Below are 111,481 nucleotides of genomic sequence, written 5' to 3' on the forward strand. Positions count from 1 at the left end.
GTCGTGGTGTCTCCCACCAGCGGCCCCGCACTGACAAGCGCGGTGGCGAGACGGTCGACGATCGCCTGCGGCATCCGCGGCGACGGCTCGGCCCAGCTGCCCAGGTTCGCGCGGACCTCCGCGAGCGCGGGTGCCAGCAGCGCGTACGCCTCGGCCCAGGCCGGGTCCGTGGACACCAGCCGGGCGACCTCCTCCTGCTGCGGGGTGCCGTCCAATGCCCCGCCGAGGTAGTCAGCGAGGAGGTCGTCGTCGACCTCCCGGAACCCCTCGGTCGTCACGTGTCCTCCTGGTTGGCGTCCCGCCGGTATCGGCCCGACCCCGATCCGACGCCCTCGGCCGGGCCCGGGTTCCCCGGCGTGACGCCCGGCACCTCCCTGGTCGGGCCGGGTGGGTCCGGTCGGGCCGACGGCGGCGAGGTGCCGGCGGGCCGAAGGTGCCCGAGCAGCACGGCCAGCCGCGCCCGCCCCCGGGCGCACCTGCTCTTCACCGTCCCCTCGGCGACACCGAGGATGCGGGCGACCTCGGCGACCGGGTAGCCCTGCACGTCCACCAGCACCAGCGCGGCACGTTGCTCGAGGGGCAGCGCGGCCAGCGCCTCGCGGACCACGAGCGCGGTGTCGTGGTCCGGTGCGGGCGCGACCGGCTCGATCCCGCCGGTGCCCGAGCCGTCCCCCGCACGGTTGCCGTCCGGCAGCGGCACGGTCGGGTGCGCCTGCCGGCGACGGATCCGATCCAGGCAGGCGTTCACCACGATCCGGTGCATCCAGGTGGTGACGGCGGAGTCACCGCGGAAGCGGGCGGCGGCCCGGTGCGCGTTGAGCAGCGCGTCCTGGAGTGCGTCGGCGGCCTCTTCACGGTCGCCGAGCGTACGCAGGGCGACCGCCCAGAGCCGGTCGCGGTGCCTGTGGAACAGCTCGGCGAAGGCCTGGTGGTCGCCGTCGACATGGGCGCGCAGCAGCTCCAGATCCGAAGCGGCGGCGCGCCCGTCCATCACCACGTCCTGCGGATGCGGTGCCACGGCGGAGATGCCGGGATCACGACCCCTGGACCGTGATCTCCTGGACGTCGACCTGGAAGCCCCGCTCACTGGCCGGCAACTCGGTGATCCAGAACAGCAGGTACTGGTATTTCGCGTCGGCGTCGAAGCCGTCGAACGCCATCGTGGTGCCGTCGTGGTCCTCGAAGGGCTGCCCGATGGTGGTCTTCTCGGTCTTGTAGCTGGTGATCAGTTGCTTGTCGCCGTTCGAGGTCGACGGCGGGTTGAGGGTGCCGGTGAGGAGCTGGGCGGAGGCGCCGCGGGCCGACAGGACCGCCTGCACCGACTTGACCGTGTGCGGCGCGCCGAGATCCAGCCAGACCCCCATGCCCTGCTTCTTGTTGCCGAACTTGGCGGCCGTGTACGTGTCGGTGCCCCAGCCCTTGTCCGGGTCACCGTCGGTCACCTTGTTGGCGTCGGTCAGCTCATCGCGCTTCCCGTCCGGATCGATGATCCGAACATCCTTCACCGGGAGCTTGCGAACCGCGACGGCGGCCGGAGTGGTCTCGTTGGCCGGGGCACTCGACGACGGAACGGCGCTCTGGCCCGCCTGCGGCTCCTTGTCGCCGAGCGTGCTGATCCCGATCAGCAGACCGACCAGGGCCACCGCCAGCAGGCCGGCGATGCCGATGGCGACCTTGCGACCGCCGGCTGCGGCCAACGGCGACGGCTCTTCTCCGGTCTCGCCGGCGAACCGCAGCGGGCCGCTGTTCTCGAGGTAGTGCTCCTCCTCGGCCGGCACGTCCAGTCGCGCCAACTCGGCGGCGAGCACGTCGGAGGACGGCGGCGCGATCTCGGCGTCGAGCAGATCCATGGTCAGGTCGTCCAGGTACGCGGGCACGCCCGCCCGGACCTGACGTGGTGCCGCGATGCCACCACCGGCGTCCCGAACGGCGTCCGGGATGGCGGCCCGTCCGTGACCGGCGGTGGCGCCGTGCAGCGGCGCCTCGGCGTGCGGCCACGAGCCGGTGAGGGCGAAGTAGAGGATGCCGCCGACCGCCCGGATGTCGTTCTCCTGGCTGTCCGCGCCATCGGTGCGTGCGTCGGCCAGGACCACGCGGCCCTCGTCGCTGATCATGACGGTGCCGGGGTGGACGTTGCCGTGGACCATGCCGGTGGCGTGCACGGCGGCGAGGGCGCTCGCGACGGCGTTACCGATCGCGGTGGCGCGGGCCGGGTCCAGGGGGCCGTCGGCCGCCAGGTCGCGCAGGGACTGCCCGTCGACCCACTCGCGCACCACGTACGCCCGCTCGGCCTCGTCGATCGCGTCGTAGACGCCGACCAGGTTGGGGTGGATGACCCGACTCGCCGCGACGGCGGCCTGGAGCATCTCGGTGGCGGAGTCACCACCCGGGTAGCGCAGCACCACCGCGACGGGACGGCGCAGGATGACGTCGACCCCGCGCCAGACCAGCCGACCCGCGCTGTCGTTGTTGATGTGCTCAACCAGCTCGTACCGCTCGGCGAGGACTTCACCGGCCGTGGGAGCACCGAAGGTCATGACCGGAGGAGTGCTTTCGTCCGCCTCCTGACCCTCGCCGACCTGGGTCACCCGTCCTCCCTCGGTGATCGTGTCGATCGATGGACCCGCACTGCTGGGCATGTGGCTTCCCGCTCTGCCGTTGAAGGAACCGGCCGACCGGTGTCGACGCGCAGCGTCGGCCCCTGCCGTACCCGTCGAGAGCGACCTTACCTGGGTTGCCAGTCTCCCCGACATGTCATCTTCCCGCCGTACACGACGGGCTTCCGGCAGTCGAAGAACTCGTCCGGTTACGACCGTTGTCAGCCACGTTGCTGGCACATGTACTAGCTAATCTACGGCTTCACCGCAAGTAACCGACGCCGGGGCTGGGCTGGTGTGGCGCTCCCGCCCCGGTGCCTGTTCCCGCCGTACGGCTTGCCACGCTCAGCCGTACGGTTGGTTATCCACAGGTTGATGCGGTGGTTGACCGGCGAATCGCGGAGTTATCCACAGCTGCGTCCCCAGCCTGGTGATCCGTGGTCACGTTCCGTGTGTACGCAAACTTTTGTAATCGTTCACTGTCGGTCAGCGACCAAGGCGGCGGCGGACCATGCCGACCACCTCGGTGATCTCGCCGATCCGCAGCAGCATGGCCAGACCCAGGTAGCTGCCGCCGATCACCGCGCCGCCGACGACGAGTTGGATCGCCGCCTCGATCCAACTTGGCCGGTCGCCGCCGGGTAGCAGGCTGATCACCAACCATCCGACAAGTGCCGCGCCGAGGGCGGCGACCACGACCCGGCCGAGGGTGCGCATGATGGCGCCCAGCCCGATCCGGCCGACCCGGGGGCGCAGCAACCAGGCCGAGGCGACCGCCGCCGCCACGTACGAGACCGCGTTGCCGATCATCATGCCGGCCGCCGCGAACTGTGCGGCGAAGGCGGCGAACAGCACGATCTGTACGCCCACCCGCAGCGCCACCACCGGGATGTTGATCAGGGCTGGGGTGCGGGTGTCCGGCAGCGCGTAGAAGGCGAAGGTGAAGAGCTGACTGATCGCGAACGGCACCAGGGCGAGCGCGGCGGCCAGCAGAACTGTGGACGTCGCCGTCGCGTTCTCGGCGGTGAACGCGCCGTACCGGAAGACCACCACCGAGATCGGGGTGGACAGCACGGCGTAGCAGACCGCGATCGGCGCGAGCACCGCTGTCACCATCCGGACACCCCGGGAGAGGTCGGCGGTGACGTCGTGGAACCGTCCGTCCGCTGCCGCTGCGGCCATCCGGGGCATCAGCGCGGTGATGATCGAGACGGCGATGATGCCGTGCGCCATCATCAGCAGCAGGAAGACGTTGTTGTAGATCAGGATGCCGGCCTGGTCCGTGCCCGCGGCCCGGGTGAGGAGGTTGACCACCACGAAGAGGCCGAGCTGGTTGACGGCCACGTAGCAGAACATCCAGGCACCGAGCTTGGCCAGCTCGCGCAGCCCCAACTCGCGGAAGTCGAACCGCCACTTCCACCGGAAGCCGACCTTGCGCAGCGCCGGCAGCAGGCCGGCGGTCTGCACCGCCACACCGAGCAGGGTCCCGCCACCCACCAGCAGAATCCGGCCGAGGCCCATGTCCGACGGCTGTAGTCCCTTCGCCCCATAGACCAGGATGTAGAGACCGAAGACGCCGATCACCACGAGGTTGTTGAGGATGGGCGCCCACATCGGCGCGGCGAAGTGCCCTCGCGTGTTCAGGACCGCGGCGATCAACGCGCTGACGCCGGTGAAGAACAGCATGGGCAGGATCAGCCACGACAGGTGCGTGATCAGCTTGGTGTAGGCCTCGTCCTTGCCGCTGGCGTAGATGGCGGTCAGCACCGGCGCCGATACCACGGCGATCAGGGCTGCCGCGGCCAGCGCCAACACCGCGAGGGTGAGCAGCCGTTGGGCGTACGCCTCGCCCCGGTCCGCGTCGCTCTTGCGTCGACGGACCAGCACCGGGATCAGCACGCTGGTCAGCACCCCGCCGAGCAGGAACTCGTACACCTGGTTGGGGAGGAAGATGGCTGTCGTGTAGGCGTTGCCGATCAGGTTGCCGAGGGCGGCACCGATCATCAGGTTCCGGATGAAGCCGGTGCCCCGGCTCACCAGGCTGCCGATCGCCATGACCGCGCTGTTCGCGGCGGCGCTGGTTTCGCCGACGACCTCGGGCGGGGGCGCCGTGGCCTCCACGCCGGGCTGGTTCAGCGGCTCCGCGGAGATGAAGACCGCCCCGTCAGCCGGCGGCACGTTACCGTCCGGCGTGGCGTTGGCGCTGCGGTAGAGCCCGCCGCTCATCTCCAGCCTCCCAGGGGTACGTCGAGTCGGACACCGACCCGCACGCCACAGACCATAGTCAACCCCCACCCGTTACCCCGCGCCCGGCGGATCGGATCACACCCCGGCCCGATAAGCTGGCGATCCCATGTCCGACGCCTCCGCTCCCCACGCCGCCGACCGCCGCGAACTCACCGCCGCGCAGCGCAACGCCGTCGCCGAACTGCTCCGGGTCTCCCCGGTCGCCGACGAGTTGGGCCGCCGGTTCGTCCGCGCCGGTCACGAGCTGCACCTGGTGGGCGGTTCGGTGCGGGACGCCCTGCTCGGCCGACTCGGTGACGACCTCGACTTCTGCACCGACGCGCACCCCGACGAGACGTTGCGGATCATCAAGGGCTGGGCCGAGTCGATCTGGGAGACCGGTCGCGAGTTCGGCACCATCGGCGCCCAGCGCGACGGCCTCCGGCTGGAGATCACCACCTTCCGGGCCGAGTCGTACGACCAGGTCAGCCGCAATCCGGTGGTGGTGTACGGCACCAGCCTCGACGAGGACCTCAAGCGGCGCGACTTCACGATCAACGCGATGGCGGTCAGCCTGCCGGAGCACCTGTTCACCGACCCGCACGGCGGCCTGGCGGACATCTCGGCCAAGGTGATCCGGACTCCGAGCACCCCGGGTGAGTCGTTCGGCGACGACCCGCTGCGGATGCTGCGGGCCGCCCGGTTCGCCGCCCAGTTGCGCTTCGCCGTGCACCCGGACGTGCACCTGGCGATGAGTGAGATGGCCGCCGACCTGGACCGGATCACCGCCGAGCGGATCCGGGACGAATTCACCAAGCTGCTCTGCGGCACGGACCCGATCACCGGTCTGCGGCTGCTCGTCGACACCGGCCTGGCCGAGCGGTTCCTGCCGGAGCTGACCGGGCTGAAGCTGGAGATCGACGAGCACGCGCAACACAAGGACGTCTACGAGCACACCCTGACGGTCGTCGAGAACGCGGTCTCCTACGAGGAGGAGGGCTGCGACTTCATCCTGCGGATGGCCGCCCTCCTGCACGACGCGGGCAAGCCGGCGACGAAGGCGGTCGGGTCCGACGGTCGGGTCAGCTTCCACCATCACGAGGTGGTCGGCGCCCGGCTGACCAAGGCCCGGATGAAGGCGATGCGGTACCCGAAGGACGTCACCGCGAAGGTGACCGCTCTCGTCGCGCTGCACCTGCGCTTCTACGGGTACGGGCGGGGCGAGTGGACCGACTCGGCGGTGCGTCGCTACGTCGCCGATGCCGGTGACCTGCTGCCCCGGCTGCACAAGTTGACCCGCTCGGACTGCACGACCCGCAACCGGCGCAAGGCCGCCCAGCTCGCGGCGGACTACGACGCGCTGGAGGAGCGGATCGCCCGGATCGAGGCCGAGGAGGACCTGGCCCGGGTCCGCCCCGACCTGGACGGCAACGCGATCATGGAGTTGCTCGGCGTACCGCCGGGGCCGGTCGTCGGGCGGGCCTGGAAGCACCTCAAGGAGCAGCGCCTCGAACTCGGCCCGCTGGACCGCGACGCCGCCGAGGCCGAGCTGCTGCGCTGGGCCCGCGCCGAGGGCCTGATCAACTAACCCCGGCGGGTCGCGCCGCGAGCCGCGCGACGATCGACTCGGTTTCGGTGAGGTCGCGGTGTCCCGGCACTCCGGATGGCCCGACTTTCAGGAAACCGAGTGGATCACCAGGGAGTACGCCGACGGCGCCCCTCCCGAACCGGGAGCGGCGCCGTCGGCATTCGTCGTCAGCGGGTCTCGACGGCCGTCCCGTCCACGGAAGCGCCCTTGCCGGCGGACGCGCCGTTGCCGGCCGGGGTGGACGCCGAGCCGAGCCGGGCCAGCAGGCCGGCCAGGTCGATCCCGGTCAGGTCACTGCCGAGCTGGAGCCCCTGGGCCACGTTGCCGGCCACCGACTTCGTCAGCGCCGACGCGCCGTCGGTCGAGATGACAGTCATCTTGTCGATCGCCCCGATCGGCGCGCTGGCCGCCTCCACCACCTGCGGCAGCACCTTGACCAGCAGGTCCAACACCGCCGCCTCCCCGTACGCGGCGAACGCCTCGGCCTTGCGCGCCATCGCGTCCGCCTCGGCCTCACCCCTGGCCAGGATGGCCGCTGCCTCGGCCTGACCCTCCCGCTCCACCGCCTCGGCGATCGCGGAACGGCGGCGCTGCTCGGCCTCGCCCTCCTTGGCGCCCTCGATCGCGTTCGCCTCGGCGAGCGCGGCACGCCGGGCCCGCTCGCCCTCACCGGTGAGCCGGGCCTGCTCCGCGGAGGCCTGCGCGGCCGCGATGACCGACTGCCGCTGCGCGTCGGCGTGCAGCACCGCCGCCGCGCGGGACGCCTCGGCCTCCTGCTCCACCTTGTACCGGGCCGCGTCGGCGGGCTTGCGCACCTCGGTGTCCAGTTGGCGCTGCTTGAGTTCGGCGTTGCGCTCGGCGACCTTCTGCTGCTCGGAGAGGATCGCCTGATCCCGTTCCGCCTGGGCGAGCGGCCCGGCGGCGGCGGACTTCGCCTTCGCGGCGTCGATCTCGGCCTGGATGCCGGCCTGCTTCAGGGACAGGTTCCGGTTGGCCTCCGCGATGGCCTCCTCGGCGAGCAGGCGTTCCTGCTCCGCCTGCTGGCGGGCGCGTGCCTCGGCGATGGCCGCGTCCTTGAGCACCCGGGCGGCCTCGGGCCGGCCCAGGTCCTGCAGGTAGGAGCCCTCGGCGAGGATGTCCTGGAGCTGGAAGGTGTCCAGCACGAGACCCTGGTTGGTCATCGAGTGCTCGGCCTCCTCGGCGACCGCGCTGGCGAACGCCGCCCGGTCCCGGATGACCTCCTCGACGGTGAGCCGGCCGACGATCGAACGCAGCGCGCCGGCCAGCACCTCCCGGGTGAAGTTGTCGATCTCGTCCTGTTGGTGCAGGAACCGCTGTGCCGCCGCCCGGATCGCGTCCTCGGTCCCGCCGACCTTGACGATCGCCACCCCGTGCAGGTCGGCGCGGATGCCCTGCTTGCTCACCGCGCCCCGGATGCCGACGTCGATCCGGCGGCTGGACAGGTCGAGCGACTGGAGCTTCTGCACCACCGGGAGCACGAAGACCGAGGCGCCCAACACGACCTTCTGCCCGGAGTTGTCGGTTGACCGGCCACCGTCGGCGGTCTGCGTGGTGCGGCCCTTGCGGCCGGTGACGATGAACGCCTCGTTCGGCCCGGCCACCTTGATCCGGGAGAGCACGAAGAGCACCAGGATGAGCGCGAGGACAACCGCGCCACCGATGGCGATGAGCAGGGCCATATGGGGTATTCCCGTCTACGAGGAGGAGATCAGTAGGTCTCGACGTGCACGCTTGTCTCGCTGAGCGCCTGCACGACGAAGACCTGGGCGCCGATCGGTATCGGCTGGTCCGCGCGGGCGCTGAGCTTGACCGGTTGGCCGGCGAGGCGTACCCGGACCTCGCCGTAACCCTGCGCCGGCACGGGGGTGACCACCAGGCCGAGCGCGCCGACCAGGTCGTCGCGGGTGGGGGTGGGGTCGGTGCGCATGTTCCGCGCGGCCCGGCTCAGTCGGGAGGCCAGCCACGCGGTGGGCACGGCCGCGAGCACCCCGCCGGCCGCCGCACCGACGACCATGCCGGGGGTACGCGCACCGAGCAGTTCGTTGACGATGGCCCCGCCGAACCCGAACGCCCCGGCGAAGCCGGCGACCGTTTCGAGCGAGATCGGACCGTCCACGTCGGCGTGCCCGAACTGGAACAGCTCGGTGCCGAGCAGCGCGAGCGCGAGCACCCCGATGCCCGCCCCGCCGATGATCAGAAAGATGAGCGTCCCCGTTGCCACGACCTGCACGGTATCGATGCCACGCAACGCGGGTCGCCGCCGGTCGACGGGCTTGACCCGGTGTCGTCCGGGTCGGGGAGAATGGGGCGATGCGTTGGACCGTGCTCGCCTCACCGATCGGTGAGTTCTGCGTCGCCACCGATGACACGAGCGTCTGCGGCACCCATTTCGGCCGGGTCGAGGCAGCCACCGAGGAACCCGACGACCTGCTGTCCCGGCAGGCCGTCGCCGAGCTGCGGGCCTATTTCGCCGGCGAGCTGACCGCGTTCACCGTTCCGGTGTCGACGCCGCGCGGCTCGGTCTTCGAGCGGGCCGTGTGGCGGGAGATGACGCGCATCCCGTACGGCGAGACGCTTACCTACGGCGAGGTGGCGCGGCGGGTCGGCGATCCCGGGGCGGCCCGGGCGGTGGGCGTGGCCTGCAACCGCAACCCGGTGCCGGTGATCGTGCCGTGTCATCGGATCGTCGGCGCGGGCGGCAAGCTGGTCGGCTTCGGTGGAGGGCTGCCGCGCAAGGTCAAACTGCTGGAGTTGGAGGCCGTGGTCGCCCTGCGCCACGCCTGGTCCTGAACGGCCGCGGGCGATCGGCCCACGGTGTCGCGGGTCGGATCCTGACTATCGGCCGACCGGTTGATGCCGGTACGTCAATGGAACGGTCATGATCGGGCGTCATTTCCATCTTCGCGGGGGTACCCATGACCGAAAACCAGGACAAAACCGTCGGCCGGCGGCAGCTGCTGCGCCGCGCGGGCACCGTGGCCGCCGGCGTCGCCGGCACCACAGTGGTCGGTGCCGCAGTCGCCGGCCAGGCTCAGGCCGACCCGGGTCAGCCGGTGATCCAGGCCGCCAACAACGTGGTCAACGGCGGTGGTACCACCGCGCTGGTCAACCCGGCGAACGGGCCGACCCTGCGGTTGCAGAACACGAACCTCACGACGAGCGGCGACGTCGAGTTCGCCGGCCCGCCGCTCGTGCTGACCCCCAGCGGTGACTTTCTGAGTGAACAAGCGCCGATCGGCTCGATGGGCGTGGACCAGTACGGCAACTTCCAGGTGATTTCCTTCCGGGACGGCAACACCTCCATCCCGGACTACGTGTTCACCACCGGCAACTCGAACCAGATCGTGCCGGTCCTGCCGCAGCGGGTCATCGACACCCGTGAGGCGGGTCGGCGCGGCCGGATCACGAATGCCTCGGCGACCACCCTGGATTCGGCCGGCCGCCTGCGGAGCGGCCAGACGATTCACGTCGCGCTGGATGACTTCGTGCATGCCGGCGACGCGCTCTTCGGCATCGTGACCGCGACGTCCGCGGTCGGTGCGGGCTTCCTGCAGATCTTCCCGTACGGCACCCCGCGTCCGCCGAGCTTCGCGTCGTTGAACCACGAGGCCAACGGGGTCTACTCGAACGCGTTCATGTCGGGCATCGGGTACGACGCCGACGCCATCTCCATCTACGCGCTCCAGACCACACACGTCGTCCTCGACGTCACGGCGTTCGTCGTCGGTTACGGCTGGGTCGAAACGGAGTTCCTGCCAAACTCCGTCAACGCGACGGGACGCAGCGCCGCGCCGGGGGCCGACCGCAAGGCGGCGCGGATGGCGCGGGCCATGAAGAACAGGCCGAGCGGGGTGTAGTTCGACCGCCGTACCGCAGAGCGAGGCATCGAACGCGGCGAGGGCCGGGTCCCGACGGACCCGGCCCTCGGCCGTACTTGCTGCTCAGCGGGTCAGCGCTCGACCTCGCCGGCGATGAACTCCTCGACGGCCTGGTGGGCGTCGTGGTCGGCGTACTGCACGGGCGGGGACTTCATGAAGTACGACGAGGCCGACAGGATCGGGCCGCCGATCTTCCGGTCCAGCGCGATCTTCGCGGCCCGGACCGCGTCGATGATGACGCCGGCCGAGTTCGGAGAGTCCCACACCTCGAGCTTGAGCTCGGCCATGAGGGGGGTGTCACCGAACGAGCGGCCCTCCAGGCGGATGTACGCCCACTTGCGGTCGTCCAGCCACGGCACGTGGTCCGACGGGCCGATGTGCACGTCGCTCTTGCTCATCTCGTGCGGGATCTGCGAGGTGACCGACTGGGTCTTCGAGATCTTCTTCGAGACCAGCCGCTTGCGCTCCAGCATGTTCATGAAGTCCATGTTGCCGCCGAAGTTGAGCTGGTACGTGCGCAGCAGCTCGACGCCGCGGTCCTCGAAGAGCTTCGCGAGGGCGCGGTGCACGATGGTGGCGCCGACCTGGCTCTTGATGTCGTCACCGACGATCGGCAGGCCCGCGTCGGTGAACTTCTGGGCCCACTCCGGGTTGGAGGCGATGAAGACCGGCAGGGCGTTGACGAACGCGCAGCCGGCGTCGATCGCGGCCTGCGCGTAGAACTTGGCGGCCTGCTCGGAGCCGACCGGCAGGTAGCAGACGACGACGTCGACCTGCGCGTCGCGCAGCGCCTGCGCCACGTCGACGGGGGTGGCGTCGGACTCCTCGACGATCTCGCGGTAGTACTCACCCAGACCGTCAAAGGTCGGGCCACGCAGCACGGACACGCCGGTCGGCGGCACGTCGCAGAGCTTGATGGTGTTGTTCTCGCTGGCGACGATCGCCTCCGAGAGGTCCATGCCCACCTTCTTGGCGTCCACGTCGAACGCCGCGACGAACTCCACGGAGTTGACGTGGTAGTCGCCGAAGGCGACGTGCATGAGACCCGGGACGCGGTCGTTCGGGTTGGCGTTCCGGTAGTACTCGACGCCCTGAACCAGGGACGAGGCGCAGTTACCCACACCGACGATGGCGACGCGGACGGAGCCCATAGCGTCTGCCTCCTTCTTTTCTGTCACGGCCGCTCATTCCTGGTCTCTCCAGGCGGAGGCGGGCTGTTGTCTTCTCGTCGGCCACCGGCCGTCCCGATGTGCGGGACCGTCGGGGCTCGGCCGGAGCGCTCGTTGGCGATGAGCTCCTCCAGCCAGCGGACCTCGCGCTCACAGGCGTCAAGGCCGTGGCGCTGTAATTCCAAGGTGTAAGCGTCGAGGCGCTCGGCTGCCCGGCCCAGCACGTCACGAAGCCCTTCGCGACGCTCCTCGATCTTGCGGCGGCGACCCTCCAAAATGCGCAGTCGGGTCGCCTGGTCGGTCCGGGCAAAGAACGCGAAGTGCACCCCGAAGCCCGTGTCGTCGTACGTCTCGGGTCCGGCCTGTGCGATCAGCTGAGCGAAGCGTTCCTTGCCGTCCGCGGTGATTTTGTAAACCACCCGACCTCGTCGGCTGGTCAGCGCGGGAACCTCCTCGGCAGTGGCGGGTGTCTCAGCAGCTTCGGTGATCCAACCCGCCGCCTGGAGCCTGCGTAGGGTCGGGTAGAGCGAGCCGTAGCTGATCGCCGCCCGGATCGCGCCGAGTTTGGCGGTCAGCTCCTTGCGCAGCTCATAGCCGTGCATCGGAGACTCCTGCAGGAGGCCGAGGATGGCGAACTCGAGCACTTGCCACCCTCTCTTTCCCCTCCGGCGTGGAGCGGTAACCGCCGCGATGTATCGGACCGATACATCGCACGTTAGCGGGTTGCGCCGGCCAGGGCAAACCCCTGATCCGAGACCCTGTCGTCACGGATCGTGAGCATGGTCGCCTGCTTGGGCCGGACCGCGTACCCTTCTTCGCATGCGTACGCAGCGCCAGGTCGTCGACTACTCGCTTCAGAAGCGAGCAGTGCTGCGTGAGCTCCTGGCCGGCCGGGTCGGCACGTACGACGTCTGCGACGCGTCGCCGTACCTGAAGAACGCAGCCCGGTTCCACGGAGAGCCGACGGACCGGCGCTGCCCGATCTGCCGGAGTGAAAACCTGACCCTCGTCCACTACATTTATGGTGACGAGCTCAAGCAGTCCGCCGGGCAGGCACGGACACTCACCGAGTTGCCCGTGTTGGCGATGACACTGCGTGAGTTTCAGGTCTTCGTGGTGGAGGTGTGCCTCGGCTGCGACTGGAACCATCTCGTCGAGCAGTACCTGCTCGGCCGAGATGGTCTGACCGGCGACAGCGACGGTGCCGGCGAGCAGAGTGTCGCGGCGGCCGAAGGTGCGGGTCGGCGGAGGCGAGAGGCGCAACGGTGATCGCAGCAGGTTGGACCGGCCCCGGGGCCATCGACGAAACCCGGGACGGCCGACCGCTCGTTGGTCCGATTGGCCCGATTGATACGGCATTGACCTCGGCGAGGCGGCACCCCCGTGCCGTCGTCCCGGGTGAAGCAACTCACGGCAACCCGGTGGCGGCGCAGTCGCGCCCCACCGCGACCGGCAGGGTGTGAGGAATGAACTCGTACGGCGATCCCAGTTCTGCGCGCGGCCGGGCCCAGTACCCGGCCCCGGCGGGCGACCCCGGCCCGGGCGCGGACGACGCGTACCGCCGGCCCGGCGGTGACCCCAGCGGAGGTGGCTGGTCGGCTTCGGGGGGCGGAGCGGCAGCACCGGCTCGCGCCTCGGTGACGCCGCCGGCCGCCGGCGGGCGGGCCACGGTGGGCGGATCGGCGTCGGTGCCGCGGGGTGGCGCGGCGGCCGGATCCGCCTCGGCGGTCCCGGGCCGACCAGGACGTGCCTCCGTGCCGGTGTCGCCGGCACCGGGACGCGCCTCTGTGCCGGTGCCGCCCGGACCTGGCGCGGCTGCCGGACGTGCCGGCGCCGGACGGGCCTCGGTGCCGGTGTCCCCGGCACCCGGAGCGCCGGCGGGTCGGGCGGTGGTCGGTGCCGCCTCTGTCGGTACCGCCCCGGCGGGTCGAGCCAGCGTCGGCTCCGCGTCGGTGGGTGGCCGGGCCGCGGTCGCCCGGGCGAGCGTCTCTCCGGTCTCCGGTGGACCAGGTGGGCCGGGTGGACCCAACGGTCCCGGTGGACCCAACGGCCCGGGTCGGGGCGGTCGTGGTGCGGGCGGCGCGGGCGCGGCGCGCTCGAAGAAGCGCAAGCGGATGAACCTGCTGATCGCCGGTGTCGCGATCTTCATCATGCTGGCCGGTGTCGGCGTGGTCGGGTTCACCTACTACTCGACGAACGTGGTCATGCCCAACGAGTTGCCGCTGCCGCTGTCCACCACGGTGTACGCCAAGGACGGCAAGACCCAGTTGGCCAAGCTGGGCAGCGAGAACCGCACCTTCGTCACCATCAACCAGATCCCCGTGCACGTGCAGCACGCGGTGGCTGCCGCCGAGGACCGCAACTTCTACCGGCACTCCGGCGTCGACTACAAGGGCATCGTCCGGGCCGGATGGAACAACATCACCGGTGGCGACAAGCAGGGTGCCTCGACCATCACCCAGCAGTACGCCCGCAACGCGTTCGAGAACCTCCAGGACGACTCGTACGGCCGCAAGGTGAAGGAGGCCATCCTCGCCTCCAAGCTGAGCGAGGAGTACGACAAGCCGGAGATCATGCAGCACTACCTCAACGTCATCTACTTCGGACGCGGTGCCTACGGCATCGAGGCCGCGGCACAGACGTACTTCGGCAAGGCGGCGAAGGACCTGTCCGTGGGTGAGGGTGCGGTGCTCGCGGCGGTCATCAAGCAGCCGGTGGCGAGCAGCACCCACAAGGGCTTCGACCCCGCGGTCAACCCGCCCGACGCCAAGTCACGGTGGGACTACGTGATCGCCGGCATGAAGAAGGAAGGCTGGGTGGACGCCCCGGGGGAGCCCGCGTCGCCGACCGCGTACCCGAAGGTGCTGCCGCCGAAGAAGGGCGGCAACGGGTTCGGTGTCGACAGCCCACGGGGCAACGTCATCAACTACGTCCGCGAAGAGATGGACGCGATGGGCCTCTGCTCCGACAGCGGCGCGGAGGGCAAGACGAGCTGCGTGGACGCGCTGCGCGACGGCGGCTACCGGATCACCACCACCATCGACCCGAAGCTGCAGGCCGCCGCCGAGAACACGGCGATGCAGTCGAAGAAGGGTTCGTTGCTCAACGAGCAGCCGAAGAACCTGATGGCGGCGGTGGTGTCGATCGACCCGTCGAAGGGTCGCGTGCTCGCCTACTACGGCGGTGACAGCGGCGCCGACTTCGACTACGCCGGCAAGAACACCGACAAGAACGGCGACCTGACCGGTGGCCACCAGCCGGGCTCGTCGATGAAGGTGTACACCCTGGCCGCCGCCATCGAGGCCGGCATCTCGGTCAAGTCGCACTGGGACCCCACGCCGTACAAGCCCGAGGGCTCCGCTGTCGCGATCGGCAACGCCGGCCGCACCAACCTCAAGTGCGGCAAGTACTGCACCCTCGAAGAGTCGACGGTCCAGTCGTACAACGTGCCCTTCTACTGGGTCACCAAGACACTCGGCGTCGAGAAGGTGGTCGACATGGCCCACAAGGCCGGCGTGACCACCATGTGGGGCGTCGACCCGCCGCAGGCCTTCGACCTGTCGAAGAAGGGGCCGAACCCGTTCGACAACTACACCGGTTTCGGCAAGTACCCGATCACCGTGTTCGACCACGCCAACGCCATGGCGACGTTCGCCAACGACGGTAAGTACATCAAGGCCCACTTCGTCATCAAGGTCGAGCAGCAGGACACGGACACCGGCAAGTGGAAGGTGGTCGGCAGCGAGCGCATCAAGCCGGAGCAGCGGATCCCCAAGAAGGTCACCGACGAGGTGACAGGTGTCCTGAAGCAGATCCCGCGCCCCAACGACATCTCGCTGGAGGACGGCCGCCAGGCCGCCGCCAAGACCGGCACCTGGGAGTACGACAAGGACGACAACTCGCACGCCTGGACGGTCGGCTACACCCCGCAGAACGCCACCGCGGTGTGGGTGGGCAGCCGGGACCCGAAGAAGCCGGAGATCCGGCTCGCCAACGGCGACGACATCGGTGGTTCGAAGCTCCCCGGTCCGATCTGGGAGAAGTACATGAACGCCGCCCTCAAGGGCCTGGAGGAGATCCCCCTGCCCGGCGTCACCGGCGAGGGTGACGTCACGAAGGGCAACGGCAAGGAGCCGCCGCCCCCCACTCCGGGTCTGCCCGGTCTCCCGGGTCAACCCGGCTGCGATCCGCTGACCGACCCGTTCTGCACGGTCCCCGGCGGTAACCCGGGTGGCAATCCTGGTGGTAACCCGGGCGGTAATCCCGGTGGGCCAGGCGGGCCCGGTGGACCAGGCGGGCCCGGTGGACCAGGCGGTGGCGGCGGTGGGCTGCTGCCCGGCGTACCACCGAACCGGGACTGACCCGCAACTTCGCACGACGCCGCCGCCGGCCGGACGATCTGTTCGGCCGGCGGCGGCGTTTCCGTACCCAGATCTCTCCGCGTCGGGACGGGACGACTACCCCGCTCATACGGCAGGATGCCTTCTCATGAGCACCCAGTCGACGCCCGGCATCGACGACGCCGGAACCACCGACCACCCGTCCCGATCCGACGGGTTCGTCCGCGGCCTCTCCGGCGCCATCGGCGGCCCACTGGGCGACCACGCGACCGCGCTGGACCGGCCGGCCGGCCAGGAGCGTCGCTTCTGGACCGCCGTCCGGATCGTGCTGGCCCTGGCCTGCCTCACCCTCGCGCTGCACTGGGTGCAGAAGTCGCCCTGCCAGGACGGTGCCTGGCAGAACAACGTCCAGTACACCCGGTTCTGCTACACCGACGTCCTCGCCCTGTACTACGCCGAAGGGCTCAACGAGGGCAAGGTGCCCTACCGTGACCACCCGGTGGAGTACCCGGTGCTGACCGGCTACTTCATGGGTGCGCTGGGCCTGCCGGTGCACGCCGTCGGTGCCGGCGACCCGAGCATCAACCAGGGCCAGTGGTTCTACAACCTCAACGCGCTGGTGCTGGGTGCGCTGGCGGTGGCCACGGTGGCGGTGCTCCTGGCGCTGCGCCGCAGACGACCCTGGGACGCCGCGCTGTTCGCACTCGCCCCGGCGCTGGTGCTCACCGCCACCGTCAACTGGGACCTGCTGGCCATCGGGCTGGCCGCCTTCGGCCTGCTGGCCTGGGCCCGAAAACGACCCGCGCTCGCTGGCGTACTACTCGGGCTGGCCGGCGCGGCGAAGCTGTGGCCGTTGTTCCTGCTCGGGCCGATCCTCGTTCTCGCGCTGCGGGCCGACCGGCTCCGGGCCGCCCTCACCGCCACCGGTACGGCGGTCGCCGCCGTGGTGCTGGTGAACCTGCCCGCCGCACGGGCCTACCCGGACAACTGGGACCGGTTCTTCGAGCTGAACACCACCCGGCCAATCGACTGGGGCACCCTCTGGTACATCGGGCGCTACCTGGACGGCAAGGTCGGCAACGACCCCGGCCAACTCGGCCCGTTCGAGTGGCTGAACGCCAACATCCCCACCCTCAACACCCTCTCGTACGCGCTGTTCGGGTTGGCCTGCCTCGGGGTGGCCGTGCTGGCGTTGCGGGCGCCGCGCCGACCGCGGCTGGGTCAGCTCGCCTTCCTGGTGGTCGCGGCGTTCCTCATCTTCAGCAAGGTCTGGTCGCAGCAGTTCGTGCTGTGGCTCCTGCCGCTGGTGGTGCTGGCCCGACCCAAGTGGGGAGCCTTCCTGGCCTGGCAGGTGGCCGAGGTCTGCTACTTCGTCGCCTTCTACGGTGAGCTGCTCGGCGCGGCGACCAGCCGCCCGGTCTTCCCGGAGGGGGTGTTCGTGCTGGCCTCGACGTTGCGGCTGACCACCGTGGTGGTGCTCTGCGTGTTTGTCATCAAGGAGATCCTGCACCCCGAGCGGGACGTGGTGCGGGCCACCTACCCGGACGACCCGGACGGCGGCGTCCTCGACGGCGCAGCGGATGCGCCGTGGCTGGACCGCTGGCGCCGCCGCCCAACGACAAACGAACCCGAGCCCGCCCCGACCGGGTGATCCCCCGCACCCGCGTCAGAGCCGGTAGACGACCGAGTCCCCGACTTCCTGGCGGGTGATGCCGAGCGACTCGACAGGCGCGTCGATGGTGATCTCCCACGGCGTGCCGGGCACCTGGTCGCGCAGCAGCACCACCGTCCGGACGCCGAGCGTGCGTAGGTAGTCGACGCTTGTCTGGTTGGGGAACGACTGGCTCACCCGACGGACGTCGTCAAGCTGACGGGGTGTGAAGCCGCTGCCGCCGTTGACCACATCGGGGAACCCGCTGGTCGACCAGAGCATCACGTGCTGGTCCAGGTTCTGGCTGCTGGGCAGCACCAGCAGGGGTCCCTCGGCCGAACGCAGCGCGGCCGGCTGGGTCGGCACCACCGGATGCGGGGTGCTGTTCAGGCCCTCGACGGTCACCAGCAGCAGCGGCAGCAGCGTGGCCATCCGCAGCCACGGCCCCGGCCACGACGGGATCCGCTGCGCGGTCAGCTCGCGCACCCGGTCGGTGAGCGCGGTGACCGCTCCCGCCGCGAGCAGACCCAGCAGCAACGTGGTCCACAACATCAACCGACCAGGGGTACGCAGCGCACTCCAGCCCGGCACGTGCTCGAAGAGCGGCACGTAGGTGAAGGTGCCGTCGAAGAAACGGGTGCCCATCGCGAAGGCCATCGTCACCAGCACCCCGGCGAGCAGCAGTAGTCGGTGCCGTAGCCGCCAGACCGAGAAGAACAGCCCACCCAGGGCGAGCGCGTAGAGCACGTAGCCCGGCAACAGGGTCATCTCCGGGTGCCACGGCAGCGCCGCACGGGCACCCTCGTGCAGTCCACCCCAGATCCGCGACTCTGCCGGCGCTGTCAGGAAACCCGACGCCGGTGGCGAGAAGATGCTGACGTCGTCGATGGTGCGCTCGGCGTACGGGTGCAGCTTGGTGACCCGGAAGAACGGGAACGCCAGGAGCACACCCACACCGGCGAACAACACCCCACCGAGCACGTTCGCGACGATCAACCGGCGACCGAAGGGCACGGCCTGGCGGGTGCGCAGCCGCCGCACGAAGAAGAGGACGACGGCGACGAGCACCGTGCCGCCGAGGAAGTACGCGAACGGCAGCCCGATGCCGAAGCCGAGGCTGAGTTGCCAGGCCGCCACCAGCCAGCCAGCGTAGATCCACCCGTCGTGCCGCTGCTCGGGTCGGTAACCGTGCCGCAGTGACCAACCGTGCCCGCGCGCCAGCATCGCCAGCGCCAGCGGAATCCCGCCGTTGGAGAGCACGTGCAGGTGCCCGGCCTGGGACAGCAACCACGGCGCGTAGGTGTAGGTGACACCGGCGACGGCGGCACCGATCCGACCGGCGCCGAGCTGCCGAGCCAGGGCGTACGCCCCGAACGTGGCGAGCGCGTGCGCCAGCACGAACATGATGTTGTAGCGCAGGATCGCGTCCGCGGGGCCGCTGCCGAGCATCCCGGCCGGGGCGTACCCGAGCAGTGTGTCGGAGAACGCGAAGCTCCACAGCTCGGGGAAGAACGTGTTGGACTGCCACAGGTGCGCCGGGTCGGTCAGCAGGATGTGCCCGGACCAGGCCATCTGCCAAGCCTGCAGGCTCGGGTCCCAGTAGTCCTGCGGGAGGGTGTAGCGCGGGTAGCGCAGCGTCGGCCAGGTCATCAGCACGGCCAGTGCCAGCGCGCCGAGGGCGGCCAGCGTCCACTCGTGGATCAGGAACCGGCCGACGGCCCGGCTGGATCGGGTGAGGACGGACGGCTTCGGCTCCGGAGCCGAGGCGAACGCCTCCCAACGATCCGGGTCGGCCGGCTTCGTCCTGCCATCGGCCTGTGCCGGACCGTCGGCGTCGCCCGCCCTGCCACTCTTGGCCGTACCGCCGGTCTTGGTCGCACCGTCCTTCGTTTCGCCGTCCTTGACCGGGTCACCGCCCTTGACCGCGTCGACCTTGGCGTCACCGACCTTGACCGCGTCGACCTTGGCGTCACCGACCTTGACCGCGTCGACCTTGGCGTCGTCGGCCTTGACCGCGTCGACCTTGGCGTCGTCGGCCTTTACCGGGTCACCGCCCTTGGCGTCACCGCCCTTGGCGTCACCGCCCTTGGCGCTTTTTCCCTTGGCCGCTGTGCCGCGCTTGGTCAGGCGGCTGATCCAGCCCCGCTTCGGCGCGTCCGTGCCGGTGACGTTCGGGGCCGTACTGCTGGCTTCGGCCGCGTCGCTGGCTCTGCCCGTACCGCCGGTCGTGGTCGTGTCGGCCTTCGCGGGACCGGGTTCGGTGGCGGCGCTGGCACCCGTGGGCCTGCCGTTCGTCGCCGGTGCGGGCTTCGCACCGTCGGTCGAGCGCGGGGGTCGCCCGGAGCCGTCCGCGGTCGTCGCAGCCGTGGTGGAGACGGGAGCCCTGTCGGCGTCGGAGGTGCCGGTCGGCCGGGTCGGGCTGCCCGTCGTGGACGCGGCGGAGGGCTGCTTCCCGGCATCGGGGCCAGCGGCGGCGGGCTGGGCCTTACCGGTCCCGGGCTGTCCGGTCGTCATGCTGCCCGGCTCTCCGTCCCGAGCTGCTGACGAAGGAAGTCGATGTCGGCGGCCTGACCGGCCACGCCTCCCGGTGTCTCGACGACCACCGGCGCCCCGGCCGCCCGAATCACCGCCACCACCAGTTCCGGGTCGATCGTTCCGCCGCCCAGGTTGTCGTGCCGGTCCTGGCCGGAGTTGAACGCGCCCTTGGAGTTGTTGGCGTGGACCAGGTCGATCCGTCCGGTGATCGCCTTGACCCGGTCGACGAGCCCGAGCAGCTCCTCGCCGCCCGCGTACGCGTGGCAGGTGTCCAGGCAGAAGCCGACCTCGTGATCACCGATGGCGTCCCAGAGTCGGGCGAGTGCGTCCAGTCGTCGGGCGCACGCGTTGTCGCCCCCGGCGGTGTTCTCGATCAGGACCGGCACGCCGAAGCCGCCGGAGTCGGCGGCGTACGCGAAGGTCTTGCGCCAGTTGTCGAAGCCGACGGCCAGGTCGTCCCCGGCGTTGACGTGCCCGCCGTGGACGATCAGGCCCCTGGCGCCGATCGCGGCCGCGGCGTTGGCGTGCCCGAGCAGCAGCTTCCGGCTCGGAATCCGGATGCGGTTGTTGAGGGTCGCCACGTTGATGACGTACGGCGCGTGCACGTAGAGGTCGACCTCGGCCGCGCGCAGCCGCTCGGCGTCTTCCCGAGGCTTGGGCGCCTTCCACCCCTGCGGGTCGGCGAGGAAGAACTGCACGGTGTCGGCGGACCGGGCAGCCGCCTCCGCCAGCGGGTCGGTCGAATCGACGTGGGCTCCGATACGCATGCGAGCGAGCCTACGTCGCGACCCCGACCGCCGCCGCCGCGACGGTCGGGGCGGTGTCGTGCGCCGTCGACGTCACCGCTCGGACCGACGGTCGTTGATGGGATTGAACCGGCGACCACTGCCCGGTCAGCAGGCGGCGCGAGCGCCGCGTACGGCGACGGGGTCGACGGCCGACAGCGAGGTTGCCTCCGCCACGCGGCCCGGCGCGGCGGGGGCGGCCCCCTCGTCCGGCAGATTCCGACCGATGAAGTATCTCGGATATTTGTGCTTTTTCCTCCAACAAGGTACGAGTGCTGTTGTATCGTCAGATAACAACACGATAAAGCTCCGCGGGGCGTCTCCGGTCCAACCTCATCGGTGTGGTCGTTCCTCCCCAGGTCCCACCCAAGGAATGCGGACGGGACGCCCCGCGGCCTCGTAGGACGGGGGTCCACCACCGACCGGTGCACGGTCGGACGGTGGACCCCCGTCGGCATGTCCGGATGCCCGACCCGACCTCCCCGGGCATGATCGTTCGGACCGGGTATCCTGGTCAGGTTGTCCGCGTCCGGCCGGGTTCCCTCGGCGCGTGCGGGCAACGACACAAGACCTCCTGCCACGGAAGGACCGTGGCCGCTTAGCCCACAGGAGGTGAGCACGTCTTGCGTCACTACGAACTAATGGTCATCCTCGATTCCAGCCTCGAGGAGCGCACCGTCGCACCGTCGCTCGACACGTACCTGAACGTGATTCGGACCGCGGGTGGCTCGGTTGAGAAGACCGACGTGTGGGGCCGCAGGCGCCTCGCGTACGAGATCAACAAAAAGGCCGAAGGCATCTACGCCGTCATCGACCTGCAGGCCACGCCTGCTGCGGTGGCCGAGCTGGACCGTCAGCTCCGGCTCAACGAGTCCGTGCTGCGCACCAAGGTCATCCGACCGGAAATGCGCTAGAGCATCCAACCCCGGTTCGTCCGGATCAGCCTCCGCGACTCTGTCGTACGGCTCTGCGAGCCTGTACGACGAGACGCTGAGTGCGCGAGGAGATGGTCATGGCAGGAGACACCACCATCACGGTCATCGGCAATCTGACCGATGACCCCGAGTTGCGGTTCACCCCCTCCGGGGCTGCGGTCGCCAAGTTCCGAGTCGCTTCGACGCCCCGTTTCATGGACAAGGCGTCGAACGAATGGAAGGACGGCGAGCCGCTGTTCCTCGCATGCACCGTGTGGCGGCAGGCCGCCGAGCACGTCGCCGAGTCGCTGCAGCGTGGCGCTCGGGTGATCGTGTCGGGCCGGCTGCGTCAGCGGTCGTACGAGACCCGCGAGGGTGAGAAGCGCACTGTCATCGAGCTTGAGGTCGACGAGATCGGCCCGTCGCTGCGCTACGCCACGGCGAAGGTGCAGAAGATGTCCCGCTCCGGCGGCGGTGGCGGCGGCTTCGGTGGCGGCGGTGGCGGTGGCAACCAGGGTGGCGGCGGAGGCAACTTCGACGACCCCTGGGCTTCGGCTGCTCCTTCTCCCGCGCGTGCCGGTTCGGGCGCCAATTTTGACGAGGAGCCACCGTTCTAATGGCGCCTAGCGCTCGCGATCGCAAACCAGGAGCACGTGCAACGGCCAAGGCTGCGGCACTGCGCAAGCCAAAGAAGAAGGTGAACCCGCTCGACAAGGACGGGATCGCCTACATCGATTACAAGGACACCGCGCTGCTGCGCAAGTTCATCTCTGATCGCGGCAAGATTCGCGCTCGACGGGTGACCGGCGTGACCTCGCAGCAGCAGCGGCAGATCGCCCGTGCGGTCAAGAACGCCCGTGAGATGGCGCTCCTGCCGTACACGGCCACTACCCGCTGAGAGGAGGCACCGATATGAAGATCATCCTGACTCAGGAAGTGTCCGGCCTCGGTGCCCCGGGCGACGTCGTCGAGGTCAAGGACGGCTACGGCCGTAACTACCTGCTGCCGCAGGGCTTCGCGATCGCCTGGACCAAGGGCGCGGAAAAGCAGGTCACGGTTATCAAGCGGGCCCGTGGGGCCCGCGAGATCCGCGACCTCGACCACGCCAACGAGGTCAAGGCTCAGCTCGAGGGTCTCAAGGTCAACCTGAAGGTCCGCGCCGGCGACGGCGGGCGGCTCTTCGGCTCGGTCACTCCGGCCGAGATCGTCGACGCCGTCAAGGCGGCCAGCGGCCCGGTCCTCGACCGTCGCCGGCTGGAGGTGTCCGGTCACATCAAGTCGACCGGCACCTACCCGGTGAAGATCAAGCTGCACCCCGACGTGACCGCGTCGTTCAACCTGAACGTCCTTCAGGGCTGACGTCCGCGACACCACCACGAGGGCCCGCACCGAGCGATCGGTGCGGGCCCTCGTGCGTACGTCGTCCGCCCCACGCTCAGGTGCTGTCTCCCCGCGCGACACCCGGTCCCGACTCTCAGCCGCTCACCCGATCGGTTGACCGGTCACCACGCTGATCAGCACCGTGGACAGGCCACCGCCCACCACCGCCGCGGCCAACGCGATGGTCGCCGAACGCCACGTCGTGCCCACCCGACGCAGCAGCGCCGCCACCACCAGACTGCTCACCAGCGCCAACCCGAAACGCGGTGAGCCGGCGAGCAGCGACTCCAACGCACGGGACCGAGGTGAGTCACACCCGCCCCCGCTGATGTCGGTCACACAACCAGCCGGCGCCTGACTGTCCAACGTCAACAGCCACACGAAGATCAGCACGGCCGGTGTCAGGTAACAGGCCGCCGTGTACAGCATCGGCCGGAACGGCCCACCCGGATCCGGGTCGAGCAGGTCGTCCTCCAAGCGGCGAGCCCACGCGCCCGTTGCCGCCGACTCGACCCGCCGACGCACCGACGCCGCCCCGGCCGCCGGCCGGTCCGCCCGACGCCGTGGCGCACCCACAGGTGGCACAGCCGCGCTGCGCGGCCTCGGGGCCGTGTAGCCCACCACCGGCGAGCGGGGCGCAGACGGCAGCGGATCAGTCCAGCGGGGGTCATCGCCGGCCAGCCGGGTGCCAGGCCAGAAGCTGTCGTCCCGGGCCGGCCAACCCTCTGCCTCGGCAGCCCGGTCGGAGCGCGGCGGCAGCGTTTGGTCCCAACTGTCGTCCTCGACGACGGACCGCTCCCACTGACCGGTGCGGTCGGACCGCTCCCAACCACCGACGCTCTCCACCGCCGACCACTGCTCGCTCAGATCCGTGCCCCCAGCACCGGCACCGGGCGGCCACGCGTGCACCCCCGAGGCGTCCCACGGATCCACCGCGGGCGGGTACGACGGCTCCGGCTCGACCACCCGATCCGACCCCCGTGCCCACGGGTCGGCCGCCGGCCGGGACCATGACTCCTCCGCCGCGCGACGGCTGCGCCGGGTGGGTCGGGTCGCCTCCGGATCCGGCACCGGCTTGCTCGGAGCGGACTCCAACTCCCCGCCCGACCAGATCACCTGCGGGCGGCCAGCCGGCGCGCGGCGGGGACGGCGGTCCGGGAAAGAACCGGAAACCGGCTCGTCCTCCCCGGCGTTCGCGCGTCGGCGGCCCGCGTACCCCTGATCCTGCGGACGGTCGAGCGTCCACTCCCGGGTGTGGTCCGACTCCGGAGCCGCGCCGATCGCCGCCTGCTCCCGCCAACTCGTCTCGCTGCCCCGCCGACGACTGCCCGACGACTCGATGGACCGCCGGCCGGCACCGGAAATCGGCCGCTCGGCCTCGCTTACGGGCTCGGCCTCATCCTCGTCCGGTGCCGCGTGGCGACCGCCGCCGTCAGCGTGCCGGACACCCGACTCCAGAGCCCATCGGGGCAGGTAGGCGTCGACGGGCTCGTCCTGGCCGCGGTCCAGTGCGCGCCGGCGACTGGAGGTGCGGTAGCGACCGTCCTCGTCGTAGGGATCAACCGGAAGAGACGCCGCGCGCTCACCCCACGAGGCGGTCGGCTGGCGCTCGCGCGGGCTGCCCTCCCCGCGTCCCCAGTCCCGGTAACTCACGGCCGGAGTGTGACCCTTCTGAACCGAAAGCTGAATCCGCTGTCCAGGTGTAGCCGTTCGCTGGAGATAGTACGGGACGATCGTGTCACAGGCCCGACCGAAATATTCTCCTCCACAGGCTGGGGAGTATGTTCCAGCAGGTCAGCGGCCTACGGCCAAGAATTCCCCAATGGTTATCCACAGGCTGTGCACACCCTGCGCACATCATGTCCCCCGGCATCCACAGGTTGTCCCGAGGCTCGTCCACCGACGTTGTTGAGTCTCTGACCTCGGGGTCCGTATGGTTGGCCCCCGACCGCCGGCGCGATGGCCCCCGATCGACCGGCCCGGTCGGACGGAAGTGTCAGACCCCGGCGGTAGAGCTGGGATCAGATCCGACGCACTGGAGGGGGACCCGTGTCGGTCACCGACGACAGGCGGGCGGAGTCACGATCCGGCGGCGGCCAGGCATCCGCGCCGCGCGACGGTCAGTTCGACAAGACTCCACCCCAGGACGTCGCCGCGGAGCAGTGCGTCCTCGGCGGCATGCTGCTCTCCAAGGACGCCATCGCCGACGTCGTCGAGATCCTCAAGACCAACGACTTCTACCGGCCGGTGCACGCCACCATCTTCGACATCATCCTCGACATCTACGGCCGGGGTGAGCCGGCCGACTCGATCACGGTCGCGGCGGCGCTCGCCGACTCCGGCGACCTGGTACGCATCGGCGGCGCGCCCTACCTGCACACCCTCATCGCCAGCGTGCCGACCGCCGCGAACGCGGCCTACTACGCGCGCATCGTCAGCGAACGCGCTGTGCTGCGCCGGTTGGTCGAAGCCGGCACCAAGATCGTGCAGCTGGGCTACGGCACCGCCAGCGGCGGCAGCCGTGACGTCGACGACGTCGTGGACCTCGCCCAGCAGGCCGTCTACGACGTCACCGAACGGCGGGTCAGCGAGGACTTCGCGATCCTGGCCGACATGTTGCAGCCGACGCTTGACGAGATCGAGGCGGTGGGCGCGACCGGCGGCATGATGACCGGCGTCCCCACCGGCTTCAGCGACCTGGACCGACTGCTCAACGGCCTGCACGCCGGCCAATTGATCATCGTGGCCGGCAGGCCGGGTTTGGGCAAGGCGCTCGCGCTCGACACCCCACTGCCGACCCCGGATGGCTGGACCACCATGGGCGAGGTCAAGGCCGGCGATCAACTTCTGGCGGCGGACGGCAGACCCACCACGGTCACCCACGCATTCGACGTTATGCACGACCGCCCCTGCTACGAGGTGGAGTTCTCCGACGGCACGGTCATCGTGGCCGACGCGGAACACCTGTGGAAGACGACCAGTCGGGCCAGTCGGAGGCAGGGGCCGGCGCGGCAAAGCCGGCACTGGCCCGAGTCGGCGCTGACCAACGTTCGTGCGGCACACGAGCGGCTGAGCTCCCTGCGGAATCAGCCGATCACTCTGTTCGACACGATTGAACAGGTCGGCCCCGAGTTTCGGCATGCCCTGCACACTGTCGCCCGTGAGGTCGGATTGGTCGGTCGGATCAGTCGTCCCATCGTTCGCAACGGCAAGCCGCAGAACTGGACTGCGCCCGGCTATCCGGCTGGTCCACTCCTGGGCGCGCTCCTTGCACGAGCCGAGCGGGAGGTCAATGCCGGCAGCCGGGCCAACCACGACGGCGTCGTCACCACTGCCGAGATAGCAGCCACGCTGCGTACCGACACCGCCCAGCGGCGGCTCAACCATGCCGTACGGAACTGCGCTCCTATCCAACTCCCGGACCGTGAGCTGCTGGTCCCGCCCTATACCTTGGGGACGTGGCTCGGTGCTGGGCACAGCGACGCCAGCCGCTTCACCACGGCAGATCCGGAGATGGTCACGCACGTCGAGGCGGACGGCTTCGTCGTGCGGCCCAGCGGGCCGATGGTCTACACCATCCTGCCGCAGCCCACGTCCGCTGCTCCGGGGAACGGTGTCTGCGTGGACTGCGGCGTTTCCACCAGGGCGTTGCGGGAGAATTCCGCGACCAGGAAGTGTGGCGACTGCCGTCACCGGAGCGGTTCCCTCCTCGGCCTCCTGCGTCAGGTCGGGGTAGCGGGGAACAAGCACATCCCGGGCGTCTATCTGCGCGCCTCGCAGGCTCAGCGCAGGGCGTTGCTCGCCGGGCTGATGGACACCGATGGGACCGTCGCCCCCTCCGGCAACTTGCAGTACACGTCGACCTCGAAGCGGCTGGCTGACGACGTACGCGAACTCATCGTCAGCCTCGGCTACCGCTGCACCGTCAACATGAAGCCCGTGCGCGGCCGCACCCGCGAGTCGTCGATCGCGTACACGTTGAACTTCTCCACCCCGGATGTCATCTTCCGGCTCAGGCGCAAGCAGGACGCACACGCCGACCGCCGCCGTACCACCTCCGATGTTCGAAGCGCCTCGCGGTTCATCGTCGACGTCCGACCGGTCCCCAGCGTTCCGGTGCGGTGCGTGACCGTCGACAACGACGACCATCTGTACCTGGCCAGCCGGGCGATGATTCCTACTCACAACAGCACCGCCAGCATGGACTTTGCCCGACATGCTGCTATTCGTGCTAACCAGGCTGCCGCGATCTTTTCGCTGGAAATGAGCAAGGTCGAGATCGTCATGCGACTGCTCTCCGCCGAGGCACGGGTCCCGCTGCACGTGCTGCGCAGTGGCCAGCTCTCCGACGACGACTGGACCAAGCTGGCCCGGTGCATGGGTGAGATCAGCGAGGCGCCGCTCTTCGTCGACGACACGCCGAGCATGAACCTGATGGAGATCCGGGCCAAGGCCCGGCGGTTGAAGCAGCGGCACGATCTCAAGATGATCGTGGTCGACTATCTCCAGCTGATGACCTCGCCGAAGCGCACCGAGAGCCGCCAGCAGGAGGTCGCCGACCTGTCCCGTGGCCTGAAGCTGCTGGCCAAGGAGGTCGAGTGCCCGGTGATCGCGGTCAGCCAGCTGAACCGTGGCCCCGAGCAACGTACCGACAAGCGACCCCAGTTGTCCGATTTGCGGGAATCAGGCTGCCTCACGGCCGAGACTCGGGTGGTTCGCGCGGATAACAATACCGAAATCACGCTCGGTGAGTTGTTGTCAAACAACGCTAAAGACATCCCCGTCTGGGCGTTGGACGAGAGCCTTCGGTACACGCCACGCACGATGACCCACGTCTACCCGAGCGGCAGCCGCGAGGTGTTCCGGCTGACCCTCGCATCGGGTAAACAGATCGATGCCACAGCCAACCACCCCTTTCTCGCGTTCACCGGGTGGGTGCCGCTCGGTGAGCTGTCGCCCGGGGATCGCCTTGCCACACCACGTCACCTGCCGCCGCCAATGGTCACCCGCCCGTGGGCCGACGCGGAGGTCGTCATGTTGGCGCACCTGTTGGGCGACGGCTCGTTCGTGCGGCGCCAACCGATTCGATACGCGAGCTGTGATGAGCTGAACCTGCAGGCTGTGGCGGAAGCCGCGAAGCGCTTCGGTATCACTGCCGTACGTGACGACTATGCGGCTGCGAGGGTGACCACCCTCCGGCTGCCTGCGCCCTACCGCCTGGCTCGCGGTCGGCGCAACCCGATCGCGGCTTGGCTGAACGACCTGGGCCTCTTCGGTCTGAGGTCACACGAGAAGTTTGTTCCTTCGACCGTTTTCAGCCTGCCCAAGGAGCAGATCACCGCCTTCCTGCGGCATCTCTGGGCCACGGACGGTTCGGTGACCGTCAACAGCGCGGGCCGCGGAGGGCGTGTCTACTTCGCGTCCACGAGCCGACGAATGCTTGAGGACATCTCTCGACTGCTCCTCAGGTACGGCATTACGGCCCGGCTGCGGGTCGTACCAGTAGTGGAGCACCGCCCTCAGTACACACTCGACATCTCCGGCCGGGATGACCAGCTGAGGTTCCTGCGCGAGATCGGCGTCTACGGGCAGCGGTCCGAGGGCTGTGCCGCTCTGCTCGCCGCGCTGGAATCGACGGAGAGCAACACCAACGTTGACACGGTGCCCCGAGAGGTGTGGACCAGAGTCAAGGAGATCCTGGTCGAGCAGGGCATGACCCACCGTGAGTTCGCGAAGGCCATCGGCACCCAGTTCTGCGGCAGCACCCTCTGGAAGCACGCGCCCAGCCGCTCCCGACTGGCGGCGATCGCCACCGTTCTTGATGCGGCCGACCTGGACCTGCACGCCACCAACGACATCTTCTGGGACTCGATCGTGTCTATCGAGTCGATTGGTGAGCAGGAGGTGTTCGACGCGACTGTGCTCGAGAAGCACAACTTCATCGCCAACGGCATCGCCACCCACAACTCAATCGAACAAGATGCCGACGTTGTTATCCTTCTGCACCGCGACGACTACTACGACAAGGAGTCGCCGCGGGCGGGCGAGGCGGATTTCATTATCGCCAAGCATCGGAATGGACCAACTGACACCGTGACCGTCGCGGCGCAGTTGCACCTGTCGCGGTTCGTGGACATGGCCATCGGCTGACCGGCGCGGCGACCCGCTGTCGGTCAGCCGAGCAGCGGAAACCAGCCCGCCGACTCGCCCAGCTCCAGCCGGTCCCGATCGGTGAGCGGTACGCGCCCGGTGGCCTTCAGCAGGAAGTCCTGGTCGCCCCAACCAACGGGCCGCACCGTGTCGTCGCTGAGCAGGCCCTCCATGGTGGTCACCGCGACACGCGCGGCCAGCGGGCCGGGCGGCGGCGCGTCGGGCAGTTCCGGGGTCAGATCCAGGTGGTGGACGACGGCCTGGGTGGTCAGGGTGGCGAGGAAGTCGGGTACGCGAAGCACGTGCCCCTGCGTGGTCACGTACCCCTCGGGGTTTGCTGACCTGGCGGCGCGGACCGCCGCCGGGGCGGTGTCCCGCCAGAGCTGGACGATCCCGGTCGGACGGTCGAACGCGGCGGCCGACCGGCGGACCCACCAGGCGTGCCGGTTGCTCTCGTCGTCGCCGGCCAGAAAGTCGCGCCAGTAGCTGACGTCGTCGACGTCGGCCGGCCCGTCAACGGGGCTGGCAAGCGCGACCAGCGCACGCTGGGCGTCGCCGAGTACGTGCAGGAGCAGGTCCGCGACCAGCCAGCCACGGCAGCGGGTGGCTCGTTGCAGGCCGGCGTCGTCCAGGTCGCCGACCACCGCGGTGATCCCGTCGTACGCCTGGGCCAGCGCCTCGTCCGGTCGGATCGTGGTCATGCGATTCAGCCTCGCATGAACCATCGCAACCGCCAACGTTCAACGGCGCGGGTGGTGTGCCCGGGCCGACACGTGGATCGACCCGGGCGGAAGGTCGTTCTGGATCAGCCGAACATGTCGTCGAGGAAGCCCTTGCGCTTCTTCTGCCGGTAGTGGCCGTGGTAGCCCTGGTGCTGCTGCTGGCCGTAGGCCGGCTGCGGCGGATAGCCGTGGGCGGGCGGGGGCGGCGGCGGGACGGCACCGTATCCGGGCTGGTGCGGAGGCGGCGGAGGCGGGTAGCCGGCCGGCTGGTGGGTGGGCTGCGGCGGTGCGCCACCGGTCTGTTGGCGGCTCCAGTTGGCCTCCGCCTCGAACAGCTTCTCCAACTCGCCACGGTCCAGGAAGATGCCTCGGCATTCCCCGCACTGGTCGATCACGACGCCGCTGCGCTCGTACTGGCGCATTTCTCCGTGACACTTGGGGCAGGTGAGACTACTCATCGCCCGACGGTACCTGGTGGACCTAAGCGGTTGCTGTGAGCGCCTCGCTGACTTCTTCGTCGGAGACCTCGTGGAAGTCGTCGTAGTAGACGCTCACCGCGCCGAAGTCCGGTGGGCGTTGGGCACAGATGACCTGGTCCGCCTCCGCGGCGAGCAGTTCGTACGCCTCCTGTGCGCCGACCGGGACGGCGACCACGACCCGGTGTGCTCCGAGGTGGCGGACGACCTCCACGGCGGCGCGGGCGGTCGCACCGGTGGCCAGGCCGTCGTCGATGATCAGCGCGGTCCGGCCGGTGAGGTCCAGCGGTGCGCGACCGCCTCGGTAGAGCCGTTCCCGCCGGGCCAGTTCGGCCTGTTCCCGTTGGCTGACCTCGGCGATGTCGTCGCTGCTGAGTCGGCTGGCGACCGCGTCGTTGAGCACCTGGACCCCGCCCGGCCCGAGTGCCCCGAAGGCGACCTCCCGGGCCCACGGCATGCCGAGTTTGCGGACGACGAGCACGTCAAGTGGTGCGCCGATTCGTTCGGCGACGACCCGGGCGACCGGTACGCCGCCGCGGACGAGGCCGAGGACGACCACGTCCGGATCGCCGACGAGTGCGGTGAGCCGCTCGGAGAGCACCCGGCCGGCGTCGGCCCGGTCGCGGTACGTCGTCATGCCTTCAGGTCTACGCCCTGGCGGGGCGTTCCGCCCGGCAGTTACACCGATGTGGTCCGAGCGGGCAGGTCGGGAAGCGGGGTGGCCGGCGTGTCGACCGGGCGGTGCAGGGCGGGTGCCCAGGTGAGCAGGGCCATGGGGTAGAGCAGGTACCCGAAGCGGGTCGAGGGCATCAGGGCGATGGCGGCGAGTAGCCCGTACCCGCAGATGAGCGCGGTGGCGACAGCGGTGCGGGGCGGGCGGCGGGCGAGCCGGACGGCGATGGCCGCTCCGGCGGCGACCAGCAGCGCGGCGGCGACGAGCCGGCCGGCGGGTAGCGCGGTGGCGATCAGGTAGCCGGGAAAGGGGGACTGCGCGGGGCTGGTGACCAGGCCGTGGCCGAGGGGGAAGCGCAGCACGTTCTCGGTGAGCGCGTCGCGGTCGACGAGGATCGCGGGGATCAGGGCGGCGACGGGTAGGCCGATCGCGCCGGCGGCGACCCGGGTGCCGGCGCGCCGGGTCAGGCCCCAGACGATCAGGACCAGCGCCACCGGCCAGGCGAAGAGCTTCAGCGCGCCGGCGAGCCCGACCGCGAGGCCGGCCCGGCCGGGTCGGCCGGCGGCGGCGAGTGCGAGGGCCAGCAGGCAGAGCGCGAGTACGGGGAGGTCGTCGCCGCCGGTGGCGAGGGTGAGGGCACAAATGGGCAGTACGGTGGCGGCCTGCACGCCGCGCAGCAGCGCGGAGTCTCGCCGGTGAGCCGCCGGGGCGGGGAGGGCGGTGGCCGGTGTGGTGCGCAGCGCGGTCACGGCCAGGGTGAGCGCCAGCGCGGTGCCGACCGCGAACCAGACCCGGGAGTCGGTCCACCAGGTGTCGGTCAGTGCCCTGGGCAGGCCGAACATCGCCATGCCGGGTTGGTATGGCGTGTAGCCGAGCAGTTGTTCGCCGGGTGGCAGGGCGGCTATCGCGTCGGGTCCGAGGTACGGGGTGCCGTGCTCCAGGAGGCGGCTGCCGGCGTGCTCCACGACCAGGACTTCTTCCTGTGCCCGGTCGGTGCGTCCGTTGGCCCGCTCGATGCTCTGCCAGAGCAGGGGGAGCAGTGCGGTGCCCGCCCAGGTGAGACCGGTGATCGTCCAGCGGGCTCCGAGACCGACCAGCCGTGCGGTCGGGTGGTGTCGGCGGAGCAGGAGTTGAGTGAGCACCGCAAGCGTCGCCACCAGGTATCCGACGGCGGCGACCGCGCCCCAGGCCCGGTGCGGCAGCAGGGTCGACGTGACCGCGGTGATCGCGGCGAAGATGGTCGAGACGGCGTAGAGGCTGAGGTCGACGGCAAGCCCGCCGGCGGCGGTGTCGAGCGTCCGCCAGTGCCAGGGGCGGCGGCGGGCGGTCGGGGCGTCGGCGATCACGGGCGCCAGTCTGGCAGACCGGGCGGCACCTGCACCGGACCGTGTGGTGCGGTCGGCCGGTGCCCGGTCAGGCGGGCAGGTGCGGGAGGCGGGCGCGGGCGGCCTGGCGGCGGTTCTGGCTCAGCCGGATCACCGCGCCGGCGTCGTGCAGTGGTGCGACGAGGGCGCCGGGACGTCCGCCGGAGCCGCGCTGCATCGCCGCGAGCAGGGTACCGGCGGGCACCGGCCGCGAGAACAGGTGGCCCTGGCCGGCGACGCAGCCCAGCTCCCAGAGGGCCCGCCGTTGTGGTTCGCTCTCCACCCCCTCGGCCACCACCGCCAGGTCGAGACTGCGACCCAGGTCGAGGGTGGAGCGGATGACAGCGGCGGCCTCCGCTGAGCTGTCCATCGTCGTTACGAAGCTTCGGTCGATCTTCAGCTCGTGCACCGGGATGCGGGAGAGCAGTGAGAGCGAGGAGTAGCCGGTGCCGAAGTCGTCCAGTGCCAACCGGACACCCTCGTCGCGCAGCCGGCTGAGGACTCGGTCGACCACGTCGAGTTGGCTGAGCGTGAGCGTCTCGGTCAGCTCCAGCACCAGCCGGTCCGCGGGGAGGTCGTGAGCGCGCAGACGGGCCAGCACGGAGCCGGGGAACCGCGCGTCGAGCAGGCTGCGGGGGGACACGTTCACCGCGACCGGTACGTCGAAGCCGGCGTCACGCCAGGTGGCGGCCGCGATCAGTGCCTGGTCGAGGATCGCCTCGGCGAAGGCTGGCAGCAGACCGGAGCGCTCCACCGCCTCCAGGAAGCGCAGCGGGTCGATCATGCCGTGGGTGGGGTGGCGCCAGCGGGCCAACGCCTCGGCACTCGTCACCTCGCCGGTGCCCAGGTCGACGATCGGTTGAAAGTTGACGATGAACTCGTGGTCGGCGACCGCACGCGGCAGGTCACCGCCGAGGGTGAGGCGGCCCAGGTCGGCTGTGTCGCGGGTGGTGGCGTAGGTGGAGATTCGCTGCCCGGCACGCTTGGCCTGGTACATGGCCACGTCGGCGCGGCGCAGCAGTTCGGTCATGCCACCGTTGGGCGGGGCGACGGAGATGCCGCCGCTGGCTTCGACGCTGATCCGCATGCCGTCCAGCTCGAACGGCTCGTGCAGGGCGGCGAGGAGCGTCTCGGCCCGATGCGCGGCCACCGCCGGGGCCGGCAGCCCGCGCAGGAGTACGGCGAACTCGTCGCCGCCGAGGCGGGCCACCAGGTCGCTCGCCCGTGCGGCGCCTCGCAACCGGTCGGCGACCTGCACCAGCACCTGGTCGCCGGCGGCGTGACCGAGGGTGTCGTTGACTTCCTTGAAATGGTTGAGGTCGATCAGCACCAGCGCGGTAACCCCGTCCGCGTGTCGGGCGCTCAACTGCTCGGTGCCCTCGTCGAGGAGATGCCGGCGGTTGGCCAGTCCGGTCAGTGCGTCGTGGGAGGCGGCGTACGCGTGTTCGTTGGCGACCCGGGCCAGTTCGGCGTACGCCTGGGCGTTGCGGACGGCCGTGCAGAGCGCGGACGCGAAGGTGCGCAGGGTGTACTGCTCCCGTTCGGAGAGTTGCACCGGGCCGCGGAAGCGCAGTCGGAGCACGCCCACGTCGACGGTGCGGTCGTGCCCCTCGAGCGGGGTGGGGACGACGGTGCCGTCCACATCTGTGCGTTTGCCGATGGGGCCGTCGAAGGTGATGCCGCCGGTGCCGCCGCGCACGGCGCGGTCGCCGTCGCGCAGCTCGATCTCGACCTCGTCGGCGGAGAACAGTTCGGCGGCCTGGGTGACGGCGGTGGTCAGGACGTTGTCCAGGTCGACCACGTTGAGCGCATCAGTGGTGCGGGCGAGCCGCTGCCATGCCTGCTGCTCGGTCCTGGCACGGATTCTCGTGGAGTAGGCCAGGTGCAGGCTGAGCACGAGCGGTGGAACGGCGACCAGGAGTCGCAGGTCGGCTTGGAGGAGGAGCAGGGTGCAGATGGTGACGAGGAACCGCAGCGCCACACCGACGCCTCGTAGGTCCCAGTTTGCGCGGAATTGCTGACGAATGCTGCCGCCGGAGGCTATCGCGATGACCGGAATCGCGATGAGCTCGTCGAGCACCGTGGCGACGAGATAGGCAAGGGCTATTGGGCCGACAAGGTGAATGAAATCGGTGAGCTTTGCGGGGGGCCAGGTCCAGTCCAGCGCTACGAGGGTCAGCCCCGCGCCGGCAGCGACGACGGTGTTCTTTCCGATGCTGAACGCCATCTTGATCGGCGCCAGGCGCTGGACGGCGAAAGCCGCCGCCACTCCAACGGCTGTGCACAACACGACCCAGGGCGCTGGAGCGATCGCCACTCCGACGACGATCGCGGTCTCACTCCAGGTGATCTGGTGCGTGGTCGATCGGATTCTCACCCTTGCATTGACCATCGTGGCAACGGCGATCATGGGGATGAGCGCTATTACAGTCGCAACCCCGGTCGACGTTGCCGGGATCGCGGTGAGCGCCGCCACCAGGGATAACGCACAAACCCCCGAAGCTACAACGACGATGACGCCGATGATCAGAGTCAGTCGCCGATGATCTTCTCGGTCGTTCTGCGCCTGGGTTCGCATGCCGCTCCCGAGGGTGCCCGGTTCGCTCCTGGCACCGTAGCGCACGACGAGGGGCCAGCGGCAGGCCCTCGCGTTCTCAGGTCCACTCGTTGCCGCGCATGACTACCTCCCCAAAGATCAGGCATTAGTGGCAACTCGTGGATTAGCCATTAATGCACCGACTTGCTGACAGGGATAGCGTAGCGGAGATATGAGTGGGTAGCTCCCGTCATATGTCGCTATGCGCAACATCAGCCAACTGGGCGATGGTTTGTAACGTTCTGTCCCCACCTGGGAGCGCACCGTTGACGTTCGCGGCCTCTCTCCAAGAGTCGTTGCTGGCTGTTGCGGGCCGAATGCGATGGGCTGAGCCCGCGTATTCTCTCAAGTCTGCCAACTTCTGGCCGGCTGCATCATCTGCAGTTCGGCCAGAAGAACCACCGGTTGGGCATCGTGTACGCCAGGAATGCTGGCCGGCGCAGGCAATTGTCGACCGGAGGTTTGCGCATCCTGCAGCTCGTGCTCGGACAAGAAAGCTGCAACCTGCAACAGGCATGCTGTGCCGGTGGTCGGCGCCGCTCGCCGCTGCCGTCGACGACCGCCCGGCCCGTTGACATCGGCCCGTCACGCTCAGTGCCCATAAGCTTCGTCCGTGATCGGCTGAATACCCCGCTGGAGCAGGGGGACGGATGGAGATTCCACTTCTGGGCGGCCTCTCGGTGCAACTGGCCGCTCGCACACTGCACCTCGGAACGCCTAAGCAGCAGGCCGTCCTTTCGATGTTCGCAGTCCAACCTGGGCAGTTGGTGACCGTTCACGACCTGGTTGATGAGTTGTGGCCCGATGGTCCGCCGCGTTCGGCGGTGGCGAATGTTCGTACCTATGTCGCCAATCTGCGGCGGACCTTCGAAGCGTTCGAAGGCGGTCCGGGTGTCATCGTTAGGCGGCAAACCGGTTACCGGCTCGTCCTGAGGCCGGAATGCATCGACGTGTTTCAGTTCGAAAGCGGAGCGCTCTGCAGGCCGGCAAGCCCTGATGATCGGCCACCTGGACCGCGCCCCGGAACTACTGGGGCGTGCCGTGGCGCGCTGGCAGGGGGGCAGTGCTCGCCGGTGTTCCGCTCGGACCCGTGCTCACCGCACGCGTGGTGGCGGCCGACCTCGGCGGCGGGACGGTGCGGGAGGAGCGGCGTCCGACCGGTGCGCCGGCAGCACCCCGGCGCGGCGGTCAGTGCGACGCCGCTCCTTCCAAGCGCCGTCGTACCGCACCGATAGGCTCACGGCCGTGACCGAACCCGCACAGCTCAGCCACGTCGACCGTGCTGGCGCGGCCCGCATGGTCGACGTCTCCGCCAAGGCGGTGACGGGCCGGCTGGCCGTCGCGGCTGGCCGTCTGCGGACCACGCCCGAGGTCATCGACCTGCTGCATCGTGACGGTCTACCCAAGGGTGACGCGCTGGCGGTCGGTCGGCTGGCCGGGATCATGGGGGCGAAGCGCACCCCCGATCTGATCCCGCTGTGCCACCCGATCGCCCTGCACGGCGTCACTGTCGACCTGCACCTGACGGCTGACACCGTGGAGATCATGGTCACCGCCCGCACGGCCGACCGGACGGGCGTGGAGATGGAGGCGCTGACCGCGGTTGCCGTCGCCGGTCTCGCTCTGGTCGACATGGTCAAGGCGGTCGATCCGGCGGCCTCGGTGGAGGCGGTCCGGGTTTTGCGCAAGGAGGGCGGCAAGACCGGCGAGTGGGTCCGGCCGGAGGATCGACCGTGATCCGGGCCCGGGTGATCGTCGCGTCCAACCGGGCCGCGGCCGGTGTCTACGCCGACACCAGCGGACCGCTGCTCGTCGCCGGCCTGCGCGAGCTGGGGTGCCAGGTCGACGAGCCGGTCGTGGTGCCCGATGGTGAGCCGGTCGGCGCCGCCGTGCGGGCCGCCCACGCCGACGGTGTCGACGTGGTGCTGACCAGCGGTGGCACCGGAGTGACCCCGACGGATCGGACACCCGACGTCACCCGGGAGCTGTTGGATTACGAGATTCCCGGCATCGCCGAGGCGATCCGTGCGCACAGTCGCGAGCGGGTGCCCACGTCGGTGCTGTCCCGGGGTCTGGCCGGGGTGGTCGGCCGGATGCTGGTGGTCAACCTTCCCGGCTCGACCGGCGGTGCCCGGGACGGCCTGGCCGTGCTCGGGCCGATCCTCGGGCACACCGTCGACCAGCTGCGCGGCGGCGACCACTGACGTGGGCGCGGCGACCACCGATCGGTCCACGCCACGCACCGACGGGTGTTGGTCCGGGCCGATAGGCTCGGTTGGTGAGCACGGAAACCGCACCCACCGCGGATCGGGTCACCGCACCTCCGCCTGCCGGCTGGGAGGAGGCGCGTTCGCGGGTCTACGCGGTCGGTCTGGCCGCCGCGCTGCCCGCCGTCGCCCGACCACTTGCCGACATCGACGGGTCGACCCTGGCCGAGCCGTTGACCACCCGCACCGACCTGCCCGCCTTCCCCACCTCCAGCGTGGACGGCTGGGCGGTGCGCGGCACCGGCCCGTGGCGCATCGTCGGCCGGGTGTTGGCCGGCAGCACCCCCGCGCCGCTCACCGCTGACGGCACGACCGTGGAGATCGCGACCGGGGCCATGGTGCCCGAGGGCGCCACCGCCGTGCTGCGCGTGGAGGAGTCCACGACCGTCGACGGCCTGGTCCGCGGCACTCCCCGGGAGACGCCGGAGTGGCGCAAGCCCGGCGAGGAGGCGTACGCCGACGAGGAGCTGTTGCCGGTCGGCACGCCTGTCGATCCGGCGGTGATCGGCCTGGCCGCCTCCTGCGGGCACGACACGCTGCGGGTCCGGCGGACGCCGCGCGCCGCGCTGCTGGTCTTCGGCGACGAGTTGCTGACCGCAGGACCACCCGCGGCCGGTCGGGTCCGCGACGCGCTGGGTCCCGCGGTGCCGGCGTGGCTGCGGCGCTACGGCTGCCAGGTCCGCCCGTCGGACGTGGTCGGCCCGGTGGCCGACACACTGCCCGCGCACGTGGCGGCCCTGCGTTCGGCGCTGACAAGTGCCGACCTGGTCTGCACCACAGGTGGCACGATGAACGGCCCGGTCGACCACCTGCACCCGACCCTGGAAGCGCTCGGTGCCGACTACGTGGTCAACACGGTGGCGGTTCGCCCGGGTTTCCCGATGCTGCTGGCCCGGCTGGCCGGCCACGACGGGCGAATCCGGTTCGTGGCGGGGCTGCCGGGCAACCCCCAGTCCGCCATCGTCGCGCTGGTCTCGCTTGTCGCGCCGCTGCTCGCCGGCCTGCAGGGCCGCTCGATGCCGGTGTTGCCGCACGCCACGTTGGCCGAGGCGGTGCCCGGTCGCGGTGACCACACCCACCTGGCCCTGGTCCGGCTGGACCGGGAGGCCGGGACGGCGTACCCGGTGCGACACGTCGGTTCGGCGATGCTGCGTGGCCTGGCCGGCGCGGACGGGTTCGCCGTCATCCGGCCCGGCACCAGGGGCGAGCCGGGCGACCGGGTGCCGATCGTGCCGTTGCCACTACTCCCTGGGGAGCGTTCGCCATGACCGCACCGACGATCGCCTTCGGTGAGATCACCGACCAGCCACTCGACCTCGCCACCCACGAGGCTGCGGTCGCCGACCGGAGGGCCGGCGCCGTGGTCTCCTTCCAGGGCGTGGTCCGCGACCACGATCACGGCCGGCAGGTCACCAGCCTGGAGTACGAGGGGCACCCGAGTGCCGCGCGGGTGCTGCGCGAGGTGGCCGCCGAGATCGCCGCGGAGCCCGACGTGTACGCGGTGGCGGTCTCCCACCGGGTCGGTCCCCTGGCGATCGGTGACGTGGCGCTCGTCGCCGCGGTGAGCACCGCGCACCGGGCGGCGGCCTTCGCGGCCTGCGCCCGCCTCGTCGACGAGGCCAAGGCGCGCCTGCCGATCTGGAAGCGGCAGGTCTTCACCGATGGCACCGAGGAATGGGTCAACTGCCCCTGACCGCTCAGCGGCGGCTGTTGACCGCCGCTGAGCGGGCGAGCCGGTCGCCGTAGAACGCCGGCTCGGCACCGGGACGCCAGGGCAGTGCGGCGACCAGCACGATGAGCGCGAGCGCGAGCGAGTTTTCCATCAGGGCTCCGAAGAGACCGTCCTGGTAGTGCGACATCTCCGGCAGTTGGTGCTCGTACGGCCAGATCGGGGAGATCAGGAAGAGCAGGTAGAGCCCGATCGCGGCACCGCCGTGCCGGAGCCCGGTCAGCGTTGGATACCAGATCGGCGGGCGGAGCCCGTTGACCCCGGGCATGCCGCCGAACACGGCTCCCTGGCCGGCGCGCGAGGGAATGGTCCGGCTCGCCTCCCGGCGACGTACGGCGGCGTCGGCCAGCACGATGATCGCCGGGATCACCCAGACCAGGTGGTGGGTCCAGGAGATCGGGCTGATCACGTTCGCGGTGAGGCCGACAAGTGTGAACGCGGTCAACTCGTCACCGTCGGCGCGGGAGCTTGCCGCCCGGGACAGGCCCAGCGCCAGGATCAGCACCGAGAAGGCCAGCCAGAGCAGCCCGGGGGTCTCGATCGAGTCGTACAGGCGGGCGAGCAGGCCGGCGAGTGACTGGTTCGGCGTCATGTCCGCCGCACCGACCCGCTCGGTCTGCCAGAGCACGCTGCCGAAGTACGTCCGCGACTCGTCACCGACGATCCCGAAGGTCGCCACCGTCACGCCGATCGCGGTGCCGATCGCGGTGGCCGCCACCCGCCACTGACGGGTGATCAGCAGGTAGGCGATGAAGAGGGCCGGGGTGAGCTTGACCGCGGTGGCCAGGCCGATGCCGGCGCCGGCCCACGCTCCGCCGTAGAGGAAGCGCAGCAGGGGGCCGTCGGTCGCGGCGTAGTGGGTGCCCCGGCGGGAACGCCAGCGCAGGCCGATCAGGTCAGCCATGATCAACGCGAACAGCAGGATGTTGACCTGGCCGTAGCCGAGAGTCTCCCGACCTGGCTCGATGGCGACCGCGAGCGGCACCGCCACGGCCACGGTGAACCACAGTGGCCAGCCCAGCCGGTCCACGATGGGGCGGAGCAGCCCGGCCAGCACCAGCGCCAGCGCGGCGATGCTGGCGGCAGCGTTGACCATGCCGGCGGCGTCGATCGGAAGCTGCGCCATCGGCAGCATGACCAGCCCGGCGAACGGCGGGTAGGTGAAACCGAGGGTGGTGCCGGGCGCGATGAACTCGTAGAGCTCGTGCCCGCTCGCCCACCACCCCACGGCACCGTGGTAGATCTTCATGTCGAAGAAGTTGTACGGCCGCCCGAAAGCACCGATGGCGAGCCATGCGGCGTAGACGACGGCGGCCACGATGGCGCCCCGTACGACGTTCTTGCGATCGATCCGACGTGACACGCGGTCGATGCCGCGTGTCACGCGTTGGATTGGGGCGAGGCGGTCCGCCCGACTACCGACAGCCGTCGGCATGGCGTGGCCACCCCCGTACCAAGGTCGTCCTACCCGTCCAGGTCCTGCACGGAGCCTAGAACGGCGCCTCACGTCAGTGCCTCCCGCGTTATGCGACCGTGTCCGATCCCACACATGTTTTTGACATTTCCACCGCGTTAACGCCTACCGGGCGGTTCAGGTGATTCGCGGCCTTAGCGGGGGGTGGGGGTGGCGCGGAGAGGCATCGATGCAGTTCAGCCGGGCAGTCGACGTGCGGTGGACGCGGATCGGACGGCGATCCGGGCTTCCCGTCGGGCGGTACGGACAGCGCGCTGCATGGAACGTCGAGAGTGGCCGATGCGATGGCCGGTCCGCCAGCGCAGACCCGGCTTGCCGCCGGTGTCGGCCGCGGCCAGCAGCAGACCGCCGAGGAGACCGAGGTTCTTGAGGGCGTGAATCTGGTTGTTGTTCTTGGCGATCGGATCGTCGTTGTTCCAGAAGGGATGACCGGCGATGGTCACCGGCACCAGCGTGCCGGCGAGGACCAGGGCGGCGGGTCGACTGAACCGCCCGGTGGCCAGCATCAGTCCGGCGCTGACCTGCACCGCCGCGTTGAGTCGGATCAACGTCTCGGTCTCGGTGGGGAAGCTCGGGTGCGCCTTCTTCAACAGCGGCGCGATCTTGTCGGTGACCGGCGCGGCGGCCTGCGCCAGCCGTGCCGGGTTGCGGAGGTTGCGATACCCGCTGACCACGAAGATGCCGCTCAACATGGCGCGGGCGAGGGAGCGTACGGGCGTCATGGATCAGTCATACCCCCTCGCGACGTTTGCTACCCCGGCAACCGTCGGATCGGATCGGTGTTCATACACCTGCGCCACGCCGATTCGAGCGACCGTCACGGATGGACCGGCCTCGGCGGGTAACGTCGCGCGGGTGACCACGCTGCGGCTACGCCCCGAGGACCCGGCCGACGCCGGTCCGGTACGCCGCGTGCTGGCCACCGCCTTCGCCCGTCCCGATGTGGCGACGCCGCCGGAGGTGAGCCTGGTCGACGAGCTGCGCGGCACGGCCGCCTGGCTGCCGCGGCTGGCAATGATCGCCGAGTACGGCGGTGAGGTGGTCGGGTACGCACTGCTCACCCGGGTGCGGGTGCGGCCGGATCAGGGCTCGGACGTGCCCGCCCTGGCGCTCGGTCCGGTGGCGGTCGCGCCACACCGACAGCGCGTCGGGCACGGCACGGCGGTCGTGCAGGCGGCCCTGGACGCGTCCACCGAGCTGGGTGAGCGGTTGGTCGTGGTCCTCGGCGACCCGGCCTTCTACCACCGGTTCGGCTTCAGCACCGCGACGGAGCTGGGCCTGACCAGCCCGTGGGCCGGTCTCGGTGAGCCCTGGCAGGCGTTGGTGCTGCCGCCGTCGACGAGCGAGGAAGGCCCCCCGCCGCGCGGTGAGGTGCTCTTTCCGCCGCCCTGGTCGAAGGTCTGACGGGCGTCGTCACCTCGATCGGCGGTCAGGCCGGCTGGGTGCGCAGGTACCTGCCGAAGTGCGGCACCGTGAAGGCGACCGTGCCCCGCTCGCCGGAGTAGATCAACCCCTTCTTGATCAGCGCGTCCCGCGCCGGGGAGAGGCTGGCGGGCTTGCGGCCGAGTGCCCGGGCGATTTCGGCCGTGGGCACCGCGGCGTCCATGTCGTCGCGGGTCACCGCCCCGGACTCGTCCCCGACCGCGGACATCATGGCCATCGCCCGCATGTACTCGCGTTCGGCGGGGGTGGCTCGCTCGAACCGGGAACCGAAGAACCCGACCGCCAGTTCGGCCTCCGCCTCGGGTGCGGCGACGCGCACGTCCGCGGCGGTGATCGGCGAGCGCGGCGCGTGGTCCCAGGTCGCCTTGCCGTACGCCTGGACGAAGTAGGGATAGCCACCGGACTTCTCGTAGAGCAGGTCGAGGGCCTTCTGCTCGTACTCGACGTCCTCGCGCTCGGCCGGCGCGCAGAGCGCCTGGTCGGCGGCGATCCGGTCGAGGCGGTCGATGCGCTGGTAGCGGAACAGCCGTTCGGAGTACGACTTGGCCGCGCTGAGCACCGCCGGCAGGTGCGGGAGGCCGGCGCCGACGACGATCAGCGGCGCGCCGAGTTGGGACAGCTCGTGGCAGGCCGCGCAGAGCGCCGACACGTCCTCCGGGCCGAGATCCTGCATCTCGTCGATGAAGATGGCGATGCCGGTCCCGACGTCACTGGCCACCGCGGCGGCGTCACTGAGCAACTCGACCAGGTCGATCTCGATGTCGCCGGAGTCGGCCCGGCCGCTCGCGGCTGGCACGTCGATGCCGGGTTGCCACCTGTCGCGCAGCTTCGGGGCGGCACCGGCCCGGCCGGTCGGGGCGGACCGTTGGGCGAACGCCTTGAGAACGCCGAGGAGCGCGTCGATCCGGTCGGGTGCACGGTGGCGGGGGGCCAGCTCCCGGACCGCCATGTGCAGCGCGGCGGCGACCGGACGGCGCAACGACTGATCCGGTCGTGCCTCGATCTTGCCGCTGCCCCAGAGATGGTTGATCGCCTGCGACCGGAGAGTGTTGAGCAGCACCGTCTTGCCGACGCCCCGCAGCCCGGTGAGCATCAGGCTGCGTTCGGGTCGTCCCCGTGCGATGCGTTCGAGCACGATGTCGAAGACGTCCAGCTCCCGCCCCCGCCCGGCGAGTTCGGGCGGACGCTGGCCGGCGCCCGGCGCGTACGGGTTGCGGACCGGATCCACGCATCGCAGAGTATCGGGCCGTCTAGCTGCGAGGCTAGACATGGATAGATGGGGCTACCGGCGTGTCGGAGCCGTCGACAAGAAACTAGGGCTGTCTAGCATGGACGCTAGACAGCCCTAGTTTTGGCAATCGGAGCGACCGCCTCCGCAGGAACTCCGGGGTGGGTGGTCTCAGCGTTGCTTCAGGCAGAGGACGAAGTCGAGAGTGTCCAGCTCACTGTCGAAGAAGTACCAGTTGGTGTAACCGGGGACCTTGTCACACTTGGCCTCGGCATCGCGTTCGCCGCTGGTCGCGCCGTCGATCCGGCTCAACACCTCGTACGACTTCGCGGCGCACTCGGTGATCAGCAGCTTGGGCTTGGCGCCCGCCGCGGCGTCGTTGCGGACGCACTGACCCACCTTGGCGAACCGGGGATCAGCCGACGACTCCGGGGCCGGGGCGCTCGGTGGCGGCTCGGCCCCGTCAGCGTCCGCGCTGGGCTCCGCGGCGGTGGTCGAGTTGGCCGGTGCGGCCACCGGAGCCAGGTCGTCCTGCCCGCGAAGGAACCAGAACGCACCCCCGGCAGCCACCACCAGCAGCAGTACCACCGCCAGCACGGCAATCAGCGGCCCCCGACCGCGCCGGCCCGGTGCCGGTGTGGGGTCCGGGCCGGACGGGGTCTCGTCGGGCAGCCGGTACGGCTGCCGGTCGTACCCCGGATGCGTCCCGGTGGGCTGGTACGCGCCGCCGTAGGGCGCCCCGGGGGGGCCGCCGTAGGGCGTACCCGGACCGCCTTCGTGGGGCGCGGACGGTGGGCCGTACGGCCCGGGTCGTCCCTGGGGCGCCTGCGGGTACGGCGGACCCGGCGGCGGGTACGACGGGACCGCCGGCGGGTAGGGCTCGGGTGCCGGCGGGTAGGGCTCGGGTGCCGGCGGGTAGGGCTGCTGCACCGGCCGGCCCGGCGTCTCGTCCGGTCGCTGCCCGCGCCACGGTCCCGGGTTGCCGCCCCCGGGTGGTCCGTAGTTGGTCATGCCGCCCTCCTGCACGAGTGGTGAGTCCCGCCACCGGTACGCGACGTCGACTCCGACGTCACCGTAGCGTGGTCCACTGATGAGCTCACCTCCACCGAGCGCGGCAGGCGTCGTCGGCCGCCGCGCAAATGTCGCGCCGACCCTGATCTGGACCGCGTTGATCGTGGTCTACCTGCTCTGGGGATCCACCTACCTGGCCATTCGGATCGCCGTGGAGACGCTGCCGGCGCTGCTGTCGGCCGCACTGCGGTTCGCCGTCGCCGGCCTGATCCTGGCGGTGGTGCTGCGGCTGCGCCGAGGCCCCGGCGCGCTGCGTGTGGACCTGCGGCAACTCGGCTCAGCGGCGTTCGTCGGGGTGCTCCTGCTCGCCGGCGGCAACGGCCTGGTGGTGCTCGCCGAATCCGGGCCGCCCGGAGTGGCGGTGCCGTCCGGGATCGCCGCGCTGCTGGTGGCCACCGTGCCACTGCTCGTGGTGCTGTTGCGCACCGGCACCGGGGACCGGCCGCCGATCTGGACGTTCGCCGGGGTCACCCTGGGCTTCGTCGGCCTGGTCCTGCTGGTGCTGCCCGCCGGCAGCGCGGACGCGGTGCCGCTGCTCGGGGCGTTGACAGTGGTCGTGGGGGCCGTCGCCTGGTCGGTCGGGTCGTTCCTGTCCGGCCGGATCCGGATGCCCGCCGACCCGTTCGTGGCCACGGTGTACGAGATGTTGGCCGGCGCGCTGGTGCTGGCCGTCGTCGCCGCCGGTCGGGGCGAGCTGGCCGACTTCCACCCGGCGGCGGTGAGCACCCGGTCCTGGCTGGCGCTGGGCTACCTCATGGTGGCCGGCTCGCTGGTGGCCTTCACCGCGTACGTCTGGCTGCTGCACAACGCGCCCATCTCGCTGGTGTCGACGTACGCCTACGTCAACCCGGCGGTCGCGGTCGCGCTCGGCGCGCTGCTGGTGGCCGAGCCGATCACCGCGCAGGTGCTGCTCGGCGGTGCGGTGATCGTCGCCGGCGTCGCGCTGGTGGTGAGCACCGAACGGCCGCGCCGGGTGGGCACGGGACCACGATCGGGGGACACGCTGGTGCGCGACCGCCAGTAACGTCCGGCCCATGTCGGCCGCCGCGCTGGTGTCGATCGCGCTGCTCGGCGCGCTGGTCGGACTCGTCGTACCGCTGGTGTCGCGGCGCTTCGCCACGGCGGACGCCCGGCCGTGGGCGTTTCCAGGGCCGCAGCCGGTCCGACGGCCCTGGGTCGATCCGATGGTGGCGGCCAGCGTCTTTGTCGGCCTTGCCGTCGCCGTGGGTGACGACCCGGCGCTGCCGGTCTTCCTCGCGGTCGCGGCCGTCGGTCTGGTGCTGGCGCGGGTAGACCTGGCCTGCCTGCGGCTGCCCGACCCGCTGGTCCTCGTCGCCGGGTTGCTGGCCCTCGGCGGGCTGACCGCGGCGGCGCTGCTGTCCGGCACTCCTGGCCGGCTGCTCGGTGCGCTGGGAGGTGCGGCGGTCGCGGGCGCGGCGTACGTGCTGCTGGCCATGCTGCCCGGCTCACGACTGGGCTTCGGGGACGTGAAACTCGCCGCCGTCCTCGGCCTGCCGCTCGGCTGGTTAGGTCGGGATGCCCTGCTCACCGGGCTGCTCCTGCCGCACGTGCTGCACGGCGCTCTGGTGCTCGGTCTCCTTGCCGCGCGGCGGGTCCGTCGGCACACCCTGCTGCCGCTCGGCCCGGCCCTGCTGGTGGGCGCCTGGCTCGCCGCCCTCCTGCCCTAAGGCGCCCACCCCGGCCCTGGGCCCGGCCCGCCCCTGGTTCCGTCGATCTTGCACTTTCTGCCCCGACATAAGGTGCGATTCACGCTCAACGGCGACCGAAAGTGCAAGATCGCGGGGAGGCTCGAGGGCTCAGATCAGGCGGAGTTGGCGGTCCTTGGGGCGGCGGGGCTCGGCTTCACCGAAACGTTCGAAGAGGCCGGGGTCGATGGTGCCGAGGAAGGGCGAGGGGGCGCAGTCGCGTTCGGCGCCGTGGCGGGTGCGACGGGCGGCGTGACTGACGTACAGCCGGTCCTGGGCCCGGGTCAGGCCGACGAAGAAGAGCCGGCGCTCCTCGGCGACCGCGTCCTCGTCGGGCGTCGAGCCCGGCCAGCGCAGCGGCAGCAGCCCGTCCTCGACGCCGACCAGGAAGACCACCGGGAACTCCAGGCCCTTCGCGGCGTGCAGGGTGAGCAGCGTGACCGCCTCCGCGCGTGGGTCGAGCGCGTCCACCTCCGCTCCGGTGGCCAACTGCGACAGGAACGCCTCCAGGTCGTCGCCGCAGCGCCGGGCCAGTGGGGTCAGCAGATCCACGGCCGAGCGGACGTCCTCGGGGCGGACCGTGCCGGTGCCATCCAGGGTGGGCACCGCGAACCGCTCGGCGACCACCTGGCCCGCCAACCGCACCCGGGCGGCCAGTGAGCCGGCCAACCCGTCGGCGTGCCGCAGCTCACGGGCGATGGCCGCCACCCCGGGCCGGTCCCGAAGCCGGTCGTGGGACCGCTTCTGCACCGGGATGTTGGCCCGGGTCAGGGCGTCGACGATCGGCGCGGCCTGCGCGTCGGTGCGGTACAACACGGCGATGTCGGAGAAGGACAGCGAGGTGGACCGGCCGTCGATCCGGCCCGAGTCCAGCGACCGGTGGGACAGCCCGCCGACCAGGTCGTCGACCGTCCGCACCACGAAGTCGGCTTCCTCGACGATCGACGCCGCCGGGAAACGCCCCACCAGTGGGGCCTCGGGGTCGAGTCGGGCCGGGTCCAGTCGCCGGCCCCGAACCAGTGAGGACGGCGCGATGGCCTGCACGGCGGCGGCCAGGATCGGCGCGGACGAGCGGTAGTTGCGGTTGAGCCGCACCAACCGGGCGTCGGTGAAGTCCTCGGAGAAACGCAGGAAGTAGCCGACGTCGGCGCCCCGGAACGAGTAGATCGCCTGGTCCGGGTCACCGATCGCGCAGAGGTTGCCGTCCGCCGGGCTGAGTAGCCGCAGCAGCTCGTACTGCGTCTCGTCCACGTCCTGGTACTCGTCGACGAAGATCCACCGCCAGCGGTCCCGGTAGCGTTCGACGAGCTTCCGGTCGGCTCGCAGCACCTCCACCGGCAGGCTCACCAGCTCGTCCAGGTCGACCAGGTCCTGCTTGCGCAACAGTGCCGTGTAGCTGGCGCTGTCGTCGCCCGCCGCGGAGCGAGCCGCTGCCCGCTCGGCGTCGTCGGCGATGCGGAAGTCGGCCGGCAGACCCGCCGCGTCCGCGTTCTCCCGCAGGATGGCCATCCCCAGCGCGTGGAACGTGCCCACGGTGACGTCCTCGGCGACCGGGCCGAGCAGGCCGTCGAGGCGGTGCCGCAGCTCCTCGGCGGCCCGGCGGGTGAACGTGATCGCGAGGCAGTGCTCGGGAAAGACGTTCAGTTCCGCGCAGAGGTACGCGATCCGGTGCGTGAGCGTCCTGGTCTTGCCGGTGCCCGGCCCGGCCACGATCAGCAGCGGCCCTCCCGGTGCGGAGGCAGCCACCCGCTGCATCGCGTCCAGCCGGTCCAGCAGGCCGGTGCCGACCTCCTCCATGCCGGAGAGCATCGGCTCGAACGGCTCGTGCGGGGACGGCGGCGACGCGATCGGCGGTGCGGGCGCCGGGACCGGCTTACGCTTCGGCTCGGCCTTCGGCGCCGGGCGCTTGGCCGTCGATCGGGCCGCCGACTCCGGGGGTCGGCGCTGCGCTGGCACCGGTACGTCGAACAGCGTCTCCTGTGCCGAGCCCTCGCCGCCCAGCTCCGCCGGGTCGAAGAGCGTGATCACCCCGTACTCGCCGTCGTAGCCCGGCACCCGGCGCACGTCGCCTCGTCGCAGCCGCCCGATGCCCTCGGCGAGCAGCTCCCCACCGGCCTGCGCGATGTCGGCGAGCGGCGTTGTGGTCAGGATCTCCAGCTCCGGCCCGAGCGCGGCGAGCAACTCGTTGAGTCGCCCCTCGACCTTCTTCGAGCGGGCGCCCACCTTGTTGATCTCACCGAGGATCTCGGCCAGCGGGACCAGGTGCGTGACGTCCCGGGCCTGTGCCGGCCGGTGCCCCGTCGGCCGGTCGGCCAGCTCCTCGATCCGGTTGAGGACGCCCACCGTGAGCGGCTTGCCGCACTCGGGGCAGCGCCCGCCGGCGGCCCGGGTGCGCTCCGGGGACCAGTTGACCCCACAGAGCCGGTGCCCGTCCGCGTGGTACTTGCCCTCCTCCGGGAAGAACTCGATGGTGCCGGCCAGGCCGTCACCGGTCCGCAGCGCCTCCCGGACGGCGAAATAGTCCCGCTCGGCGGTCAGCACGGTCGCCTCCCGGCCCAGTGCCGGTGGCGAGTGCGCGTCCGAATTGGACACCAGTTGGTAGCCGTCCAGACTGCCGACCCGCCAGTTCATCGCCGGGTCGGAGGAGAGGCCGGTCTCCACGGCGAAGATGTGGTCGGCCAGGTCGGCATAACAGTCCGCGATCGCGTCGAAGCCGGACTTCGAGCCCAGCGCGGAGAACCACGGCGTCCAGATGTGCGCCGGCACCAGGTAGCCGTCTCCGCTGGCCTCCAGGGTGATCTCCAGCAGGTCGCGGGAGTCCAGACCGAGGATCGGCCGGCCGTCCGAGCCGAGGTTGCCGATCCGGCCGAGGGCGGTGTTGAACCGGGCCACCGCGTCCAGATCCGGTAGGTAGATCAGGTGATGCACCTTGCGGGTCCGGTCGTCCCGCTTGTAGATCGTGGAGATCTCCACGCTGAGCATGAACCGGACCGGGTCCGCCTCCGCCGCGCCGGCGAGACGGGGCGGCAGCCGCCGGGCGATGTCCCGCTCCGCCTCGGCGTCGAGCCGGTACAGCCCCGGCTCCGCCGGGCGCAGGGTCTCCCGCAGGTGGTCGTACCAGGCGGGGTGGGTGAAGTCGCCGGTGCCGAGCAGACCGATGCCCTTACGGCGCGCCCACCACCCGAGGTTCGGCAGCGTGAGGTCGCGGCTGCACGCGCGCGAGTATTTCGAGTGGATGTGCAGGTCCGCGACGAATGGCGAGAGGCCACCGGAGGGTACGGCACTGAACGGAGGCACGCCGCATCCTGTCACGCCCGCCGCGCCGGTCGCCGGCCGCCACGCGCGGACGTGACGTCCGCTATGCCGAGCGCAACTCCACGAGACTGATCTGCGGCTCCGCCCCGACCCGGACCGGAGGCCCCCAGAAGCCGGCGCCGTTCGTCACGTAGACCTTGGTGCCGTCGACCTCGCCGAGGCCACTGACCACCGGCTGCGCCAACCGGACGACCAGGTTGAACGGCACCACCTGCCCACCGTGGGTGTGCCCGGACAGTTGCAGGTCGACGTCGTACCGGGCGGCCTCGACCGCTGCCAGCGGCTGGTGGGCGAGCAGCACCACCGGACGGCTCGGGTCGCGGTCGCCGAGGGCGGCGGCGAAGTCGGGCCCGGCGGCGAGGCCGCTGCTGCCGGTGGCGTCCAGGTCGTTCACGCCGGCCAGGTCGAGCACGCCGCCCCGGGCCCGGATCTCCTGCCGCTGGTTCTGCAGCACCCGCAGGCCGAGCCGGTCGACCTCCTGGACCCACTCCTCCACGCCGGAGTAGTACTCGTGGTTGCCGGTGACGAAGAAGCTGCCGTACCGGGAGCGCAGGTCACGCAGCGGCGCGGCGGCCGGGCCGAGCTCGGCGACCGAGCCGTCGACCAGGTCGCCGACCACCGCGACCAGGTCGGCGTCGAGCCGGTTGATCGCGGCGACGATCCGCTCGGTGTGTGCCCGGCCGCGCAGCGGACCGAGGTGGATGTCGGAGACGGTCGCGATGCGCAGGCCGTCCATGCTGCGGGGGAGCTTGGCGAGGGGGATCTGCACCCGGTCGAGGCGGGGCGGGCCGAGGGCGGTTCGCACGCCGTACCCGGTGATGCCGGTGGCGGTGAGGCCGGCGAAGATGGCCGCCCCACGGGCCAGCAGCAGCCGGCGGGCCGGGTCGTGGTCCGGGGCCGTGACGGCGTCGGCCGCGGGCGGCTCGGGCGGCCCGGCGGCGCCGACGAGCACCGGCTCGGGCGCGGCGGTGGTCGGCTCGGCGGTGGCGACGAGCACCGGCTCGGGCGCGGCGGTGGTCGGCTCGGCGGTGGCGAGCCGGCGGCGCAGCACGAGACGGGTGACGAACATCGGCACTTCGAGGACGGCGAGCACCACGAGCAGGTAGAACATCAGGGCGAGCCACAGGTAGCCCGGCCAGGCGAGCCAGTAGAGCCCGGCCTGCGTCCCGATGAGGGTGGCCGGCACGAGCAGCGCCAGCACCAGGGCGGCGATCCCACCGACCCGCCGCCAACGGCCCGGGTTGGTGGTGTCCCGAACGAGCCGCTTCCACAGGTAGAGGTGGATGAGCCCGGTGGTCAGCGCCAGGACGCCCACGAATCCCAGAACCGCCAACATGTGCGCCTCCTCAGCCGCCCGCGAACGGGGGCAGAACGTCGATCGTGGCCCCGGCCGGCAGGGGTGCTTCACGATCATGACAGGTGACGCCATCGACCAGGAAACTCGCCGCTCGCAGCACGGCGGCGAGGCGATCACCGTGTCGCCGCACCAACTCGGCGGTGAGGTCGTCGAGCGACCGGCCGGCGGGCAGGACCTCCTCGGCGTGCCCGACAGCGGCGCGGGCACCCGCGAAGTAGCGGACGGTCAGTGGGGTCACGCCTCAGCCCCCGATCGCGGACATCGGCCGGGTCGGTTGAAGGAAGGTGGGGTCGTCGATGCCGTGCCCGGCGCGCTTGCCCCGCATCGCGACGCGCCAGCGTCGGGCCAACTCGTCGTCGTCCGCGCCGGTGCGCAGCGCCGCGCGCAGGTCGGACTCCTCGGTGGCGAAGAGGCAGGCGCGGACCTGGCCGTCCGCCGTCAGCCGGGTGCGGTCGCAGTCGCCGCAGAACGGTCGGGTGACGCTGGCGATCACGCCAACCCGAGCGGGACCTCCGTCGACGAGCCAGGTCTCGGCCGGTGCCGCGCCGCGCTCGGTCGGGTCGGGGCTGAGATCGAAGACGGTACGCAGAGAGGCCAGGACCTCCTCGGCGGTGACCATGGTGTCACGGTCCCAGCCGTGCTGAGCGTCCAACGGCATCTGCTCGATGATCCGCAACTGGTAGTCGTGATCGACGGCGAAGCGGAGCAGGGCGGGCGCCTCGTCCTCGTTGACCCCGCGCATCAGCACAGAATTGATCTTCACTGGTGTGAGCCCGGCGGCGGCCGCCCCGGCGAGCCCGGCCAGCACCGCGTCGAGGCGGGGACGGCGGGTGAGTCGGGTGAACCGGTCCGGGTCCAGGGTGTCCAGTGAGACGTTCACCCGGTCCAGGCCGGCCGTGCCCAGCGCCGGAGCCAGCCGGTCGAGCCCGATGCCGTTGGTGGTCAGCGAGACCCGGGGGCGGGGCCGCATCGCGGCCACCGCGGCCACGATGCCGACCAGGCCGGGCCGGATCAGCGGCTCGCCGCCGGTGAACCGCACCTCGGTCACACCGAGCCGCTCGACGGCCACCCGGACCAGCCGGACGATCTCCTCGTCGGTCAGCAGATCCGGGCCGGACAGCCAGGGCAGCCCTTCCGCAGGCATGCAGTAGGTGCAGCGCAGGTTGCACTTGTCGGTGAGGGACACGCGCAGGTCACGGGCGACGCGGCCGTACCGGTCGACGAGGACGCCATCGGTCCCCGGGGCGGCGCTCACCTGTCGACCGTAGCGCGTTCGACCCGGCCCGGGACGGCGCGGGCGGCCTGAAGCACCGCGTTCCGATAGCCGCCGCCGAAGAGCGCGGTGTGCACGAGCAGCAGATGCAGTTGATGCAGTGGGACCCGGTCGCGCCACCCGTCCGGCAGCGGCCAGCTCTCTTGGTAGGCGGCCAGCATCCGGTCCAGATAGGGGATGCCGCCGAAGAGAGCGAGCTGGGCCAGATCCGTCTCCCGATGCCCGCCGTGCGCCGCCGGGTCGATCAGCCAGGCCCGGTCGTCGGCGCCCCAGAGCACGTTGCCCGGCCACAGGTCGCCGTGGACGCGCGCCGGTGGCTCGTCGCCGCCGAGCCCGTCGAGCCGACCGATCACCTGCTCGACCAGGGTGGCGTCGGTGCTGGTCAGCGCGCCACCGTCGACCGAGCGTCGCAGGTACGGGACGAGGCGTCGCTCGGCGAACCACGTCGACCACGGCCCGTCGGTGGGGGTGTTGTCCTGGGGGAGCGACCCGATGAAACCCGGCCAGGCCGCACCGAAGGTGGGTGCGCCCGCCCGGTGCAGGTCGGCCAACTCCCGGCCGAAGCGGTCTGCGGCCCCCGGCGTCGGCTCGCCGGGCTGCACCCAGTCGAGCGCGAGCAGGCCCGGCAATGCCACGATCACCTCGGGTACGCCGATCGCCCCGACCTCCCGCAGCCAGCGCAGCCCGGCCGCCTCGGCGGCGAAGAAGCCCTCCGGCGCCTCCTGGCCGGCCCCCTCGGGCCAGGACTTGGCGAAGACGGAGTGGCCGTCGTCGAGGGTGAGGCGGGCGGCGGCGCAGATGTGCCCACCGGCGACCGGCGTCTCCCGGATCCGCTGGTGGGTCCGAAAGGTCGGCAGGTGTGCCGGGTGCGCGCGCAGGTACGCCAGGTCCATCAGCGCACGGTAACCGCTCCCTGTGACGCCACGGTGCCGCCCGATGAGATCGGGCCTCTTTCGGCACTCGTGGATAAGCGGTGAGCAGCCTAAACACGTTCAGTAACTGTGGATAGACCGCGTGTCATCCACAGGGGCTGTTGAGGCCGGGCAGAGCCGCCGCAGGCTTGCGACATGACCTCGACCGACCGCCCCCAGCTCGCCGTCCGCTCGCCCGCCGACCTGATCGCCGCTGTGCCGTACCTGCTCGGCTTCCATCCCACCGACAGTGTGGTCGCGGTGGCGTTGCGCGGGCGGCAGATCATCTTCGCCGCTCGCGCGGACCTCCCCGACCCGTCGGCTGATCCGGTCGAGCGGGCCCGGCACCTGGTTGGCGTGATCAGTCGGCAGGGCGCGGAGGCCGCCACCGTGGTCGGTTACGGGCCACCCGATCGGGTGACGCCGAGCGTGGACGCGGTGCGCGCCGCACTGACCGCCGCCGGGTTGGAGGTGCTCGACGCGCTGCGGGTGACCGAGGGACGGTGGTGGTCCTACCTCTGCACCAAGCCCGACTGCTGCCCGCCCGAGGGTCGGCGTTACGACCCGTCCGCCAACCCGGTGACCGCCTCGGCGGTCTTCGCCGGCCAGGTCGCGCTCCCCGACCGGGCCGCCCTCGTGGCGCAGGTGGCACCGGTGGACGGCTCGGCCCGGGACGCGCTACGGGCCGCCACCGCCCGCGCCGAGCTGCGCCTGGCCGAGCTGCTGGACCAGGCGCCATCGAGCGACCTGCTCGGCAGCCGGACGATGTGCGCCGCCGGGGTCGCGGCGGTCCGCGAGGCCCAGCGTCGGCAGCGCCGCGGTGAGCGGCTCGACGACGACGAGGTGGCCTGGTTGAGCCTGCTGATGGTCCACCTGCCGATCCGCGATCACGCCTGGGAACGCACCGACGGTCGGGACCGGGACATCGCCCTCTGGACCGACGTGCTGCGCCGGGCCGAGCCGAAGCTGGCCGCCGCGCCAGGCACGCTGCTGGCCTTCGCGGCCTGGCGCGCCGGCCAGGGGGCGTTGGCGGCGGTGGCGCTGGAGCGCACGCTGAGCCTGCACCCGGACTACGCGCTCGCCGTGCTGCTGGACGACATGCTCCGGCGTGGGGTGCCCCCGTCCGAGCTGGACGGCTGGCCGTCGGTCGGGATGCCAGGGGTCGTCCGTCCGCGCAAGCGGAGCCGACGTGGCCGCCGCTGACCGGCCGCGCCATCCGCGTGGTAATACCGCGGGTGCTACCGGAATTGATAGGCTGGAAAACGTGACAGTGAAGCGCTCCGTGAGCCTCCCCGACGATGTCGCGGAGTGGCTCGACCAGCAGCCCAACGTCTCGGCCGCCATCACCGCGGCGGTGCGGGCCCAGATGGACGTCACGCACCTGCATGAGGTGCTGCGGCGCGCCGGTATCGAGGTGACCGAGGCGGGCAGGGCGCGGTGGCGGGAGCGGCTGGCGACGCCCATCCCGCCGGACGCCCTGGCTGAGGGGCGCCGGATGTTGGGGCGTGCCGGATGAGCGATCAGATCGCTGCTGTGTTCGACGCGTCGGCGTTGACGGCCTACATCGAGGGCAACGTCTCGGTGGGGGAGCTGATGCTGGAGGTCGCCGACGAGGGCAGGCAGATTGCCATCCCGGCGACGTGCCTGGCTGTCGCCATCGCGGGCACGGGCGACGAGATCGATGTCGCGCTACTGGCCCTGATGATGAGCGCCCCGATGATCCGCCTGCTGCCGCTCAACGCCGAGGACGTGCGAGACACGGGCACGCTCGCCCGTGCCGTTGATGGAGATATCTCGTTCGGCCATGCCGCCCGCGCGGCACTCACCCACGAGGCGCATTACGCGACAGTGCAACCCCAAGCGGCAGCGAAGGTCCTACCCGCCAGGTGGAGCATCCTCGACCTGGCCTGACGCCGACACCGTCGCCGCCCAGCGTTGATCAGGGTGTCGAGAGCGGTAGGCGGACGGCTGGCGGCAGTGGTCCTCGCATCGGACTTGTCTGGAATGACTGGATCATGAATGCCGCGAAACGACGGGCGGCTGCCAGGCGGCTGGCGGTCGACTCGGCTCGTATGCCTTCGTTGGCCATCAGTGCCAGGATCAGATCCTCCAGAACGAAGTCGTCCCGAAGTTCGCCTGTCGCTCGCGCCCGATCGACGAGTTCGGCCAGCATGCGCAGTGTTCGGGTGCGATCGGCGGTGAAGCCGGCTTCCTGGGGAAGTTGGCTGATGAAGGCGCGGGCGAAGCCTCGATCGTGGGCATGCGTCTCCATGAGCTTCTCCACCACCAAGCGGAAGCCCAGCCAGGCGTCAGGCTGAGTGAGGCCCTCCTCGACTATCGCCGAGCACACGGTCATCTGCTCGGCGAATGCCTCGGCGAGCAGTGCGTCCTTGGTGGGGAAGTGCCGGTAGATGGTGGCGGCGCCCACCTGTGCCCGCCGTGCGATCTCCCGGATCGGCACGTCGAGCCCGTTGGTCGCGAACGCCAGGCGAGCGACGGCCAGAATGCGTTCCCGGTTGTCGCGCGCATCCGACCGCTGGGCTTGTCTCACTTCGACCGTCACCGGTCTCACTTTAGCTAACCGGACGGGGCGCTCCGTTACGGTTCGGCCCATGAGAGCTGTCGTATTTGCCGAGTTTGGGCCACCCAACGTTGTGCACGTCGCCGAGGTCGTGGCCCCGCACGCCGGGCCGGGTGAGGTCCGGATCGCTGTCCGGACGTCCGGGGTCTCGACGGGGGAAGTGCTCATTCGCTCCGGCAAGCTGGCCGACATGGTGCCCGTGACGTTCCCGTGGCGGACCGGCTTCGACGCGGCTGGCGTGGTCGACGAGGTTGGTGACGGCGTTACCGACGTCACCCTCGGCGACCAGGTGTTCGGCATGACCTCGCCGGCCACGCGTGGCGCCAACGCCGACCACGTGGTGCTGACCGCGTGGGCCGGTAAGCCCGCCGCCTGGAGTTGGGAGGAGGCGGGCGGCGCTGCCGGCAGCGTCGAGACGGCCACCCGCGTTCTCGATCGGCTCGGGGTCGCAGCGGGGCACACCGTCCTGGTGAACGGCGCCGCTGGCGCGGTCGGCAGCGTCGCCGTTCAGGTCGCAGCCGCCCGTGGCGCCGTTGTCCTCGGCACGGCGAGTGAGCGCAATCATGACTTCCTGCGCTCGCTCGGTACGGTGCCGACAACGTACGGCACCGGGCTGCCCGACCGAATCCGCAGGTTGGCGCCGGGCGGGGTCGACGCGGTGTTCGACTGCGCCGGAGGAGCGCTGCCCGATCTGATCACCATCGCCGGAGATGCGGCGCGCGTGGTGACGATCGCCGACTTCACGGCCGCCGCCCACGGCGTCCACCTGTCGCATGGCGCACCTGCGGATCGGACCGGCAAGGCAGTGGGGTCCGGTGCCGATGTGCTCGCGGTACACGGCCTGGACATCGCGGTGCGCCTTGCCGAATCCGGTCGGCTGCACATTCCCGTCGCGGCCAGGTTTCCGCTGACCGAGGCTGCGGCCGCACACGAGTTGAGCGAGGCGCACCACGCACCTGGAAGGATCGTTCTGGTCAACTGACGTTGTTGCCTGCCGCAGAGATCGCCTGCCGCGTCACTTGGCGCAGGCGATCATCCTTCTGGATGTCTGATGAGACAACGCGTCAGCCGACGGGGCCGATCCTCTTCGCCAGCCCGACGAAGCCCGCCCAGGCGGCTGGCCCGAAGGTCAGCGTGCCGCCGTCCCGATCCTTGGTGTCGCGCACGAGCACGACACCAGGCAGGTTGTCGGCCACCTCGAGGCACGCGCCACCATTCGAGCTGCTGCGGGTGCTCTTGCGCCAACGGGCGCCGGTCAGGTCATCCATGCTCGCGCTCTCATCAAGTCGATGGTCAGGTCTCGTGGCAGCGCTATCGATCTGATGCTATCCCAGACCGCCCACAGCGGAGCAACGTCATTACTGAGGCGTCCGGCGGCCTGGTCGTCGAGGTAGCCGACGTCGCCGCCGTCCGGCGTGCTGGCGATGACGAACGGCCCGGCCTGGCCGGGGTGGAGACCAGCCGTCAGGGGGAGGACGTGGATCATCACGGCCGGCCGCTCGGCGAGCGTGATCAGATGGTCGAGCTGCTCGGCCATGATGTCGGGTCGTCCCCGGCGCAGCGCGGCCTCGTCGATGACGAAGACGCTCAACGGCGGGCGGGGCCGGTCGAACACGTCGGCCTGGCGGCGGAGGCGTGTTTCCACGTGTGCCTCCAGGTCGTCGTCGGCCCAGAGCCCGCTGCTCAACACGGCTCGCGCGTACGCCTCGGTCTGCAGGAGGCCGGGCAACACGGCGGATTCGTACCACCGCAGCCCGACTGCCTCGCGCTCGATGTCGGTCCAGGGCCGGAGCCACGCCGGCTCGCGTCGCTTGTACAGGTCGGGCCAGAGGTCGCCCTCGTCGCGGCCGAGGACCTCGGCAACCTTCGACCGGTGCCGAGTCTGCGGAATCCGTCCCGGGTTCGCCCACTTGGCCGCCGTCTTGGGGTCGACTCCGATCTGGGCGGCGAGACTGTCGGCGGTCAGGCCGGACTTCGACATGGCTTCAGCGACTGCGCGATTCATCCCTGCCTCCTCTGGTTCGTCCGAGACGTCCACAAGAGATATTGCTACGCAGTGTATTCGGATCGCAACCCTTGGAAGCGTGTGTCTGAGACGGCGTGGCCGGCAGGGACTACCCGAGACCCGGCGGTCGCGTTCGTGCCGGGGCCGCCTCATGGGCGAGCATTCAGGGGCGGCCCCTCCCAAGGACGAGGGGGAAGCGATGCCGGACAAGCTTACGAACCCGCCCGCATCGCGCGGGGCCACGCCAGCGGTGGCGCGATGATCGGGGCGATGAGGGCCGGCGACCTCATACGCCTGTCCCGCGCGGCAAGCCCGCAGTTCGTCAGGCCCATCACGATCCGGGTCATCCGTGAGCTGACCGATCGGCACACTTACCACGGCTGGACCTGGATCGAGGCGTACGAGCTGGGGCCGGACGGCAGCGCACGCGCCAAGCGTGAACTGTTCGTGCTCCGCGAAGGGGCCGACCTGTTGGCGTCCGGCCCGACCAGCCAGTCCGGCCGGCCCGGCTCGACAGTCAAGGCTCGGCAGCCCCGCTGACTCCCGCCCCGGCGCTGATCCCTCGTCCCCCGAGGTTGCTCGCCCCGGGGCGGGCTTCTCCGGCGTTGCCCTCCGTCGAAGGATGTACGCGTTGCTCCTGTTCACGGCCGACGCGGCAGGGCCACCGCCGCCGGAGAATGATCTCGTGGCCGTTCACCGCGTTGGTATGACATGACCCCCGAGTTGCTGCTGTCGCTGGCCGGGCTGGCGTTGGTGGACAGCACCAGCATCGGCACCCTCTTCATCCCGGTCTGGCTGCTGCTCGCCCCCGGGCCGGTCAACGCCCGGCGGATCCTGGGCTACCTCGCCACCATCGCGGTGTTCTATCTCGCGGTGGGGCTGCTGCTGGTCTGGGGTGGCAGCCGGTTGGGCGACGCGCTGGGCGGTGCCCTGGACAACCGGGGAGTGCTCTGGGCGCAACTCGTCCTCGGCGTGGCGATGCTGGTGCTGAGCTTCCGCTACGACGGCAAACGGCGTCCCCGCGGCGGTGGTGTGCTGCGGTGGCGGGACCGGGCCACCGCCGGCGACACCTCGGCCCGCTGGTTGGTCGGGCTCGCGTTGCTGGCCGCGCTCGCCGAGGTGGCGACCATGCTTCCGTACCTCGGCGCGGTGGGTCTGTTGGCCACCTCGGGGGTCGGGTCGGCGACCGGGGTGGCGCTGCTCGCCGGATACTGCCTGGTCATGGTGCTGCCGGCGGTGGTGTTGCTGGGTGCCCGGTTGGCCCGTCCGGCTCTGGTCGAGCCGGTGCTGGCCCGCCTGAACGCCTGGATCGTCTCGAAGGCGGGCGGCGCGTTGGGCTGGATCCTCGGCATCGCCGGCTTCCTGATCGCCCGGGACGCCGCCGCGCGGCTGGAGCTGATCGACCTGATCGGTCGCTGAGCGTCAGGCCGGCTGTTCCAGCGTGATCCGGTGCGGCCCGGTGTAGACGTTCATGGTCCGGCCGCGCAGGAAACCGACGAGCGTCATCCCCGCCTCGTCGGCCAGTTCGGCGGCGAGCGTGCTCGGCGCGGACACCGCGGCCAGCAGCGGTAACCCTGCCATCCATGCCTTCTGGGTCAGCTCGAAGCTGGCCCGGCCGGAGACCAGCAGCAGGTGCCCGGCCAGTGGCAGCCGACGTTCGCGCACCGCCCAGCCGATCACCTTGTCCACCGCGTTGTGCCGGCCCACGTCCTCCCGCAGCACCACCAGCTCCCCGTCGGGAGTGAACAGACCGGCCGCGTGCAGCCCGCCGGTCCGGTCGAAGCCACGCTGGGCGGCACGCAGTCGGTCGGGCAGTTCGGCGAGGAGCGTGGCCGGCACGCTGAGCGGATCGGCGGCGACCGGGAACAGGGACCGGGTGCGGATCGCGTCGATGCTGGCCTTGCCGCAGACGCCGCAGGAACTTGTCGTGTAGAAGTTCCGGGACGGGTCGGTGGTCGGTTCCGGCACCCCGGGGGCGAGGGTCACGTCCACCACGTTGTACGTGTTCGGTGTCTCCGCGCCAGCACAGAGCTGCGCGGTCAACACGTCGTCGGTCGACCGGATCAGCCCCTCGGTCAGCAGGAACCCGATGGCCAGATCGAGGTCGTCCCCGGGGGTACGCATGGTCACGGCGAGGGGCTTTCGCCGGCCCGGGCCGGCCGCGCCGACCCGGATCTCCAGCGGTTCCTCCACCGCGAGCGTGTCCTGTCGACGAATGGACCCGCGCCCGACGGTCGCCGCGTCCAGGTCGATCCGAAGTACGCCCCGCCGATCTGTTGCCCGTCCCATCCCGTCATCCTCCACCCCCCGCCGGCACGCCCGCACGGCCACCGGGCCGGCGGCACCCGGGCGCGACGCCCAACGGGCGTCGACACGGCTACCGTGACGGGGTGGTCAGGTACGCCGCCGTGGTGCTCGCAGGTGGGTCCGCCCGACGGATGGGCGGGGTGGACAAGCCCGCGCTCCCGGTCGGTGGCCGGCCGATGCGTGCCCGGGTGCTGGCCGCCGTCAGCGACGCCAGCCCACGGGTGCTCGTCGGTCCGGTCGACGTCGTTCCGGCGGGCGTTCGGGTCACCCGGGAGGACCCGCCGGGCGGAGGTCCGGTCGCCGCGGCGGCTGCCGGGCTGGCGCTGCTCGATCCGGAGACCGCAGTGGTCGCGCTGCTCGCCGCCGACCTGCCGCTGCTCACCCGCGCCGCGATCGGCGAGCTGCTGACCCACCTCGCCGGGGAGAAGGTCGGCGGCGGCCCGGTCGGGAGCGAACGGCCCGACGGCGCGTGCTTCGTCGACGGGCACGGGCGGCGGCAGTCGCTCTGCGGTGTCTGGCGGGTCGCGGCGTTGCGGGCCGGGTTGGACCGACTGGCCGTCGAGCGGGGCGGCAGCCTGTCCGGAGCCCCGGTCCGGGCGCTGCTGGCCGGGCTCGTCGTGCGGGAGGTCCCCTGGTCCGGCGACGGCCCACCGCCGTGGTTCGACTGCGACACTGACGAGGACGTACGCCGGGCGGAGGAGTGGACGCGATGACGGTGATGGACGACTGGGTGACGGCGGCGTGCACCGAGCTGGATCTGGATCCCGCCGGGGTGCCCGTGCAGGCGGTGCTGGAGCTGGCTCGCGACGTAGCCCACCAGGTGCTGCGGCCGGGCGCGCCGGTCACCGCGTACCTGCTGGGGCTTGCGGTCGGCCGGGGCGCCGACCCGGTGGACGCCGCGGCCCGGCTCAGCGCCCTGGCCGGCGCGTGGCCGGTCGACCTGGGCGCGGATCCCGCGAACCCGACGGCCCCCTGACCGCCGTTGTCCGATCCCGGTCCGGGTTGACGGGGCACTCAAGCGGCGTGGGTAGGGTGATCGTGACGGACGGAGGCGATCATGACGGCTGACCACCCCTCGGCGCCGATCGATGACCTACCCGGCGCTACGACTGAGCCGGCGGAATCGATCCTGCTCGACGAACCCAGCACGACCGACCTGCGGGCGAAGGTGACCGAGGCCTGGCAGGAGTTCGCCCGTGCGCTCGCCCTCCGGCTGCGGGAGCTTCCCGTCGGCGCGCACCTGGAGGTGACCCTGGACCCGACCGCCTCCGGCACCGGGGACGCCGTCTACTCGGTCAGCGTGGACGTCCGCGACGGCGGCGGGTTGTCCGCGCGGGCGGTCGGAAACGCCACGCTGCCGGCGGGCTACCGGCTGGACCGCGGTGCGGTGGCGGAGATGGTTGCGCTCGGCTGGTCGCCGCCCGGGGTGGTCGCCGGCTCCGGCGGCTCCTTCGGGTTGGACGACCGGACGAGCGAGTCGACCCGGATCGCCGCGCTGCTCTCCCGGACGCTGCGTGACGTCTACGGCGCCCCGCACCCGGCGTTCCTCGTCTACCTGGTGCAGGACGGCGAGGGTGAGCCGCTGGCCGTGGACCCGTTGGGCACGGCGCGCAGCGAGTTCGGCCCGGACGCCGACGTCGAGGCCGACCTGGAGGAGGCGCTAGCCGCGGCGGCCTCCGCGCAGGTCGAGCGGGAAGACGTGCTCGACCTGGCCGATCGGGTCCGGACCGTGGTCTCCACGATGCTGAAGTCGGACACGGACCGGTTGCAGGTCGACTCGGACGGCGACATCACCATCCGGGCCGGCTCGGCGATGGTCTTCGTGCGGGTGCGCGACAATCCCCCGCTGGTGGACGTGTTCTCGCCGGTGCTCACCGAGGTGGAGCCGACCGAGCGGCTCTACGTCCGGCTCTCCGAGTTGACGAACCGGATGCCGATCGGCCGCCTCTACTGCGCCGACGACACGGTCTGGGCGTCCATCCCGGTCTTCGGCCGCAACTTCCAGGCCACGCACCTCATGCTGGCGGTGCAGGTGATGACCGGTCTGGCCGACGAGTTGGACGACCGGCTGCACGGCGAGTTCGGCGGCAAGCGGTTCTTCGGTGAGGGCGACAAGCCGGTTCGGCGCGACGAGTCGGAGCACCGCACCGGCATGTATCTCTAGAGTTCCAGCAGGGTCTTGCCGACCGTCGCGCGCGCCTCGATGGCGGCGTGCGCGTCGGCGGCGCGTTCCAGTGGGAACCGCTGGCCGATCAGCGGTCGTAGGCGGCCGGCCGCGGCGTCCGCCAGGGCCTGCCGGGTGTACGCCCGCAGCCGCTCGGGTGACGTGTTCGGCCGGACCAGGGTGACCTGCCGTGCCGTGGCGGCGTCCGGCGACACCGAGGACCAATCCCCGCTCGCCAAGCCGTAGCTGATCATGCGACCGCCGGGGTCCAGCAGGTCGAACGCCGCTCGGGCCACCGCCCCGCCGACCCCGTCGAGCACCACGTCGACACCTCCGGTCGTGGCCCGGATGCGGTCGGCCCAGTCGGGTTGGAGGTAGTCGACGGCATGGTCGGCGCCGAGGCCGGGCAGCAGGCCCACCTTGCGCGGCCCACCGGCGACGCCGATCACCAGGGCGCCGGCCCGGGCGGCGAGCTGCACCAACAGGCTGCCGACACCACCGGCGGCGGCTTCCACCAGCACCCGGTCGCCGGGGCGGACGCCGACGGCCTCGATCAGCATGCTGGCGGTACGCCCGTCGGCCAGCAGTGCCACCGCCTCGTCCACGGCCAACCCGTCGGGCACCTCGATCGACGCGGCGGCGTCCACCGCCGCGCGTTCGGCGTATCCGCCGGAGCCGCCGGTGGCGCTGACCACCGGCCGCCCGATCAGTGCCGGGTCGACGTCCGGGCCGACGGCGGTGATCACCCCGCCCACGCCGTTGCCGGGAATCAGGGGTGGGGTGACCGCAAACGGCCCGGGGCGGCCGGAACGCTGCTGCGTCTCGACGAACGTGATGTTCGCGTACGCGACGTCGATCAGCACCTGGCCGGGGCCGGGCGTCGGGTCGGTCGCGGGGCCGGGCACCAGCACCTCGGGTCCACCGAACTCGCGTAACCAGACCGCCCGCATCAACATCCTCCTCGGCTGCGGTGGGCGGCACGCCCACGCTTCCGACCACTCCACCTCCTCAACCGGAGTTGAGGTCAAGCGGTACGGGGGGACGGGCCGACACCGGGGGACTCTGCCAGGCGGGACAGCACGATCGTGCTGCGGGTCGAGGTCACGAAGGACTCGGCGCGCAACCGTTCCAGCGCGGCCTCCAGGTGGGCGATGTCGGCGGCGCGCAGGTGCACGAGCGCGTCCGCCTCCCCGGAGACGGTGTACGCGCCGACCACCTCCGGGTGTCGGCGGGCGGCCACGCCGATCTGCGCCGGGGTGGTCCGGCCGGCGCAGAACAGCTCGACGAACGCCTCAGTGGTCCAGCCGACGGCGGCCGGGTCAACGACGGCCGTGAATCCCCTGATCACTCCGGTGGCCCGCAGCCGGTCGACGCGACGTTTGACGGCCGGGGCGGAGAGTGAAACGCGGGTGCCGATGTCGGCGTACGACGCTCGGGCGTCCGCGACGAGTAACGCAATGATCCGCTGGTCTACCGCGTCTATCTGCAACGTTCCGCCTCTGAGAAGCAACGGTTGTGGCTGTTACCAAAGTTCCACGGTACCTACTGTTAGTGACCGTGAACCAGCAGCGAGTCCCGCGAAAGCGGACATATCTCATGTGCCCGCCCGCGCACTTCGCGGTCGAGTACGCGATCAACCCGTGGATGGACGTGACCACCCCGGTCGACCGGGACCTGGCCGTCAAACAGTGGGACCGGCTGCGCGAGACGCTTGTCAGCCTCGGTCACGAGGTGCACCTGCTGACGCCCGAGCAGGGACTCCCGGACATGGTCTACGCCGCCAACGGCGCCTTCGTGGTGGACGGCGGCGTCTACGGCGCCCGGTTCAAGCACGAGCAGCGGGCCGCCGAGGCCGCGGTTCACCACGGCTTCTACGAGTCGCAGGGCTGGCGGTTCGTCGCGCCGAGCGAGACCAACGAGGGCGAGGGCGATTTCGCGTACGTGCCGGAGGCGCACGGCGGCCTGATCCTCGCCGGGCACGGCTTCCGCACCGAACTGCCGGCGCACGCCGAGGCGCAGGAGGCGCTGGGCCGCCCGGTGGTGTCGCTGCGGCTGGTCGACCCCCGCTTCTACCACCTGGACGTGGCGCTGGCGGCCATCGACGACTCGAACGTCGTCTACTTCCCCGGCGCGTTCTCGGCGGCCAGCCAGCGGGTGCTCACCCAGCTCTTTCCGGAGGCGGTGATCGCCGATGACGAGGACGCTCTGGCCTTCGGGCTCAACCTGGTCAGCGATGGCGCGAACGTGGTGCTCAACAGCGAGGCGACCCGGTTGGCCGGCAAGTTGAAGGCGGCCGGTTACACCCCGGTCCCTGTCGAGTTGGCCGAGCTGAAGAAGGGCGGCGGCAGTGTGAAGTGCTGCATCGCCGAGCTGCGGCACTGATCCGCGAATGCGCCGGGGCCGGCCTCCCACCGGGAGACCGGCCCCGAGTCGTGCTGCGGGTGGGCGTTCAGCCGAGCGTCGCCAGCTCGTTGATCAGCACGTTCGACATGACCTGGCCGTCGCGCTGCACCTCCCGCAGGTACCACTTCTGCTGGGGGGTGCGCGGCTGGTTGAACTGCCAGATGCCGCGCGGGCTGTCGATCTGGCCGATCCGGCCGAGTGCCAGGTTGACCTGCTGCGGGCTGGGTGAGCCGCCGGTCAACTGGATCGCCTGGTCGAGCACCTGCGCCGCGTCGTACGACGCCATCGCGTACGTGGTGGGGGTGACCTGGTACTTCTTGCGGTACGCCGAGGCGAAGACCCGGTTCGACGTGTTGTTCAGGTCGGCCGAGTAGTTCAGCGCGGTCTGGATGCCCAGCGCGTTGTCCTTGAGGTTTTCCAGCACGTTGCCCTCGGTGAGGAAGCCGGGCGCGTAGACCGGCCCGCGGAACTTCTCCCGCAACTGCTTGATGAACTCCACCGCGGCCGCGCCGGTGAAGAAGCAGAAGACCGCCGTGGGCTCCTTCTCCAGCGCCCTGGTGATGTCGGCGGTGTAGGTGGTCTTGCTGGGGTTGGGGTTGGCGCTGGTGTAGGTGACCGGATCGCTGATGCGCGGGTCGGTCGTGCCGAACTCCTGCCGGAAGCCACGCACCACGTCCGGGCTGCCGACGTTCTCCGGCATGATGATCGCGACGCGACCGTTGGTCGGGAGTTGGTCACGCAGGTAACGGCCCAGCGCCTTGCCGGCCTCGTCCAGCACGTACGACGTCCGCCAGATGTAGAAGACGCTCTGCAGGCTGCTCGGCGAGGCGTTGGAGCCGATCAGCGGGACCTTGGCCTGCTCGACGGTGTCGCGGATGCCCACCATCACCGCCGAGTTGACCACGCCGGTGAGGGCCAGCACGCCCTGCTTGAGTAGCCCGTCGACGGCGGCCTTGCCGGTTTTCGCGGTGTCGCCCTCGTCGGCGGTCAGCAGCTCCACCGGGTGGCCGCCGAGCCGCTTGTCGTGCATGTCGAGGAAGAGTTGGAAGCCGTTGGTGATGTCATCGCCGATGCTCTTGAGGCCGCCGGCCTGTGGCGTGATCAGCCCGATCTTGATCGGGCCGCGGTTGACGGTCGGCTGGGCGTCGGTGTCGGAGCCACACCCCGCGACGAACCCGGTGGTACCGAGCGCGGCCAACAGTTGGAGCGCGCGCCTGCGATTCATCTGTGACACCGAGTTCCTTCCAAGGAGCGTTGCAGGGCTGAACTCCGCCCCTCCGGCGTTCTACCTGGTCCGCGACGCTGCGTCAATGGCTAGTGATCAACGTGCAGGGACCGCAACGAGTCAAGGACCTCAGGCCATGCGGCGGACTCCGGGTCGATCAGCCCGAAATGCTCGCATCCGGGCAGTTCCAGAAGGGAGATATCGGATCCTGCGGCGGTTGCTGCCGCCACGAATCCCCGGCTCATCCCCACCGGGACCTGCTGATCCTCGGAGCCGTGCAGAACTACCGTGCGTGTTGGTGTGGGTACCAACAATCGTGGATCCGCCACCGCGTAGCGGTCCGGGACCTCGGCCGGGCCGCCGCCGAGCAACGCGGCCACCGCGCCCGCGTCCAGGTCCCGCCGGTACGCCTCGACCAGGTCGGCCACCGGCGCCAGGGCGAGCACCCCACCCACCGTCGCCGGGGCGGTGGCCGCCACGTACAGCGCCAGGTGGCCGCCGGCGGAGTGCCCGACCAGAATCGGCGCGTCCCCGCTCACCCGGCCGGGCAACGCCTCGGCGGCCAGTACCGGCAGCTCGGCCACCCCGGTCAGCACGTCGGTGAACGTGCCCGGCCAACCACCTCCCGGCCGCCCCGTCCGCCGGTACTCCAGCTGCGCCACCGGGAAGCCGGCCGCGGCGAGTGCGGCAGCCAGCGGGTCGGTGTGCCGCCGGTCGTACTCGTCCCGCCAGAAACCGCCGTGCAGGACGACGACAAGCGGCCCAGCCGGGACAGCTCGCGCCGGATACCGCAGGTCGGCCACCTGGTCCGGGTGGTCGCCGTACGCCACCGTCCGGTCGGGCTCCGGTGCGGGCCGGGTCAACACGGCGCGCGGGTCGGCAGGCATGGCGCGACGGTAGCGCGCTCGCGCGGGTGGTTCGGACCCGGTAGTCGGTCCCGGATGCCATGGGTCCCTTCCGCTGGGTAAAGATGGACCCCATGACCGAAGCGCGCGCAGCGGGACACGACGACGAGCCGGGCACCGACGACTCCGGCCACTCCGGCACTGTTGTGGTGGTCGGTCCGGACGGCCGGCCGATCGGGACGATGCAGACCGACGAGGGTCCGGGTGAGGACCCGACCCGCCTGGTCGAACAGCCGGCCAAGGTGATGCGGATCGGCAGCATGATCAAGCAGTTGCTGGAGGAGGTGAAAGCCGCGCCTCTCGACGACGCGAGCCGCAACCGGATGCGGGAGATCCACGAGCGGTCGATCGTCGAGCTCAAGGAGGGCCTCGCCCCCGAGCTGCGCGACGAGCTGGAGCGCATCTCGCTGCCCTTCGCCGAGGACAAGGCCCCCAGCGAGGGCGAGTTGCGGATCGCGCACGCCCAGCTCGTCGGTTGGCTGGAGGGCCTGTTCCACGGCATCCAGGCGGCCCTGGTGGCCCAGCAGATGGCCGCCCGGGTGCAACTGGAGCAGATGCGCGGCGGCCGGCAGGCGCTGCCCAGTGGTCCCGGCGGAATCGTCCCCGGGATGTCGGGCATCGGCCAACCGGGCGGCGGCGAGGGCCACAACACCGGCCAGTACCTCTGACCGGCTCAGTCCACCCCGAAGATCTTCTCCAGGTACGCCGCCACGCCGTCCTCGGTGTTCGCCGTCGTCACGTCGTCGGCGACCGCCAGGACGGCGCGGTGCGCGTTTGCCACCGCCACACCACGCCCGGCCCAGGTCAGCATCGGCACGTCGTTGGGCATGTCACCGAAGGCCAGCACGTCCGCGGCGGCCACCCCGAGCTGGTCGCAGTACCAGGCGAGGCCCGCCGCCTTGGTCACCCCGGCCGCCGAGATCTCCACCAGCCCCGAGGACGACGAGTGCGTGGCCTCGGCCAGCCCCGCCACCGCCGTGGCGATCAGCTCGGCGAAGGCATCCGGGTCCTGCTCGCCGGCTCGGGCGAGGAGCTTCACCGCCGGGACCGAGAGCAACTCCTCCGGCGTCTCGATCGGCCGGATGCCGTTGGCATCGGCGTCCCAGCGCAGCGGGTAGTGCGCCTCGTGCCGCATCTCCCGGCTGTCCAGGATCTCCACGGCGAAGCTGATCCCGGGCACCTCGGCCCGTAGCCTGCGGGCCACCTCCGCCAGGTGGTGCGGGGCGAGCGGGTCAGCCCGCACCACCTCGTCCTCGAACGGGTCGTAGACGACCGCGCCGTTGGCGCAGACCGCCGGCAGCGGTCGGGCGAGCTGGTCGTACACCATCTTGAGCCAGCGGACCGGACGGCCGGTGACCAGGACGACAGGCGTGCCTCGCGCGGAGATCCGCGCGAGCAGGTCGGCGGTGCGTGGGCTGACGGTGTGGTCGTCTCGGATCAGCGTGCCGTCGATGTCAGTGGCGATGAGGCGGGGTGTGTCTCCCATTACCGGGACAGTAGCCGGTCCAGATACACCGCCACCCCGTCGTCGTCATTGCGCAGGGTCACCTCGTCGGCGGCGGCGCGCAGGGCGGGGTGCGCGTTGGCCACCGCCACCCGGGACCAACCGGCCCACTCGAACATCGGCAGGTCGTTGGGCATGTCGCCGAAGACCAGGACGTCGGCCGGGTCCACCCCGAGACTCTGTGCCACCACCGTCAGCCCGGTCGCCTTGTCCACGCCCGGCGGGCAGATCTCGATGAAGCCGAGCCCGGCCTGGGTGAGCGTGGCCACCTGCGAAGGGATGATCCGCCGGGCCGCCGCCAGCAGTTCGTCCACGTGGTGGTCGGCGGTGCGGGCGAACGCCTTGATCACGTCGCAGGCGAGGCACTCGTCGCGAGTGCGGGCCTCGAACCGGTCCTGGTAGGGCCAGCTCTCGTGATAGTCGCCCCACAGCGGGGCGTCGTGCTCGTCGGACGCCTCGACCATCACCGTCAGCGGGCCGACCTCGGCCTCCAGGTCGGCGAGCAGCCGGGCCAGCACCTCGGCGGGCAGCCGCTCGTCGCGGAGCACCACGGGGCCGGCCGGGTCGCTCTGGTCGACCACCCGGCCGCCGCCGGCCATCACCAGGAAGTCGGCGGCCCGGATGTCGTTGCGGGTCAGTTCGGTCAGCCGAGGGCCGCGACCGGTCGCGCCGACCACCGGAATTCCGGCGGCCCGCACCCGGTCGAGCACCCCATGGGTGTACGCGGAGACGGTGTCATCGCTGCGGACCAGTGTCCCGTCGAGGTCGGTCGCGATCAGCTTGGGCAGTCCCGGGCGGGTCATCGTTCCTCCTTCGCCCACCGCCGTCGCGCCTGCCGTCCCCTTCTGGTGAGGAGACCCTGGCGCCGTGGCGGGCAGCAACCGTACCTCGCGGAACGGGCCGCATCTCTGGCTTCCAGGCGAATCGAACGCGAACAAACCACCCCGCCCCCCACCCCCGCCCCCTTACCCCGCGATCTTGCACTTTCTGTCGCCGTTTTGCACCGTTAAGGCCCCTTATGTCGGGGCAGGAAGCGCAAGATCGCCGGGGTGCCGGGGTGCCGGGGTGCGGGGGTGCGGGGGTGCGGGGGTGCGGGGGTGCGGGGGTGCGGGGGTGCGGGGGTGCGGGGGTGCGGGGGTGCGGGGGTGCGGGGGGTGCCGGGGTGCGGGGTTTAGGGCTGGGCGTCGGGGTGGGCGAAGGGGGCGGCGGGGGTGACTGTCAGGTCGGCTGGGGCGGGTGGGCCGTACTCGTTGGGATCGGGGTTGCGGCGGCGGCGCCAGGTTCGCGATGCCGGCGGGTCGGCGGGCCGGTCATCGTCCGGTGACCCGGCGAACGCGCCAGGGGAGGCGGCGGGCGACAGCCGCAGGGCAACCGCGAACAGCACGCACGCGGCGATCGCCATCACCACACCGCGGCCGTACTCGGCTCGGAATCCATCCTGCGGCGAGTAGAAGAAACTGCGCTGAGCGGGGTTGTCGAGGGTGGTCGCGGCGGCGACCAGCAGCGCCAGCAGGGCACCGGCGAGGGTGAGGCCGGCGAGCCGGGCGTTCGGCCGCACGGCCGCCGTGCCCCGCAGGGCCAGCGCCACGGTGCAGAGGAGACCGAGGAGCCCGACCAGGTAGCCGACGCCGAAGCCACCGACCTCGGACACGCCGACCGGCACCTCGATCGTGCTCTCACCGTCCGGTCCGCTGTTCGGCAGGCTCATCACCAGCCATTCGCCGACAAGCGAGGCGACCCCGGCCACCGCGCCCAGACCGGCGAGCAGCAGCGGCAGGCGAGGGTCCTGCGCGAGGCCGCCCAGGGACAGGCCGAAGCGGCGTCGTGGAGCCGGGTCGACGGCACCCCACTCGATCACGGCCGGCCCGTCGGACCGGTCGCCCTGCCGCGGGATCGGAAGCTCGTCGGGCATCGGCCATCCTTCCGCCGGTCACGGACCTGGTCGCATCATGACACAGCCGGACCGTGGTGACCGGGATCCCACGGTAGGCGTCCGTGCCGGTCGGTCGCTCGGCGGTCAGCTTTCCGCTAGCGTTCTCCTCATGCCTATCCGTACCGCTTCAGCACAATGGCAGGGCAATCTCACCGAGGGTGCCGGCACCGTCCGCACCGGTAAGGGCGGCCTGTCGGGCAACTACTCCTTCAAGTCGCGCTTCGAGGAGGGTGAGGGCACCAACCCCGAGGAGCTGATCGCCGCCGCGCACGCCGGCTGCTTCTCGATGGCGTTCTCGAAGGCGCTCGCCGACGCCGGCTCGACGGCCACGTCGGTCGAGACCACCGCCAAGGTCCACCTGGACAAGACCGACGCCGGCATGACCGTGACCCGGATCGACCTGGAGACCGTCGGTCAGGTTCCGGGCATCGACGACGCGGAGTTCCAGAAGCTCGCCGAGGCCGCCAAGGCCAACTGCCCGATCTCCCGCCTGCTCTCGCCGGGTGCCGAGATCACCCTCAGCGCGCGCCTGGCCTCCTGAGCGGTCGACCCACAAACAGCCCGGTCGACTCACGACCGCTCGTTCACGGACAGAGCACCCGCCCACCCCTGGGCGGTCTGCTCTCTCCGTGAGCCTGCGGAGCGGGCCAACGGCACGTCACGAGGGACCCGCCGGGTCCGGCATCGGGCAGAATGGGTGGCGTGCCGGTGGAGATGACCCGTGAGCGCTTCGAGGAGCTGGTTGGCGACGCCCTCGACGAGGTGCCCGAGGAACTGCTCGGCCTGATGAGCAACGTGGTCATCCTCGTCGAGGACGACCCGCCGCAGGGCGAGGCGGACCTGCTCGGCCTCTACGAGGGCCACGCCCTCACCAGCCGCGGCTGGGACTACTCGGGGGTGTTGCCGGACCGGATCTTCATCTACCGGCGCCCGATTCTGCGGATCTGCGACAACGACGACGACGTCGTCGACGAGGTCGCGGTGACCGTCGTGCACGAGATCGCCCACCACTTCGGCATCGATGACGAACGGCTGCACGCCCTGGGCTGGGGCTGAGCCCACCGGCGGCGGCGCGGTCGCCGCTTGGCCGATGGCCCGTGGTTGCCCTGGTCGCCTACCTTCGGTGCAGCGAACGCAACCCTGTCAGGAGGCACCCTTTCATGCGCAGTGAGCTGTTCTCCGCCGAGAACCTGGAGAAGGAGTCCGCGCAGCCCGGCATGCGGCTGCAGAACTCCAAGATGTTGAAGATCGAACTCAACGGCGAGGCGATGGCCCGGGTCGGGTCGATGGTCGCCTACCAGGGCAATGTGCAGTTCCAGGCGCTGGGCTCGGGCGGGCTCGGCAAGTTCCTCAAGCAGAAGCTCACCGGCGAGGGCGTCCCGCTGATGAAGGTCTCCGGCCACGGTGACGTCTTCCTCGCCGAACTCGCCAAGGACGTGCACATCATCGACCTGGAGCCGGGCGACGCCCTCTCCATCAACGGCTCCAGCGTGCTCGCCTTCGACTCGACCCTCCAGTACGACATCAGGATGGTCGGCGGCGCCGGGATGGCCTCGTCGTCCGGGCTGTTCAACTGTGTGTTCAGCGGCCACGGACGGATCGCCATCACCACCAAGGGCACCCCGGTCGTGCTCAACGTGGACGCCCCCACGTATGTCGACCCGCAGGCAGCGGTCTGCTGGTCGGCAAGCCTCCAGACCGGCTACCACCGTGCCGAGCAGTTGGGCCTCGGCACGCTGCTGGGCCGACGCACCGGCGAGTCGTTCACGATGAGCTTCGCCGGCCAGGGCTTCGTGGTGGTGCAGCCGTCCGAGGAGCCGCCGATCATGGGCAGCGGCCAGCAGCAGCAGGAGGGCGGTCTGCTCGGCGGTCTGCTGAGCTGACCACCCGCTGAGCTGACCACTTCGGTGCGGGCGGCCCCCCAGGTGGAGGGCGCCCGCACCGGTCAGGTCAGCTCGCCCGTGCGCAGTCGGGCCAGCCAGGCCGCCGCGTCGACGTAGTCGAAGTCCGAGAGGCCCGCCGGCGCGGGCACCGGCCGATCGCCCGCTGCCTCGGCCCACCGGTGCCGGGGGTACGAGCCCAGGAAGCGCACGTCCGCGCAGACCCGGCGCAGCCCCTGCAACGCCTCGCCCAGTCGTACGTCGGCCACGTGCCCGGTGCAGTCCAGGAAGAAGACGTACCGGCCCAGCGCCTCCCCGGTGGGGCGGGACTCGATCCGGGTCAGGTTGATGCCCCGGACGGCCAACTCCATCAGCACGGACAGCAGCGCGCCGACCCGGTCGTGGGCGATGTAGACCGCGAGCGAGGTGACGTCGTCGCCGGTCGACGGCGGGGGTGGCCCGGGACGGGACACCAGCGCGAATCGGGTCACCGCGTCCGGGTGATCGGCGATCTTGTCGGCGAGTGTCGCGAGCCGGTGCCGGGCCGCCCCGATCGGCGCGCAGATGGCCGCGTCGTACTCGCCGGCACCGGCGCCCGCCGCGGCGGCACCGTTGGAGAGCACGTCGACCACCACGGCGTCGGGCAGATGATCGCGCAGCCAGCCCCGGCACTGGGTGGAGGCCTGCGGATGGGCCGCCACGGTGTGGATCGAGGTCAGCGGAGTGTCGGGCCGCGCGCCGAGCACGAACTCCACCGGCAGGATCACCTCTCGGGTGATCACCAACGGCGCGCCCTCGGCCATCTCGTCCAGGGTGACGCCCACCGCGCCGCCGATCGAGTTTTCCAGCGGCACCAGTGCCGCGTCGGAGTCGCCGGTCCGGACGCTGTCCAGCGCCTCCCCGACGCTGCGGGCAGGGGTACGGGTGCCGCGCTCGGCGGCGGGGAGTGTGCGCAGGGCCTGCTCGGCGAAGGTGCCCTCCGGCCCGAGGTAGACGAAGCGTGTCGGCGGTGTTCCCGGCATGTCGGTCAGCCTACGCACTCGGCCGGACGGCTGGACCGGCGTCGCAGGCGAGGGCGCGGATTCCGGCCGGGCCGGTGGCGCGTACCTCGATGGTGCAGACGTCGGTGCCGGCGGTGACGAGGGTCGGCGCGGTCCCCTGGCCGCGGGTGACCACCTGGAGTTCCTCGTGCCCGGTCACCTCCAGAACGGTGTACTGCCACTCGCCGGCGCAGAGCGGCCCGGTGCGGACCTGGACCCGGACGTTGGCCGGGAGCACTCCGGCCCGGCCCCGCAGCAGTTGCACCACCCGCTGACCGGTCGGGCCGTTTCGGCAGGCCGTCGCGACCAGACCGGCGTCCGGAGTGGGCGTGACCGTGCCGGGTGGCGGCGCGCTGGCCGGCGGGCCGGTGGGTGGGGTGCTCGGGCCGGATGTCGTCGGAGCTGCGGTGCGGGTGGGCGCGGCCGTCGGCTCGGACAACTCGGGTGGGGCGCCACAGCCGGCGAGCACCGCGACGGCGAGCACCGCGAGCGCGACCGGTCGGACCTGGACCGTGGGTCGCGCGAGGGCGTGATCGGACGCCCGGTCACGTGGTGCCGGTGGGAGGTGGGACGTCGCCCGTGGTTGGGGAGACGAGGGGCGGGGCGGGGCGAACGGCACGGGCCGATCCTCGGGACATCGGAGAATTCGTCGCGGCCGGGGTGGCCGAGCCTCATCGTAGGGTCAGCGACTGATCGGGTGAAGGTCAGCCGGTGACGCGGTGCCCCGCGCGCTGGAGGGCGGCCGTGCCCTCGGTCAGCCGGACGGTCGGCACCAGCAGATAGTCGGTGTCGAAGGTGGAGAAGGTGAGCACGCTGACCCGTGCCTCGGCGAGCGGGTCGACGAGCGCGGCCAGGCTGCCGGTGCTCGCCAACTGCACCGGGGCGGTCACCCGTAGGCAGCGCCAGACGGTTTCCACCGCGGCTTGCGCCGGCACCCGATCTGCTGGGCAGATCACCGAGATCCCGTCGCAGGTCCAGCTCACCGTGACCACGTCGGTGCCGTTCAGCCCGCTCGACAACGCGTACGGCAGGGCGGTGCCGGCGGTCAGCCGGCACACCGCGTACTCCCCTGGCAGCACGGCGATATCGAGCATGAGGGCACCTTACGGCCTACTCGCGCGCGGCTGGGCCAGCAACGCCGTGTGCGGCTTTGTCGCTGGTCAGACCTCGGAGAAGAAGGTGAGCGAGCCGGCCACGGCCCCGTCGGTGAGCACCGGGGTGGAGATCGCGTCGACTGTCGCGTCGGAGCTGTTCGCGGAGGCGGCCTGCACCCGGAGTAACCCGCGGGCGAGTCGACCGGAGGAGAGCGCCAGCAGGGGCGGGATCTTGTCGATTTCGGCCTCGGTCAGCTCGCCCCGGTTGGCGGTGAAGTCGAGAAGGCGCAGCCCGCCGTTGAGCAGCGGTCGACCGATCAGGCCGTCCGGCTCGCCCAGGCAGAGCAGCTCACAGCCGGCGGTGGAGATCGCCACCACCAGGGTGTCGGCGTCGATCAGCAGGCACGGCTCGTCGGCCCGGGAGACCGTCGAGGACCACTGGCCGACGTTGCCGGACTCCGGCTCTGGCAAGGCCCGCGCCGCCGGCACGAACGCTTCTGAGAGCGAAAGTTCGACGTGGGCCACCGCGCCTCCTATGTGCACCGATCGACTGTCCACGCTAGCGGGTCGCCGACGGAATCACCGAGCGCACCGGGTCACCGAGCCGCGCAGCGTGAACCGGGCGGTCGGTGACGGCGCGGAAACCGGTGAGGTCGAAGGGGGGCCGGAGCCGCGTGGCGTCGTCGGTGACGTTACCGGCGGTGGGCCGGCTTGTCAGCGGCCGTTCGGCCCTCGTCGTACCACCGGTAGTCGGCTGGTGGACGGTACGTGCCGTTCAGCCAGGTGCCGGGGTGCTGTGCGACCCGGGAGAGCTTTTCGGCGGTGGCCGGGCTGATCCGGCTGCCACCGGCCACGAGGAGCCGGTCCAGCTCTCGGTGGGTGGCCATCAGACAGTCCTTCGGAAGGCCGTAGACACTGATCACGCCGGAGCCGACGAAGGTCAGCACCGGCGTGACCGGGACGGGCAGCCCCACCGCGTCGGAGAGAGCCTTGCTGGCCCGCTTGGCGTCCCGGCGGGACTCCGCCACGTAGGGCGGACGCTTGCCGTTGATCTGCACGACGTCCCCGGCGACGAGCACCCTGGCCCGGCCGTGGTCGGCGATGGTCACGGCGAACAGGCCGCTCGGCCCGATGGCGAGGAACCCGGCGCGCTCGTCCTGACCGCGGTCGAGGACGTCGGTGACGTCGGTGCGCGGCCACTCGATGACGTGCCAGGCAGGCCCGAGGTGGTCGAGTTGACCCAGTGCCCGCGCTCCGGCCGCCTCCAGGCGGCGCGCACCCCGCTCGGCACGACGGCGGCGAGCCCATTCGAGCGGTGTCGGACGGACCGGTTCGAGAACCCCGGGCGACTCGACGCGGGGGTGTGGCACCGCGACGGGCGGCAGTGCCCGAGCGGACGGTACGGCTCGTCGTGCGGGAAAGACAGTCATCGCGACCTCCGGCAAAAGGTCCCTCGAAGTTATGTCCTCACTACCCTACGTCGCCACTACCGGTGTTCGGCAAGCCGGAGCGCCGGAGTGACTACGGATGAATGCCATATTCATCCACAGTTCTTTTCTCGGATGCCGCCAAACCCTGCCCTACGCTGCGGGAGTGACCCACTACGTCGACAGTGAAGTCGGCCGGCTCGGCACTGTACTGCTGCACCGGCCCGGCCCCGAACTGGCCCGGCTCACCCCACGCAACAACGACTCGCTCCTGTTCGACGCGATCCCCTGGGTCGGACGAGCCCAGGAGGAGCACGACGCGTTCGCCGCCGCCCTGCGCGACCGTGGAGTCGAGGTGCTCTACCTGGCCACCCTGCTGACCGAGACGCTTGCCGTCGCGGACGCCCGGGCCGAGCTCACCGAGCAGGTGCTGCGCTCCCGGCGGCTCGGCGACACCCTGCGGGCCCGCGTCGCGGACCACCTCGCCTACCTCGACCCGGCCGCCCTGGCCGACGTGCTCACCGCCGGGCTGGCCCACGAGGAGCTGCGGATCAGCTCGGAGCGGCCGGGCGGGCTGGTCTACACACTGATGGACCGGCACGACTTCGTCATCGACCCGTTGCCCAACCTGTTGTTCACCCGCGACTCGTCGCTGTGGATCGGCGACCGGGTCGGTGTCACCAGCCTGGCCATGCCGGCCCGCAGCCGCGAGACCACCCTGACCGACGCCATCTACCGCCACCATCCACGCTTCGCTGGCACCGAGTTCGTCTACCGCCCGAACCTGGAGCACCTGGAGGGCGGGGACGTGCTGCTGCTCGCGCCCGGCGTGCTGGCGGTCGGGGTGGGTGAGCGGACCACACCGGCCGGTGCCGAACGACTCGGCCGGCAGGTCTTCGCCGCCGGCCTGGCGCACACCATGCTGGTGGTGCCGATCGCCCAGAAGCGCGCCACCATGCACCTCGACACGGTCTGCACGATGGTCGACGTGGACGCCGTACTGATGTATCCCAACATCGCGAGCACGCTGTCCGCGTACACGGTGATCGCCGGCGCGGACGGCGAGGACCCGCGGGTGGACGGTCCCGCGCCCTTCCTGCGGGCGGCCGCCGACGCGATGGACCTCGACCTGCTGCGGGTCATCGACACCGGGCTGGACCCGGTGACCGCGGAACGCGAACAGTGGGACGACGGCAACAACACCCTCGCGTTGGCGCCCCGGCTCTGCGTCGGTTACGAGCGCAACACCGAGACCAACGCCCAGTTGGAGCGCGCCGGCATCGAGGTGATCCCGATCGCCGGCTCCGAGTTGGGCTCCGGCCGGGGCGGGCCGCGCTGCATGTCCTGCCCGATCACCCGCGACCCCTTGTGAGTTTGGGCGCCGTCTCCGGGAAAAGGCGCCCAAACACGGCTCAGCGCAGGGTGAGTTGCCGGCCGAGCAGACCCTGGCGGGAGCGCCGGCCGGCGGCGTCGAGCGGGTCGGCGGCGGTCAGCGCCTCGGCGTACCGCTTGGCGAACTGCGCCACCGGCTCCTCCCAGTCGGCCGCCGGAGTGGCCTCCGGCAGGTCCCAGACCGGCACCAGCCGACCGTGCGCGCGAAACATGCCGGCGAACTTGGTCTGCTCGCCGAGCGTCAGCGAGCCGGCCGCACCGAGGCGGGCCAGAGCGTCCAGGGCGGCGTCCTCGTCGTCCGGCAGCACCCAACGCACGTGTGCCTTCTCCGGGACCCGACACCAGTAAGCGGCCTTCGCCGCGGTCAGCCGCACCGTCGGGTAGATGGCCGCGTTCGCCCGTTCCAGTGACGCCTGGACGGTCGGGTCATCCGCGGCGCCGGGGTCGAGCCAGAACTCGAAGCCCTCGTGCATGGTGATGTCCAGTGGCCCGTCCACGAGGATGTCCTGCAGACGGGGTCCAGGGCCGGGCAGCGGCGGCACGGCCACCTGGCCACCCGGTTCGGTCCGCAGCGCGCAGAGCAGCGCCTCGGCCAGATCCCGGGAGACGTCACCGGACTGCTGGTGGCGTTGCAGACCGATGAGCACCCGACCGTCCGGCTTGGTGATCGCCGGAGCGGCCATCGGCAGCACCGTGGCGAGCGTCGCCGACCGGTCGCCGAACTCCTCGACCAGGGCGGGTGCCAGCCGCAGCGGCGCGGAGGCGGCGGGCACCAACTCGCGCAGCGCGATCCATTCGGCCTCGTCGACCAGCCCGTCGAACGGACGCGGCACGAAGACGTCCCGTACCTTGTCGCGGCGGGGGGCGGTGTCGGTGGTGGTGCGCTGGCTCTTTCGACGCTTACTCACGGCGTCACAGCCTAGAGCCCCGGCCGGCCCACCGTGGGCCGGACCCGCCCGAGCCCGGCTCAGCCCGCCGGCACCAGGTCGGATCGGGGTGCCGGCGACGGCGCGAACTCCGCCCAGACGCGCTGGCCCATGCCGTCCTGCTCGACACCCCAGCGGGTGGCCAGACCGGCCACGATGTGCAGCCCCCGCCCGTCCGCCGCGTCCTCGCTGGCCGTCCGGATTTGCGGCGCGGTGTTCGCGCCGCCGTCGGTGACTCCGAGCTGGATCAGTGGACCCTGGGTCGAGGGTCGCAACCGCCAGGCCACGCGGACCACTCCGCCGGGCAGGGGCCTGGCGTGCCGAACCGCGTTGCCCACCAGCTCCGCGAGCACCGCGATCAGGTCCGCGAGGAGCATCGGGGGTACGACGCCCGCCAGCTCACCGGCCAGCCGGTGCCGGGCCAGCCGTGCCCCGGCCGGGTGGTGCGGAACCACCACGCACCACGCCTGATCCCTCGCTGCCACCGTCGCCTCCACGTCGCGCCACCTGGGTCAACCGCGCGGTAGCCGCACCTCTGCGACCGTACCGCCGTCGGTCCTCGGACGTAGGGATACCCATCCATTCTGTTGTTCAACGATCCGGCGGACGAGATAGAGGCCGAGCCCGGCCCCCGGGTAGCCGCGCCGGTCGCCGGACTCGCCCTGCCAGAACCTGTCGAACGCCCGCTCCACGTGCTCCGGTCGGATGCCGATGCCCCGGTCGCTGACCCGGAACGCCACCAGTTGACCGTCCACCGCGGCGGCGATCTCGATCGGCGACTCCGGTGGGGAGTACTTGCCGGCGTTGGTCGTCAGCTCGGTCAGCACGGTGGCCAGGCTGGGCCGGTGGCCGAGCGCCTTGGGCAGGTCGGCCGGGAGGCGGAGCACCAACCGGCGACGCAGGTCCGTCGGCAGGTCCAGGACGGCGGAGCGCAGCGCTTCGCCGAGGTCGAACGGGGTGGGCGGATCGTCACCCGGCCCGGCCTCGGCCGCCGAGCTGAGGAGACGGTCGACCAACCGGGCCAGCTCGTTGGCGCGTTGCCCGATCACCCGGGCCGCCTGCCGTCGGTCGACCTCGGTCAGCGAGTCCCAGTGGTCGGTGAGGGTGTCCGCGTACCCCTTGATCACGGTGACCGGCGTACGGAGTTCGTGGCTGGTCACCGCGACGAACAGCTCCCGGTCATGGTCGCGGCGCTGCTGGTCGGTGATGTCGCGGAAGGTGACCACCCGCAGCGCGCCGGGACCGGGCAACTCGCCGGAGGTGATCCGCAGCCAGCGGCCGTCCGGCATCCGGTGGTCCCGGACCTGACCGGAGGGCGGCAGCGGAAACGGCAGTGGACGGCTCAGCGACTGCTCTACCGGGCGGCCGGTGACCTGGGCGGCGGCCGGGTTCCAGAGTCGGACGTACCCGTCCCGGTCGACCACGGCCAGCCCGTCGGCGAGGGCCGCCACCACCGGCCCGTCCCCGTGCACCGGCAGGCCGCTCTGGTCGCCGTACATGTGGGCGACGCAGGACGCGAGGTAGGCGACCACCCCCTGCCGCTCGGCGTCCGGCTCGTCGTCGCCGAGGTAGAGCGCGTGCAGGCTGCCGACGGTGTGGCCGCCGATCTCGGCCCGCGAGACCACCATCCAGCGCAGGTCGCTGCCGGCCAGCTCCCCGGCCAACTTGCCGTTCAGGCGGTCCACCAGCACGTTGCGGATGCGTGGCCCGTTGAGCAGGCAGACCGTGTCCGGGTCGTCGAGCGCCAGTGGACGGCCGAGCGCCCAGGCCGCCGCGCCGGTCGCGGCGATCACCCGACCACCTGTCGGACGGAACTCGACGAAGGCCATCCCGGTCGCACCGAGGGCTGGCTGGGCCACCCGGAGCAGTTGGGTGAGGACCGGAAGGCCCGCCTCCCCGGAGTTGATCATCTCGATGATGACTGTGTGACCGGTGAGGAGAGCGGGGAAATCGATACGCTCCGGCATGTGCCGAGTCTGCCCCGCCGACCGGGATTTGGCACCTCTGCCAGGTCAGCGGTTCAGCCGGGCGAGGGCGTACCCCGGCCGGTCGGTGATGATCCCGTCCGCGCCGGCCGCCAGCACCAACTCGAGGTCGGTCGGCTCGTTGACCGTCCAGACGTACACCTGGTTGCCGGCCGTGCGGAGTGCCGGCAGCAGTTGCGGGCGGGCCCGGACCAGGCCGATGCCCGGCCCGGCGATCCGGGTGCCGAACGGCAGCCGACCCAACCGCGGCCAGCGTGGCAGCACCTCGAGCAGGAGCACCGTGGGCAGCTTCGGAGCGAGTTCGTGCACCCGGCGGACCGCCAGCGGCGAGAACGACATGACGGTGACCTGCACCGGGTCGTCCGGTGCCGGGTCGGCCAGCCCGTACCGGCGCAGCAGGGTGATCAGTCGCCGTTCCACGTTCGAGCCGTAGCGGGACGGGTGCTTCGTCTCCACCAGCAACCGGACCGGCCGCCCGGCGGCGAGCACCGCGTCCAGCAGCCGGGTCAGGGTCAGCAGGCGGGTGTGCGAGTCGTCCGGCGGTACGTCCCCGTCCGGCGCGCTGCCCGGATGCCACGAGCCGAAGTCCAGCGCCTCCAGCTCGGCGAGGGTACGCGCGCTGACCAGACCGCGACCGTTGCTGGTGCGGTCGAGCCGTCGGTCGTGCACGCAGACCAGGTGCCCGTCCCGGGTCAGCCGGACGTCGCACTCCAGGCCGTCGGCGCCCTCGTCGAGAGCCCGCAGGTACGCGGCCAGGGTGTGCTCGGGCAGGTCGTACGAGGCGCCGCGGTGCGCGAAGACAAGTGGACCACCCATCGCGGCCGCCTCAGATGACCTGGCCGGGCTGCCCGTTCGCGTCGACCACCGGGCGGCCGACGGCAGCCCACTGGCGCATCCCGCCGTCGGCGTTGCGCACCCGCTCCCAGCCGTTGTTGGCCAGGTAGGCGACGACCTGGGCGGAACGCCCCCCGGAGCGGCAGATGACCGCCACCTCCCGGTCGGTGGGCACCTCGGCCAGTCGGGCCGGCAGCTCCATCATCGGCAGGTGGTGGGCGGTGGGCGCATGGCCGGCCGCCCATTCGTCGGTCTCCCGCACATCCAGCAGGTAGGTGTCGTCGGCGATCTCGGTCACGGGCACGGTGGGAACCTGGGGTCCGAACACAGGAAGCAACACTAGATCCTCGTCGACCGGTTCCGCACCGACCTGGCCGTCGCCACTGTCACAACCGGGTCACCCAGCGCGGGTTGGCCTGTGCCCAGGACGGCATCTGGCGGCCGCGAACCGCCTCGAACAGCCCGTTGCCCCCGTTGTCCAGCACCACGTACGAGACCTCGTCGATGGTTTGTGGGGACGACGGCACCTGGACGCCGCGCATCCCGTCGGGCGGCAGCGCGCGGAGCGCGAGGAGCAGATCCGCGAGGGGTACGCCGTTCGTGTCGACGGTCAACGAGCCACCCACCGCCCGGAGCACCTGGTCCAACTTGACCGGGTTGCTCCGCAGATCGGCCCTGCCGGCGCTGTCCAGCATCGCGCGGAGCAGTTGCTGCTGGTGGTGCTGCCGGTCGTAGTCGCCCCCGGGCAGGTCGTAGCGCTGCCGGACGTAGTCCAGGGCCTGCGCTCCGTCCATCTCTTGGCAGCCCACCGGGAAGACGCGGTTGGTGTGGATGGACCGGACCTCGGTGTCCACGCACATCTGCACCCCGCCGAGGAGGTCGATGACCTTCCGGAAGCCGGAGAAGTCGATGAGCGCGGCACCGTCGAACCGGATTCCGGTGAGCCGGTTGAGGGTGGCAGAGAGCAGTTGGGCGCCGGCCTGCCCGCCACCGCCGTGCTCGTACGCCGCATTGATCTTGTCCTGACCACCACCGAAGCCGTTCGCGGGCGGGATGGCGACCAGCAGGTCACGCGGGACGGAGACCAGGTACGCCTCCCGCTGGCCGGCCGGCACGTGCACGATGAGGATGGTGTCGGAGCGTTGGTCCGGTCCGCTGCCGCCGGGGCGGCGGTCGGAGCCGACCAGAAGATAGTTGAGCGGCCCGTCCAGGTCGGTGCGGTCGGTGCGGGCGTCGGGGTCGAGCAACTGTTCCTTGGTCACCGTGCGGTCGTACCGGTTGGTGAGCGTCTTGAGCCCGACCACGGCGAGCCCGGCCAGCAGGACGAGGGCCAGGCCGATGCCCAGCATGATCCGCGACCCGCGGGCGCGGCGTACTCGGCTGGGCGGGGCCGCTCCGGCCCGGCCCGCCACGTTCCGTCCCCACCTGGACGTGACCGCCTCCCCGCAGCCGATACGTGAAACCTGCTCACGTCAGGCTACGGGCGGTGAACGGGCGGTCGCCGGCTTTCCGGACTTCCGGCCAGCGTCCCTCACTTGCGGGTGGAGATCACCTCGGGGTGGTTGAAGACGAATTCGGCGAGCTTGTCCTGCTTGACCGCCCGGAACATTTCCTTCGTCACGTCGTTCAACGCCTCGGTGCCGTTGCCGGAGCCGTTGTAGGTGCCGTTGTTGGTCTTGAGCATGGTCAGCTCGTTCGCGGTCACCCCGCGCATGGTGAAGATGAAGTTCTCGATCGACGCGCCACCGGTGTCCAGCACGAACGCCTTGCCGGCCGCCTTGATCAGCTGCTGGAGCTTGGTCGGGTTGGTCAACATCCCGCCGTCGGTGGCCTTCTTTGCCATCGCCTTGATCAGTTGCTGCTGGTTCTGCTGCCGGTCGTAGTCGCCGCCGGGCAACCCGTAGCGCTGCCGGGAGTAGTCCAGCGCCGCCCAGCCCTCCATCTGCTGGCAGCCCTTCTTGTGCACCACCACGGTGCGGGGCTTGCCGGTCTTCTTGGCGTCGGCGTTCCACATCGGCTTGCCGTCGACGATCGACATGTGCTTCGACTTGACCTCGTGACTCACGCAGATCCGCACGGTGCCGAGGGTGTCGATGACGTTCTTGAAGCCGCCGAAGTTGATGATCGCCGCCCCGTCGAAGCTGATGCCGGTGAGACCCTTGATCGTCTGGGCCATCAACTGGGCGCCGCCCTCCCAGCCGCCGCCGTTGCGGGCGCCGGCCTCGAACGCGGCATTGATCTTCTCGGTGCCGCCGGCGTAACGACTCTTCGGGAACGCCGGAATCTGCGCCTCGGTGTCCCGCGGGATGGAGATCAGGTACGCCTGATCGTGCGTGGCCGGGATGTGCAGGATGATGATGCTGTCCGAGCGGACGTTGTCGGCGGCCCAGCGCTCCCGGGCGTCCACACCGAGGAGCAGCATGTCGATCGGGCCGTCCAGGCTGGCCCCGCCCTCGGCGTCGGACTTGCTCGCGTCACCGAGCAGGTTGCGTTGCGCGATGTCGCCGGTGGCCTGGCCGATCAGCACCTTGCCGCCGACGATGCCCACGCCGCTGCTGAGCATCAGCACCGCCCCGAACACCACGGTCAACCGGGCCCACAGCGGGTCCTTGCGCTTAGTCCGCTTCCTCGCCGACCCTCCGCCACCCACCCGGCCACCGTCGCCGCTGCCGGGCGGGCGACCGCCCGGCCCACCACGTGAGGGGAGTGTCTGCGCCGGTATGGCCGCAGAGACACGGCCGCTGGGGGCGGCGGACCCGGGGGTAGGAGGGCGGCGACTGGCCTGAACCGGCATTCGTGCTCCAGCTCGTGATCAGGAGGGGGCGGCACCACTGTACGTACATCAAATCGTCTTGGCGAGTTCATCCTGGATCAATCCCGACGCCGATTCACAGGAATCAGGCCGATCGGCGCGTCTCGATGACCCGACCGGTGGGTGACCGTCGGCCCGGCGTACCACCGGCCGACCGGGTGCGGTCAGCCGCCGTCCTTGCCCTTCGGCGGGTTGGCCTTGACCCACTCCGCCATCGTGTCCGCAGTCATGGCCCGGTACATCGCGAGTGCCCTCTCCCGGTCCGAGACCACCACCGACTCGCCGTTGATCGTGTCGCTGCCCGAGTTCGGGCTGGTCACAAAGGTGAGGTTCTGGCCGCGCAGGTTGCGGAACTGCAACGCCATATCAGTAACCGAGAAATCCTGGTCGACGGTTACGGCCGCGGTCACCGACTTGAGGAAGTTGTTGAGCTTCCCCGGGTTCGCCAGCGTGCCGGTGCTCGCCGCCTTGTCCATCAGCGCGCGGAGGAACTCCTGCTGGTGCCGCATCCGGGCGAAGTCCCCGTCCGGGAACTGCTTGCGCTGGCGGATCCAGTCCAGCGCCTCCGCGCCGTCCATGTGGTTGGTGCCCTTGGTGAACGTCCGGTACGGCTTGTGGATCGAGGTGATGGTCCGCTCCACCTTCAGGTCCACCCCGCCCAGGGCGTCGGTGACCTCCTTGAACCCGCCGAAGTCGATCGCCATCACGTGGTCGATCCGGACGTCGGTGAAGCACTCCACCGTGCGAACCGCCAGCGGCAGCCCGCCGAACGCGAACGCGGCGTTGATCTTCGCGCGCTGCCCGGAGTCGCAGGCCGCACCGGCGCTCTCCGGAATCGGCACGTAGAGGTCACGCGGGATGGAGACCAGGTACGCCTCCTGGTGGTCGGCCGGGATGTGCATCACGATGACCGTGTCGGCGCGCCACTGGCTCTTGCTGTCGACAGGCGCGTCCGGGTCCCGTGAGTCGCTGCCGACCAGCAGGATGTTCAGCGCGCCATCCACCGTCTTGGCCGGACGGCCGCCGGTGATCTCCGCGAACGGGTCGGTGCGGGCCAGGTCGTTGTCGAGGTTGCGGGCGTACAACCAGGCGCCCACGCTGCCGAGCAGCGCCAGCACCAGCACCGCGACCCCGGACACGAGGGCGATCCGACCCCAGCGGGGACGCGGCCCACGCCGCCCCGAACCGCCGGGGCCGCCCGGCCCGCCGGGTCCCCGTGGCCCCACCGGGCCGCCGGGCTTGGGCTGCTCCTCGTCGTACGGCGGGTAGAAGCGCGCCTCGGTCGGACGGGCGCGCCCGGAGGCGCCCCGGTCGGGGCCGGGGACCGACGCGCGCCCAGCGCTGCGGTGCAGGTGCGGGTGCGGGTGCGGAACGCCGGCTGACGAGGTCGCAGACATGTCACTCAGGGTACGTAGCGCAAGCCACCGCCGCCTTCAGCCGACACTCAGAGACCACTGGCGTCGACGATCTGGTTATCCCAGCCGCTCCCGGAAGTACGCAATGGTGCGTCGCAGGCCATCTTCGGGCGCCACCGTCGGCTCGTAGCCGAGCAGCTCGCGGGCGAGCGTGAGATCGGGCCGACGCATCTCCGGGTCGTCGGAGCTGCGAGTGACGTAGGTCACCGACGAGGTGCTGTCGGAGAGCGACACGATCAACTCGGCGAGTTGTCGCATGGACAACTCGTGCTCGGTGCCGCAGTTGACCGGGCCGGTCTCGGTCGAGTCGAGCAGCAGCAGGATGCCCCGCACCAGGTCCTCGACGAAGCAGATGGACCGGGTCTGGTTGCCGGTGCCGTGCACGGTGATCGGCTCGCCGCGCAGCGCCTGCGAGATGAAGGTGGGGATGGCGCGGCCGTCGTCCGGTCGCATCCGGGGGCCGTACGTGTTGAAGATCCGGACGATGGCCGCGTCGAGTCCGCGGTAGCGGTGGTACGCCATTGTCGCGGCCTCGGAGAAGCGCTTCGCCTCGTCGTAGACGCTGCGGACGCCGATCGGGTTGACGTTGCCCCAGTAGGTCTCGCGCTGCGGGTGCTCCTTCGGGTCCCCGTACGCCTCGGAGGTGGAGGCCATCAGGAACCGGGCACCGTCGGCGACCCCGCGCTCCAGCAGGTGCAGGGTGCCCACCGAGCCGACGCGGAGGATCTCCACCGGCAGTAGGGCGAAGTCGGTGGGGCTGGCCGGCGAGGCCATGTGCAGGATCGCGTCGAACCGCTCGGCCAGGGCCGGGTGGTGGGTCGGCAGACCCTCGGAGATGTCCGCTTCGACGAGCGTGAAGGTCGGCCGGTCCAGCAGGTGAGCGACGTTTTCCTTGGAGCCGGTCACGAAGTTGTCGAGCGCCACCACCGTGCAGCCACGGGCGATGAGGGCATCCACCAGGTGCGATGGGACGAAACCGGCGCCGCCGGTGACGAGAACGCGATGACCGGAACCGAAGCGCTCAGCAACCTTCATGCTGGTCAGCCTACCGACCCCCGATTACGGCGGGAGGCCCCCTGCCGACGCGTGGCGTCAACGGGGGGCCTCCCGGTGCGTGGCTCAGTGGGCGCCTGCGCCGGTGAGGGCGCGCACCTCCAGCTCCGCGTACTTGTCCTCGTCGTGCTCCTTGGAGATGACCGTGCCGATCCACCCGCACAGGAAACCGAACGGAATGGAGAGGATGCCCGGGTTGGACAGTGGGAACCACTGCCAGTCGTGATCCGGGAACATCGAGGTCGCCGCGCCGGAGACCACTGGCGAGAAGAACACCAGCAGGACGGCCGAGAGCAGGCCGCCGTAGATCGCCCACACCGCGCCGGAGGTGTTGAACCGCCGCCAGAAGAGGCTGTAGAGGATCGCCGGCAGGTTGCCCGAGGCGGCGACCGCGAAGGCCAACGCCACCAGGAACGCCACGTTGAGGTTCTGCGCGTAGATGGACAGAAGGATCGACACCGCGCCGATGACCAGAGCGGAGATTCGTGCGACCTTCACCTCCTGCCGTTCCGACGCCTCACCCTTCTTCATGACGTTCGCGTAGAAGTCGTGCGCGAGGCTGGACGAGGAGGCCAGGGTCAACCCGGCCACCACCGCCAGGATGGTGGCGAAGGCGACCGCCGCGATGATCGCCAGCAGGGCCGCCCCACCGAGGTCTCCGCCGAAGAAGTCGATGCCGAGCGCCTCGGCCAACTGTGGCGCGGCGGTGTTGCCGGCCTTGTCCTGCGCGGTGATCGCCTTGCTGCCGACCAGCGCCGCCGCACCGAAGCCGAGGGCCAGGGTGAGCAGGTAGAAGGTGCCGATGATGCCGATCGCCCAGAGCACGCTCTTGCGGGCCGCCTTCGCGGTCGGCACCGTGTAGAAGCGGATCAGGATGTGCGGCAGACCGGCGGTGCCGAGCACCAGGGCGATACCCAGGGACAGCAGATCGACCTTGTTGTAGAAGGTCTGCGTCGAGTTGCCGGCGACCTCGACGCCGTAGCGGAGCCCGGGTTCGAGGAACGCGCTGCCCTTGCCGGATGCCGCCGCCGCCTGGCCGAGCAGCTCCGACAGGTTGAAGTTGAACTTCGCCAGCACCAGGATGGTCATCAACAGGGCGCCACCCATGAGCAGGAACGCCTTGACGATCTGCACGTAGGTGGTGCCCTTCATGCCGCCCACGGTGACGTAGATGATCATCAGCGCGCCGACCATGATGATGGTGGCCACCTTCGCGGTGGCCGCATCCATGCCGAGGAAGGTCGTTCCCGGTCGGATGCCGAGCAGCAGCGCGACAAGCGCACCCGCGCCCACCATCTGGGCGAGCAGGTAGAAGATCGATACCGTGATGGTGGAGACCGCCGCCGCCGTACGCACCGGACGCTGCCGCATCCGGAAGGCCAGCACGTCGGCCATCGTGTACCGGCCGGAGTTGCGCAACAGTTCCGCGACCAGCAGCAGGGCCACCAGCCAGGCGACCAGGAAGCCGATCGAGTAGAGGAAGCCGTCGTAGCCATAGAGCGCGATGATGCCGGCGATGCCGAGGAACGACGCGGCCGACATGTAGTCGCCGCCGATCGCCATGCCGTTCTGGAAGGCGGAGAAGGACCGGCCGCCGGCGTAGAAGTCGGTTGCCGTCTTGGTCTGCCGGCTGGCCCAGATGGTGATGCCCAGGGTCACCGCCACGAAGACCAGGAAGAGTGTGATGGTCAGGTTGCGGGCGGTGTGGTTGCCCGCCTCAGCCGCGAGGAACGTCTCAACCGCGTGGACCGTCTTCACGGGTCACCTCCCCCATCTCTGCACGGATCCGGTCGGCGATGGGGTCGATCTTCCGGTCCGCGTACCGGGAGTAGAGCCAGGCGATCAGGAACGTGGAGACGAACTGGAGCAGGCCGAAGACCAGCGCGACGTTGATGTTGCTGCCGAACAGCTTCGTGCCCATGAAGTCCCGGGCGTACGCGGAGAGAATGACGTAGAGCGCATACCACAGGAAGAAAGCGACGGTCATCGGGAAGACGAAGCCGCGCAGCGCACGCCGCAGCCCGGCGAACTCGTCCGACCGTTGTACGGCCAGGTACTTGTCCGACTGGGAAGCGGCCGGAGCGGGTGTGTCCGTGGACATCTGTGGATCACCACCTTCACAGGCGTCAGAGGAGTTTCGCGCACCGTAAAGAGCGCGCTCCCCGACAGGGAAGGCCGAGATCGACACCGGTAGACGAATGCGCCGAGCGGTTGATTGCGTGCGCCAGGTGACTCAGATCACCACGGTGACCGGTCGGTCGGGTTGAGCGTCCGTTCAGGCCGGCAGGTCGTGATACCGACCGCGGTAGTGCAGCAGCGGAGACGCCTCCCCGGTCAGCTCGACCGTCTCGATGGTGGCCTCCACCAGCAGGCCCCAGCCGTACTCCCGGGCGTTGTCCAGCCGGCATCCGGCCCAGCCGCCGGCGTCCCCCGGCACCGGCCCGTACGGCGTGTCGATCCATTCACCGCTGGCGAACAGCCCGCCCGGAGCAGGGAAGAGGCCGGCGAACCGGTCCGCGAGCTGCCGGTGCGGCGGGCCGAGCGGCGTGACCGCGAACCGCCCCGCCTCCTCCGCCGCCGCCCAGAGGTCGGACTCCGGGTCGATCAGCCCGAGCAGCCGGTCCGGTTCCCCCTCGGCGACAAGCGTGGACGACACCGTCAGTCCGGCCGGGCCGGGCGCCGTCCAGAGCGTCACCGGCGCGGCGAGGCGACCGCGCAGTCGGCGGACCGGCGACCGCTGCCCGCTCGGCACCGCGAACGGGTCGGTGGAATGGATCTCGGCACCCGGTTCTTGATTCACGTGAAACATTGTGCCGCCCCGACCCCGTGCCCAGCCCAGGAAGCGCTCGTGCAGGTCGGTGGGTCGGCCGCCGATCCGGGCGAGTTGATCACCCGCCTCCGTCATCAGGGCGCCCAGGTAGATCAGCAGCGCCACGCGGTCGTGCCGGTACTCGGCGAGCAGCGTCAGCCGCGCCGGCTGGCACGGCCAGAGCGCGCCGCAGCCGCGACACCGCCAGAGCGGGCGCATCGGCAGGTGCGGTCGGCTCATCTCAGCCCGCCCTCAACGGCCGCCGTTCGCCCGCCACGTCCGCGCCGGCAGCAGGCCGTGCGGCCCGGCCTGGTCGCGACGAGGCCCTCGTCGGCCCGTTCGCCCACGCGGGTGGTCGATCCGGCGGGCCAGCCGAGCGCCCTGATCCGATCGCGCCGGACACGGCCGCCGCCACCGTCCTTCTCCGGTACGACCACCGCGTCCCGATTCCGCTGCGGATGAACCCGGACATGGCCGATCTCCTCCCAGTCGACGAGGGCCGCCCCGATCGGGGGGATGACCGGGGCGGCCCGAACGCAGGACCGGACGCCGGGACGTCGCCTCCACCGGCCGGGCCGCGTGCCTTCCACCCTGGACGGAGAGGCGCGGACAAGGGAGGATGCCAGGGCTTACTACACAGCGCGATCACGTACTTACCGGAGAGGTAAGGATGAACATCGAGATGTGGGTACGGGCGTTGAAGGCCGCCCGGGCCGGTGCCGACGTGTCCCAAGAAGCGCTGGCGACCCTGATCAAGTGGAGTCCCTCCACGGTGGCCGCCATCGAGACCGGTCGGCGTCGGCCGACCATGGAGTTCGCGGTCGCCGCCGACGAGGCCCTGGCCACCGGCGGCCTCCTCGCCGAACTACTCAAGGCTGCGGACCAGGAACACGGCCCATCCTGGTTCGTCCCGTGGCGTGGATACGAGCAGCGGGCGACGCGCCTACGCGCCTTCGAGGCATGCCTCGTGCCCGGCCTACTTCAGACCGAGGAGTACGCCCGTGCCGTTATCTCGGCGGGTCGACTACATCCGCCGGCTGTGATCGACGAACTTGTTGCGGTTCGCTTGGAACGCCAACTGCTGCTGTCCCGGGATGTGCCGCCGTATTGCGTTTTCCTGATAGACGAGATGGGCCTGCACCGTCCGGTGGGCGGTCCCGCCGTGCTCAATGCCCAACTCGGCCGACTACTTGAGGTGGCGGACCTGCCGTTCGCCAGATTGCACGTCATTCCACTGAGCGTCGGCGAGCACGTCGGTTTTGGTGGCGGGTTCGTGTCCGCCGATCTGCCGGACGGGGACAGGGTGCTCTACCTGGAGAATGCCGCTAGAGGACACGTCATGGACGACCCGGAAATGCTCCGATTGATTGATCGAAAATGGGATAGTCTGCTCGGCGAAGCACTCTCGGCAAGAGCCTCAATGGATCTGATCCGGAAGCTGAAGGTGACACCATGACGATGATTGAGCCACGCTGGCGCACGTCCACCCGGTCGACCGACTCCGGCGGCAACTGCGTCGAGGTGGCGGACAATCTGCCCGGCGTCGTGTTGGTTCGGGACAGCAAGAATCGCTCCGGCCCGACCCTCACCTTCGCTCCGGCCGCCTGGCGTGGCTTCGTCGCCGACACGGCCCAAGCCCTCGGTCGGCGCGTCGGTTAACGGCGTGGGGTGACCGTGGCCAGCAGCTCCGGCTGACGACGGTCCAGCACGTCACCCGCCAGGTACGCGCCCAGCAGCGCCGCCCCCAACCCGTACGCCACACCCACCGGAAGCGCCAACCAGAGCCAGGCGTCGCCGAGCAGCGCCGCGGCCACCACCATCGGCACCGCCGCGACCGCCGAGACGACCATGGCCAGCACGGTGAGCAGCCCCTTCGCGACACCAGCGCCGCTGTTCATCGCGAACGGGTTGCTCGTCTCCGGCAGCGAGTACGCCCCGAGCACCGAGATGAAGCTGTTCACCGCCAACCCGGCGCCGTAGGTGGCGACCAGGCTGCCGAATGTGAGGCCGAGCCATTGCGGCCGCCCGAGCACCACCGACAGCACCACCGCGACGAACGCCAGCATCGGCAGCACGTACAGCGAGAAGGCCACGATGCGCGCGCGCAGCTCCACCCGACCGGGCACGCCGGCCACCACGTTCGCCGCGTACGCGCTGCCGTCGAAGCCGAACTGGTTGGCCAGGGTGACCGAGGCGAGCACGCCGACGAGGAGCATGGAGATGGTGACCACGACCGGTGAGGTGTTCTCGACACCCGCCGTCAGCCCCGCGCCGTCCTCGACCGCGAAGTCCCCGCCCGTCACGTTGATCACCACGGGTACGAAGATGCCGACCACCGCGATCGTGATCAGGTTGGCCCGGCGGCGGGCATCCCGCCACCAGTAGCGGGCCTCCCTCGCGACAAGCGCGCCGAAGCGGTCCCGCCGCGCCCAACCGGCCAGTCGCGGAAACAGTTGACGGACCGCGCCGCCGGTGGCAGCGCGCTGCACCGGCGCCTTGCCGGCGCTCACCGCGCCCACCATCGCCGACTCCAGCGACCGGGACCACCAGAGCAGCAGGGCAGCGATCGCCACCACCGTGATCAGCAACTTGACCGGGGCGGCCCAGACCCGGCCCTGGGCCACGTCGATGCCGGCGGTCCACGGTGCCCCGAGCGGAGTCCAGCCGATGACCGTCGCCACCCCGTTCAGCCGGTCCCAGTCCGCGTCGCGCAGCGCCGCGAGACCGAACACCTGCAACGGCCCGAGCAGCGCGGCGGTCACCGCCAGCAGCACGGCTGCCAGGTCACGCACCCGGCGCGAACGCAGCATGGTGGCGAAGGCGCTTGTCACCGCCCGGCTCACGGCCACACAGAGCAGCAGCCCACCCGCCACCCCGAGGACAGCCACCAGGCCAGCGGACCAACCGCCCAACGCCCAGGCGGTGAGCACCAACCCGAACGACGCGACGAGAACCGCCAACACCGGCACGCTGACCAATGCGGCGGCGAGCAGGCCGGTGACCAGCGTGCGACGGGACAGCGGCAACAGCGCGAACCGGGCCGGATCCAACGTCTCGTCGACCCCGAAGAAAACCAGCGGCAGCAGCAGCCACCCGAGCACCAGCAGCCCACCGCCGGCAGCCGCGATCAGCACCGCGTACCTGCCGTCGCCGGCCAGGCCGGGCGCGGCGAAGAGAAAGAATCCGCTGACCGCGAACCAGAGCCCGATCAGGGCGCCGCCGATGAACAGCGCGATCCGCCAGCCCTGACCCCGGAAGTTGTTGCCCAGCACCCGCAGCTTGAGTCGTACGAAGTGCCGGGCCGAGACCTGCCGCACCGGCGCGGACGGCTCGGCGGCGGCGCTCACTGGGAGAGCCACGACAGCTCCTCACCGGTCGCGGTGCGACCGCCGACCACCTCGACGAAGACCTGCTCCAACGAGCGGTCCCCGCGCACCTCGGAAAGGGTGCCGACCCGCTTGATGGTGCCGCCGGCGAGGATCGCCACATGCGAGCAGAGCCGCTCCACGACCTCCATCACGTGACTGGAGAAGACCACGGTGCCGCCGCCGGCCGCGTACCTGGTGAGGATGTCCCGGATCAGCGCGGCGGAGACCGGGTCGACCGCCTCGAACGGCTCGTCCAACACCAGCAGCCGGGGACCGTGCAGCAGCGCGCAGGCCAGGCCGATCTTCTTCTTCATGCCCGCCGAGTAGTCCACCACGAGCGTCCGACCGGCATCGCCGAGCGCCAACACGTCAAGCAACTCCGCGGCCCGCTGGTCGACCACCGCCGGGTCCATCCCCCGCAACAACCCGTTGTACGCCAGCAGCTCCGCCCCGCTCAGCCGATCGAACAGGCGAACCCCGTCGGGCATGACGCCGAGCAGTCGCTTGGCGGTCAACGGGTCCTGCCAGACGTCGTGCCCGAGCACCCACGCCGAGCCGGCGTCCGGCCGCAACAGCCCGACCGCCATCGACAGGGTGGTGGTCTTGCCGGCGCCGTTGGGGCCGAGTAGGCCGTAGAAGGAGCCAGCCGGGACGTCCAGGTCGACGCCGGCCACCGCGATCGTGTCGTCGAAGCGTTTGGCCAGGCCACGCAGTGCGAGCGCGGGGTGCGCAACAGTCATGCGCTGACGTTATCCGCCGATCGCCAGTCGCGCCGTCCAGCGGCAGGCGGACCCGCCGTCATACCCGAGGGGGACCAGCGCTTTCACAGGCGGACAGTTTCGGGGGTGTGCAGGCGGAGCATGGTGGCCGCGACGTCGGCCGGTGCCCGCCGCCGGGTGGCCATCGACACCACGACCATCACGGTGAAGGCCAGCGGCACCGTCCAGGCGGCCGGCTGGGTGGTGAGCGTGCCCGGCCAGCCGGACAGCGGCGGCCCGAGCACGGTGACCAGCACCGCCCCGATCGCCGCACCACCGCCCACCACCACACCGGCGGCGGCGCCCACGTCGGTAAGCCCACGCCACCAGATGCCGAGCACAAGTAGCGGGCAGAAGCTCGACGCGGCGACCGCGAAGGCCAGCCCGACCACCTGCGACACGTCCAGTCCGGACACGTGCAGCGCCAGGAGCGTCGGCACCGCTCCGGCGAGCACCGTCGCCAACCGGAAGCCGCGCACCGAACCCTGGCCGAGCACGTCCGTCGAGATCACCCCGGCGACGCTTGTCAGCAGCCCGGACGAGGTGGAGAGGAAGGCCGCGAACGCGCCCGCCGAGACCAGCGCGGCGAGCATTCGCCCGGTTGCCCCGTCGCCGAGGGCCGCACCGGGCAGCAACACCACCACCGCGTCGGTCTGCCCGCTGACCAGTAACTGCGGCGTGTAGATCCGGCCGAGCACCCCGTACAGGGTGGGCAGCAGGTAGAAGACGCCGACCAGGGCCAGCACGACGAGCGTGGTCCGGCGGGCGGCCGCGCCGTCCGGGTTGGTGTAGAAGCGGACCAGTACGTGCGGCAGACCCATGGTGCCCAGGAACGTGGCCAGGATCAGCGAGTACGTGGCGAAAAGTCCCCGGTCGTCGTTGCCCGCGGCGCTGGGCAGCAGCCAGTCGCTGGCGGCAATGGCCACCCCGGACACGTCCGGCACCGGGTCGCCGGCCGCGAAGGTCAACTCGTCTCCGGGGCGTACCTCGCGGATGTCACCGTCGGGCAGGGTGAGGGTCGCGCGGTGCTCGACCACGACGGTGGTCGTGGTCCGGAACGTCGGCCCGTCCGGCGGCGTCACCGCCGGGCGGCCGTCGGCCTGCCACTGCAACGCCAGGAAGATCACCGGTACGGCGAGCGCGGTCAACTTGACCCAGTACTGGAACGCCTGCACGAAGGTGATCGCCCGCATCCCGCCCAGCGCCACGTTGGCGGTGACCACAGCGGCCACCAGCAGGGCACCGACCGGGTACGGGGAGCCGGCGACGGTGGCCAGGGTCAGCCCCGCGCCCTGGAGTTGCGGCACCAGGTACAGCCAACCAATGAAGATCACGAACGCGGTGGCCAGGATGCGCAGCCGACGGGACCCCAGCCGCAGCTCGCAGAAGTCGGGCAGGGTGAACGCGCCGGAGCGGCGCAGCGGCGCCGCCACGAAGAGCAGCAGGGCCAGGTAGCCGGCGGCGAAACCGACCGGATACCAGAGCACGTCCACGCCGTACTTGAGCACCAGACCGGCGATGCCGAGGAAGCTCGCCGCCGACAGGTACTCACCGCCGATGGCGGCGGCGTTCCACGTCGGGCTGATCGCCCGGGACGCCACCAGGAAGTCCGACGTGGTCCGGGCCAACCGCAGCCCGTAGAAGCCGATCCCGACGGTGACCAGGGTGACCGCGACGATGGCCGGGACCACGAAGTTGTTGCCCACTCAGCGCTCCGGCCGCTGCACCAGGTCGGTGAAGTCCTGCTCGTTGCGCTCGGCCAACCGCACGTACGCCCAGCCCACCCCGATCAGGAACGGGAACGAGGCTACCCCGAGCAGCAGCCACGGCAGGTTGACGTCGGCCACCGTGGTCCGGCCCAGCGAGGGCGCGACGGCGAACAGCAGGGGCAGCCCACCCAACCCGATGGCCACCACCAGCGAGAGCCGCAGCGCCAGCGCCAGTTGCGCCCGGACCAGCCCGCGGACCAGCGCCTCGCCGACCTGGGTCTGCTGGGCCAGCTCGGCGCGGGTCCGCTCGGCACGGGTGTCCTGCCGGCTGATCTCGGCCAGCACGATCCGGGCCCGCCGGGGCGGCGGTGCCGCACTGCCCGACCCCACGTCAGGGAGTTGCTTGGCCACCCCGGCAGTCTTGCCCGCCGCGCGCGATTGTCAAGCGGTGGTGCTCACCAGCCGCGCGCAACGAGGCAGTCCGTCACGCCGGTGGTCGTCGGGATCGTGGCAAGGTCCCGGCGTGCCCTCTCCCGGCCGAGGTTCGTCGCCCAGAGTCCGTCCCGGGGCAACTCGGCGGCGATCTGCCCCAGCGCACACGCGCGCATCGGCTCGGGCAACCGGGTCAGGGCCGGCACGGCGTCCGCCGACAGCCCGGACAGGTAGCTGACGTCCAACCGGCCGGTCTCCAGGTACCTGTCGACGTTCCGTTCGGCGATCAACCGGTCCGGGTTGACCATGGCCAACCCGAGCAGCGCCAGCACCGCCGTGCCGACCACCAACCGGGGCAGCCAGGCCGCCCGCAGCCGCACCACCGCCACCCCGACCAGGACGAAGAGCAGCCCGAGCCAGAGTTCGACTGTCGTCACGAAGAGCCGGAGGCGGGTGGCGCCGTACGCGTCGGCGTAGACCTGCATCCGGTAGAGCGCCGAGGCGACCACCACCAGGCTGAGTGCGGCGAGCGTGCCGAGCAGTACGCGGACCAGCAGTCGATCGACCCGGGTGGCCTTTGGTGCCCGGCGGGCGGCGATCGCGATGACCAGCAGGGTGAGTGCGGTGACGGTGAGCAACTGCCAGAAGCCGCCCCGGGCGTACTGGGCGTAGGTGAGCCCGGCCGTCCGCAGCACGTGCCCCGCGCCGCCGAAGAACACCGTGAGCTGGACCAGCACGAACGCGGCGAACAGGGCGTCCAGCAGCACCAGCGGCAGGGTCCACTCCAGCCGGTGGGCCGGTCGAGCCGGCCCCGGCCGCAGGCCCTCCAGGTCGGGGGGTCGGCTGACCAGGTACGCGGCACCGAGCAGGCCACCGCCGATCAGCGCCAGACGCAGCAGCCAGCCGACGACACCGTCCAGCGAGATGTCGGGCAGGAGACCCGTGACCAGGTCGGCGAAGACCGCGTCGGCGGAGGAGAAGAGCAGACCGAACAGCAGCAACAGACCAGCGGAGATCGCCAAGGTCTTCAGGACGCGCCCGAGACCGATCCCCGCCCCGGCCGGGCGGGTGTCGTGCAGTCCGCGTACCGCCCAGGGGAGGGCACGTACGGTCGCGGCCGGCGGCAGCGTCGCGGCGACCAGCATCCCGAGCGGGCTTCGCCCGCCGGTCACCGCGAGTGTCCCGGTTGCCGCGGCCGCGACCAGGCAGAGCGCGAAGAGCCAGCCGGCCGCGCGGACCGTGCCGACGGCGACCAACGCGATCGTCGCGACGGCCCAGGCGATCTGTGCCGCCCGCCCCGGTGCCCCCGTGGCACCGGGACGGGTGGCCGTCCCCGCAGTCGGCCGAGCCGGCGTGGCGGTCGCCGCCGGCGTGGCGGTCGCCGCCGGCGTGGCGGTCGGCGGTGGCGTGGCGGTCGGCGGTGGCGTGCTCCCGGTCGGCCTGGTGGCGGTCGCCGCTGGCGTGGTGCTGGGCGGCGGCGTGCTCTCAGTCGGCCGTGCCGGTCCGGTGATGGTCGGTGCCGGCGTGGCGGCGGCGGTCGGCGTCGTCGGTCCGGCCGCTGCGGCGCTGGGCGCGGCCGGAGCGGTGCCGCCCACCGCCGGGGGCGATGGCCTGGGACGCACGACCGCGGCGGTGACCAGGGCGGCGGTGCCGGCCAGCGTGGCCACCAGCCAGCCGAGGCCGGGACGCACCATCGTGAGCGTGGCCGCGCCGACGACTGCCGCCGCCGTCAACGCCGCCAGGACCAGCGGATGGACGGAGCCGGACGGCCCCGGCCAGCGCCGCGCGAGCGCCGACGGGGGTCTGGGTACGGGCGGCGCACCCGGCCACGGTTGGGGCTGACCGGCGGCCGGTGCGGCGGCCGAACCCGGTCGGACCGGCGGCGGGAGTGCCTGCGGTCCGGTCGGTCCGGTGGCCGGAAGCGGGGTGGTGCCAGGGCTGGTCATGCGACCTCTTTCCGATGTGGCCCGTCGCTCGGGATGGTGACCTGGATGCGGCAGCCGGGCCGATCGGCCCGGTGCGGTTTGACGGGGTCGAGGACAGCGATCCGACCACCGTGCAGTTCGACGACCCAGCGGGCGATGGCCAGGCCGAGCCCGGTCCCGCCGCCGGCGGACCGGTCGCCGCGCGTGAACCGTTCGAAGACCCGGGACCGTTCGCCAGGTGAAATGCCCTGGCCTTCGTCGCTGACCTCGAAGCGGAGCTGGTCGGCGTGTTCCTCGGCGCTCAGCCGCACCGTGCCCCCGGGTGGGCTGTGCCGAGCCGCGTTGTCGAGCAGGTTCGCGAACACCTGGTGCAGCCGCCACGGGTCCGCGTGGACGGTCAGCGGCGCAGGCAGCTCGCGGAGCTGGAAGCGCACGTCAAGCGCCGCTCCGGACGCGCTGGCGGTGGCGTGCTCGACCGCCTCGTCGAGGAAATCTCCCACGTCGATGCGGACCCGGCGCAGCGGTACGACCCCGGCGTCGAGGCGGGACAGGTCGAGCAGGTCGGCGACGAGGTGCCCGAGCCGCTCGGTCTGGGACAGCGCCGAGCGCAGCGCCGCCGGTTCGGCGTCGGCCACCCCGTCCACCATGTTCTCCAGCACGCCCTGCAACGCGGTGATCGGCGTCCGCAGCTCGTGCGAGACGTTGGCGATCAACTCACGTCGGCGCTGGTCCGCGGCGTGCAGATCCTCGGCCATCTTGTTGAACGCCTGGGCCAACTCGCCGACCTCGTCGCGGGAGGTGGCGCGTACGCGCCGGGTGTAGTCGCCACGGGCCATCGCACCGGCGGCCGCCGTCATCTCGCGCAGCGGCGAGGTCATCCCGTGGGCGAGCACCTGCGAGGTGACCAGCCCGATGCAGATGCTGGTGACCGCCGTGCCGGGCGGGAGCCAGCCGATGCCGTACCAGAAGTAGCCGATGGCCACCGCCCAGGAGGCGACCAGCAGTACGCCGAGCTTCATCTTGATCGAGCGGACCGGGTCCAGTGGACGCGGTAACACCCGTTCCAGCCAGTCCAGCAGCCGAGCGGTCACGCGGGCACCTCCAGGGCGTACCCGACGCCATGGACGGTCCGGATCAGGTCGGCGCCGAGCTTGCGGCGCAGTGCCTTGATGTGGCTGTCCACCGTGCGGGTGCCACTCCCGTCGGCCCATCCCCACACGTCGGCGAGCAGCCGTTCCCGGGGGAGCACCGTGCGTGGTCGCCCGGCGAGGTGGAGGAGGAGATCGAACTCCGTGGGGGTGAGGTGCACGTCGGCGCCGTTCCGGCGGACCCGCCGCTCGGCCTCGTTGATCTCGATGTCGCCGAGCCGGATCGCGGGCGGCGTCGGGGCGGCGGCCCGCTCCACCCGCCGCAGCAGAACGTGCACCCGGGCGGCCAACTCCCGCATCGAGAAGGGCTTGGTGAGGTAGTCGTCCGCGCCGACCGCGAGCCCGACCAGCAGGTCGGTCTCGTCGTCCCGGGCCGTGAGCATCAGCACCGGCACCGGCCGGTCGGCCTGGATCCGGCGGCACACCTCCAGGCCGTCGAAGCCGGGCAGCATCACGTCGAGGACGACGAGATCCGGCTGGCCGGTGCGGAACCGCTCGACGGCGCTGGGTCCGTCCGCCGCGACCTGCACCGCGAAACCCTCGGCCCGCAGACGGGCGGCGATGGAGTCGGCGATGGTTCGTTCGTCCTCGACGACCAGTATCCGGCGTTCCCTCATGGGTGACGACTGTAGGGAGCCGCCGTGGAGATCAGTGGGGTGCGTTGTGAACAACCTGTGGAGAACCGTTCACGCCTGTGGATAACCCCGCCCTCGGGCCGGCTGGCGTGGGTGAACTCCGGAGGCTCGTTGTGGACAACCGGATGAGCTGTCAGGGTGGTCCGGTAGAGAGGAGGTGTGACGGTGACGAACCCTGCCCGGCCCGGCTGGGGCGACGCCTGGACGGTGGACGACCTCCAGAGCCTCCCCGAGGACGACCAGGTCTATGAGATCTTCGACGGGAGTCTGCTCGTGTCCCCCCATGCGGACGTCTTCCACGGCGCGGTCGCCAACCGCCTTCGCCGGATCCTCGACCGGCAGGCCCCCGCCGGTGTGCTCGTCGGTCAGGACATCGGCGTCAGTGCGAAGCGCTCCTCATACTTCGTGCCTGACCTCTTCGTGGCCAGCGAGAGCGCGTTGGACAGCGGCGGTGCCGCGCTCGACCCGGCCGACATGCTCCTCGTCGTCGAGGTGATCTCACCGAGCAACGCGGGCCGAGACCTGGTGCTCAAACGTCACGAGTACGCAGCCGTCGGCATTGCGCTCTACTGGCTGGTGGAGCCCCGTAAGCAGACTCTGACGGTGCTGGCGAACGGCGCGGGTGGTTACCGCGAGCAGGCCGTTCTCCCGGTCGGCGAGGTCTACCGCACTGAGCAGCCGTTCCCTCTCACCCTGCCGCTGGCCGACATCTTCTGACCGTCGCGAAGCGGGGCCGGTGGCGTGGTGCCACCGGCCCCGCTTCGTCGAACCGTCAGCTGGTCGGTACGACCAGATCAACGGTCATGCTGCCGCTGGCCGGGACGGTGAACCGGGCCAGCTTGCGGGTGCCGTCCGGCTGGGTCGCCAGGTAGCGACCGTCGAACTGCTTCTCACCAAGCGAGACGTTGTAGGTGAAGAAGATCCGCTGCGGTCCCTTGACGCGGATGCTGAACCGACCGTCGGTCATCCAGACGTTGCCCGCGATATCGCCGGTGTCGACGTTGCGGGCGATGACGAACCCACTGGTGAACGGGGTGCCGTCGGGCGTACGGAAGGTGCCGGTCAGTTCGACGCCCTGGTCGAGTCGGACGTTGTGGGTGGTGGCTGCCCCGACGGTCACCGGCACCGGGGTGGCGGTGAACCGGGTGGGCTTGTCGCCGGACCACACACTCGCGTACTGGTTGGCGCCGACCACCACCGGCCAGGCGTACGGGCCGAGGCGTTCGAGGGTGTAGACGCCGTGCTCGTCGGTGATGGCGTCCTGCGCGCCGACCCCGGGGTGGGCGGTCAGCACCGACACGTCGGCGTTCGGCACCGGCTTGCCGGCCGGGTCGGTGACCGTGCCGGTGACCCTGCCGGCCCGGTCCAGCCTGATCTGCGGCCCGGTGGCGATCTGGCCGACGGTCACGGTGACGACGGCTGCCTCCCGCTCGTCGCCGCTGCCGCCGTTGACGCCCACCCACTGGCGGCCGTAGTTGCTGTCCCGCGGCACCGCGAAGAGCTTGTAGTTGCCGGCGGTGAACGGCCCCACCGTGATCTTGCCGGTGCGGTCGCTGCAGTCGCCGTAACTGTCTGCGAGCTTCGCCTGCTTCGGTAGGAACGTGTCCAGGCAGACGTCCGCCACGGGCGCGCCGCTCTGTCGATCCACGACGGTGGTGCTGATGAGCGCGCCGGGCTGCATTTTCGCGGTCAGCTTGGTGTCCCGGTTCGCCTTCACCCGTACCCCGGTCACCTCGCGGTTGAAGTGCAGCCGGTCCGGCACGTCCAGGTAGATGGTGTGGCTGCCCTGCGGCAGGCCGGTGATGGTCACCGTGCCGGTGCCGTTGCTGCAGACCGACTGGGCGCAGAAGTCGGCGATGGGTGCTCCGCTGACCGAGTCGACCGCGCTCACGGTGACCGAACCGGTGCCGAGCAGGCTGTCCGTGATCCGCGTCTGCTCCCCAGCGCGCACCTCGACGCGGTCGGCCTCCTCGGAGGTCAACTTGCCGCGGTAGTACTGCTGGCGATCACCGGCGTACAGGCCGACGAGGTAGGAGGCCGGTAGTAGCTGCGTGGTGAACTCACCGTTCGCGTCGGTTTCCGTGTAGGCCCCGCTGCCGCCGCCGGCGGTGTTGATGCTGACCTGGGCGTTGGCGAGCGGGGCACCGGCGGCGGTGGTGAACCGGCCGCTGAGGGTGCCCGCCGACAGCGCGGTCTCGTTGACCACTGTCGCCTCGTCCGCCTTCACCTGGAAGACGGTGGCGCTGTCCTGATCGAGTTTCCCGGGCACGTACTGCACCTGGTCGATGCCCGCGATCGGCTGCAGGCTCAGTTGGTAGCGGCCCGGCTGGGTGGCGAAGGTGTATCGACCCTGGTCGTCGGTCTGCCCCCCGGTCACGGCGCCGGTGTCGACCTCCCGGGCGTTGATGGACAGGTTCGGCATCGGGTCGCCCGCGGTGTTGACGATCTGCCCGGTGAAGGTGCCGACGGCGAGGAGTTGGTCGTCGGCCTTGGCGGTGCCACCGGCGGTGACGCTCACCGAGTCGGCGTTCCAGATCGTCGCCTGCTGGCGGTAGTACTGCCCCGGCTGCTCAAGCGGGAAGTAGCCCACCTTGTAGGAGCCGGCGGGCAGCCCGGCGATGGTGTAGTTGCCGTCGGCGTCGGTGCTGGCGTTACTGACGTAGTTGTAACTCTCCGACTCGTAGACCTGCACCAGGACCTCGGCGGCGGCGGCGCCGGTGCTGGTGCTCAGGTGTCCGCTGACCGCGCCGGTGGCCGCGGCCTGAGCCGGAGTGGCGCCGGGCAGCACGAGTGCCGCCACGACGGCACCGGCCAGCAGGGCGCGGCGGGCTGGGAATAGCTGCATTGATGTCCCAATGTGAGGGTGGTGGGGCGACCCGAGCAGGCTTCGCCCACACCGACCCTGTGCCCCGTACGGGAGTCGGCCTCAGCAGAATAGGCCACTGGCGATATCGGCCGGTAGGGCCGCTCGGGCGGACCCGCACGACCGGTCAACCTCCTCAGCGGACCGTCACTTTAGGCCGACGCGCTCCGGGTGGGCCGAGGCGGAGCCGAGCCAGGTGTGCGGGTTGCCGTACCAGCACCACCCCAGCTTCGGTGCCCCCTGGCTGATCCAGATCGCCGGCACCCGCTTGTCGCCGCAGCGGGAACCGACCAGTGAGAAGCACCTGTTGCTGGCCAGCGCGGCCGGATGCAGCGTGACGAAGGCGAGTCCCTCGTCGATGCTGAGCGGCAACCGGCCCTGGGCGGTGATCCCCTCCGTGGCGGTGGCGGGGGCCAGGTTGCGGAACTCCTCGCCCCGGTCGACGTCGAAGAGCAGGTACGCCGGCCCGGTAGGCACCTCCAGCTCCTTGATCGGGTCGAAGCGGGGCAGGTCGTCGTCGGCGTAGTTGCGGTCGAGAACGCCGGGCTTGCGCTTGCCGGCCAGGGTGGTGAGCGCCAGCCGCTCCACCACCCCGATCAGGTCCCGGGTGATCACCAGCAGGAACGGCACCCGGGCGTCGGTGGGGGCGGGCAGGCCGGCGGCGCCCTCGATCGCCCTGGCCCGCAGCGGTGCGACCAGGTCGCGGAAGGCGCTCTCGGTCAGCCCCGCCAGCGCGGGGTAGCCAAGGTGCACCAGGCGGTCGAGTTGACTGTCGAACTCGGTGGCAGCGTCGAACACGGGCGGCTCCGTTCGTCGTTGAGCAACGTACCGTACGACGTACGGGCTTGTCTGTTTATTCCCGCGACGCCAGGAGCTCTCGGTTCGCGAATTCTGAAGCCTGCTGGGCCGCGAATCGAGTAGGGGCGGGCTGCACTGGCCTGCTCCGTTCCGGAACTGCTGCTGGCGTCTGTTGGCCGGTGCTAGGTGCGGGCCTGGTTGAGTCGGGCTTGCAGGGCGGCGGCCAGGTCGTCGCGTTGTTGCTCGTCGATTCCTCGTCCGGGCGGCTGGGTCAGGTAACCGAAGACCTTCGGGCCTCGGTGGTCGTCGGGGAGGTCGGGCATCCGGGGTACGACGTGGAAGTGGACGTGTCCGAAGCCCTCTTGTTCGGCGAATTGCATGACGTAGGTCTTCACGCAGCCGGTCACCTCGTGCAGGGCGCGGGACAGCGTGACCTGCCAGGTGCCCAGGGCTGCCGCCTCATCATCGGTCAGCTCGGCGATGCTGGTGACGTGGCGTCTGGGCACGAGGATGAGCCAGCCCGGCAGCGTGGTGTTGAAGGCGTGCGTGACGCGCCAGCGGGGGTCGGCGGCGATCCGCTCTCGGGGCGGCAACTGGTCGAACTGGTCGTTGTTGCGGCAGACGTAGCAGTCCATTGTCGAAAGCTAGCTGCGCGGGCTGTGGCTGTCTGCTGGTCGGCGCGTGCGGCTACTGCTCGTGTCGGTAGAGGGCTGCGGTGAGCGCGCGGCTGCGGGTGCGGTGGCCGAGAGCGTCGGTGTTGTCGACGAACTGGTCGATGGCGCCGGTCGGCGGCAGCGCCCGCAGGACGTGGTCGGAGATGCTGCCGATCAGCGCCTGGGTGAAGCGTTCGGCGTGCAGGACGCGGAAGGGTCGGTCGTGGAAGGGTCGGACGTGCGGGTCGACCGGCGCGGTCAGGCCGAGGTCGTTGTGCCGGGTGGCAACGGTCTCGTAAGCGGTCACCAGGTGCTGCTCGCGGTCCTGCCAGTTGTCGGCGCCCAGCGCCGCGGCCAGCGCCGTGGCGAGGCGATCGGTGTCGGGCAGGCGGGCGAAGGCGGTGCCGAGCCATTTGCTGTAGGGCGGATAGGTCCGGTCGATCAACAGGCGCAGCCGCATCAGGTCGCGGACCAGGCGGGCGGCCACGACCGCCGAGCCGAGTTCGTCGCCGACCTCGCCGCAACGGCCGACGAACGGTTCCTCCTGGCTGACGCGCTGCCATTGGCAGGCCAGCACGTAGCGCCACACGTCGTCGGGATACCAGGCCAGCGCTTGCCGCGCCGCGTGCAGGTCGCCGGGGCCGTCGTGGTGCACGACGCCGGTGGTGACCTCGGCCAGGGTCTGGGTCGGGGTTGCCAGCCAGTCCTGGGTTGTGATGCCGGTCAGTGGGTTGAAGCCGAGGTGACCGGTCAGCCAGGTGGCAGGTTCGGCGATCACGACGCCGTGCTGGACGCGTCCGGTGGTAGGTCGCAGGTGTCGGGTGCCGTGCTCGGTGGGGACCAGGCTGGCGGGATAGCCGGCGATCGTGTCGGGCAGCCGCTCGCTGAGCAGGTCGTTGATCCTGCCGCCGTGGCGGGCGAGGTTGTCGGCGGTGAGGAAAAGGTGCAGCCGCGGACCCCAGTCGTGGTCGGTGGAGCGCTGCGTGTCGAAGCCGAGGACGTCGGACCCGGCGCCGATCAACGCCGCGCTGTGGACGAGGCCGGGAAAGTGTCGTACCAGCAGGGGCCGGACCGCGTCGTAGAGCCTGCGGGACAGATCCACGCCGGCGATGAAGTCCACGGACACGCTCGGCATCCTCGCAGCCCGAACCGGCTCTCGGCGACATGTTTCCGGCGAGCCGGACTCAGCGGCCCCAGTCCTGCTTCGCGGCCCGGACCAGCTTGTCCTTCAACTCCCGGGTGTGCCGCCGGCTCACCGGCAGTTCGGTGGCGTCGATCACCACGACATAACCGGAGTTGACCAGCCGCAGCTCCGCGATCAGCTTCAGTTGCACCAGGTACGACCGGTGCACCCGGACGAAACCGGCATCGGCCCACCGCTCCGCCAACGTGGCCAGCGACACCCGCACCAGGTGCGACCCGTCCGCCGTGTGCAGCCGGGCGTAGTCGCCCTGCGCCTCCACCCACCGCACCGCCGAGCGGGGCAGCATCCGGGTGGTGCCGGCCAACTCGATGGGAATTGTCGGGTCCTCCTCGGTGCGGGCCAGCGCCGCCGGATGCGACGGCACCACCCGCGACCCGATCACCCGCCGCAGCGACTCGGCCAGCCGGTCGGCGCGCACCGGTTTCCGCACGTAGTCGGTGGCACCGAGGTCGAAGGCGTCCACCGCGCCGTCGTCGTACGCGGTGACGAACACGATCGCCGGTGGCCGGGCGAAACGGCGCAGCACCCGGGCCAACTCCATCCCGTCCAGGCCGGGCATCCGGATGTCCAGGAAGACCACGTCCACGTCACCGTCGCGCAGCAGCCGCAGCGCCTCGGTGGCATCCCCGGCCGTCTGCAGCCGGGCCACCCGGGGATCGGCCCGCAGGTGGTACGCCAACTCGTCGAGCGCGGGCGGCTCGTCGTCCACCGCCAGCACCCGGAGGAAGCCAGTAGTCACGAGCCTGCCCGTACGCCCGGGTGGAACTTCGGGATCCGCATGCTCACCTTCGTGCCCGAGCCCAACCCGGTCTCCACCACCAGGCCGAACCGGTCCCCGAAGACCGAGCGCAGCCGCTCGTCGACGTTGGAGAGGCCGACGTGCTGACCCGGGTCGTCGCCCGGGTCGCCGGTGCCCCGGGCCAGCTCGGCGATGCCGGCGGTCAGCGTGGAAGGGTCCATTCCCACTCCGTCGTCCTCCACCGTGATGTGACATTCGGCGCCCGCGTCCCGGGCCTCGATGCTCACCATGCCCGTGCCCGGCTTGCGGGACAACCCGTGGCGAACCGCGTTCTCCACGAGCGGCTGGAGGCAGAGGAACGGCAACGTCACCGGCAGCACCTCCGGCGCGATCTGCAACCGCACCTGCAACCGGTCGCCGAACCGGGCCCGCTCGATGGTCAGGTAACGGTCGATCGAGCGCAGCTCCTCGGCGAGGGTGGTGAACTCCCCGTGCGCCCGGAACGAGTACCTGGTGAACTCCGCGAACTCCAGGATCAGCTCCCGGGCCCGCTCCGGGTCGGTGCGGACGAACGAACCGATGGCGGTCAGCGCGTTGTAGATGAAGTGCGGGCTGATCTGCGCCCGCAGCGCGCGGATCTCGGCGCGGGCCAGCCGCTCCCGCGACGAGTCCAGCTCGGCCAGGGCGAGCTGGTTGCCAGCCCAGTGCGCGGTCTCCAGGGTGGCCTGCACCAACCCGGGGGCGGGCGGGCTGTCGGCGATCGCCACCAGCGCGCCGACCACCCGGCCGTCCGCCCCCTGCAACGGCGCCACCACCGCCCCCCGGATCGGGCAGTCGACCCGGTCGCAGCGCAGCTCCTGCTCGCCGAGCACCGCCGACCGCCCGGAGTCCACCGTCCGCCGGGCCGCCGCGAGCAGTTGGTCGCCGTGGTGCGTGCCCCGCCCGTCGAGGGCCAGCAGCCGGTCGACGTCGGTGAGGGCCAGCCCAACCGCGCCCACCAGGGCACGCAGATGACGTACGGCCTTCGCCGCGCCCGCCGCGCTCAGCCCCGCCCGCAGCGGCTCGGCGGCCAGGCCGGCGGTGTGCAGCACCTCGTAGGTGGCGCGTTGGGTGGCGGTGGCGATGCCCCGGCGGGCCCGCAGCCGCAGCACCGCCAACAGGGCGGCGGTCAGCGCGGTGACGAGTGATACGACGCCGACCACGGCGGAGAGGTTGGCGCCCACGCAGTGATCCTTGCCCCTGGGAGCCGGTGCGCCAAGACCCCTAGTACGCGCCCTTGCGGGCGAGCACCACGCCGACCGTGCGCCACAGGATGCTCAGGTCGTACGCCAACGACCAGTTGTCGACGTAGTACAGGTCCAGCCGGACCGACTCGTCCCAGGACAGGTCGGAGCGGCCCGAGACCTGCCACAGGCCGGTCATGCCGGGGCGGACCAGCAGCCGCCGGCGTACGTCACCGAGGAAGTCGCCGTCGTCGGCCGGCAGCGGGCGTGGCCCGACCAGCGACATCTCCCCCCAGAGCACGTTGATCAGCTGCGGCAGCTCGTCCAGCGAGGAGGCCCGCAGGAAGCGGCCCACCGGGAAGACCCGGGGATCCTGCTTCATCTTGAACAGCATGCCGTCGGTCTCGTTCCGGTCGACCAGGCTGGCCAGCCGGTCCTCGGCATCGACGTACATGGTCCGGAACTTCCACACCCGGAACGTGCGACCCTCGTGTCCCACCCGGGGCTGCCGGAAGAAGACCGGCCCCCGGTCGGAGATCGTGATCGCCACGGCGACGCCCACGAAGAGCGGGGCCAGCACCAGCAGGCCGAGACCGGCGGCGACCCGGTCCATCAGGTTCTTGGCCAGCAGCGCCGGCCCGGAGAGGGTCGGTTCCTCGACGTGCAGCAGCGGCAGACCCTCGATCGGGCGGATGTGCACCCGGGGGCCGGCGATGTCGGTCAACTGCGGTGCGACCACCAGGTCGACGCCGGAGCCCTCCAACTGCCAGGCCAGCCGGCGCAGCTCGCCCGGCTCGGCGCTGGCCGACCCACAGACGGCGATCGTGTCGCCACCGACCTCCCGGACCAGGGCGAGAACGTCGCGACCGGCGTAGATCGGAACCGGGGTCGGCATGCCCCGGGCCGCCGCATAGCCGTCGGTGATGTGGATGGCGACGGGCACCAGCCCGGCGTTCGGGTTGCGGGTGACCGCCGCGTAGACCTCCAGGCACTCCGGCAGGGTGCCGACCAGCACCATCCGATGCGCGGCCTGACCGGCCCGCCGCCGGATGTAGTGCAGCGCCCAACGGGCCACGAAACGGCCCCACAGGATCAACAGCAACGCCCCGAGCAGCGCCGTGCCGACCGTCCAGCGGGACAACTCGGTCTTGGTGGCGAACGCGAGGAACGAGACGCTCGCGGCGACGGTTACCGCGGCCCGGATGACCCGCTTGAACTCGTCCGGGCCGAGCCCCAGGTAGCGCCGGTCGTAGGCCCGGTTGCTCCAGAGAATGGTCACCCAGCCGAGCGGGAGTAGCAGGTAGGAGACGGTGTGGAACCAGGTCGGGTCCTGCTGGGTGCCGGAGAACCCGGAGGCGGCCTGGTCGAAGAGTTGGATCGCGATCCAACTGGCGAACGCCGCCGCGCCGAAGTCGAGCAGCAGCAGGACGGCGATGTAGGGGCGGTGCCAGCGGGAGACCCGGCGACGCGACCTCGTCCACGCCGACCGGGGCACGCCGTTGTGAGACGGCGGCGTCGGCGGCTGGATCTCGAAGCTGTCGACGTGCCGCACGAGTCTGCTCCGGCCTTCGTTGGTTACCGGGCGCTGGAGGCTTGCCGTCACCTCACCCATGTCCTCCCGCATGACACGGGCCGCTCACTCGCAGTGAGGACCCGGGTCGCCCACCGTCCCAGTCTCCCACGCGGGCTCCGACCGGTCGCCGCCCCGAAGGAGATTGGCGAGCGATGGTGCCGGTGCGATCTGGCCGGCTCCGCACCATTTCAGAAGCCGGGGACCCGGGCCACTATACCGATGGATGCGCGCGTGGCCAGAACGGCGGACCGGAGCTTCCGCTCACCGTGGGCGATTCCGCTGCGTAGTCGCCGAGTGGAATAACTCACCGTACAAGTTTGGACAACCGTCGGTCAGCGAGCGGTTTGCCGCCGGTCTGACACGTCGCGCAGTACTGGAGGCTGGAGTCGGCGAAGGAGACATCGCGCACGGAATCTCCGCACACCGGGCAGGGCAGCCCGGTCCGGGCGTGCACCTTCAGCCCGGAGCGCTTCTCGCCCTTCAGCTCCGCGGCCCGCTGACCGAGGGACCGATCGACCGCGTCGCCGAGGACCTGCCGGGTGGCCGCGTGCAGGGTGGCGATCTGGGCGTCGGTGAGCCGGTCGGTGATCGCGAACGGGGACAGCTTCGCGGCGTGCAGGATCTCGTCGGAATACGCGTTGCCCACCCCGGACAGCACCGACTGGTCGGTCAGCACCCCCTTGACCTGCCCCCGCCGGCTGCGCAGTCGCTCGGCGAAGGTGGGCAGATCCGCGGCGAGCGCGTCCGGGCCCAGCTTGGCGACCCCGGGGACCGCCGCCAGGTCGCTGACCAGGTACGCGGCCAGCTTCTTCTGGGTGCCAGCCTCGGTGAGGTCGAAGCCGGAGCCGTCGTCCAGGCGTACCCGCACCGCGATCGGACCCTTGCCGGGACGCAGCGGCGTGGTGGCCGGGAACGCCTCCCGGTAGTGCAGCCAGCCGGCCCGGGCCAGGTGTACCACCAGGTGCAGGTCACCTTCGAAGAGCACGTCGAGGAACTTGCCGTGCCGGCTGGCGTCGACCACCGCCCGGCCGGCGACCTCGGTCGGTGCCGGTTCGTACGTCTTCAGGGCGCTGATCGCGGCGATCTCCAGCCGATCGACGCGCCGGCCCACCGCGCGCTGTCGCAGGTAACCCGCGAGCGCCTCAACCTCCGGTAGTTCGGGCACCACACAACGGTAGCCTTCTTTCCGGCGAGCGCGAGGAATGAGCGTGCGAGTCGGCACAGCCGCGAAGGAAAGGCGAGTTCCGTGAGAATCGTGGTGGCGCACAACCGGTACCGGGAAGCCCAACCCTCCGGCGAGAACACCATCGTCGACTCGGAGATCGCTCAGCTCACCGCCGCCGGCGTCGAGGTGCTGCCCTTCATCCGCAGTTCGGACGAGATCCCGTCGATGTCGAAGGCGGCGAAGGCGCTGCTGCCGATCTCGCCGATCTGGGCGCCGCGCGCCCAGCACGACCTGAGCCGGCTGCTCACCGAGCACCGACCGGACGTTCTGCACCTGCACAACCCGTACCCCCTGATCTCGCCGTGGGTGGTGCGGACCGCGCACCGGCACGGCGTGCCGGTGGTGCAGACGGTGCACAACTACCGGCAGGTCTGCTCGTCGGGGATCTACTTCCGCGACGGCGTGATCTGTCAGGACTGCAAGGGGCGGGCGCTGGGGGTGCCGGCGATCAAGCACCGCTGCTACCGCGACTCGGCGGCGCAGAGCGCGTTGATGGCGACCACCCTGGCCGTGCACCGGGGCACCTGGCGCTCGGTGGACCGGTACGTCGCGCTCACCTCGGCGATTGCCGACCACCTTCGCGACTACGGCATTCCGGACGAACGCATCGTGGTGAAGCCGAACTCCGTCCCCGACCCGGGTCGGCCGGCGCCGCTGGGGGACGGGTTCCTCTATCTGGCCCGCCTCAGCCCGGAGAAGGGCGTCGACCTGCTGCTGGACGCCTGGCGCCGGCACCCGGTGGGTTCGCTGGGCACGCTACGGGTGGCCGGCGACGGCGAGCTGCGCCACCTCGTGGAGGCAGCCGCCGCCGAGCGACCCGACGTGGTCTACCTCGGTCAGCTCGACCGGCTCGGCGTGCAGGCCGCCGTCGAGGCGAGCGCGGTGGTGATCGCCGCCGCCATGTGGCACGACGTGCTGCCCACCGTGATCATCGAGGCGTTGGCGAACGGCCGGCCGGTGCTCGGTACGGCGTTGGGTGGCATTCCGTACCTGGTCGGGGCCGACGCCCCGCACGAGCCCGCCGGAACCGGCCCGGCCGAGGTGGCCTCCGCGGTCGTCGACGGCGGGTCGCCCATGCCGGTCGGCATCGAGGTGGGCGAGGCCGGCTGGGTCGTCGCACCGGAGCCGGCCGCGCTGGCCGCCGCCCTACCGGTCGCCCGCGCCGGTGCGGCCGGACTGGCCGTGGCCGCCCGCGCCCGCTACGAGCGCATCTTCCACCCCGACGTGGTCACCAAGCAGCTCGTCGACGTCTACGCCGGGGTAGCCCGCACTCCCAACCGAGTCTGACCCTCCGTCCCGCCGCGCCCAGGCGGGCTGGCGCCCCCGCTCGCAAGATCCGCGCAACATCAGGGTTGTTGGGGTCTCCCGCCAACCGGAGGCAGCAACTTCGGGGAAGTTAAGCAGATCGTGCGCGGCCGCGCAGATCTTGCACGGCGGGGCGGGGCGAACACCGCACCATCGCGCCGATCTTGCACTTTCTGACGCCGATACCTGCGGAAATGACCGATATGCGGGGACAGAAAGTGCAAGATCGCGCGGTTGAGGCGGGGCGGGGCGGGGCGGGGCGGGAGTGGGAGTGGGTGTGGGTGTGGGTGTGGGTTAGCGGAGGGAGGCGCGGGCGGAGAAGGCGATGCTGGCCAGCAGGAAGCCACCGTTGACGATCGTGAACGCGACGAGCACCCAGAGGACCAGCGCGGGGGCCACGGCGAGCACCAGGGCGGCCACGAAGACCACCGCGCCGTAGTCGCGGACCAGCTTGACCAGCCGCACCGGCAGCGAGGTCGAGGTGACCATGCTGGCCGCGTTCGGGCCGGCCTGCATCACCGAGGTGACCAGGTTGACCATCCAGGTCCCGGCGAACGTCGCCACCAGCCAGGTCGGGGTGGACGGCTCCTGCGCCACGGCGGTGGCGGCCAACGCGGCGACCAGGGCGATCTGCGCCGCCACGTCGCAGAGCACGTCGATCCGGGCCCCGGCCGCGCTGCCCTGGCCGGTCACCCGGGCGAGCTGCCCGTCGGCGCAGTCCAGGGAGTACGCCACCTGCCAGCCGACCAGGGCGAGCAGGCCGACCACCCAGGCCGGGACGTCACCTGCGGCAACCGGGCCGGCCAGCGCCACCACGGTGACCGAGGTGGCCAGCCCGAGCACCAGGTTGGTGATCGTCAGCGCCGTCGGTCGCAGCCCGAGCCGCTGGGCGACAAGTGCGAAGACGGCACCCAGCCACTGGCTGATCGACTCGCTGAACAGGCCGCCGCCCCGGTTCACCCGGTGGAAGTCGGCGACGGTGGGACGGGGGTCAGCCAAGCTGGTCGCGGATTGCACCGGCGTAGTCTGCCAGCCGCTCCCGGGTCTCGGTAGGCGACAGCGCCAGGTGCTCCAGGATGGTGTAGCGGTCCGGTCGGGTACGCGGCGCGAACTGCACCGCCTCCACGAACTGGTCGTCGCTGAGCGCCACCTCGGCGGGGAGCCGGGGCAGACCGTGCCGGGCCAGGCAGGCCGACATCTCCCCGAAGCGGCGCAGGTCACCGCGCAGCCAGGTGCAGAACAGCGCACCCAGCCCGGCCAACTCGCCGTGTGAGGCGGTGCCGGGGAACAGCGCGTCGATGGCGTGCATGATCTCGTGGCAGCCGCCACTGCACGGGCGGCTGGTGCCCTCGATGGCCATGGCCAGGCCGCTGGAGATCAACGCGTCGGC

Annotated in this window: 110 protein-coding genes (2 of these 110 only partly in view); 39 read left to right on the forward strand and 71 right to left on the reverse strand. The window is 71.0% G+C overall.

All coding sequences use genetic code 11. From position 1 onward, the window contains the following. The 4 genes from ACFYPM_RS14445 to murJ all read right to left on the reverse strand — a co-directional run. Positions 1-278: the 5' portion of a hypothetical protein gene (locus tag ACFYPM_RS14445; RefSeq protein WP_387195846.1), read on the reverse strand. It extends 709 nt beyond the left edge of the window; 278 of the gene's 987 nt are visible here — the first part of the coding sequence; its start codon is at positions 276-278; its stop codon lies off the left edge, out of view. Further along, a complete protein-coding gene (gene sigM / locus ACFYPM_RS14450; protein ID WP_387196416.1) occupies positions 275-991 on the reverse strand; it encodes an RNA polymerase sigma factor SigM in 717 nt (238 codons plus the stop codon). The genes ACFYPM_RS14445 and sigM overlap by 4 nt, the downstream gene beginning before the upstream one ends. Before the next feature lie 43 nt (positions 992-1,034). Further along, positions 1,035-2,639 (reverse strand): protein kinase family protein, encoded by a 1,605-nt coding sequence (locus ACFYPM_RS14455; protein ID WP_387195849.1) that lies wholly within the window; start codon positions 2,637-2,639, stop codon positions 1,035-1,037. A 444-nt stretch (positions 2,640-3,083) separates the two neighbouring features. After that, the gene (gene murJ, locus ACFYPM_RS14460) at positions 3,084-4,823 is read right to left on the reverse strand and encodes a murein biosynthesis integral membrane protein MurJ (RefSeq protein ID WP_387195852.1); all 1,740 of its coding nucleotides are present in this window, start codon (positions 4,821-4,823) and stop codon (positions 3,084-3,086) included. A gap of 127 nt (positions 4,824-4,950) precedes the next feature. Here murJ and ACFYPM_RS14465 point away from each other — a divergent pair, with 127 nt between their 5' ends. Then, positions 4,951-6,411, forward strand: a complete 1,461-nt coding sequence (locus ACFYPM_RS14465) for a CCA tRNA nucleotidyltransferase (protein ID WP_387195855.1) — start codon at positions 4,951-4,953, stop codon at positions 6,409-6,411. Positions 6,412-6,578: 167 nt separating this feature from the next. On the opposite strand, the gene ACFYPM_RS14470 is transcribed toward ACFYPM_RS14465, so the two are convergent. Next, complete coding sequence (locus ACFYPM_RS14470) at positions 6,579-8,111, reverse strand: flotillin family protein (RefSeq protein WP_387195858.1); 1,533 nt, start codon at positions 8,109-8,111, stop codon at positions 6,579-6,581. A gap of 29 nt (positions 8,112-8,140) precedes the next feature. Next, positions 8,141-8,662 (reverse strand): hypothetical protein, encoded by a 522-nt coding sequence (locus tag ACFYPM_RS14475; RefSeq protein ID WP_387195861.1) that lies wholly within the window; start codon positions 8,660-8,662, stop codon positions 8,141-8,143. An 80-nt stretch (positions 8,663-8,742) separates the two neighbouring features. On the opposite strand from ACFYPM_RS14475, the gene ACFYPM_RS14480 reads away from it, so the two are divergent. Together ACFYPM_RS14480 and ACFYPM_RS14485 are read left to right on the forward strand one after the other, a co-directional pair. Then, positions 8,743-9,222 (forward strand): methylated-DNA--[protein]-cysteine S-methyltransferase, encoded by a 480-nt coding sequence (locus ACFYPM_RS14480; RefSeq protein WP_387195864.1) that lies wholly within the window; start codon positions 8,743-8,745, stop codon positions 9,220-9,222. A 125-nt stretch (positions 9,223-9,347) separates the two neighbouring features. Then, positions 9,348-10,289: a hypothetical protein gene (locus ACFYPM_RS14485; protein WP_387195867.1), complete on the forward strand. Its 942-nt coding sequence runs from the start codon at positions 9,348-9,350 to the stop codon at positions 10,287-10,289. A gap of 92 nt (positions 10,290-10,381) precedes the next feature. On the opposite strand, the gene ACFYPM_RS14490 is transcribed toward ACFYPM_RS14485, so the two are convergent. After that, entirely contained in the window at positions 10,382-11,461 is a 1,080-nt protein-coding gene (locus tag ACFYPM_RS14490) for an inositol-3-phosphate synthase (RefSeq protein ID WP_387195870.1), read from the reverse strand. A 23-nt stretch (positions 11,462-11,484) separates the two neighbouring features. Further along, on the reverse strand, positions 11,485-12,123 hold the full coding sequence (locus ACFYPM_RS14495; RefSeq protein ID WP_387195873.1) for a PadR family transcriptional regulator: 639 nt from the start codon (positions 12,121-12,123) through the stop codon (positions 11,485-11,487). Positions 12,124-12,298: 175 nt separating this feature from the next. Between ACFYPM_RS14495 and ACFYPM_RS14500 the strand changes: the two genes are divergently transcribed. Beyond that, a complete protein-coding gene (locus tag ACFYPM_RS14500) occupies positions 12,299-12,748 on the forward strand; it encodes a DUF5318 domain-containing protein (protein ID WP_357242934.1) in 450 nt (149 codons plus the stop codon). A gap of 139 nt (positions 12,749-12,887) precedes the next feature. Here ACFYPM_RS14500 and ACFYPM_RS14505 read toward each other — a convergent pair whose 3' ends face one another. After that, the gene (locus ACFYPM_RS14505; RefSeq protein ID WP_387195876.1) at positions 12,888-13,631 is read right to left on the reverse strand and encodes a hypothetical protein; all 744 of its coding nucleotides are present in this window, start codon (positions 13,629-13,631) and stop codon (positions 12,888-12,890) included. On the opposite strand from ACFYPM_RS14505, the gene ACFYPM_RS14510 reads away from it, so the two are divergent. Next, the gene (locus tag ACFYPM_RS14510) at positions 13,594-15,840 is read left to right on the forward strand and encodes a transglycosylase domain-containing protein (RefSeq protein ID WP_387195879.1); all 2,247 of its coding nucleotides are present in this window, start codon (positions 13,594-13,596) and stop codon (positions 15,838-15,840) included. The genes ACFYPM_RS14505 and ACFYPM_RS14510 overlap by 38 nt on opposite strands. Before the next feature lie 127 nt (positions 15,841-15,967). After that, positions 15,968-17,470, forward strand: coding sequence for a glycosyltransferase family 87 protein (locus ACFYPM_RS14515; RefSeq protein WP_387195882.1), 1,503 nt, complete (start codon positions 15,968-15,970; stop codon positions 17,468-17,470). Between the two features lie 15 nt (positions 17,471-17,485). Here ACFYPM_RS14515 and ACFYPM_RS14520 read toward each other — a convergent pair whose 3' ends face one another. Both ACFYPM_RS14520 and ACFYPM_RS14525 read right to left on the reverse strand, forming a co-directional pair. After that, positions 17,486-19,984: a hypothetical protein gene (locus ACFYPM_RS14520; protein ID WP_387195885.1), complete on the reverse strand. Its 2,499-nt coding sequence runs from the start codon at positions 19,982-19,984 to the stop codon at positions 17,486-17,488. Then, the gene (locus ACFYPM_RS14525) at positions 19,981-20,772 is read right to left on the reverse strand and encodes a deoxyribonuclease IV (protein ID WP_387195888.1); all 792 of its coding nucleotides are present in this window, start codon (positions 20,770-20,772) and stop codon (positions 19,981-19,983) included. The genes ACFYPM_RS14520 and ACFYPM_RS14525 overlap by 4 nt, the downstream gene beginning before the upstream one ends. A gap of 641 nt (positions 20,773-21,413) precedes the next feature. Here ACFYPM_RS14525 and rpsF point away from each other — a divergent pair. The 4 genes from rpsF to rplI all read left to right on the forward strand — a co-directional run bounded on the left by rpsF (position 21,414) and on the right by rplI (position 23,063). Beyond that, entirely contained in the window at positions 21,414-21,704 is a 291-nt protein-coding gene (gene rpsF / locus ACFYPM_RS14530; RefSeq protein ID WP_036391391.1) for a 30S ribosomal protein S6, read from the forward strand. 80 nt (positions 21,705-21,784) lie between these two features. Beyond that, a complete protein-coding gene (locus tag ACFYPM_RS14535; protein WP_181518404.1) occupies positions 21,785-22,321 on the forward strand; it encodes a single-stranded DNA-binding protein in 537 nt (178 codons plus the stop codon). Further along, the gene (gene rpsR, locus ACFYPM_RS14540) at positions 22,321-22,602 is read left to right on the forward strand and encodes a 30S ribosomal protein S18 (RefSeq protein WP_051723758.1); all 282 of its coding nucleotides are present in this window, start codon (positions 22,321-22,323) and stop codon (positions 22,600-22,602) included. Before ACFYPM_RS14535 ends, rpsR begins: the two co-directional genes overlap by 1 nt. A gap of 14 nt (positions 22,603-22,616) precedes the next feature. After that, positions 22,617-23,063, forward strand: coding sequence for a 50S ribosomal protein L9 (gene rplI / locus ACFYPM_RS14545; RefSeq protein ID WP_387195891.1), 447 nt, complete (start codon positions 22,617-22,619; stop codon positions 23,061-23,063). 123 nt (positions 23,064-23,186) lie between these two features. Here the strand turns inward: rplI and ACFYPM_RS14550 are convergent, their stop codons facing one another. After that, positions 23,187-24,737, reverse strand: a complete 1,551-nt coding sequence (locus ACFYPM_RS14550) for a hypothetical protein (protein WP_387195894.1) — start codon at positions 24,735-24,737, stop codon at positions 23,187-23,189. A gap of 525 nt (positions 24,738-25,262) precedes the next feature. Here ACFYPM_RS14550 and ACFYPM_RS14555 point away from each other — a divergent pair. Beyond that, positions 25,263-29,234 carry a replicative DNA helicase gene (locus ACFYPM_RS14555; RefSeq protein ID WP_387196419.1) on the forward strand — a complete coding sequence of 1,324 codons (3,972 nt, stop codon included), beginning with the start codon at positions 25,263-25,265 and terminating at the stop codon, positions 29,232-29,234. A gap of 23 nt (positions 29,235-29,257) precedes the next feature. Here the strand turns inward: ACFYPM_RS14555 and ACFYPM_RS14560 are convergent, their stop codons facing one another. From ACFYPM_RS14560 to ACFYPM_RS14580, 5 genes are all read right to left on the reverse strand, one after another. Continuing rightward, on the reverse strand, positions 29,258-29,935 hold the full coding sequence (locus ACFYPM_RS14560) for a maleylpyruvate isomerase N-terminal domain-containing protein (protein ID WP_387195897.1): 678 nt from the start codon (positions 29,933-29,935) through the stop codon (positions 29,258-29,260). Positions 29,936-30,039: 104 nt separating this feature from the next. Beyond that, entirely contained in the window at positions 30,040-30,414 is a 375-nt protein-coding gene (locus ACFYPM_RS14565) for a zf-TFIIB domain-containing protein (RefSeq protein WP_357377253.1), read from the reverse strand. 22 nt (positions 30,415-30,436) lie between these two features. Next, entirely contained in the window at positions 30,437-31,069 is a 633-nt protein-coding gene (locus ACFYPM_RS14570; protein WP_387195900.1) for a phosphoribosyltransferase, read from the reverse strand. A gap of 41 nt (positions 31,070-31,110) precedes the next feature. Further along, the gene (locus ACFYPM_RS14575; protein WP_387195903.1) at positions 31,111-32,451 is read right to left on the reverse strand and encodes a glycosyltransferase family 87 protein; all 1,341 of its coding nucleotides are present in this window, start codon (positions 32,449-32,451) and stop codon (positions 31,111-31,113) included. 67 nt (positions 32,452-32,518) lie between these two features. Then, positions 32,519-35,047: a putative bifunctional diguanylate cyclase/phosphodiesterase gene (locus ACFYPM_RS14580; protein ID WP_387195906.1), complete on the reverse strand. Its 2,529-nt coding sequence runs from the start codon at positions 35,045-35,047 to the stop codon at positions 32,519-32,521. Positions 35,048-35,715: 668 nt separating this feature from the next. Here ACFYPM_RS14580 and ACFYPM_RS14585 point away from each other — a divergent pair. From ACFYPM_RS14585 to ACFYPM_RS14605, 5 genes are all read left to right on the forward strand, one after another. Further along, a complete protein-coding gene (locus ACFYPM_RS14585; RefSeq protein WP_387195909.1) occupies positions 35,716-36,300 on the forward strand; it encodes a winged helix-turn-helix domain-containing protein in 585 nt (194 codons plus the stop codon). A 10-nt stretch (positions 36,301-36,310) separates the two neighbouring features. Next, positions 36,311-36,802, forward strand: a complete 492-nt coding sequence (gene moaC / locus ACFYPM_RS14590) for a cyclic pyranopterin monophosphate synthase MoaC (RefSeq protein ID WP_387195912.1) — start codon at positions 36,311-36,313, stop codon at positions 36,800-36,802. Continuing rightward, on the forward strand, positions 36,799-37,269 hold the full coding sequence (locus ACFYPM_RS14595; protein ID WP_387195915.1) for a molybdenum cofactor biosynthesis protein B: 471 nt from the start codon (positions 36,799-36,801) through the stop codon (positions 37,267-37,269). Before moaC ends, ACFYPM_RS14595 begins: the two co-directional genes overlap by 4 nt. Before the next feature lie 74 nt (positions 37,270-37,343). Continuing rightward, a complete protein-coding gene (locus ACFYPM_RS14600; protein WP_387195918.1) occupies positions 37,344-38,600 on the forward strand; it encodes a molybdopterin molybdotransferase MoeA in 1,257 nt (418 codons plus the stop codon). Then, positions 38,597-39,025, forward strand: a complete 429-nt coding sequence (locus ACFYPM_RS14605; protein ID WP_387195921.1) for a molybdenum cofactor biosynthesis protein MoaE — start codon at positions 38,597-38,599, stop codon at positions 39,023-39,025. Before ACFYPM_RS14600 ends, ACFYPM_RS14605 begins: the two co-directional genes overlap by 4 nt. Positions 39,026-39,029: 4 nt before the next feature. Here ACFYPM_RS14605 and ACFYPM_RS14610 read toward each other — a convergent pair whose 3' ends face one another. After that, positions 39,030-40,496 (reverse strand): glycosyltransferase 87 family protein, encoded by a 1,467-nt coding sequence (locus ACFYPM_RS14610; protein ID WP_387195924.1) that lies wholly within the window; start codon positions 40,494-40,496, stop codon positions 39,030-39,032. Positions 40,497-40,711: 215 nt separating this feature from the next. Next, a complete protein-coding gene (locus ACFYPM_RS14615) occupies positions 40,712-41,257 on the reverse strand; it encodes a DoxX family protein (protein WP_387195928.1) in 546 nt (181 codons plus the stop codon). A 133-nt stretch (positions 41,258-41,390) separates the two neighbouring features. Here ACFYPM_RS14615 and ACFYPM_RS14620 point away from each other — a divergent pair, with 133 nt between their 5' ends. Beyond that, on the forward strand, positions 41,391-41,939 hold the full coding sequence (locus ACFYPM_RS14620; protein WP_387195931.1) for a GNAT family N-acetyltransferase: 549 nt from the start codon (positions 41,391-41,393) through the stop codon (positions 41,937-41,939). Between the two features lie 25 nt (positions 41,940-41,964). Here ACFYPM_RS14620 and ACFYPM_RS14625 read toward each other — a convergent pair whose 3' ends face one another. Then, positions 41,965-43,206, reverse strand: a complete 1,242-nt coding sequence (locus tag ACFYPM_RS14625; RefSeq protein WP_387195934.1) for an ATP-binding protein — start codon at positions 43,204-43,206, stop codon at positions 41,965-41,967. 171 nt (positions 43,207-43,377) lie between these two features. After that, a complete protein-coding gene (locus tag ACFYPM_RS14630; RefSeq protein ID WP_387196422.1) occupies positions 43,378-43,878 on the reverse strand; it encodes a hypothetical protein in 501 nt (166 codons plus the stop codon). Positions 43,879-44,296: 418 nt separating this feature from the next. Between ACFYPM_RS14630 and ACFYPM_RS14635 the strand changes: the two genes are divergently transcribed. Together ACFYPM_RS14635 and ACFYPM_RS14640 are read left to right on the forward strand one after the other, a co-directional pair. Next, positions 44,297-45,301, forward strand: coding sequence for an EamA family transporter (locus ACFYPM_RS14635; RefSeq protein WP_387195937.1), 1,005 nt, complete (start codon positions 44,297-44,299; stop codon positions 45,299-45,301). 10 nt (positions 45,302-45,311) lie between these two features. Next, positions 45,312-45,965, forward strand: coding sequence for a prepilin peptidase (locus ACFYPM_RS14640; protein WP_387195940.1), 654 nt, complete (start codon positions 45,312-45,314; stop codon positions 45,963-45,965). A 129-nt stretch (positions 45,966-46,094) separates the two neighbouring features. Here the strand turns inward: ACFYPM_RS14640 and ACFYPM_RS14645 are convergent, their stop codons facing one another. The 5 genes from ACFYPM_RS14645 to ACFYPM_RS14665 form a co-directional block, all read right to left on the reverse strand. Continuing rightward, complete coding sequence (locus ACFYPM_RS14645) at positions 46,095-49,280, reverse strand: UvrD-helicase domain-containing protein (protein ID WP_387195943.1); 3,186 nt, start codon at positions 49,278-49,280, stop codon at positions 46,095-46,097. Between the two features lie 61 nt (positions 49,281-49,341). Then, a complete protein-coding gene (locus ACFYPM_RS14650) occupies positions 49,342-50,634 on the reverse strand; it encodes a metallophosphoesterase (protein ID WP_387195946.1) in 1,293 nt (430 codons plus the stop codon). A gap of 10 nt (positions 50,635-50,644) precedes the next feature. Continuing rightward, positions 50,645-50,893, reverse strand: a complete 249-nt coding sequence (locus tag ACFYPM_RS14655; protein ID WP_357571574.1) for a MoaD/ThiS family protein — start codon at positions 50,891-50,893, stop codon at positions 50,645-50,647. A gap of 3 nt (positions 50,894-50,896) precedes the next feature. Further along, positions 50,897-51,910 carry a GTP 3',8-cyclase MoaA gene (gene moaA, locus ACFYPM_RS14660; RefSeq protein WP_387195950.1) on the reverse strand — a complete coding sequence of 338 codons (1,014 nt, stop codon included), beginning with the start codon at positions 51,908-51,910 and terminating at the stop codon, positions 50,897-50,899. Then, the gene (locus tag ACFYPM_RS14665; RefSeq protein WP_387195953.1) at positions 51,907-52,821 is read right to left on the reverse strand and encodes a fructosamine kinase family protein; all 915 of its coding nucleotides are present in this window, start codon (positions 52,819-52,821) and stop codon (positions 51,907-51,909) included. Before ACFYPM_RS14665 ends, moaA begins: the two co-directional genes overlap by 4 nt. Positions 52,822-52,995: 174 nt before the next feature. On the opposite strand from ACFYPM_RS14665, the gene ACFYPM_RS14670 reads away from it, so the two are divergent. The 3 genes from ACFYPM_RS14670 (at position 52,996) to ACFYPM_RS14680 (ending at position 54,750) form a co-directional block, all read left to right on the forward strand. Further along, complete coding sequence (locus tag ACFYPM_RS14670; RefSeq protein ID WP_387195955.1) at positions 52,996-54,042, forward strand: DUF4192 domain-containing protein; 1,047 nt, start codon at positions 52,996-52,998, stop codon at positions 54,040-54,042. A 61-nt stretch (positions 54,043-54,103) separates the two neighbouring features. Continuing rightward, entirely contained in the window at positions 54,104-54,355 is a 252-nt protein-coding gene (locus ACFYPM_RS14675) for a hypothetical protein (protein WP_387195958.1), read from the forward strand. Then, complete coding sequence (locus tag ACFYPM_RS14680) at positions 54,352-54,750, forward strand: hypothetical protein (RefSeq protein WP_387195961.1); 399 nt, start codon at positions 54,352-54,354, stop codon at positions 54,748-54,750. The genes ACFYPM_RS14675 and ACFYPM_RS14680 overlap by 4 nt, the downstream gene beginning before the upstream one ends. Before the next feature lie 28 nt (positions 54,751-54,778). On the opposite strand, the gene ACFYPM_RS14685 is transcribed toward ACFYPM_RS14680, so the two are convergent. Continuing rightward, positions 54,779-55,402 carry a TetR/AcrR family transcriptional regulator gene (locus tag ACFYPM_RS14685; protein WP_387195964.1) on the reverse strand — a complete coding sequence of 208 codons (624 nt, stop codon included), beginning with the start codon at positions 55,400-55,402 and terminating at the stop codon, positions 54,779-54,781. A 49-nt stretch (positions 55,403-55,451) separates the two neighbouring features. On the opposite strand from ACFYPM_RS14685, the gene ACFYPM_RS14690 reads away from it, so the two are divergent. Then, positions 55,452-56,402, forward strand: a complete 951-nt coding sequence (locus tag ACFYPM_RS14690; protein ID WP_387195967.1) for an NADP-dependent oxidoreductase — start codon at positions 55,452-55,454, stop codon at positions 56,400-56,402. An 82-nt stretch (positions 56,403-56,484) separates the two neighbouring features. Here ACFYPM_RS14690 and ACFYPM_RS14695 read toward each other — a convergent pair whose 3' ends face one another. Then, positions 56,485-56,688 carry a DUF397 domain-containing protein gene (locus ACFYPM_RS14695; protein WP_387195970.1) on the reverse strand — a complete coding sequence of 68 codons (204 nt, stop codon included), beginning with the start codon at positions 56,686-56,688 and terminating at the stop codon, positions 56,485-56,487. Next, positions 56,676-57,425 carry a Scr1 family TA system antitoxin-like transcriptional regulator gene (locus ACFYPM_RS14700; protein ID WP_387195972.1) on the reverse strand — a complete coding sequence of 250 codons (750 nt, stop codon included), beginning with the start codon at positions 57,423-57,425 and terminating at the stop codon, positions 56,676-56,678. Before ACFYPM_RS14700 ends, ACFYPM_RS14695 begins: the two co-directional genes overlap by 13 nt. A 270-nt stretch (positions 57,426-57,695) precedes the next feature. Between ACFYPM_RS14700 and ACFYPM_RS14705 the strand changes: the two genes are divergently transcribed. Beyond that, entirely contained in the window at positions 57,696-57,965 is a 270-nt protein-coding gene (locus ACFYPM_RS14705; protein ID WP_387195975.1) for a hypothetical protein, read from the forward strand. Between the two features lie 171 nt (positions 57,966-58,136). Further along, entirely contained in the window at positions 58,137-58,844 is a 708-nt protein-coding gene (locus tag ACFYPM_RS14710) for a GAP family protein (RefSeq protein WP_387195978.1), read from the forward strand. A 3-nt stretch (positions 58,845-58,847) separates the two neighbouring features. On the opposite strand, the gene fdhD is transcribed toward ACFYPM_RS14710, so the two are convergent. Further along, positions 58,848-59,714, reverse strand: a complete 867-nt coding sequence (fdhD, locus tag ACFYPM_RS14715; protein ID WP_357377232.1) for a formate dehydrogenase accessory sulfurtransferase FdhD — start codon at positions 59,712-59,714, stop codon at positions 58,848-58,850. 101 nt (positions 59,715-59,815) lie between these two features. Between fdhD and ACFYPM_RS14720 the strand changes: the two genes are divergently transcribed. The 3 genes from ACFYPM_RS14720 (at position 59,816) to ACFYPM_RS14730 (ending at position 61,896) form a co-directional block, all read left to right on the forward strand. After that, complete coding sequence (locus ACFYPM_RS14720) at positions 59,816-60,445, forward strand: molybdenum cofactor guanylyltransferase (RefSeq protein WP_387195981.1); 630 nt, start codon at positions 59,816-59,818, stop codon at positions 60,443-60,445. Then, positions 60,442-60,708: a DUF6457 domain-containing protein gene (locus ACFYPM_RS14725; protein ID WP_387195984.1), complete on the forward strand. Its 267-nt coding sequence runs from the start codon at positions 60,442-60,444 to the stop codon at positions 60,706-60,708. The genes ACFYPM_RS14720 and ACFYPM_RS14725 overlap by 4 nt, the downstream gene beginning before the upstream one ends. Before the next feature lie 81 nt (positions 60,709-60,789). Then, positions 60,790-61,896, forward strand: coding sequence for a hypothetical protein (locus tag ACFYPM_RS14730; RefSeq protein ID WP_387195987.1), 1,107 nt, complete (start codon positions 60,790-60,792; stop codon positions 61,894-61,896). Here ACFYPM_RS14730 and ACFYPM_RS14735 read toward each other — a convergent pair. Both ACFYPM_RS14735 and ACFYPM_RS14740 read right to left on the reverse strand, forming a co-directional pair. Next, the gene (locus tag ACFYPM_RS14735) at positions 61,893-62,846 is read right to left on the reverse strand and encodes a zinc-binding dehydrogenase (protein WP_387195990.1); all 954 of its coding nucleotides are present in this window, start codon (positions 62,844-62,846) and stop codon (positions 61,893-61,895) included. The genes ACFYPM_RS14730 and ACFYPM_RS14735 overlap by 4 nt on opposite strands. A gap of 74 nt (positions 62,847-62,920) precedes the next feature. Then, on the reverse strand, positions 62,921-63,385 hold the full coding sequence (locus tag ACFYPM_RS14740) for an Lrp/AsnC family transcriptional regulator (protein ID WP_357065971.1): 465 nt from the start codon (positions 63,383-63,385) through the stop codon (positions 62,921-62,923). Positions 63,386-63,453: 68 nt separating this feature from the next. Between ACFYPM_RS14740 and ddaH the strand changes: the two genes are divergently transcribed. Beyond that, positions 63,454-64,278 carry a dimethylargininase gene (ddaH, locus tag ACFYPM_RS14745; protein ID WP_387195993.1) on the forward strand — a complete coding sequence of 275 codons (825 nt, stop codon included), beginning with the start codon at positions 63,454-63,456 and terminating at the stop codon, positions 64,276-64,278. Between the two features lie 67 nt (positions 64,279-64,345). Here the strand turns inward: ddaH and ACFYPM_RS14750 are convergent, their stop codons facing one another. Together ACFYPM_RS14750 and ACFYPM_RS14755 are read right to left on the reverse strand one after the other, a co-directional pair. After that, on the reverse strand, positions 64,346-65,533 hold the full coding sequence (locus ACFYPM_RS14750) for an ABC transporter substrate-binding protein (RefSeq protein ID WP_387195997.1): 1,188 nt from the start codon (positions 65,531-65,533) through the stop codon (positions 64,346-64,348). An 80-nt stretch (positions 65,534-65,613) separates the two neighbouring features. Beyond that, positions 65,614-66,411, reverse strand: a complete 798-nt coding sequence (locus tag ACFYPM_RS14755; protein WP_387196000.1) for an alpha/beta hydrolase family protein — start codon at positions 66,409-66,411, stop codon at positions 65,614-65,616. A gap of 83 nt (positions 66,412-66,494) precedes the next feature. On the opposite strand from ACFYPM_RS14755, the gene ACFYPM_RS14760 reads away from it, so the two are divergent. Beyond that, positions 66,495-67,097 carry a bacterial proteasome activator family protein gene (locus ACFYPM_RS14760; RefSeq protein ID WP_387196003.1) on the forward strand — a complete coding sequence of 201 codons (603 nt, stop codon included), beginning with the start codon at positions 66,495-66,497 and terminating at the stop codon, positions 67,095-67,097. 5 nt (positions 67,098-67,102) lie between these two features. Here the strand turns inward: ACFYPM_RS14760 and ACFYPM_RS14765 are convergent, their stop codons facing one another. The 3 genes from ACFYPM_RS14765 to ACFYPM_RS14775 form a co-directional block, all read right to left on the reverse strand. Continuing rightward, positions 67,103-67,915, reverse strand: coding sequence for an HAD family hydrolase (locus ACFYPM_RS14765; protein ID WP_210787440.1), 813 nt, complete (start codon positions 67,913-67,915; stop codon positions 67,103-67,105). Continuing rightward, the gene (locus ACFYPM_RS14770; RefSeq protein WP_387196005.1) at positions 67,915-68,736 is read right to left on the reverse strand and encodes an HAD family hydrolase; all 822 of its coding nucleotides are present in this window, start codon (positions 68,734-68,736) and stop codon (positions 67,915-67,917) included. The genes ACFYPM_RS14765 and ACFYPM_RS14770 overlap by 1 nt, the downstream gene beginning before the upstream one ends. A gap of 368 nt (positions 68,737-69,104) precedes the next feature. Next, positions 69,105-69,845, reverse strand: coding sequence for a hypothetical protein (locus tag ACFYPM_RS14775; protein WP_387196007.1), 741 nt, complete (start codon positions 69,843-69,845; stop codon positions 69,105-69,107). A 130-nt stretch (positions 69,846-69,975) separates the two neighbouring features. Here ACFYPM_RS14775 and ACFYPM_RS14780 point away from each other — a divergent pair, with 130 nt between their 5' ends. The 3 genes from ACFYPM_RS14780 to ACFYPM_RS14790 all read left to right on the forward strand — a co-directional run bounded on the left by ACFYPM_RS14780 (position 69,976) and on the right by ACFYPM_RS14790 (position 71,749). After that, positions 69,976-70,407 (forward strand): OsmC family protein, encoded by a 432-nt coding sequence (locus tag ACFYPM_RS14780; RefSeq protein WP_110564777.1) that lies wholly within the window; start codon positions 69,976-69,978, stop codon positions 70,405-70,407. Positions 70,408-70,574: 167 nt separating this feature from the next. Further along, a complete protein-coding gene (locus ACFYPM_RS14785; protein WP_357244045.1) occupies positions 70,575-70,922 on the forward strand; it encodes a metallopeptidase family protein in 348 nt (115 codons plus the stop codon). Positions 70,923-71,026: 104 nt separating this feature from the next. After that, positions 71,027-71,749: an AIM24 family protein gene (locus ACFYPM_RS14790; RefSeq protein WP_357242806.1), complete on the forward strand. Its 723-nt coding sequence runs from the start codon at positions 71,027-71,029 to the stop codon at positions 71,747-71,749. A gap of 62 nt (positions 71,750-71,811) precedes the next feature. Here the strand turns inward: ACFYPM_RS14790 and pheA are convergent, their stop codons facing one another. The 5 genes from pheA to ACFYPM_RS14815 form a co-directional block, all read right to left on the reverse strand. Beyond that, the gene (gene pheA, locus ACFYPM_RS14795) at positions 71,812-72,768 is read right to left on the reverse strand and encodes a prephenate dehydratase (protein WP_387196011.1); all 957 of its coding nucleotides are present in this window, start codon (positions 72,766-72,768) and stop codon (positions 71,812-71,814) included. 10 nt (positions 72,769-72,778) lie between these two features. Continuing rightward, the gene (locus ACFYPM_RS14800; RefSeq protein WP_387196425.1) at positions 72,779-73,270 is read right to left on the reverse strand and encodes a hypothetical protein; all 492 of its coding nucleotides are present in this window, start codon (positions 73,268-73,270) and stop codon (positions 72,779-72,781) included. 220 nt (positions 73,271-73,490) lie between these two features. Continuing rightward, positions 73,491-73,880: an ACT domain-containing protein gene (locus ACFYPM_RS14805; protein WP_387196014.1), complete on the reverse strand. Its 390-nt coding sequence runs from the start codon at positions 73,878-73,880 to the stop codon at positions 73,491-73,493. Positions 73,881-73,946: 66 nt separating this feature from the next. Beyond that, positions 73,947-74,405, reverse strand: coding sequence for a hypothetical protein (locus tag ACFYPM_RS14810; RefSeq protein ID WP_387196017.1), 459 nt, complete (start codon positions 74,403-74,405; stop codon positions 73,947-73,949). Between the two features lie 167 nt (positions 74,406-74,572). Then, positions 74,573-75,310, reverse strand: a complete 738-nt coding sequence (locus ACFYPM_RS14815; protein ID WP_355030935.1) for a hypothetical protein — start codon at positions 75,308-75,310, stop codon at positions 74,573-74,575. A 163-nt stretch (positions 75,311-75,473) separates the two neighbouring features. Between ACFYPM_RS14815 and ACFYPM_RS14820 the strand changes: the two genes are divergently transcribed. Further along, on the forward strand, positions 75,474-76,679 hold the full coding sequence (locus ACFYPM_RS14820) for an arginine deiminase (RefSeq protein ID WP_357242792.1): 1,206 nt from the start codon (positions 75,474-75,476) through the stop codon (positions 76,677-76,679). Positions 76,680-76,719: 40 nt separating this feature from the next. On the opposite strand, the gene ACFYPM_RS14825 is transcribed toward ACFYPM_RS14820, so the two are convergent. The 12 genes from ACFYPM_RS14825 to ACFYPM_RS14880 all read right to left on the reverse strand — a co-directional run bounded on the left by ACFYPM_RS14825 (position 76,720) and on the right by ACFYPM_RS14880 (position 88,752). Continuing rightward, positions 76,720-77,607 carry a DUF5926 family protein gene (locus tag ACFYPM_RS14825; RefSeq protein ID WP_387196021.1) on the reverse strand — a complete coding sequence of 296 codons (888 nt, stop codon included), beginning with the start codon at positions 77,605-77,607 and terminating at the stop codon, positions 76,720-76,722. A 59-nt stretch (positions 77,608-77,666) separates the two neighbouring features. Further along, positions 77,667-78,083, reverse strand: coding sequence for an ATP-binding protein (locus ACFYPM_RS14830; RefSeq protein WP_387196427.1), 417 nt, complete (start codon positions 78,081-78,083; stop codon positions 77,667-77,669). A 54-nt stretch (positions 78,084-78,137) separates the two neighbouring features. Beyond that, on the reverse strand, positions 78,138-79,592 hold the full coding sequence (locus tag ACFYPM_RS14835) for an ATP-binding protein (protein WP_387196024.1): 1,455 nt from the start codon (positions 79,590-79,592) through the stop codon (positions 78,138-78,140). A 45-nt stretch (positions 79,593-79,637) separates the two neighbouring features. Then, positions 79,638-80,426, reverse strand: coding sequence for a glycerophosphodiester phosphodiesterase (locus tag ACFYPM_RS14840; protein WP_387196027.1), 789 nt, complete (start codon positions 80,424-80,426; stop codon positions 79,638-79,640). A gap of 10 nt (positions 80,427-80,436) precedes the next feature. Then, on the reverse strand, positions 80,437-80,772 hold the full coding sequence (locus ACFYPM_RS14845; RefSeq protein ID WP_387196030.1) for a rhodanese-like domain-containing protein: 336 nt from the start codon (positions 80,770-80,772) through the stop codon (positions 80,437-80,439). Positions 80,773-80,830: 58 nt separating this feature from the next. Then, a complete protein-coding gene (locus ACFYPM_RS14850) occupies positions 80,831-81,793 on the reverse strand; it encodes an LCP family protein (RefSeq protein WP_387196032.1) in 963 nt (320 codons plus the stop codon). 182 nt (positions 81,794-81,975) lie between these two features. Beyond that, positions 81,976-83,238: an LCP family protein gene (locus ACFYPM_RS14855; protein ID WP_387196035.1), complete on the reverse strand. Its 1,263-nt coding sequence runs from the start codon at positions 83,236-83,238 to the stop codon at positions 81,976-81,978. Between the two features lie 182 nt (positions 83,239-83,420). Beyond that, complete coding sequence (locus ACFYPM_RS14860) at positions 83,421-84,653, reverse strand: LCP family protein (RefSeq protein WP_387196038.1); 1,233 nt, start codon at positions 84,651-84,653, stop codon at positions 83,421-83,423. A 75-nt stretch (positions 84,654-84,728) separates the two neighbouring features. After that, positions 84,729-85,706, reverse strand: a complete 978-nt coding sequence (locus ACFYPM_RS14865) for an NAD-dependent epimerase/dehydratase family protein (protein WP_387196040.1) — start codon at positions 85,704-85,706, stop codon at positions 84,729-84,731. A gap of 84 nt (positions 85,707-85,790) precedes the next feature. Then, positions 85,791-87,482, reverse strand: a complete 1,692-nt coding sequence (locus ACFYPM_RS14870; protein ID WP_387196042.1) for a cation acetate symporter — start codon at positions 87,480-87,482, stop codon at positions 85,791-85,793. Next, on the reverse strand, positions 87,460-87,825 hold the full coding sequence (locus ACFYPM_RS14875; protein ID WP_387196045.1) for a DUF485 domain-containing protein: 366 nt from the start codon (positions 87,823-87,825) through the stop codon (positions 87,460-87,462). Before ACFYPM_RS14875 ends, ACFYPM_RS14870 begins: the two co-directional genes overlap by 23 nt. A 174-nt stretch (positions 87,826-87,999) precedes the next feature. Continuing rightward, entirely contained in the window at positions 88,000-88,752 is a 753-nt protein-coding gene (locus ACFYPM_RS14880) for a flavin reductase family protein (RefSeq protein ID WP_387196430.1), read from the reverse strand. Between the two features lie 451 nt (positions 88,753-89,203). On the opposite strand from ACFYPM_RS14880, the gene ACFYPM_RS14885 reads away from it, so the two are divergent. Together ACFYPM_RS14885 and ACFYPM_RS14890 are read left to right on the forward strand one after the other, a co-directional pair. Then, positions 89,204-89,989: a Scr1 family TA system antitoxin-like transcriptional regulator gene (locus tag ACFYPM_RS14885; RefSeq protein ID WP_387196048.1), complete on the forward strand. Its 786-nt coding sequence runs from the start codon at positions 89,204-89,206 to the stop codon at positions 89,987-89,989. Continuing rightward, the gene (locus tag ACFYPM_RS14890; RefSeq protein WP_387196051.1) at positions 89,986-90,192 is read left to right on the forward strand and encodes a DUF397 domain-containing protein; all 207 of its coding nucleotides are present in this window, start codon (positions 89,986-89,988) and stop codon (positions 90,190-90,192) included. Before ACFYPM_RS14885 ends, ACFYPM_RS14890 begins: the two co-directional genes overlap by 4 nt. Here ACFYPM_RS14890 and ACFYPM_RS14895 read toward each other — a convergent pair. The 5 genes from ACFYPM_RS14895 to ACFYPM_RS14915 all read right to left on the reverse strand — a co-directional run bounded on the left by ACFYPM_RS14895 (position 90,189) and on the right by ACFYPM_RS14915 (position 96,056). Next, entirely contained in the window at positions 90,189-91,892 is a 1,704-nt protein-coding gene (locus ACFYPM_RS14895; protein WP_387196054.1) for an ABC transporter permease, read from the reverse strand. The two genes, ACFYPM_RS14890 and ACFYPM_RS14895, sit on opposite strands and share 4 nt — an antisense overlap. Next, the gene (locus tag ACFYPM_RS14900) at positions 91,877-92,641 is read right to left on the reverse strand and encodes an ABC transporter ATP-binding protein (RefSeq protein ID WP_387196057.1); all 765 of its coding nucleotides are present in this window, start codon (positions 92,639-92,641) and stop codon (positions 91,877-91,879) included. The genes ACFYPM_RS14895 and ACFYPM_RS14900 overlap by 16 nt, the downstream gene beginning before the upstream one ends. An 83-nt stretch (positions 92,642-92,724) precedes the next feature. Then, complete coding sequence (locus tag ACFYPM_RS14905; RefSeq protein ID WP_387196060.1) at positions 92,725-94,365, reverse strand: cation acetate symporter; 1,641 nt, start codon at positions 94,363-94,365, stop codon at positions 92,725-92,727. Next, complete coding sequence (locus ACFYPM_RS14910) at positions 94,366-94,779, reverse strand: hypothetical protein (RefSeq protein ID WP_387196063.1); 414 nt, start codon at positions 94,777-94,779, stop codon at positions 94,366-94,368. A 44-nt stretch (positions 94,780-94,823) separates the two neighbouring features. Continuing rightward, complete coding sequence (locus ACFYPM_RS14915; RefSeq protein WP_387196066.1) at positions 94,824-96,056, reverse strand: DUF4153 domain-containing protein; 1,233 nt, start codon at positions 96,054-96,056, stop codon at positions 94,824-94,826. Between the two features lie 52 nt (positions 96,057-96,108). On the opposite strand from ACFYPM_RS14915, the gene ACFYPM_RS14920 reads away from it, so the two are divergent. Then, positions 96,109-96,642 (forward strand): hypothetical protein, encoded by a 534-nt coding sequence (locus tag ACFYPM_RS14920; protein WP_387196069.1) that lies wholly within the window; start codon positions 96,109-96,111, stop codon positions 96,640-96,642. Positions 96,643-96,742: 100 nt separating this feature from the next. Here the strand turns inward: ACFYPM_RS14920 and ACFYPM_RS14925 are convergent, their stop codons facing one another. Beyond that, positions 96,743-97,816, reverse strand: coding sequence for an ATP-binding protein (locus tag ACFYPM_RS14925; protein WP_387196072.1), 1,074 nt, complete (start codon positions 97,814-97,816; stop codon positions 96,743-96,745). After that, the gene (locus ACFYPM_RS14930) at positions 97,813-98,490 is read right to left on the reverse strand and encodes a response regulator transcription factor (protein ID WP_357377200.1); all 678 of its coding nucleotides are present in this window, start codon (positions 98,488-98,490) and stop codon (positions 97,813-97,815) included. Before ACFYPM_RS14930 ends, ACFYPM_RS14925 begins: the two co-directional genes overlap by 4 nt. Before the next feature lie 183 nt (positions 98,491-98,673). Between ACFYPM_RS14930 and ACFYPM_RS14935 the strand changes: the two genes are divergently transcribed. Beyond that, the gene (locus tag ACFYPM_RS14935) at positions 98,674-99,225 is read left to right on the forward strand and encodes a Uma2 family endonuclease (RefSeq protein ID WP_387196075.1); all 552 of its coding nucleotides are present in this window, start codon (positions 98,674-98,676) and stop codon (positions 99,223-99,225) included. A 55-nt stretch (positions 99,226-99,280) separates the two neighbouring features. Here the strand turns inward: ACFYPM_RS14935 and ACFYPM_RS14940 are convergent, their stop codons facing one another. From ACFYPM_RS14940 to ACFYPM_RS14975, 8 genes are all read right to left on the reverse strand, one after another. Next, positions 99,281-101,353, reverse strand: coding sequence for a carboxypeptidase regulatory-like domain-containing protein (locus ACFYPM_RS14940; protein WP_387196078.1), 2,073 nt, complete (start codon positions 101,351-101,353; stop codon positions 99,281-99,283). 165 nt (positions 101,354-101,518) lie between these two features. Next, positions 101,519-102,169, reverse strand: coding sequence for a DUF5701 family protein (locus ACFYPM_RS14945; RefSeq protein WP_387196081.1), 651 nt, complete (start codon positions 102,167-102,169; stop codon positions 101,519-101,521). A gap of 182 nt (positions 102,170-102,351) precedes the next feature. After that, positions 102,352-102,804 (reverse strand): HIT family protein, encoded by a 453-nt coding sequence (locus ACFYPM_RS14950; protein WP_387196084.1) that lies wholly within the window; start codon positions 102,802-102,804, stop codon positions 102,352-102,354. Between the two features lie 52 nt (positions 102,805-102,856). Then, complete coding sequence (locus ACFYPM_RS14955) at positions 102,857-103,948, reverse strand: DUF4037 domain-containing protein (protein WP_387196087.1); 1,092 nt, start codon at positions 103,946-103,948, stop codon at positions 102,857-102,859. A 58-nt stretch (positions 103,949-104,006) separates the two neighbouring features. Continuing rightward, positions 104,007-104,765 carry a LytR/AlgR family response regulator transcription factor gene (locus ACFYPM_RS14960; protein ID WP_387196090.1) on the reverse strand — a complete coding sequence of 253 codons (759 nt, stop codon included), beginning with the start codon at positions 104,763-104,765 and terminating at the stop codon, positions 104,007-104,009. After that, complete coding sequence (locus ACFYPM_RS14965) at positions 104,762-105,988, reverse strand: sensor histidine kinase (protein ID WP_387196093.1); 1,227 nt, start codon at positions 105,986-105,988, stop codon at positions 104,762-104,764. Before ACFYPM_RS14965 ends, ACFYPM_RS14960 begins: the two co-directional genes overlap by 4 nt. A gap of 40 nt (positions 105,989-106,028) precedes the next feature. Continuing rightward, positions 106,029-107,600, reverse strand: a complete 1,572-nt coding sequence (locus tag ACFYPM_RS14970) for a sugar transferase (protein WP_387196433.1) — start codon at positions 107,598-107,600, stop codon at positions 106,029-106,031. Positions 107,601-107,865: 265 nt separating this feature from the next. After that, entirely contained in the window at positions 107,866-108,726 is an 861-nt protein-coding gene (locus ACFYPM_RS14975; RefSeq protein ID WP_387196096.1) for an Fpg/Nei family DNA glycosylase, read from the reverse strand. Between the two features lie 81 nt (positions 108,727-108,807). Here ACFYPM_RS14975 and ACFYPM_RS14980 point away from each other — a divergent pair, with 81 nt between their 5' ends. Further along, positions 108,808-110,073 (forward strand): glycosyltransferase, encoded by a 1,266-nt coding sequence (locus ACFYPM_RS14980; protein ID WP_387196099.1) that lies wholly within the window; start codon positions 108,808-108,810, stop codon positions 110,071-110,073. A gap of 312 nt (positions 110,074-110,385) precedes the next feature. On the opposite strand, the gene ACFYPM_RS14985 is transcribed toward ACFYPM_RS14980, so the two are convergent. After that, entirely contained in the window at positions 110,386-111,108 is a 723-nt protein-coding gene (locus tag ACFYPM_RS14985) for a CDP-alcohol phosphatidyltransferase family protein (protein WP_387196102.1), read from the reverse strand. Continuing rightward, positions 111,083-111,481, reverse strand: the 3' end of a protein-coding gene (locus ACFYPM_RS14990) for an iron-containing alcohol dehydrogenase family protein (RefSeq protein WP_387196105.1). 669 nt of this gene lie beyond the right edge of the window; only the last 399 of its 1,068 coding nucleotides appear in the window; the start codon falls outside the window, past its right edge; it ends in the stop codon at positions 111,083-111,085. The genes ACFYPM_RS14985 and ACFYPM_RS14990 overlap by 26 nt, the downstream gene beginning before the upstream one ends.

It is taken from the genome of Micromonospora sp. NPDC005203, from assembly GCF_042872705.1.
Classification (GTDB): domain Bacteria; phylum Actinomycetota; class Actinomycetes; order Mycobacteriales; family Micromonosporaceae; genus Micromonospora.

Excerpts from the sequence above, each read along its gene's own strand:
- sigM (WP_387196416.1), bottom strand. The coding sequence starts at position 991 with ATGGACGGGCGCGCCGCCGCTTCGGATCTGGAGCTGCTGCGCGCCCAT.
- ACFYPM_RS14455 (WP_387195849.1), bottom strand. The coding sequence starts at position 2,639 with ATGCCCAGCAGTGCGGGTCCATCGATCGACACGATCACCGAGGGAGGA.
- murJ (WP_387195852.1), bottom strand. The coding sequence starts at position 4,823 with ATGAGCGGCGGGCTCTACCGCAGCGCCAACGCCACGCCGGACGGTAAC.
- ACFYPM_RS14465 (WP_387195855.1), top strand. The coding sequence starts at position 4,951 with ATGTCCGACGCCTCCGCTCCCCACGCCGCCGACCGCCGCGAACTCACC.
- ACFYPM_RS14470 (WP_387195858.1), bottom strand. The coding sequence starts at position 8,111 with ATGGCCCTGCTCATCGCCATCGGTGGCGCGGTTGTCCTCGCGCTCATC.
- ACFYPM_RS14480 (WP_387195864.1), top strand. The coding sequence starts at position 8,743 with ATGCGTTGGACCGTGCTCGCCTCACCGATCGGTGAGTTCTGCGTCGCC.
- ACFYPM_RS14485 (WP_387195867.1), top strand. The coding sequence starts at position 9,348 with ATGACCGAAAACCAGGACAAAACCGTCGGCCGGCGGCAGCTGCTGCGC.
- ACFYPM_RS14490 (WP_387195870.1), bottom strand. The coding sequence starts at position 11,461 with ATGGGCTCCGTCCGCGTCGCCATCGTCGGTGTGGGTAACTGCGCCTCG.
- ACFYPM_RS14500 (WP_357242934.1), top strand. The coding sequence starts at position 12,299 with ATGCGTACGCAGCGCCAGGTCGTCGACTACTCGCTTCAGAAGCGAGCA.
- ACFYPM_RS14510 (WP_387195879.1), top strand. The coding sequence starts at position 13,594 with ATGAACCTGCTGATCGCCGGTGTCGCGATCTTCATCATGCTGGCCGGT.
- ACFYPM_RS14505 (WP_387195876.1), bottom strand. The coding sequence starts at position 13,631 with ATGATGAAGATCGCGACACCGGCGATCAGCAGGTTCATCCGCTTGCGC.
- ACFYPM_RS14515 (WP_387195882.1), top strand. The coding sequence starts at position 15,968 with ATGAGCACCCAGTCGACGCCCGGCATCGACGACGCCGGAACCACCGAC.
- ACFYPM_RS14520 (WP_387195885.1), bottom strand. The coding sequence starts at position 19,984 with ATGACGACCGGACAGCCCGGGACCGGTAAGGCCCAGCCCGCCGCCGCT.
- ACFYPM_RS14525 (WP_387195888.1), bottom strand. The coding sequence starts at position 20,772 with ATGCGTATCGGAGCCCACGTCGATTCGACCGACCCGCTGGCGGAGGCG.
- rpsR (WP_051723758.1), top strand. The coding sequence starts at position 22,321 with ATGGCGCCTAGCGCTCGCGATCGCAAACCAGGAGCACGTGCAACGGCC.
- rplI (WP_387195891.1), top strand. The coding sequence starts at position 22,617 with ATGAAGATCATCCTGACTCAGGAAGTGTCCGGCCTCGGTGCCCCGGGC.
- ACFYPM_RS14555 (WP_387196419.1), top strand. The coding sequence starts at position 25,263 with ATGCTGCTCTCCAAGGACGCCATCGCCGACGTCGTCGAGATCCTCAAG.
- ACFYPM_RS14560 (WP_387195897.1), bottom strand. The coding sequence starts at position 29,935 with ATGACCACGATCCGACCGGACGAGGCGCTGGCCCAGGCGTACGACGGG.
- ACFYPM_RS14565 (WP_357377253.1), bottom strand. The coding sequence starts at position 30,414 with ATGAGTAGTCTCACCTGCCCCAAGTGTCACGGAGAAATGCGCCAGTAC.
- ACFYPM_RS14570 (WP_387195900.1), bottom strand. The coding sequence starts at position 31,069 with ATGACGACGTACCGCGACCGGGCCGACGCCGGCCGGGTGCTCTCCGAG.
- ACFYPM_RS14580 (WP_387195906.1), bottom strand. The coding sequence starts at position 35,047 with ATGCGAACCCAGGCGCAGAACGACCGAGAAGATCATCGGCGACTGACT.
- ACFYPM_RS14585 (WP_387195909.1), top strand. The coding sequence starts at position 35,716 with ATGGAGATTCCACTTCTGGGCGGCCTCTCGGTGCAACTGGCCGCTCGC.
- ACFYPM_RS14605 (WP_387195921.1), top strand. The coding sequence starts at position 38,597 with ATGACCGCACCGACGATCGCCTTCGGTGAGATCACCGACCAGCCACTC.
- ACFYPM_RS14610 (WP_387195924.1), bottom strand. The coding sequence starts at position 40,496 with ATGCCGACGGCTGTCGGTAGTCGGGCGGACCGCCTCGCCCCAATCCAA.
- ACFYPM_RS14615 (WP_387195928.1), bottom strand. The coding sequence starts at position 41,257 with ATGACGCCCGTACGCTCCCTCGCCCGCGCCATGTTGAGCGGCATCTTC.
- ACFYPM_RS14635 (WP_387195937.1), top strand. The coding sequence starts at position 44,297 with ATGAGCTCACCTCCACCGAGCGCGGCAGGCGTCGTCGGCCGCCGCGCA.
- ACFYPM_RS14640 (WP_387195940.1), top strand. The coding sequence starts at position 45,312 with ATGTCGGCCGCCGCGCTGGTGTCGATCGCGCTGCTCGGCGCGCTGGTC.
- ACFYPM_RS14650 (WP_387195946.1), bottom strand. The coding sequence starts at position 50,634 with ATGTTGGCGGTTCTGGGATTCGTGGGCGTCCTGGCGCTGACCACCGGG.
- ACFYPM_RS14665 (WP_387195953.1), bottom strand. The coding sequence starts at position 52,821 with ATGGACCTGGCGTACCTGCGCGCGCACCCGGCACACCTGCCGACCTTT.
- ACFYPM_RS14670 (WP_387195955.1), top strand. The coding sequence starts at position 52,996 with ATGACCTCGACCGACCGCCCCCAGCTCGCCGTCCGCTCGCCCGCCGAC.
- ACFYPM_RS14680 (WP_387195961.1), top strand. The coding sequence starts at position 54,352 with ATGAGCGATCAGATCGCTGCTGTGTTCGACGCGTCGGCGTTGACGGCC.
- ACFYPM_RS14690 (WP_387195967.1), top strand. The coding sequence starts at position 55,452 with ATGAGAGCTGTCGTATTTGCCGAGTTTGGGCCACCCAACGTTGTGCAC.
- ACFYPM_RS14695 (WP_387195970.1), bottom strand. The coding sequence starts at position 56,688 with ATGGATGACCTGACCGGCGCCCGTTGGCGCAAGAGCACCCGCAGCAGC.
- ACFYPM_RS14700 (WP_387195972.1), bottom strand. The coding sequence starts at position 57,425 with ATGAATCGCGCAGTCGCTGAAGCCATGTCGAAGTCCGGCCTGACCGCC.
- ACFYPM_RS14705 (WP_387195975.1), top strand. The coding sequence starts at position 57,696 with ATGAGGGCCGGCGACCTCATACGCCTGTCCCGCGCGGCAAGCCCGCAG.
- ACFYPM_RS14710 (WP_387195978.1), top strand. The coding sequence starts at position 58,137 with ATGACCCCCGAGTTGCTGCTGTCGCTGGCCGGGCTGGCGTTGGTGGAC.
- fdhD (WP_357377232.1), bottom strand. The coding sequence starts at position 59,714 with ATGGGACGGGCAACAGATCGGCGGGGCGTACTTCGGATCGACCTGGAC.
- ACFYPM_RS14725 (WP_387195984.1), top strand. The coding sequence starts at position 60,442 with ATGACGGTGATGGACGACTGGGTGACGGCGGCGTGCACCGAGCTGGAT.
- ACFYPM_RS14730 (WP_387195987.1), top strand. The coding sequence starts at position 60,790 with ATGACGGCTGACCACCCCTCGGCGCCGATCGATGACCTACCCGGCGCT.
- ACFYPM_RS14735 (WP_387195990.1), bottom strand. The coding sequence starts at position 62,846 with ATGCGGGCGGTCTGGTTACGCGAGTTCGGTGGACCCGAGGTGCTGGTG.
- ACFYPM_RS14755 (WP_387196000.1), bottom strand. The coding sequence starts at position 66,411 with ATGCCTGCCGACCCGCGCGCCGTGTTGACCCGGCCCGCACCGGAGCCC.
- ACFYPM_RS14760 (WP_387196003.1), top strand. The coding sequence starts at position 66,495 with ATGGACCCCATGACCGAAGCGCGCGCAGCGGGACACGACGACGAGCCG.
- ACFYPM_RS14765 (WP_210787440.1), bottom strand. The coding sequence starts at position 67,915 with ATGGGAGACACACCCCGCCTCATCGCCACTGACATCGACGGCACGCTG.
- ACFYPM_RS14770 (WP_387196005.1), bottom strand. The coding sequence starts at position 68,736 with ATGACCCGCCCGGGACTGCCCAAGCTGATCGCGACCGACCTCGACGGG.
- ACFYPM_RS14775 (WP_387196007.1), bottom strand. The coding sequence starts at position 69,845 with ATGCCCGACGAGCTTCCGATCCCGCGGCAGGGCGACCGGTCCGACGGG.
- ACFYPM_RS14780 (WP_110564777.1), top strand. The coding sequence starts at position 69,976 with ATGCCTATCCGTACCGCTTCAGCACAATGGCAGGGCAATCTCACCGAG.
- ACFYPM_RS14790 (WP_357242806.1), top strand. The coding sequence starts at position 71,027 with ATGCGCAGTGAGCTGTTCTCCGCCGAGAACCTGGAGAAGGAGTCCGCG.
- pheA (WP_387196011.1), bottom strand. The coding sequence starts at position 72,768 with ATGCCGGGAACACCGCCGACACGCTTCGTCTACCTCGGGCCGGAGGGC.
- ACFYPM_RS14805 (WP_387196014.1), bottom strand. The coding sequence starts at position 73,880 with ATGCTCGATATCGCCGTGCTGCCAGGGGAGTACGCGGTGTGCCGGCTG.
- ACFYPM_RS14815 (WP_355030935.1), bottom strand. The coding sequence starts at position 75,310 with ATGACTGTCTTTCCCGCACGACGAGCCGTACCGTCCGCTCGGGCACTG.
- ACFYPM_RS14835 (WP_387196024.1), bottom strand. The coding sequence starts at position 79,592 with ATGCCGGAGCGTATCGATTTCCCCGCTCTCCTCACCGGTCACACAGTC.
- ACFYPM_RS14840 (WP_387196027.1), bottom strand. The coding sequence starts at position 80,426 with ATGGGTGGTCCACTTGTCTTCGCGCACCGCGGCGCCTCGTACGACCTG.
- ACFYPM_RS14850 (WP_387196032.1), bottom strand. The coding sequence starts at position 81,793 with ATGCTGGGCATCGGCCTGGCCCTCGTCCTGCTGGCCGGGCTCGCCGTG.
- ACFYPM_RS14855 (WP_387196035.1), bottom strand. The coding sequence starts at position 83,238 with ATGCCGGTTCAGGCCAGTCGCCGCCCTCCTACCCCCGGGTCCGCCGCC.
- ACFYPM_RS14860 (WP_387196038.1), bottom strand. The coding sequence starts at position 84,653 with ATGTCTGCGACCTCGTCAGCCGGCGTTCCGCACCCGCACCCGCACCTG.
- ACFYPM_RS14865 (WP_387196040.1), bottom strand. The coding sequence starts at position 85,706 with ATGAAGGTTGCTGAGCGCTTCGGTTCCGGTCATCGCGTTCTCGTCACC.
- ACFYPM_RS14875 (WP_387196045.1), bottom strand. The coding sequence starts at position 87,825 with ATGTCCACGGACACACCCGCTCCGGCCGCTTCCCAGTCGGACAAGTAC.
- ACFYPM_RS14880 (WP_387196430.1), bottom strand. The coding sequence starts at position 88,752 with ATGCGCCCGCTCTGGCGGTGTCGCGGCTGCGGCGCGCTCTGGCCGTGC.
- ACFYPM_RS14885 (WP_387196048.1), top strand. The coding sequence starts at position 89,204 with ATGAACATCGAGATGTGGGTACGGGCGTTGAAGGCCGCCCGGGCCGGT.
- ACFYPM_RS14890 (WP_387196051.1), top strand. The coding sequence starts at position 89,986 with ATGACGATGATTGAGCCACGCTGGCGCACGTCCACCCGGTCGACCGAC.
- ACFYPM_RS14900 (WP_387196057.1), bottom strand. The coding sequence starts at position 92,641 with ATGACTGTTGCGCACCCCGCGCTCGCACTGCGTGGCCTGGCCAAACGC.
- ACFYPM_RS14930 (WP_357377200.1), bottom strand. The coding sequence starts at position 98,490 with ATGAGGGAACGCCGGATACTGGTCGTCGAGGACGAACGAACCATCGCC.
- ACFYPM_RS14940 (WP_387196078.1), bottom strand. The coding sequence starts at position 101,353 with ATGCAGCTATTCCCAGCCCGCCGCGCCCTGCTGGCCGGTGCCGTCGTG.
- ACFYPM_RS14950 (WP_387196084.1), bottom strand. The coding sequence starts at position 102,804 with ATGGACTGCTACGTCTGCCGCAACAACGACCAGTTCGACCAGTTGCCG.
- ACFYPM_RS14970 (WP_387196433.1), bottom strand. The coding sequence starts at position 107,600 with ATGGGTGAGGTGACGGCAAGCCTCCAGCGCCCGGTAACCAACGAAGGC.